Origin of the sequence: Citricoccus sp. K5 (assembly GCF_902506195.1) — a bacterium.
Taxonomy (GTDB): domain Bacteria; phylum Actinomycetota; class Actinomycetes; order Actinomycetales; family Micrococcaceae; genus Citricoccus.
Genome location: NZ_LR732817.1, coordinates 284,923 through 400,265 on the forward strand (window position 1 = coordinate 284,923; position 115,343 = coordinate 400,265).

At 68.8% G+C, this 115,343-nt stretch carries 93 protein-coding genes, 6 tRNA genes and 4 rRNA genes (1 of these 103 running past the window's edge); 58 read left to right on the forward strand and 45 right to left on the reverse strand.

What is annotated here, in order from left to right:
* Positions 1–140: 140 nt before the first annotated feature.
* Positions 141–2,690 (reverse strand): S-layer homology domain-containing protein, encoded by a 2,550-nt coding sequence (locus BOSE125_RS01265; protein WP_236557755.1) that lies wholly within the window; start codon positions 2,688–2,690, stop codon positions 141–143.
* 367 nt (positions 2,691–3,057) lie between these two features.
* Positions 3,058–3,145 (reverse strand) — tRNA-Ser (locus tag BOSE125_RS01270).
* Positions 3,146–3,328: 183 nt separating this feature from the next.
* On the opposite strand from BOSE125_RS01270, the gene BOSE125_RS01275 reads away from it, so the two are divergent.
* From BOSE125_RS01275 to BOSE125_RS01285, 3 genes are read left to right on the forward strand one after another with little or no spacing between them, the layout of a single operon-like run.
* Positions 3,329–5,113, forward strand: a complete 1,785-nt coding sequence (locus BOSE125_RS01275) for an HNH endonuclease signature motif containing protein (RefSeq protein WP_159548941.1) — start codon at positions 3,329–3,331, stop codon at positions 5,111–5,113.
* Between the two features lie 14 nt (positions 5,114–5,127).
* On the forward strand, positions 5,128–6,144 hold the full coding sequence (locus BOSE125_RS01280) for an NAD(P)H-quinone oxidoreductase (protein WP_236557756.1): 1,017 nt from the start codon (positions 5,128–5,130) through the stop codon (positions 6,142–6,144).
* Positions 6,144–6,602: a hypothetical protein gene (locus BOSE125_RS01285; RefSeq protein WP_159548944.1), complete on the forward strand. Its 459-nt coding sequence runs from the start codon at positions 6,144–6,146 to the stop codon at positions 6,600–6,602. Before BOSE125_RS01280 ends, BOSE125_RS01285 begins: the two co-directional genes overlap by 1 nt.
* Positions 6,603–6,686: 84 nt before the next feature.
* Here the strand turns inward: BOSE125_RS01285 and BOSE125_RS01290 are convergent.
* Positions 6,687–6,760 (reverse strand) — tRNA-Thr (locus BOSE125_RS01290).
* 210 nt (positions 6,761–6,970) lie between these two features.
* Here BOSE125_RS01290 and BOSE125_RS01295 point away from each other — a divergent pair.
* Complete coding sequence (locus BOSE125_RS01295; RefSeq protein WP_236557757.1) at positions 6,971–7,699, forward strand: HAD family hydrolase; 729 nt, start codon at positions 6,971–6,973, stop codon at positions 7,697–7,699.
* A 16-nt stretch (positions 7,700–7,715) separates the two neighbouring features.
* Here BOSE125_RS01295 and BOSE125_RS01300 read toward each other — a convergent pair whose 3' ends face one another.
* From BOSE125_RS01300 to tmk, 3 genes are read right to left on the reverse strand one after another with little or no spacing between them, the layout of a single operon-like run.
* Positions 7,716–9,290, reverse strand: a complete 1,575-nt coding sequence (locus tag BOSE125_RS01300; RefSeq protein WP_236557758.1) for an alpha/beta hydrolase — start codon at positions 9,288–9,290, stop codon at positions 7,716–7,718.
* Positions 9,291–9,332: 42 nt separating this feature from the next.
* Complete coding sequence (locus tag BOSE125_RS01305; RefSeq protein WP_159548950.1) at positions 9,333–10,556, reverse strand: DNA polymerase III subunit delta'; 1,224 nt, start codon at positions 10,554–10,556, stop codon at positions 9,333–9,335.
* On the reverse strand, positions 10,553–11,257 hold the full coding sequence (tmk, locus tag BOSE125_RS01310; RefSeq protein ID WP_236557759.1) for a dTMP kinase: 705 nt from the start codon (positions 11,255–11,257) through the stop codon (positions 10,553–10,555). Before tmk ends, BOSE125_RS01305 begins: the two co-directional genes overlap by 4 nt.
* Positions 11,258–11,337: 80 nt before the next feature.
* Here tmk and BOSE125_RS01315 point away from each other — a divergent pair, with 80 nt between their 5' ends.
* From BOSE125_RS01315 to BOSE125_RS01325, 3 genes are read left to right on the forward strand one after another with little or no spacing between them, the layout of a single operon-like run.
* Positions 11,338–12,495 (forward strand): PLP-dependent aspartate aminotransferase family protein, encoded by a 1,158-nt coding sequence (locus BOSE125_RS01315; RefSeq protein ID WP_159548953.1) that lies wholly within the window; start codon positions 11,338–11,340, stop codon positions 12,493–12,495.
* Between the two features lie 4 nt (positions 12,496–12,499).
* Positions 12,500–12,841, forward strand: a complete 342-nt coding sequence (locus BOSE125_RS01320) for a DUF2516 family protein (RefSeq protein ID WP_159548956.1) — start codon at positions 12,500–12,502, stop codon at positions 12,839–12,841.
* Positions 12,842–12,894: 53 nt separating this feature from the next.
* Positions 12,895–13,653, forward strand: coding sequence for a phosphoglyceromutase (locus tag BOSE125_RS01325; RefSeq protein ID WP_159548959.1), 759 nt, complete (start codon positions 12,895–12,897; stop codon positions 13,651–13,653).
* 9 nt (positions 13,654–13,662) lie between these two features.
* Here the strand turns inward: BOSE125_RS01325 and phoU are convergent, their stop codons facing one another.
* Positions 13,663–14,322, reverse strand: coding sequence for a phosphate signaling complex protein PhoU (phoU, locus tag BOSE125_RS01330; protein ID WP_159548962.1), 660 nt, complete (start codon positions 14,320–14,322; stop codon positions 13,663–13,665).
* Between the two features lie 350 nt (positions 14,323–14,672).
* Between phoU and BOSE125_RS01335 the strand changes: the two genes are divergently transcribed.
* A complete protein-coding gene (locus tag BOSE125_RS01335) occupies positions 14,673–15,809 on the forward strand; it encodes a cell wall metabolism sensor histidine kinase WalK (protein WP_236558095.1) in 1,137 nt (378 codons plus the stop codon).
* Positions 15,806–16,486 carry a response regulator transcription factor gene (locus BOSE125_RS01340; protein ID WP_159548968.1) on the forward strand — a complete coding sequence of 227 codons (681 nt, stop codon included), beginning with the start codon at positions 15,806–15,808 and terminating at the stop codon, positions 16,484–16,486. The genes BOSE125_RS01335 and BOSE125_RS01340 overlap by 4 nt, the downstream gene beginning before the upstream one ends.
* 90 nt (positions 16,487–16,576) lie before the next feature.
* Here the strand turns inward: BOSE125_RS01340 and BOSE125_RS01345 are convergent, their stop codons facing one another.
* A complete protein-coding gene (locus tag BOSE125_RS01345; protein ID WP_159548971.1) occupies positions 16,577–17,119 on the reverse strand; it encodes a hypothetical protein in 543 nt (180 codons plus the stop codon).
* Between the two features lie 251 nt (positions 17,120–17,370).
* On the opposite strand from BOSE125_RS01345, the gene BOSE125_RS01350 reads away from it, so the two are divergent.
* From BOSE125_RS01350 to glgX, 6 genes are all read left to right on the forward strand, one after another.
* Positions 17,371–17,853, forward strand: a complete 483-nt coding sequence (locus BOSE125_RS01350) for a CarD family transcriptional regulator (RefSeq protein ID WP_159548974.1) — start codon at positions 17,371–17,373, stop codon at positions 17,851–17,853.
* Positions 17,853–18,662, forward strand: coding sequence for a 2-C-methyl-D-erythritol 4-phosphate cytidylyltransferase (locus tag BOSE125_RS01355; protein ID WP_159548977.1), 810 nt, complete (start codon positions 17,853–17,855; stop codon positions 18,660–18,662). The genes BOSE125_RS01350 and BOSE125_RS01355 overlap by 1 nt, the downstream gene beginning before the upstream one ends.
* A complete protein-coding gene (gene ispF, locus BOSE125_RS01360; protein ID WP_159548980.1) occupies positions 18,662–19,165 on the forward strand; it encodes a 2-C-methyl-D-erythritol 2,4-cyclodiphosphate synthase in 504 nt (167 codons plus the stop codon). Before BOSE125_RS01355 ends, ispF begins: the two co-directional genes overlap by 1 nt.
* Before the next feature lie 11 nt (positions 19,166–19,176).
* On the forward strand, positions 19,177–20,691 hold the full coding sequence (gene cysS / locus BOSE125_RS01365) for a cysteine--tRNA ligase (RefSeq protein WP_159548983.1): 1,515 nt from the start codon (positions 19,177–19,179) through the stop codon (positions 20,689–20,691).
* Between the two features lie 72 nt (positions 20,692–20,763).
* Entirely contained in the window at positions 20,764–21,792 is a 1,029-nt protein-coding gene (rlmB, locus tag BOSE125_RS01370) for a 23S rRNA (guanosine(2251)-2'-O)-methyltransferase RlmB (protein WP_159548986.1), read from the forward strand.
* Positions 21,792–23,933 (forward strand): glycogen debranching protein GlgX, encoded by a 2,142-nt coding sequence (gene glgX / locus BOSE125_RS01375; protein ID WP_159548989.1) that lies wholly within the window; start codon positions 21,792–21,794, stop codon positions 23,931–23,933. The genes rlmB and glgX overlap by 1 nt, the downstream gene beginning before the upstream one ends.
* 1,260 nt (positions 23,934–25,193) lie before the next feature.
* On the opposite strand, the gene glgP is transcribed toward glgX, so the two are convergent.
* On the reverse strand, positions 25,194–27,848 hold the full coding sequence (gene glgP / locus BOSE125_RS01380) for an alpha-glucan family phosphorylase (RefSeq protein WP_201301109.1): 2,655 nt from the start codon (positions 27,846–27,848) through the stop codon (positions 25,194–25,196).
* 229 nt (positions 27,849–28,077) lie between these two features.
* Between glgP and BOSE125_RS01385 the strand changes: the two genes are divergently transcribed.
* The 8 genes from BOSE125_RS01385 (at position 28,078) to BOSE125_RS01420 (ending at position 43,039) form a co-directional block, all read left to right on the forward strand.
* Entirely contained in the window at positions 28,078–30,180 is a 2,103-nt protein-coding gene (locus tag BOSE125_RS01385) for an alpha-1,4-glucan--maltose-1-phosphate maltosyltransferase (protein ID WP_159554537.1), read from the forward strand.
* Positions 30,180–31,988 carry a maltose alpha-D-glucosyltransferase gene (gene treS / locus BOSE125_RS01390; protein WP_159548995.1) on the forward strand — a complete coding sequence of 603 codons (1,809 nt, stop codon included), beginning with the start codon at positions 30,180–30,182 and terminating at the stop codon, positions 31,986–31,988. Before BOSE125_RS01385 ends, treS begins: the two co-directional genes overlap by 1 nt.
* Positions 31,985–35,716 carry a 1,4-alpha-glucan branching protein GlgB gene (gene glgB / locus BOSE125_RS01395; protein ID WP_159548998.1) on the forward strand — a complete coding sequence of 1,244 codons (3,732 nt, stop codon included), beginning with the start codon at positions 31,985–31,987 and terminating at the stop codon, positions 35,714–35,716. The genes treS and glgB overlap by 4 nt, the downstream gene beginning before the upstream one ends.
* Before the next feature lie 794 nt (positions 35,717–36,510).
* Positions 36,511–38,037 (forward strand): 16S ribosomal RNA (locus BOSE125_RS01400).
* 607 nt (positions 38,038–38,644) lie between these two features.
* Positions 38,645–41,733, forward strand: a 23S ribosomal RNA gene (locus BOSE125_RS01405).
* 264 nt (positions 41,734–41,997) lie between these two features.
* Positions 41,998–42,114, forward strand: a 5S ribosomal RNA gene (gene rrf, locus BOSE125_RS01410).
* A gap of 111 nt (positions 42,115–42,225) precedes the next feature.
* Positions 42,226–42,342, forward strand: a 5S ribosomal RNA gene (rrf, locus tag BOSE125_RS01415).
* Together the 16S, 23S and 5S rRNA genes form the textbook arrangement of a ribosomal RNA operon.
* Positions 42,343–42,454: 112 nt before the next feature.
* Positions 42,455–43,039 carry a hypothetical protein gene (locus tag BOSE125_RS01420; RefSeq protein ID WP_159549001.1) on the forward strand — a complete coding sequence of 195 codons (585 nt, stop codon included), beginning with the start codon at positions 42,455–42,457 and terminating at the stop codon, positions 43,037–43,039.
* On the opposite strand, the gene BOSE125_RS01425 is transcribed toward BOSE125_RS01420, so the two are convergent.
* Positions 43,036–43,677: a hypothetical protein gene (locus tag BOSE125_RS01425; RefSeq protein WP_159549004.1), complete on the reverse strand. Its 642-nt coding sequence runs from the start codon at positions 43,675–43,677 to the stop codon at positions 43,036–43,038. The two genes, BOSE125_RS01420 and BOSE125_RS01425, sit on opposite strands and share 4 nt — an antisense overlap.
* 152 nt (positions 43,678–43,829) lie before the next feature.
* On the opposite strand from BOSE125_RS01425, the gene BOSE125_RS01430 reads away from it, so the two are divergent.
* A tRNA-Pro gene (locus BOSE125_RS01430) sits at positions 43,830–43,906 on the forward strand.
* A 97-nt stretch (positions 43,907–44,003) separates the two neighbouring features.
* On the opposite strand, the gene BOSE125_RS01435 is transcribed toward BOSE125_RS01430, so the two are convergent.
* The 7 genes from BOSE125_RS01435 to BOSE125_RS01465 all read right to left on the reverse strand — a co-directional run bounded on the left by BOSE125_RS01435 (position 44,004) and on the right by BOSE125_RS01465 (position 49,716).
* Positions 44,004–44,363, reverse strand: coding sequence for a GNAT family N-acetyltransferase (locus BOSE125_RS01435; RefSeq protein ID WP_159549007.1), 360 nt, complete (start codon positions 44,361–44,363; stop codon positions 44,004–44,006).
* Positions 44,360–45,523, reverse strand: coding sequence for a pirin family protein (locus BOSE125_RS01440; protein WP_159549010.1), 1,164 nt, complete (start codon positions 45,521–45,523; stop codon positions 44,360–44,362). Before BOSE125_RS01440 ends, BOSE125_RS01435 begins: the two co-directional genes overlap by 4 nt.
* Before the next feature lie 24 nt (positions 45,524–45,547).
* Complete coding sequence (locus BOSE125_RS01445) at positions 45,548–46,027, reverse strand: carboxymuconolactone decarboxylase family protein (protein WP_159549013.1); 480 nt, start codon at positions 46,025–46,027, stop codon at positions 45,548–45,550.
* Between the two features lie 49 nt (positions 46,028–46,076).
* A complete protein-coding gene (locus BOSE125_RS01450) occupies positions 46,077–47,612 on the reverse strand; it encodes a DUF5129 domain-containing protein (RefSeq protein WP_159549016.1) in 1,536 nt (511 codons plus the stop codon).
* Positions 47,613–47,684: 72 nt separating this feature from the next.
* On the reverse strand, positions 47,685–48,359 hold the full coding sequence (locus BOSE125_RS01455) for an NADPH-dependent F420 reductase (protein WP_201301110.1): 675 nt from the start codon (positions 48,357–48,359) through the stop codon (positions 47,685–47,687).
* Positions 48,356–48,826, reverse strand: coding sequence for a ribonuclease E activity regulator RraA (gene rraA, locus BOSE125_RS01460; protein ID WP_159549019.1), 471 nt, complete (start codon positions 48,824–48,826; stop codon positions 48,356–48,358). The genes BOSE125_RS01455 and rraA overlap by 4 nt, the downstream gene beginning before the upstream one ends.
* Positions 48,823–49,716 (reverse strand): fumarylacetoacetate hydrolase family protein, encoded by an 894-nt coding sequence (locus BOSE125_RS01465; RefSeq protein ID WP_159549022.1) that lies wholly within the window; start codon positions 49,714–49,716, stop codon positions 48,823–48,825. The genes rraA and BOSE125_RS01465 overlap by 4 nt, the downstream gene beginning before the upstream one ends.
* Before the next feature lie 387 nt (positions 49,717–50,103).
* Here BOSE125_RS01465 and BOSE125_RS01470 point away from each other — a divergent pair, with 387 nt between their 5' ends.
* The 3 genes from BOSE125_RS01470 to treZ are packed head-to-tail and all read left to right on the forward strand — an operon-like array spanning position 50,104 to position 55,015.
* Positions 50,104–50,565 (forward strand): hypothetical protein, encoded by a 462-nt coding sequence (locus tag BOSE125_RS01470; RefSeq protein ID WP_159549025.1) that lies wholly within the window; start codon positions 50,104–50,106, stop codon positions 50,563–50,565.
* 17 nt (positions 50,566–50,582) lie between these two features.
* Complete coding sequence (gene treY, locus BOSE125_RS01475; RefSeq protein WP_159549028.1) at positions 50,583–53,132, forward strand: malto-oligosyltrehalose synthase; 2,550 nt, start codon at positions 50,583–50,585, stop codon at positions 53,130–53,132.
* Positions 53,133–53,143: 11 nt separating this feature from the next.
* Positions 53,144–55,015, forward strand: coding sequence for a malto-oligosyltrehalose trehalohydrolase (gene treZ / locus BOSE125_RS01480; protein WP_236557760.1), 1,872 nt, complete (start codon positions 53,144–53,146; stop codon positions 55,013–55,015).
* Here treZ and BOSE125_RS01485 read toward each other — a convergent pair.
* Genes BOSE125_RS01485 through BOSE125_RS01500 form a run of 4 tightly spaced genes read right to left on the reverse strand, consistent with a single transcriptional unit; the run spans position 55,006 to position 59,298 of the window.
* On the reverse strand, positions 55,006–56,283 hold the full coding sequence (locus tag BOSE125_RS01485) for a DUF4032 domain-containing protein (RefSeq protein ID WP_159549034.1): 1,278 nt from the start codon (positions 56,281–56,283) through the stop codon (positions 55,006–55,008). The two genes, treZ and BOSE125_RS01485, sit on opposite strands and share 10 nt — an antisense overlap.
* Positions 56,280–56,945, reverse strand: a complete 666-nt coding sequence (locus BOSE125_RS01490) for an ABC transporter ATP-binding protein (protein ID WP_159549036.1) — start codon at positions 56,943–56,945, stop codon at positions 56,280–56,282. The genes BOSE125_RS01485 and BOSE125_RS01490 overlap by 4 nt, the downstream gene beginning before the upstream one ends.
* The gene (gene otsB / locus BOSE125_RS01495; RefSeq protein WP_159549038.1) at positions 56,933–57,718 is read right to left on the reverse strand and encodes a trehalose-phosphatase; all 786 of its coding nucleotides are present in this window, start codon (positions 57,716–57,718) and stop codon (positions 56,933–56,935) included. The genes BOSE125_RS01490 and otsB overlap by 13 nt, the downstream gene beginning before the upstream one ends.
* Positions 57,715–59,298: a trehalose-6-phosphate synthase gene (locus BOSE125_RS01500; protein ID WP_236558097.1), complete on the reverse strand. Its 1,584-nt coding sequence runs from the start codon at positions 59,296–59,298 to the stop codon at positions 57,715–57,717. Before BOSE125_RS01500 ends, otsB begins: the two co-directional genes overlap by 4 nt.
* A 247-nt stretch (positions 59,299–59,545) precedes the next feature.
* On the opposite strand from BOSE125_RS01500, the gene BOSE125_RS01505 reads away from it, so the two are divergent.
* From BOSE125_RS01505 to BOSE125_RS01515, 3 genes are all read left to right on the forward strand, one after another.
* Entirely contained in the window at positions 59,546–60,424 is an 879-nt protein-coding gene (locus tag BOSE125_RS01505; protein WP_159549042.1) for a thioredoxin domain-containing protein, read from the forward strand.
* 81 nt (positions 60,425–60,505) lie between these two features.
* Positions 60,506–60,582: transfer RNA gene (locus BOSE125_RS01510), tRNA-Thr, on the forward strand.
* A gap of 35 nt (positions 60,583–60,617) precedes the next feature.
* Positions 60,618–62,522, forward strand: a complete 1,905-nt coding sequence (locus BOSE125_RS01515; protein ID WP_159549044.1) for a SpoIID/LytB domain-containing protein — start codon at positions 60,618–60,620, stop codon at positions 62,520–62,522.
* A 114-nt stretch (positions 62,523–62,636) separates the two neighbouring features.
* Here the strand turns inward: BOSE125_RS01515 and BOSE125_RS01520 are convergent, their stop codons facing one another.
* A complete protein-coding gene (locus tag BOSE125_RS01520) occupies positions 62,637–63,380 on the reverse strand; it encodes a thioredoxin domain-containing protein (RefSeq protein ID WP_159549046.1) in 744 nt (247 codons plus the stop codon).
* Positions 63,381–63,497: 117 nt separating this feature from the next.
* Here BOSE125_RS01520 and BOSE125_RS01525 point away from each other — a divergent pair.
* Positions 63,498–63,574 (forward strand) — tRNA-Val (locus tag BOSE125_RS01525).
* 126 nt (positions 63,575–63,700) lie between these two features.
* Positions 63,701–65,665: a threonine/serine exporter ThrE family protein gene (locus BOSE125_RS01530; RefSeq protein ID WP_236557761.1), complete on the forward strand. Its 1,965-nt coding sequence runs from the start codon at positions 63,701–63,703 to the stop codon at positions 65,663–65,665.
* Between the two features lie 8 nt (positions 65,666–65,673).
* Here BOSE125_RS01530 and BOSE125_RS01535 read toward each other — a convergent pair whose 3' ends face one another.
* Positions 65,674–66,363 carry a uracil-DNA glycosylase gene (locus BOSE125_RS01535; protein WP_159549048.1) on the reverse strand — a complete coding sequence of 230 codons (690 nt, stop codon included), beginning with the start codon at positions 66,361–66,363 and terminating at the stop codon, positions 65,674–65,676.
* A 124-nt stretch (positions 66,364–66,487) separates the two neighbouring features.
* Here BOSE125_RS01535 and BOSE125_RS01540 point away from each other — a divergent pair, with 124 nt between their 5' ends.
* From BOSE125_RS01540 to groL, 3 genes are all read left to right on the forward strand, one after another.
* A complete protein-coding gene (locus BOSE125_RS01540) occupies positions 66,488–66,805 on the forward strand; it encodes a DUF3263 domain-containing protein (RefSeq protein ID WP_159549050.1) in 318 nt (105 codons plus the stop codon).
* Positions 66,806–66,901: 96 nt separating this feature from the next.
* Positions 66,902–67,585, forward strand: a complete 684-nt coding sequence (locus BOSE125_RS18095) for a LytR C-terminal domain-containing protein (RefSeq protein ID WP_159549053.1) — start codon at positions 66,902–66,904, stop codon at positions 67,583–67,585.
* Between the two features lie 247 nt (positions 67,586–67,832).
* Complete coding sequence (groL, locus tag BOSE125_RS01550; RefSeq protein WP_159549056.1) at positions 67,833–69,470, forward strand: chaperonin GroEL; 1,638 nt, start codon at positions 67,833–67,835, stop codon at positions 69,468–69,470.
* 124 nt (positions 69,471–69,594) lie between these two features.
* Here the strand turns inward: groL and BOSE125_RS01555 are convergent, their stop codons facing one another.
* The 7 genes from BOSE125_RS01555 to BOSE125_RS01585 all read right to left on the reverse strand — a co-directional run bounded on the left by BOSE125_RS01555 (position 69,595) and on the right by BOSE125_RS01585 (position 77,940).
* Entirely contained in the window at positions 69,595–70,527 is a 933-nt protein-coding gene (locus BOSE125_RS01555; protein WP_159549059.1) for a DUF4031 domain-containing protein, read from the reverse strand.
* 94 nt (positions 70,528–70,621) lie between these two features.
* Positions 70,622–70,912 carry a WXG100 family type VII secretion target gene (locus BOSE125_RS01560; RefSeq protein WP_115932983.1) on the reverse strand — a complete coding sequence of 97 codons (291 nt, stop codon included), beginning with the start codon at positions 70,910–70,912 and terminating at the stop codon, positions 70,622–70,624.
* 92 nt (positions 70,913–71,004) lie between these two features.
* Positions 71,005–72,690 (reverse strand): HAMP domain-containing sensor histidine kinase, encoded by a 1,686-nt coding sequence (locus tag BOSE125_RS01565; RefSeq protein ID WP_201301111.1) that lies wholly within the window; start codon positions 72,688–72,690, stop codon positions 71,005–71,007.
* Positions 72,691–72,751: 61 nt separating this feature from the next.
* Entirely contained in the window at positions 72,752–73,459 is a 708-nt protein-coding gene (locus BOSE125_RS01570) for a response regulator transcription factor (RefSeq protein ID WP_115932984.1), read from the reverse strand.
* Positions 73,460–73,529: 70 nt separating this feature from the next.
* Positions 73,530–75,227 (reverse strand): DNA repair helicase XPB, encoded by a 1,698-nt coding sequence (locus tag BOSE125_RS01575; RefSeq protein WP_159549062.1) that lies wholly within the window; start codon positions 75,225–75,227, stop codon positions 73,530–73,532.
* A gap of 63 nt (positions 75,228–75,290) precedes the next feature.
* Positions 75,291–77,636, reverse strand: a complete 2,346-nt coding sequence (locus BOSE125_RS01580) for a helicase-associated domain-containing protein (protein WP_159549065.1) — start codon at positions 77,634–77,636, stop codon at positions 75,291–75,293.
* A gap of 16 nt (positions 77,637–77,652) precedes the next feature.
* Positions 77,653–77,940: a hypothetical protein gene (locus tag BOSE125_RS01585; protein ID WP_159549068.1), complete on the reverse strand. Its 288-nt coding sequence runs from the start codon at positions 77,938–77,940 to the stop codon at positions 77,653–77,655.
* 327 nt (positions 77,941–78,267) lie between these two features.
* On the opposite strand from BOSE125_RS01585, the gene BOSE125_RS01590 reads away from it, so the two are divergent.
* Both BOSE125_RS01590 and BOSE125_RS01595 read left to right on the forward strand, forming a co-directional pair.
* Complete coding sequence (locus BOSE125_RS01590; protein WP_159549071.1) at positions 78,268–78,651, forward strand: cold-shock protein; 384 nt, start codon at positions 78,268–78,270, stop codon at positions 78,649–78,651.
* The gene (locus BOSE125_RS01595; protein WP_159549074.1) at positions 78,635–79,243 is read left to right on the forward strand and encodes a DUF3027 domain-containing protein; all 609 of its coding nucleotides are present in this window, start codon (positions 78,635–78,637) and stop codon (positions 79,241–79,243) included. The genes BOSE125_RS01590 and BOSE125_RS01595 overlap by 17 nt, the downstream gene beginning before the upstream one ends.
* A 96-nt stretch (positions 79,244–79,339) precedes the next feature.
* On the opposite strand, the gene serC is transcribed toward BOSE125_RS01595, so the two are convergent.
* Positions 79,340–80,467: a phosphoserine transaminase gene (gene serC / locus BOSE125_RS01600; RefSeq protein ID WP_159549077.1), complete on the reverse strand. Its 1,128-nt coding sequence runs from the start codon at positions 80,465–80,467 to the stop codon at positions 79,340–79,342.
* A gap of 233 nt (positions 80,468–80,700) precedes the next feature.
* On the opposite strand from serC, the gene BOSE125_RS01605 reads away from it, so the two are divergent.
* The 5 genes from BOSE125_RS01605 to BOSE125_RS01625 all read left to right on the forward strand — a co-directional run bounded on the left by BOSE125_RS01605 (position 80,701) and on the right by BOSE125_RS01625 (position 85,826).
* On the forward strand, positions 80,701–81,408 hold the full coding sequence (locus tag BOSE125_RS01605; RefSeq protein ID WP_159549080.1) for a metal-dependent transcriptional regulator: 708 nt from the start codon (positions 80,701–80,703) through the stop codon (positions 81,406–81,408).
* Between the two features lie 450 nt (positions 81,409–81,858).
* Complete coding sequence (locus BOSE125_RS01610) at positions 81,859–82,746, forward strand: C40 family peptidase (protein ID WP_236557762.1); 888 nt, start codon at positions 81,859–81,861, stop codon at positions 82,744–82,746.
* 293 nt (positions 82,747–83,039) lie between these two features.
* Positions 83,040–83,534, forward strand: a complete 495-nt coding sequence (locus BOSE125_RS01615; protein WP_159549083.1) for an HNH endonuclease — start codon at positions 83,040–83,042, stop codon at positions 83,532–83,534.
* Positions 83,535–83,607: 73 nt separating this feature from the next.
* On the forward strand, positions 83,608–83,946 hold the full coding sequence (locus BOSE125_RS01620) for a DUF6457 domain-containing protein (RefSeq protein ID WP_159549086.1): 339 nt from the start codon (positions 83,608–83,610) through the stop codon (positions 83,944–83,946).
* Positions 83,943–85,826, forward strand: a complete 1,884-nt coding sequence (locus tag BOSE125_RS01625) for an ABC transporter ATP-binding protein (RefSeq protein ID WP_201301112.1) — start codon at positions 83,943–83,945, stop codon at positions 85,824–85,826. Before BOSE125_RS01620 ends, BOSE125_RS01625 begins: the two co-directional genes overlap by 4 nt.
* Before the next feature lie 2 nt (positions 85,827–85,828).
* Here the strand turns inward: BOSE125_RS01625 and BOSE125_RS01630 are convergent.
* Positions 85,829–85,905: transfer RNA gene (locus BOSE125_RS01630), tRNA-Arg, on the reverse strand.
* A gap of 70 nt (positions 85,906–85,975) precedes the next feature.
* Positions 85,976–86,692 (reverse strand): hypothetical protein, encoded by a 717-nt coding sequence (locus BOSE125_RS01635; protein WP_159549089.1) that lies wholly within the window; start codon positions 86,690–86,692, stop codon positions 85,976–85,978.
* A gap of 194 nt (positions 86,693–86,886) precedes the next feature.
* On the opposite strand from BOSE125_RS01635, the gene BOSE125_RS01640 reads away from it, so the two are divergent.
* The 5 genes from BOSE125_RS01640 to sucD all read left to right on the forward strand — a co-directional run bounded on the left by BOSE125_RS01640 (position 86,887) and on the right by sucD (position 93,420).
* Positions 86,887–87,705: a hypothetical protein gene (locus BOSE125_RS01640; RefSeq protein WP_159549092.1), complete on the forward strand. Its 819-nt coding sequence runs from the start codon at positions 86,887–86,889 to the stop codon at positions 87,703–87,705.
* Between the two features lie 22 nt (positions 87,706–87,727).
* Positions 87,728–88,465: a class F sortase gene (locus BOSE125_RS17830; protein ID WP_236557763.1), complete on the forward strand. Its 738-nt coding sequence runs from the start codon at positions 87,728–87,730 to the stop codon at positions 88,463–88,465.
* Positions 88,466–88,550: 85 nt separating this feature from the next.
* Complete coding sequence (pcrA, locus tag BOSE125_RS01650; RefSeq protein WP_159549095.1) at positions 88,551–91,097, forward strand: DNA helicase PcrA; 2,547 nt, start codon at positions 88,551–88,553, stop codon at positions 91,095–91,097.
* A gap of 215 nt (positions 91,098–91,312) precedes the next feature.
* The gene (gene sucC, locus BOSE125_RS01655) at positions 91,313–92,491 is read left to right on the forward strand and encodes an ADP-forming succinate--CoA ligase subunit beta (RefSeq protein ID WP_159549098.1); all 1,179 of its coding nucleotides are present in this window, start codon (positions 91,313–91,315) and stop codon (positions 92,489–92,491) included.
* Positions 92,492–92,505: 14 nt separating this feature from the next.
* Complete coding sequence (gene sucD / locus BOSE125_RS01660; RefSeq protein ID WP_115932999.1) at positions 92,506–93,420, forward strand: succinate--CoA ligase subunit alpha; 915 nt, start codon at positions 92,506–92,508, stop codon at positions 93,418–93,420.
* Positions 93,421–93,704: 284 nt separating this feature from the next.
* On the opposite strand, the gene BOSE125_RS01665 is transcribed toward sucD, so the two are convergent.
* Positions 93,705–94,841 carry a VIT1/CCC1 transporter family protein gene (locus tag BOSE125_RS01665; protein ID WP_159549101.1) on the reverse strand — a complete coding sequence of 379 codons (1,137 nt, stop codon included), beginning with the start codon at positions 94,839–94,841 and terminating at the stop codon, positions 93,705–93,707.
* Positions 94,842–95,144: 303 nt separating this feature from the next.
* Here BOSE125_RS01665 and BOSE125_RS01670 point away from each other — a divergent pair, with 303 nt between their 5' ends.
* Positions 95,145–95,543: a YidH family protein gene (locus BOSE125_RS01670; protein ID WP_159549104.1), complete on the forward strand. Its 399-nt coding sequence runs from the start codon at positions 95,145–95,147 to the stop codon at positions 95,541–95,543.
* 3 nt (positions 95,544–95,546) lie between these two features.
* Positions 95,547–95,894 carry a DUF202 domain-containing protein gene (locus tag BOSE125_RS01675; protein ID WP_159549107.1) on the forward strand — a complete coding sequence of 116 codons (348 nt, stop codon included), beginning with the start codon at positions 95,547–95,549 and terminating at the stop codon, positions 95,892–95,894.
* A gap of 4 nt (positions 95,895–95,898) precedes the next feature.
* On the opposite strand, the gene BOSE125_RS01680 is transcribed toward BOSE125_RS01675, so the two are convergent.
* Positions 95,899–97,458 (reverse strand): sodium:solute symporter, encoded by a 1,560-nt coding sequence (locus tag BOSE125_RS01680; RefSeq protein ID WP_159549110.1) that lies wholly within the window; start codon positions 97,456–97,458, stop codon positions 95,899–95,901.
* 107 nt (positions 97,459–97,565) lie between these two features.
* On the opposite strand from BOSE125_RS01680, the gene BOSE125_RS01685 reads away from it, so the two are divergent.
* The 3 genes from BOSE125_RS01685 to BOSE125_RS01695 are packed head-to-tail and all read left to right on the forward strand — an operon-like array spanning position 97,566 to position 100,888.
* The gene (locus tag BOSE125_RS01685; protein ID WP_115933004.1) at positions 97,566–98,141 is read left to right on the forward strand and encodes a helix-turn-helix domain-containing protein; all 576 of its coding nucleotides are present in this window, start codon (positions 97,566–97,568) and stop codon (positions 98,139–98,141) included.
* A 60-nt stretch (positions 98,142–98,201) separates the two neighbouring features.
* Positions 98,202–99,182: an agmatinase gene (speB, locus tag BOSE125_RS01690; protein WP_159549113.1), complete on the forward strand. Its 981-nt coding sequence runs from the start codon at positions 98,202–98,204 to the stop codon at positions 99,180–99,182.
* Positions 99,179–100,888, forward strand: a complete 1,710-nt coding sequence (locus BOSE125_RS01695; protein ID WP_159549116.1) for a thiamine pyrophosphate-binding protein — start codon at positions 99,179–99,181, stop codon at positions 100,886–100,888. Before speB ends, BOSE125_RS01695 begins: the two co-directional genes overlap by 4 nt.
* A 76-nt stretch (positions 100,889–100,964) precedes the next feature.
* On the opposite strand, the gene BOSE125_RS01700 is transcribed toward BOSE125_RS01695, so the two are convergent.
* Complete coding sequence (locus BOSE125_RS01700) at positions 100,965–101,399, reverse strand: pyridoxamine 5'-phosphate oxidase family protein (RefSeq protein ID WP_115933007.1); 435 nt, start codon at positions 101,397–101,399, stop codon at positions 100,965–100,967.
* A gap of 200 nt (positions 101,400–101,599) precedes the next feature.
* On the opposite strand from BOSE125_RS01700, the gene BOSE125_RS01705 reads away from it, so the two are divergent.
* Positions 101,600–102,589, forward strand: coding sequence for an intradiol ring-cleavage dioxygenase (locus tag BOSE125_RS01705; RefSeq protein WP_159549119.1), 990 nt, complete (start codon positions 101,600–101,602; stop codon positions 102,587–102,589).
* A gap of 61 nt (positions 102,590–102,650) precedes the next feature.
* Here BOSE125_RS01705 and BOSE125_RS01710 read toward each other — a convergent pair whose 3' ends face one another.
* Positions 102,651–103,610 (reverse strand): inositol monophosphatase, encoded by a 960-nt coding sequence (locus BOSE125_RS01710; protein WP_115933009.1) that lies wholly within the window; start codon positions 103,608–103,610, stop codon positions 102,651–102,653.
* A 109-nt stretch (positions 103,611–103,719) separates the two neighbouring features.
* Here BOSE125_RS01710 and BOSE125_RS01715 point away from each other — a divergent pair, with 109 nt between their 5' ends.
* Both BOSE125_RS01715 and BOSE125_RS01720 read left to right on the forward strand, forming a co-directional pair.
* Entirely contained in the window at positions 103,720–104,904 is a 1,185-nt protein-coding gene (locus BOSE125_RS01715; RefSeq protein WP_159549122.1) for an App1 family protein, read from the forward strand.
* Complete coding sequence (locus tag BOSE125_RS01720) at positions 104,894–105,385, forward strand: thioesterase family protein (protein WP_159549125.1); 492 nt, start codon at positions 104,894–104,896, stop codon at positions 105,383–105,385. The genes BOSE125_RS01715 and BOSE125_RS01720 overlap by 11 nt, the downstream gene beginning before the upstream one ends.
* Here the strand turns inward: BOSE125_RS01720 and gdhA are convergent.
* The 3 genes from gdhA to BOSE125_RS01735 all read right to left on the reverse strand — a co-directional run bounded on the left by gdhA (position 105,378) and on the right by BOSE125_RS01735 (position 109,154).
* The gene (gene gdhA, locus BOSE125_RS01725; protein WP_159549128.1) at positions 105,378–106,718 is read right to left on the reverse strand and encodes an NADP-specific glutamate dehydrogenase; all 1,341 of its coding nucleotides are present in this window, start codon (positions 106,716–106,718) and stop codon (positions 105,378–105,380) included. The genes BOSE125_RS01720 and gdhA overlap by 8 nt on opposite strands.
* 174 nt (positions 106,719–106,892) lie before the next feature.
* Positions 106,893–107,930 carry an aldo/keto reductase gene (locus BOSE125_RS01730; protein WP_159549131.1) on the reverse strand — a complete coding sequence of 346 codons (1,038 nt, stop codon included), beginning with the start codon at positions 107,928–107,930 and terminating at the stop codon, positions 106,893–106,895.
* 9 nt (positions 107,931–107,939) lie between these two features.
* A complete protein-coding gene (locus BOSE125_RS01735; protein WP_159549134.1) occupies positions 107,940–109,154 on the reverse strand; it encodes a glycosyltransferase family 1 protein in 1,215 nt (404 codons plus the stop codon).
* Between the two features lie 146 nt (positions 109,155–109,300).
* Between BOSE125_RS01735 and BOSE125_RS01740 the strand changes: the two genes are divergently transcribed.
* The 3 genes from BOSE125_RS01740 (at position 109,301) to BOSE125_RS01750 (ending at position 111,840) form a co-directional block, all read left to right on the forward strand.
* A complete protein-coding gene (locus BOSE125_RS01740; protein WP_159549137.1) occupies positions 109,301–110,698 on the forward strand; it encodes a DUF6350 family protein in 1,398 nt (465 codons plus the stop codon).
* 39 nt (positions 110,699–110,737) lie between these two features.
* A complete protein-coding gene (locus tag BOSE125_RS01745) occupies positions 110,738–111,070 on the forward strand; it encodes a helix-turn-helix transcriptional regulator (RefSeq protein ID WP_159549140.1) in 333 nt (110 codons plus the stop codon).
* Positions 111,071–111,153: 83 nt separating this feature from the next.
* Positions 111,154–111,840, forward strand: a complete 687-nt coding sequence (locus BOSE125_RS01750; protein WP_201301245.1) for a cation transporter — start codon at positions 111,154–111,156, stop codon at positions 111,838–111,840.
* Between the two features lie 80 nt (positions 111,841–111,920).
* Here the strand turns inward: BOSE125_RS01750 and BOSE125_RS01755 are convergent, their stop codons facing one another.
* The 5 genes in view from BOSE125_RS01755 to BOSE125_RS01775 are tightly spaced (at most 19 nt apart) and all read right to left on the reverse strand, a layout consistent with a single transcriptional unit that may run on beyond the window.
* A complete protein-coding gene (locus BOSE125_RS01755; protein ID WP_159549146.1) occupies positions 111,921–112,355 on the reverse strand; it encodes a hypothetical protein in 435 nt (144 codons plus the stop codon).
* Between the two features lie 19 nt (positions 112,356–112,374).
* Entirely contained in the window at positions 112,375–113,334 is a 960-nt protein-coding gene (locus BOSE125_RS01760) for an ABC transporter substrate-binding protein (RefSeq protein WP_159549149.1), read from the reverse strand.
* A gap of 10 nt (positions 113,335–113,344) precedes the next feature.
* Positions 113,345–114,028, reverse strand: coding sequence for an ABC transporter permease (locus BOSE125_RS01765; RefSeq protein ID WP_159549152.1), 684 nt, complete (start codon positions 114,026–114,028; stop codon positions 113,345–113,347).
* On the reverse strand, positions 114,025–114,723 hold the full coding sequence (locus BOSE125_RS01770) for an ABC transporter permease (RefSeq protein ID WP_159549155.1): 699 nt from the start codon (positions 114,721–114,723) through the stop codon (positions 114,025–114,027). The genes BOSE125_RS01765 and BOSE125_RS01770 overlap by 4 nt, the downstream gene beginning before the upstream one ends.
* A protein-coding gene (locus tag BOSE125_RS01775; protein WP_159549158.1) for an ABC transporter ATP-binding protein crosses the window boundary here: on the reverse strand, positions 114,720–115,343 show its 3' portion. Its footprint extends 192 nt past the window's final position; the window shows 624 of its 816 coding nt (coding positions 193–816); its start codon lies off the right edge, out of view; the stop codon is at positions 114,720–114,722. Before BOSE125_RS01775 ends, BOSE125_RS01770 begins: the two co-directional genes overlap by 4 nt.

A 115,343-nucleotide genomic window follows, 5' to 3' on the forward strand; every position in this document is an offset into this window, starting at 1 on the left:
AACTGGCACTCAAGAACTGTCATCCGGGGATTGCAGTCCGGGGAACTGCCATCCGAAAGCGTCCCGGTTCACTGTCGTTGTCGGGTGGGAACGGGACGCTTTCGACCGCGAGTGGTCCGGGGTGGGCTGGTCGGGCGGTGTCAGTCTTGGGTGGCGATCATGGTCTCGTAGCGGTAGAGGAGGGTGGCGACCTCGGCCCGGGTGATGCTTCGGTCGGGCTGGTAGGTGCCGTCGTGGTAGCCCACGGACAGTCCCTCGCTGGCGAGCCAGGTGATGGCCTGGTAGGCGGCGTCACTGGTAGGGACGTCGGTGAACTCGGTGTCCTCAGGGCCTATATGTTCTGGGTCGATCGCCCGGTATAGGAAGGAGGCGAACTCACTACGGGAGATGTGACGGGTCGGCTTGAACTCTCCGTCCTGGTAGCCGTGGGTGATCTCGTGGTCCCTCGCCCAGGAGATCGGCTCGTAGTGAGTGTGTTCAGCGGCGACGTCGGGGAACGGCTTGCTCTCGGGCGTGTATTCCGGGTCCAGGTAGCGGTAGAGGAAGGCCAGGGACTCGCCGCGGGAGATCTCCCGGTCCTTGCCGAAGGACCCGTCACTGTAGCCGTGGGTCAGGCCGGTCTCCTGCATCCACCGTACGGGGGCGAAGTGCCTCGAACCGGGCTGATTGTCCGAGAAGTCCTCCGGGACATCGGTGCCGATTGTGAGGGCCGAGCGGACCTCGGTGGTGGACTCGTAGGCGTCGTCGTAGGCAACGGTCATGACCAGTTCGCCCCCGCCGGTGACCTCGGGTGCCTGCAGGGTGGACAGGTCTGCGGATTCGCCGTCTGCTGCCACCTCCACGGTGCCGACCTCCACGGCCTCGCCCTCGGCCGGCTGGAAGACCACGGAGACCGAGGTGGCATCACCTGCGCCGTCGGAGTCCATCTCGAGGTTCTCCAACGCCAGGGAGAGCTGCGCGCCGGGGGCGGCGGTGCCAGTTGCGTCCTTGACCTCCACCGCCTTCTTGGCGAAGTCCGGGCGGATATCGCCGGACGCAGCGGTCTCGGCCTGCACATACTCCTGGAAGGCCTGGTTGTCCATGATGCCCAGGTCGACCTTGTTTTCCTGACCGGTGGCGAAGCCCTCGTAGCCGTCGGGGGCGGAGTTCTCCGTGCCCACCCAGGAGTCATCGGCGAGGAAGGACAGGGTGCCGATGGTGTACATCTCGTCCAGGGCCACGGGCTCGCCGGAGATCCAGATGCCGGTCACCTTGTCGTCCTGTGGCCGCGACTCGTCATAGGTCCAGGTCAGTTCCTCGGACCAGCCCAGGTGCAGGGTCTTGTTGCCGTTCTTCCAGTTCTCCTCGAGGACCTGCTTGAGGGAGGAGCCCGGGATGTCGAAGTAGGTCAGCGTGTTGCCGAAGGGAGCGAAACTCAGGATTTCTCCGAGGGTGACTTTGCCGTGGAGCTCGTCCGGCTTATCAGCGAAGGAAGGGGTGGCAACGAACTGGTCGTACAGCAGTTCGGAGCGCAAACCACCGGAATTGGTGACGCCGAGGTCCACGTCAGGGTTGTTCAGGGAAATTCGGTCTTTGAGGGCATTGGCGGCCCAATTGCCCAGGGTGCTCTCCTGGCGGCGTGTTCCGCCGGCACCCCAGGACCCGCTTTCTTCGATGCGGGTCTGATAGTCGGTGGTGATGGAGGCGTCCATCTCGCCGATAACGGTTCCCTGCAATTCCGCGAACTCCGCGACGGCGGCCTGCTCGAGCGAGTAGACCTCGGCCGTGACCTCGGACTCGGCGGCGGCCTCGTCCGGGTCCTGCTCGGAGCGGTCGATCAGGTCACCGGTGTAACCGAGAACATCCTTGGAATCGGTGTCGATCTCGAGTTCCACGGCAGCAAGCAGGCTGCCGGATTGACCGGCCTGCATGACCGGACGCTCCTTACCGCCTGCGGTGGTGGTGTCGTAGTCGTATGTCTGGTGGGTGTGACCGTTGAAGATCACATCCACAGATTCGTCAGTGCCGTTGACTATGGAGTCGAACACGGAGGAGTTTTCCACCTCGGCGGCCAGCTCGCCGTTGCCGGGGGCACCATCGTGGTACGAGGCCACAATGACGTCGGCAGTGCCGGCGGCCTCGATCTCCTGGACCACGCCGTTGACGCCCTCGACCAGGTCGATGACCTCGTTGCCCTGCAGGCCGGAGCCGGTGGTGGTGGCGTAGAGGTTGTTCGGAACGGCGCCGATCACGGCGACTCGCACCCCGTCCACCTCGAAGATCTCGTGATCGGTGAGTACCGGCTCCTTGGTTTCCGGGTCCACGAAGTTCGCGGCCAGGAAGTCGAAGTCGGCGATGTCCATGACACGGCCGGTGAGGTCGTCCATGCCTTTGTCGAACTCGTGGTTGCCAGCGGCCGAGACATCCAAGCCGAGGGCGTTCATGATCTCGAGCGTCGGCTCATCGGCCTGCGCGTTGGAGACCGACTGGGAAGCACCGATCAGGTCGCCGGCGGTGGTGAGCAGAGTGGAGCCCTCGCCGTTGGCGCCTTCGAACGCGGCCCGATAGTCCTCAACCGTGTCCGCAAACTGGGTCCCGGTGTACTTGTCCGAAAGTGCCCCGTGGAAGTCGTTGAAGCTGAGGATGGAGATCTTCTCGGTGCCCTCGGCCGCCGGCTCGGCGGCGGCCTTCACGGCCTCATCGGTGGACACAGAAGCGCCGGCCCCTGTGGAGGCCGGCGTGGGTGGTTCGGTGGTGGCAGACGCAGGCAGTGCGACGGCGGGAGCGGCAACGAGCCCCGCGGTCAGAACACCTGCCAGCAAGGACTTCCGTGACTGCAGCGACATGTGATTCCCTCTTTGGTTCCCCTGGAAGGTGCGGACCCGCCGGTGATGGGGATGTACCGGCGCTGGTCGACTTCCACTGAAGTGGCAGCCCCGTCATCTGATCACCGCCGGGTGAAATTCCGGTAACGGTGGGGGGAACGGTACAGGGGAGGACTGGTGAAGACCAGACCCAAAAGACAGCTATGCCGTGGCAACCGGTTAGGCTGCCACGGCATAGCTGGTGGTGCAGGCGCGGATGGTAAGAGATTCGAACTCTTGGTACGGGGTTACCGCACACTGGTTTTCAAGACCAGCTCCTTCGGCCGCTCGGACAACCATCCCAGAAGGACCATTCTAAAGGCCTCGATCAGCCTACCGGTCTCACGGCAGTTCATGGCTGGGACTGTTCCGCTCCGGCAACTGTCATGCCTCAGTCCTGCACAGGTGGGCCTTCTCCAGACTTTCATCCACAACTCGGGGCGCCGCTGCTTATCGTGTCCGGCCACCTTCGTAGAGTAGTACACATGTTCGAAGCCCAGCCGAGTCAGCGAAGCGACGGTGATGTGCGCCAGCCCGACGGCGGCGCCACCGGTAGTGCCACAGCCGCCGGTGCGCGGGTTCCGGTGGTTGCGGTCCCGGTCAACGCGCTTCACCTCATCGGCCTGCGCCAGGCCCTGGCGCTGATGGTCCCCGCCGCGGCCCTCAATCCCGGTGAGTTGGACGCGCGGCGGTCCATTGCATCTCCGGACGGGGCCGAAGCAGAGGCCATTGACCGGATTCAGGCCCTGGAAGCACTGAAATCAGCTTGTGCAGCCGCCCAAGCCCGCGAGACCGCCGCCCTGCACACCCACCGGACCAACGCCGAGGCTGCCCAGGGCATTCCCGAAGCTCGTCGGGGTCGAGGGCTGCCCGGCGAAGTCGGCCTGGCCCGCCGCACCGGATCCCGGGGCTCCAAACAGCTCCGCCTTGCCCTGAACTTGACGGCGGATTTGCCCCACACCCTGGAGGCGCTGACCACTGGCCGCATCAGCGAAGAACAAGCAGCCGCGATCGACCGCCAAACCCACTGGCTCACCTCATCCCAACGCCAGGCCGCCGATTCTGTCTTGGCCGAGCGGATCGAATGCCTCGGCCACCGCGAACTCGTCCAGGAAGCTCAAGCCGCTGCCCAAGGACAAGACCCCGCCGCCGCGCTCCAACGCCAGGAACAAGCCTGCCGCGACCGGCACCTGAGCCTGAAGCCCGCCCAGACCAACCCCGGCATGGCCTACCTCACCGCCTTGCTGCCGATCGCCCAGGGCGCGGCCTGCTACCAGAACCTAACCTCGGCCGCTGCCAGCACCATCGCCGAAGGCGACGCCGCCGAGAGGACGCCACAGCAGGTCCTCACCGACCTCTTCGTCCAGCGCCTCACGGGCCAGACAACCGCCGACGCCGTCCCCGTCGAGATCCAACTGATCATGACCGACACCACCCTCCTCGACACCGCTAACGACTCATCCAGCCCTGCCGGACCAGCCGGGTCTACTGCCGGAACTGCTGGTCAGGCCGCTTCTGGATCCGGGCGGGAGGCGAACCTCCCGGCGTGGTTGCCCGGTCACGGTCCGATCCCGGCACCGGTGGCACGCCGGATGATCGCGGACACCGAGGCCGAGGTCTTCATCCGCCGGCTCTACACCGCACCTGGCACCGGTCAACTCGTCGCGATGGACTCCCACCGCCGCGCCTTCTCCGGCCTGCTGCGGCACATGGTGCTCCTGCGAGACGGGATCTGCCGAACCCCGTACTGCGATGCCCCGATCCGGCACGTCGACCACGTCACACCCCACCGCGAAGGCGGGCCCACCTCCTGGGACAACGCCTCCGGACTCTGCGTGCGCTGCAACCACACCAAAGAAAATCCCGGCTGGGCCCACCACGCCACCGCCGGCGAACTCCGTGTCACCACCCCCACCGGCCACGAGTACACCAATCACCCCCGGCCCCTCACCCCACCAGCAGAGCCAGAATGCCCGTCGACAGCACCACCGCTGAAAGAAGCGCAGTCGGAGGAACCTGGACGGCCACGAGTGATCGCCTGCTCCACGAACACCACCGTGACCGCCACCCTGCCGGACAACCTCTCCAAGGACATGCCAGACGGCTCGTCACTGCGCGCAATAGTCAGACCACGGAGGGGGAGATCGGCGCTGAGGTCACCGTTGCGCTTTGAGATGGCTCACGCGACCCTGCAACTAGGCCACACCCTGCAACCAGACCACCCGAGTAGCCTAGAAGCAACGCTGAGAAAGTCGTTGGCCAGCCACTAGAGAAGGGGAGGACCATGTCCCAGGAGCTCCATCACCACACCATGCGGGCCGTGACGTACACCGGCGCCGGCGGTCGCGAGGTCCTCTCAGTGGAGGACCTTGCCCTCCCTGTGCCCGGGACCGGTGAGGTCCTCATCAAGGTCACCGCTGCCGGCATCAACCGCGCGGACCTGCTGCAGCGGGCAGGCAACTATCCGGTCCCAGAGGGTGCCTCGGAGGTGCCCGGGCTGGAGGTCGCCGGAACGATCGAGGAGACCGGGGCCGGCGTCGGGAACTGGGATTTCGGCACGCCTGTCTGTGCCCTGCTGGCCGGTGGCGGCTATGCGGAGTACGTGTCGGTCCCCGCCGGACAGGTGGTTCCCGTACCAGACGGCGTCTCCCTCACCGATGCGGCCGGCCTCCCGGAGGTCGCGGCCACCTGTTGGTCCAACCTGGTCCAGCAAGCGGGCGTGGGCCGGGGCGACTGGGTGCTCGTGCACGGTGGCACCGGCGGGATCGGCTCGTTCGCTCTGCAACTGTTGAAGGCACTGGGCGCGCGTCCCGTGGCGACCGCCGGTAGCGCGGAAAAGGTGCAACGGAGTCTCGAGCTGGGTGCTGAGGCAGCCATCAACCACCGCGAGGAGGACTTCGTGGCCCGGATGAAGGAGATCACCGGCGGTCATGGCGCGGATGTGATCCTGGACGTGATGGGTGCGAAGTATCTGGAGAAGAATGTTGCTGCCTTGGCGCAAGGCGGGCGACTGGTGGTGATCGGCCTGCAGGGCGGTGCCTCCGGAACCCTGCCGATCGGCAAGGTCATGGGCAAGAACGCCGTGGTGACCGGGACGATGCTGCGTCCACGGCCCGCGGAGGAGAAGGCCGGGATCATGCGGGACGTGGCCGAACACGTCTGGCCGCTGGTGACCTCCGGAGCCATTCGCACCACCACGGACGCGGTGTTCGCTCTGGAAGACGTGGCGGCGGCCCAGGACCGCTTTGAAGAGGCGGACCGGACGGGCAAGATCCTGCTCGTGACCGGGGAGACGCCTTGATGGCCGGACCGTTTGCGCGGCGTCGGCAGGCCAAGAAGGATGAGACAGAGCTCGGCACCGAACTCTGGCGCCGGAGTCATGACTGGTTCATCCGCTCGCTGGACCGGTACTGGCAGGTCGTCCAGGAGGTCCGCGCCGAGGGCAGGATCCCCGAGGATGAGTTGAACGGGCTGGTCAATGCCGGCAACGTGCTGGCCGAGTTGGCGCCCCGGGTGCGCCACCTGTGCGTGGAGGCCCACCGCCAGCACCCCGGGACCGGTCTGCAGGTCCCCGCCTCAGGCAGCGACGTGCACCGCATCCTCTCCCGGGCAGCGAACGACCTGGCCACCACCGCCCAGGCCGCGGCGTTGTTCCGGCTGGGGCAGGCCTCCCTGCACTCGGTGGGACGCCGGGCCGAGAAGGTCGTGGCCGCCGTGCAGGAGGCGGAAGAGGCTGCCGAAATCCGCCCCGGAGCCTAAGACCCGCTCGAGGGCCCGTTGGGGCTGGAAACGACAACGCGCCGCTGTGGGCTTAGATCCCATCAACGGCGCGTTTCCTGTCTGAGCCCCCTGCCGGATTCGAACCGGCGACCTGCTCTTTACGAGGGAGCTGCTCTGGCCAGCTGAGCTAAGGAGGCGAACGCTGGCACCCGGGGGTGCCACGGCTATCGATGATAGCGGGCCGGTACCCCGCCCGGCAAAAGCAGAGTGAGCACACGGCGTTCACAACCCACAGATGACGTTCACTTCACGTCCAACCACAGGACAGGTCGCTGCGGTGGAGTGGTCCGAACATGATGACAGGCCCGGCACCCGCCGGGCCGTCTGTCTACGGGAGGACAGTTGTGATGATGCCTGCCACCGCCCAACCCCACCGGGACGTCCGTACGCGGCGTCCGCTGAAGCTGGCCGTGCTGGACATGGCCGGCACCACCGTGGACGAGGGAGGCCTCCAGGACGAGGCCTTCAACACCGCGATCCTGCAGGAGGGCATCGAACCCGGTGGCTCCCGATCGGACGCGATGGTGGGGTATTTCCGCGAGGCCCGCGGCACGTCGCGGCATGAGATTTTCCGCTCGATCTTCGCCGAGGACCTGGTGGCGGCCCGCCGTGCCAATGCGTGCTTCGAGGCCACCTATGACCGGTTGCTCGCCGAACGTGGCGTCCGCCCGGTGGACGGTGCCGCGGAGGCCGTGGCCGCGCTCCGCGAGGCAGGGATGAAGATCGTGCTGACCACCGGTTTCGCCCGGCACACCCAGAACATGATCCTGGAGTCACTGGACTGGATGGGCGTCTCCGATCTCAGCCTGTGCCCCTCGGACGCCGGCCGCGGCGTGCCCTACCCGGACATGATCCTCACGGCCCTGCTGGCCCTGGACCTCGAGGACGTCCGCTCCGTCATGACGGTCGGGGACACGGCCGGGGACATCCGGGCCGGCCAGCGGGCCGGTGCCGGGCTGACCGTCGGAGTGCTCACCGGCTATCACGACGAGGCCGTGCTCAGCGGTGCCGGTGCGGCCGCCGTCGTGCCCTCCATCCGGGACGTCCCGGCCCTGGTGAGCGGCGCGGGCTGCTGACCCGCGGGCAGACTTCTCAGTCGCAGGTCAGCCCGTCCTCGGGCACCTCACCGTCGATCAGGTACCCGTCCACGGCGGTCCCGATGCACTCCCCGGCCCGGCCGTAGGCGGTGTGGCCCTGGCCGTTCCAGGAGACGAGCACCCCGGACTCGAGCTGGTCGGCCAGCGCCGGGGCCCACTCGTACGGGGTGGCGGGGTCGCCCTGGGTGCCGATGACCACGATCGGCGCTGCCCCGGGGGCACTGGCGGGGGCGGGCTCGTCCACCGGCTTCTCGGGCCACTCGGCACAGTTCGCCCCGCCGTAGGCCAGGAAACGGCCGATGGTCGGGGAGGCCTCGTCCAGCTGCTCGGCCTGGCTCCGGAGCGTCTCGGTGTCGGACGGCGCGGAGGAGTCGAGGCAGTTGATGGCGGTGAAGGCGTCGTTGATGTTGGAGCCGTACTCGCCGTCCTCGTCCCGTCCGGCGTTCAGGTCCGCGAGGTAGAGCATCAGGTCCGGGTTGCCGTCCATGGCATCGGCGACGGCCTGGGTGAGCATCGGCCAGTTCTCGTCGGCGTACAGCGGGGTGATCAGCCCCGCGACGAAGGTGGCGGCCGGCACCTGCCGCCCGTCGGAGGACGTCAGCGGGGACTGCTCCACCTGTGCCAGCAGCTCGCGGAGCTGCTGCACGCCGTCCTCCGCAGTGCCGGACAGCGGGCACTCCGGGCCGGCCAGGCAGGACTCGGCCCACGCCGTGATGGCCTTCTCGAACGCCTCGGCCTGGCCCAGGCTGACCTCGAACTCGTCGAGGGAGGGATCCATGGCCCCGTCCAGCACCATCCGGCCCACGTTGGCCGGGAACTGCTCGGCGTAGGAGGCCCCCAGGGCGGTGCCGTAGGAGAAGCCGAGGTAATTCAGCTGCTGATCGCCCAGCACGGCCCGCATCAGGTCCATGTCCCGGGCCGCGGAGTCGGTGTCCACGTGGCCGAGGACCTCACCGGTGTTCTCATCGCAGGCCTGCGCATACTCTCGGGCGGAATCCCTGACCTGGTCCAGACCCTCGTCTGTGGAGGGATCGAGGTGCTCCTCGCGGGCCGCGTCCATCTCCTCGTCGGACAGGCACTCCACCGGCGCCGAGCGGGACACACCCCGAGGGTCGAATCCGACCACGGCGTAGTGGTCCTGGACGGCTCCGGAGACCACGTAGTCCAGGGAGTCCACCACCATGTCCACCCCGGACGCCCCCGGGCCACCGGGGTTCAACAGCAGGTGCGGCGCGCCATCCTCGGCGCCGCCGGTCCGGACCAGGGACAGCTCGATCCGTTCACCCTCCGGATCCGCATAGTCCAGCGGGGCCTCCACGGTGGCGCACTCGAAGTCGCCGGCATCCTGCTCGCAGGACTGCCACGCGGGCTCCTGGGCGTAGAGGTCCTCCAGCCCCTCCGGAACGGCGGCGGTGCCCGACGTCGGCTCCGCGGCTCCGGAGGTCGGCCCACCTGGCTCACCCGGTCCTCCGTCCGGCCCGCCATCCGAGGTGCAACCGGTGAGCACCAGGGCGGTTGCGAAGACGGCGGCGATGGCACCGGAGGTGGACGGGAAGGGGTGCAGGCGCACGCGGGGTCCTTTCGGGACGGTGGTCAGGCGGTGGTCGGTGGGTCAGACCTGCTCGCCCGGACGTCGGTCCAGGATGCGGTCTGGCAGGAAACTCATCGTCATGGCTTCGAGCGCCAACAGTGGGGGCACGTTGCCGGCCAGGCGCCGGCGGGCGGTGGCCACGGCGTCGATCCGGGCCACGGTCCGCTCGGCGGTGGCGCCGTGGGCGTAGGAACCGAGTTCGTCCCGGAGGTGCTCGTTGACCAGCTCGGCCCCGGTGCCCAGCTGCAGGGCCAGCACGTCCCGGAACAGGCCCGTCAGGTCGATCATCGCGCGGTCGAGGGTGTCATGCACGGAGCGCTTGTTGCGTGCCGTCTGGCTGTCCTCGAGGCGCTTGACATGGTGGCGCAGCTTGGGCGGGACCTTCTCGTCCTCACCCAGGCCCAGCGCGCGCAGCAGACCGGCCCTCTCCTCGGCGTTGCGGACCTCGGCCGAGGACTTCGCCTCCTCCTGGGTGACCTCCACCAGCTCCTTGGCCAGGGCCACCGCATCAGAGGTCGCCTGGATCCGCAGCGGCAGGTGGACCACGGCTTCACGGCGCTTCCGGGCCCCCTCGTCCCGGGCCAGCCGCCGGGCCATGCCCACGTGGGACTGGGAGGCACGGGCCGCGAACAGCGCCAGTGCCGGGTCCAGGCCGTCGCGGTCCACCAGCAGGTCCGCGACCGACTGCACCGACGGGATGCGCAACCCCACGGGACGGCAACGGGAGCGAATGGTCACGAGCACGTCCGCAGGGGAGGGCGCGCACAGCATCCAGATGGTCCGGGCCGGCGGCTCCTCGATCGCCTTGAGCAGCACGTTCGTGGCGCGCTCCGTCATGCGGTCCGCGTCCTCGATGATGAAGATCCGCCACCGCCCGGAGGAGGGGCGGTCCTGGGCGAGGGCGATCAGCTCGCGGATCTCGTCGATCTTGTAGGTGACGTTCTCGGTGGCCATGACCTTGACGTCCGCGTGCGTCCCCGCGTGCACGGTCAGGCACGCGTGGCAGTGTCCGCAGCCGCGCTGAGCCGGGTCCTCTCTCTCGCACTGCAGTGCCTGGGCGAATGCCCGCGCGGCATTGGACCGTCCGGAGCCGGGCGGCCCGGTGAACAGCCAGGCATGGGTGGGGGAGTCCATGGTCGCGGCCCGGGACAATTGCCGGACGGCGGCCTCCTGACCCGCGAGTTCGGCCCACGCGGGTGCCACGCTGGGCGGGAAATCGGGTGGGGAGTCGGTTGCGGAGCTCATCGGCCAGCCTCGCGGCCGAGCGTCCCGGCGACCCGGCCCCAGACCTCGGCGGCGATCTCGAGGGCGGGCCGGCCGGCGTCGAGCACCAGGTAGCGGTCCGGGGCCAGAGCGGCACGGTCCGTGAAGGCGGTGCGGATGCGCTGGTGGAAGGGTTCGGGCTCGGACTCCAGGCGGTCCGGTCCGGTGCCGCCGGCAGCCTTTGCACGGTCGGCGCGGCGGGTGGCGGCGGTGCCGGTGTCCACGTCCAGCAGGACGGTCAGGTCCGGGTGCAGCCCGCCGGTGGCCCACTCGTTGATCCCGGCCACGGTTTCTGTGCCGAGGCCCCGGCCGGCACCCTGGTAGGCCACGGAGGAGTCCACGTAGCGGTCGGTCACCACGGTGCGGCCGGCGGCCAGGGCCGGGCCGATCAGCTGGCGGACGTGGGCCGATCGGGCGGAGGCGAAGATCAGGGCCTCGGTCACCGGGTCGATGGGGGCGTGGGCCGGGTCCAGCACGAGGGAGCGCAGCTGTTCGCCGACGTCGGTCCCGCCCGGCTCGCGCGTCAGCAGCACCTCGTGGCCCTCGGCCGTCAGTCGTTCGGCGAGCAACCGCGCCTGGGTGGACTTGCCGGAGCCGTCCCCGCCCTCGAAGGCGATGAAGAGACCCTGCGGACCGGTCGGCAAAGGGACGGGTCCGGAGGAGGTGGAAGGCTGCTCGATCACCGGTCCAGCCTAACGGCCCCTACCGTCACAACGGGCAACGATCCACAGCCCCGGGCCCCCACCGGACGTACGATTTCAGGATGCATCCCGAAACCCTGTTGGTCAGTGCCTCCCGTCCCGCCCGGGAGGTGGATGCCCCGGTCAACGATCCGGTGCATTTCACCTCCACGTTCGTCGGCTGGGAGCCGGACGCGGCGGGGCCCCGCCGGCTCTACGGGCGCATGTCCAATCCCACCTGGGACGGCCCGGAGCAGCTGCTGGCAGCCCTGGAAGGTGTGGAGGACCCGGCCGGTCGGCCCGCCCTGCTGTTCTCCTCCGGCATGGCCGCCATCTCGGCCGCCCTGCACCTGGCCCCGAACGGTGGCCGCATCGTGGCCCCGCAGCACGCCTACCAGGGCGGGCTGTCCCTGCTGGACTCGCTGCAGCAGACCGGACGGCTGGCCGTGGAGCGGGTGGATGTCACGGACACCGAGGCGGTGACCGCGGCCGTGGCCGGCGCCAGCATCCTCTGGCTCGAATCGCCCACCAACCCCATGCTGGAGGTGGCGGATCTCGCCGCCCTCACCGAGGCCGCGCATGCGGCCGGCGCCCTCGTGGTGGTGGACAACACCTTCGCCACGCCGTTGGTGCAGCGGCCGCTCGAGCTGGGCGCCGACGTCGTGGTCCATTCGGTGACCAAGTACCTGGCCGGGCACTCGGACGTGGTGCTGGGTGCCGCCGTGACGGACGACGCCGGCCTGCACCGCCAGCTGCACGCCCACCGCACGCTGCACGGGGCGATCGCCGGTCCCATGGAGGCGTTCCTGGCGCTGCGCGGCATGCGCACCCTGGCCCTGCGCCTCGAGCGCTCGCAGGCCAATGCGGCCGAGCTGGCCCGCCGCCTTGATGCGGCCCGGCGCGAGGGCACCCTGCCGGTGGCCGCCGTGACGTACCCGGGCCTGCCGGACCACCCGCAGCACGCCCTGGCCGCCGCCCAGATGCAGGGTGGTTTCGGCTCCGTGCTGACGGTCGTGATGGAGGGTGCGGCGGCAGCCGATGCCGTGGTCCAGAACCTGCGCCACTGGGTCCCCGCCACCTCCCTGGGCGGCGTGGAGTCGCTGGTCGAGCGCCGCCGGCGTTTCGACGGTGAACCGGCCACCGTCCCGGCCGGCCTGCTGCGGCTGAGCGTGGGCATCGAACACGTGGACGACTTGTGGGAGGACCTGCAGGCCGGGATGGGGGCCACGGCGGTAGGCTGAGCGCATGTATCCGTGGATTCTGGTCACGACCGTTGAGAACTGGCTCTACATCGCCTTGTCCCTGGTGGCCGTCGTGCTGGCCGTCTGGGCCTTCGGCGACTGCCTGACCCGGGGCAAGGACCAGTTCGAACGGGCCGGGCAGAAGACCAAGACGTTCTGGCTGCTCCTCACCGGGGTGGCGGCGTTCGTGGGCCTGGTGTCCATGGCCGGGGCCATCGGCAGTCTGGGCGCCGGGTTCAGCCTGTTCCAGATCGCTGCCCTGTGCGTGGCCGCCGTGTACCTGGCCGGGCCGCGCGGTGAGCTGAAGCTCTTCGGCAGCGGCGGCTCGCGCCCCTACGGGTATTGATCGGGTCTCGTCGCACGGCGAACCGGGTGGCTGTGTCCCATTAGGATGTGGCCATGGCTGAGACACCCTACAAGCTCGTCCTGCTGCGGCACGGCCAGAGCGACTGGAATGAGAAGAACCTGTTCACCGGTTGGGTGGATGTGCCGCTGACCGCCAAGGGCCGCGAGGAGGCCGCCCGGGGCGGTGAACTTCTCGCCGCCGAGGGGCTGTTGCCGGACGTCCTGCACACCTCCGTGCTGAAGCGGGCCATCACCACCGCCAACCTGGCCCTCGAAGCGGCCGACCGGCAGTGGATCCCGGTCAAGCGCGACTGGCGCCTGAACGAGCGCCACTACGGCGCCCTGCAGGGCAAGGACAAGGCCCAGATCCGGGAAGAGTTCGGCGAGGAACAGTTCATGGTCTGGCGCCGCTCCTATGACACCCCGCCGCCCGCGCTGGACGACTCCTCCGAGTTCTCGCAGGTCGATGATCCCCGCTATGCCAGCCTCGGAGAGGGCATGCCGCGCACCGAATGCCTTCAGGACGTGGTCACGCGACTGCTGCCGTACTGGGAGACCGAGATCGTGCCGGATCTGAAGGCTGGCAAGACCGTCCTGGTGGCCGCCCACGGCAATTCCCTGCGCGCCCTGGTCAAGCACCTGGACGGCATCTCGGATGAGGACATCGCCGGGGTGAACATCCCCACCGGCATCCCGCTGTACTACGAGCTGGATGAGCGCCTCAAGCCGGTGACCGCGAACGGCCGCTACCTGGATCCGGAGGCCGCGGCCGCTGGCGCCGCCGCAGTGGCGGCGCAGGGCACTGCCAAGTAACCCCCGCGGTCAGTCGATCGCGATGATCGGCTCCCACTCGCCGGTGGCGAGGTAGGTGACCTTGCGGGCCACGGAGACGCCGTGGTCGGCGAAGCGCTCGAGGAAGCGGGAGGCCAGGGTGACGTCCGCGGTGGTGGCGGCGGAGGCATCCCACGACGGGTTGGCGACCGAGGTGAAGTTCTTGGCGTGCAGCTCGTTGATGGTGGCGTTGAGCTTCACGATCGTGGAGGCGTGCGTGAGGTCGTGGGTGGCCAGCAGCTGCTCCACCTCGGCGGCGACCTCCACGGCGTACTCGGCCATCTGACGGAAGTCCTCGCGGGCGGAGGCGGGGACCACCAGGTCCGGGAACCGGCGGCGGGCCAGCTGGGCGATGTGGCGGGCCAGATCGCCCATGCGCTCCAGCGAGGAGCTCATGCGCAGGGCGGCGACGACGGTGCGCAGGTCAGCGGCCACGGGTCCCTGCAGGGCGAGGAGCTCAATGGCCTTCTCGTCGAGGGCGGTCTGCAGGTAGTCGATGCGCGCGTCATTGGTGATGACCGTCTCGGCCAGCTCCACGTCGGCCTCTTCGAAGGAGACGCGGGCCTTGTCCATGGCCTCACGCACCAGACCGGCGATCTCGGTGAGCTGGTCGCCCAACGACTTCAGATCGGCGTGGAACAGTTCTCGCATGGATGAGTCCTCAATCCGGCTGGTCGGTGATGGGGCCGCTGTGTGCAGGCGGCCACGGGCCGTTCCTGCTCTTCAGGCACGGATCCGCGATCATCTTGGCGGACCAAGGTGAACACGATCTGAACCGCGGGAACGTTCCCATGCACATTATGCCCTGAGGAGCGCCCACCGGGCCGGAGCCCCGCTCCACGCCGGGGATGCGGAGGGGGACGTGGCGGTGGTCTCACTGTGCGGGCCCTCGACACCTGACGACGCCGCGCGTCGCGATGGGTAGTCTGGTCTGCGTGACGGATCCCGTAGTCGTAGGCGTGGTGTGCGGCCTCATCGGCTTGATCCTCGGGGTGCTCGCCATGCTGGCGTTCCGGGCCTCCGAGCGCAGCCGTGCGGTCCACCTCACCGTGGGCGAGCCGTCCATTCCGGACGGTGCCGCCGAAGTGCTCTCCGTGATCGGCCGCGCCTATGTGCTGGTGGACGCTGTCAACGGCGTGGTCCGGGCCAACCCCTCCGCCTATGCCTTCGGCCTGGTCCGCGGTCACCACCTCGTCCATGAGGACCTGCTGAACCTGACGGACCGCGTGCGCTCCGACGGGATCATCGTGGACCGCAAGTACGAGCTGCCGCGCGGCCCCCTGGGCCAGAGCACACTGGTGGTCCAGTTGAGGGTGGCCCCGCTGGCTGATGAGTACATCCTGCTGCTGGCGGACGACCGCACGGAGATCACCCGGACAGAGGCCATGCGGCATGACTTCGTGGCGAACGTCTCCCACGAGCTGAAGACCCCGGTCGGCGCGATCTCGCTGCTGGCCGAGGCGCTGGACGACGCCGCAGACGACGAGGACGCCGTCCGCCGTTTCGCGGGCCGCATGAGCATCGAGTCCGCCCGGCTGGCCGCGCTGGTGCAGGACATCATCGAGCTCTCCAGGCTCCAGGGCAAGGACACGGTCCGGGCCGGGCAGCCCGTGGACCTGAACAAGATCGTCAACGAGGCAGTGGACCGTTCCCGCATGCAGGCCGAGGCCCGGGACATCGACATCCGAGTGGCGGGTGAGGTCTCCGCGACCGTGTTCGGCGACCACGACCAGCTGATGACGGCGCTGCGCAACCTGATCGACAACGCGGTGCGCTATTCGCCGGACGGCACCACCGTGGGTGTGGGCCTGCGATCGGTGCGCGGCCTGGCTCAGGTGTCCGTCACGGACCAGGGGGTGGGCATCCCCGAGGAGGAGCAGGACCGGATCTTCGAGCGGTTCTACCGGATCGACGCCGCCCGCTCCCGCCAGACCGGCGGCACCGGTCTGGGCCTCTCGATCGTCAAACACGTCATCTCGAACCACGGCGGGGAAGTGACGGTCTGGTCCCAGCTGGGACGAGGCTCGACCTTCACGGTCCGGTTGCCGGAGATGGAGCCCGATGCCGGGCAGCACGCACAACCAGTGAACCAACGGGGCCTTGCCGCCCCGGCAGGCGGGGAAGGAGCCCAATCATGAGCCGCATTCTGATCGTGGAGGACGAGGAGTCGTTCAGCGACCCGCTGTCCTATCTGCTGGGCAAGGAGGGGTTCGAGGTCGAGGTCGTGGCCGACGGCAACGATGCCGTGGTGGAGTTCGACCGGGCGGGTGCCGACCTGGTGCTGCTCGACCTGCAGCTGCCGGGCCAGTCCGGCACCGAGGTCTGCCGGCAGCTCCGGCAGCGCTCCAGCGTGCCCGTCATCATGCTCACGGCCAAGGACTCGGAGATCGACAAGGTGGTGGGCCTGGAGCTCGGGGCGGACGACTACGTCACCAAGCCCTACTCCTCTCGGGAACTCGTGGCCCGCATCCGCGCCGTGCTGCGGCGTCAGGGGGAGCCGGAGGAGCTGATCAGCTCCACGGTCCAGGCCGGTCCGGTGCGGATGGACATCGAACGCCATGTGGTCTCGGTGGGCGGCGAGCAGGTGTCCCTGCCGCTCAAGGAGTTCGAGCTGCTGGAGATGCTGTTGCGCAACTCCGGCCGGGTGCTGACCCGGGGCCAGCTCATCGACCGCGTGTGGGGCTCGGACTATGTGGGGGACACCAAGACCCTGGACGTCCACGTCAAGCGCCTGCGCGGCAAGATCGAACCGGACCCGTCCAACCCGCGCTACCTCGTGACCGTCCGCGGCCTCGGTTACAAGTTCGAGCCGTAGGCCGTTAGCGAGTCAACGAGCGGACGCACGAAGGGCCGGCACCGAAGTGGGTGCCGGCCCTTCGCCGTGATGCTGTGGTGAGGCTGGGCCTCAGTGGTGGCCGCCCTCGTCGGCGGCCGGGGTCTCGTACAGGTGAGCGTCCACGGACGGATCGGCTCCGCCCGGGACGAAGGGCCGGTACTCCTCCAGGGTGCCGTTGAGGATGGTGATGCCCACGGTCTCGGAGACCCCGTCGACCTCGACGGTGGCGTCCACCATGGTGCCGGGGCGGCCGCCCGAGCTCGGGATGATCTGTTCGTTGGCCGGATCCTCGAGTTTCAGGGTGTCGTCGCCCGGCACCGAGAAACGCGTCTGGGTGCCGGCCACGGTGATGGTGACCTCGAGCGGCTCGCCGGAGGCCGAGCCTAGGGTGCCGATGTAGCGCGCCTCAGAGTCCGGCTCGCTGGTGATCAGGGCGATGTTGCGCAGCTCGGCGTCGCCCACGTTGGCCACAATCCCGTCGGATGGCGCGTACCGCAGTGTGGTGGCCTGCATGTTGACGGCACTGCAGCCGGTGGCGCCCAGCAGGGCGACGGCGGCCAGGCCGGCCACGGAGGCGTTGCGGGTGGTGGCCTTGGAAGCGGCGAACTTCACGGTGGGTTCTCCTCGGTGCGAACGTCAGGCGCTGTGCATCACCGGGTCTGCGGACACGGGTGAACACACGGCGCGGTGCTGACTCGAGACTACCGTATGCACCCGTTCCAAGGCCGTCTGCGACGCCGTGCGGGGGAGCAGGGTGAGGGGGAAGGCGCATTATGTCGTTTTCGGCCCTGGGTTCAAGTAACGACACAGGTGACGAAAATGTGACGTGGTAAACTCTTGCGGAGGGAAAGGGGACCATTCATATGGTTTTTGAGGTCGGAGAAACAGTCGTCTACCCCCACCACGGTGCGGCGAAGATCGAAGAGATCAAGATGCGCACGGTCAAGGGTGAAGAGAAGATGTACCTCAAGCTCAAAGTGGCCCAGGGCGACTTGACGATCGAAGTGCCGGCGGAGAACGTCGATCTGGTCGGCGTACGGGACGTCGTGGACCAGGAGGGCCTGGAACGCGTTTTCGGTGTCCTGCAGGCGGAGTTCACGGAGGAGCCCACCAACTGGTCACGTCGTTACAAGGCGAACCTGGAGAAGCTCGCCTCGGGTGACGTCATCAAGGTGGCCGAGGTGGTCCGTGACCTGTGGCGTCGGGACCAGGACCGGGGCCTGTCCGCCGGGGAGAAGCGCATGCTCGCCAAGGCCCGCCAGGTGCTCGTGTCCGAGCTGGCGCTGGCCAAGAAGACCTCGGAGGATGACGCCGCCCTGCTGCTGGACGAGACCCTCGCCGCCTGATGCGAACCACGGTCCTCATCGTGGCCGCAGGCTCGGGATCACGGCTCCAGGCCGGCGTCCCCAAGGCCATGGTCACGCTCGGTGACGGGCACACCATGCTCGAGCACTGCCTCGACTCCGTGGTGGCCGCCCGGGATGCGGGCGCCATCGAACTCAACGCCATCGCCGTCGTCGTCCCCGGAGACCCGGATCACGCGGCATCCCTGGAAGCGGTCTGCCATGACTTTGCGGCCCGGACCGCCGTCACGGTGCAGACGGTCCCGGGCGGCGCGGAACGGGCGGACTCGGTGCGAGCAGGGCTGGCCGCCGTCCGGACGTTGGCCGGGTCTGCTGGGTCAACTGGTGGTCCCTTCGGGCGGCACGCGCTCCTCGTCCACGATGCGGCCCGGCCCTTCGTGCCGCCGGCGGTCTTCGAGGCGGTGGTGACGGCCCTCGAATCCGGGACGGCCGCCGTCGTTCCCGCCGTCGAGGTGGTGGACACGATCAAGACCGTGGCCGGCGCAGCGCCGGAGGAGGTGACCGGCACCCTCCAGCGGACGCAGTTGAGGGCTGTCCAGACACCCCAGGGCTTCGACCTGACATCCCTCGAGGCCGCCCACCGCCTGGCGGAGGAGGGTGCCGGCGGCGCTGCGGCCCTGACGGACGACGCGATGGCGATGGAGGCGGCAGGCCACCGCGTCGGCGTGGTGGCCGGTGATGCGCTGGGCTTCAAGATCACCACCCAGCTGGACCTGATGCTGGCCAACGCCCTGCTGGCCTCGGGCAGGGCCACCCCACCGGCCCACTCGACGAACCTGGAGCACCACTGATGACAGCACCCGCCGCACCGAAGTTGCCGCGCACCGGCATCGGCACGGACGTCCATGCCTTTGCTGCCGACGGCGAGGACCGGGCCTGTTGGGTGGCCGGCCTGGAGTGGCCGGGCGAGACCGGACTGTCCGGCCACTCGGACGGGGACGTGGTGGCTCATGCCGCGTGCGATGCACTGTTCTCCGCCGCCGGGATCGGTGACCTGGGGCAGCACTTCGGCACCTCCCGCCCCGAATGGTCCGGGGCTGCCGGCACCACCCTGCTGGCCGAGGCTGCCCGCCTGGTCCAAGAGGCCGGCTTCGGCATCGGTAACGTCGCCGTGCAGCTGATCGGCAACCGCCCCAAGGTCGGCCGGCGGCGGGCCGAGGCCGAGCGAGTGCTGTCCGCGGCGGCCGGCGCCCCCGTCTCGGTGTCCGGGACCACCACCGATGCGTTGGGGTTCACCGGGCGTGGCGAGGGGCTGGCCGCCGTCGCCACCGCCCTCGTCTACCCGCTGGACTAGTATTCACTTCCGTGGCACAGCGCTTTTATGACACCAAGACCGCAACGGTGCGGGACTTCGTCCCCCTGACCGAGGGCGAGGTCTCGCTCTACTACTGCGGCGCCACGGTGCAGGGCATGCCGCACGTGGGGCATGTGCGCTCGGCCATCGTGTTCGACATCCTGGTCCGCTGGCTCGAGTACACCGGCCTGCAGGTGACCAGCGTCCGCAACGTCACAGACATCGATGACAAGATCCTGGAGAAGTCCGCCGCGTCCTACGGCGCGGACTTCGAGGAGGACGAGAACTACCCGGCCGATGAGCCGTGGTTCGCCCTCGCCTACCGGTTCGAGCACGAGTTCGCCCGCGCCTACGCCGCCCTCGGGGTTCGCCGGCCCACCTACGAGCCCCGTGCCACCGGTCACATCCCGGAGATGGTGGCGCTCATCCAGCGCCTCATCGACGCCGGCCACGCGTACCCCGCCACGGACGGTTCCGGGGACGTCTACTTCGAGGTGAACTCCTGGCCCTCGTACGGCGAGCTCACCCGCCAGCGGGTCGAGGACCTGCAGGACGCGCCCGACGCCGACCCGCGCGGCAAGCGCGATCCCCGCGACTTCGCGCTGTGGAAGGGCGCCAAGGAGACCGATCCGGCCACCGCCGCCTGGGAGTCGCCCTGGGGCAGTGGCCGGCCCGGCTGGCACCTCGAATGCTCCGCGATGTCCACCAAGTACCTCGGCAGCCACTTCGACATCCATGGCGGCGGACTCGACCTGCGCTTCCCGCACCACGAGAACGAACTGGCACAGTCCGCCGCGGCCGGGGACGGCTTCGCGAACTTCTGGCTGCACAACGGGATGGTGACCTACGCGGGCGAGAAGATGTCCAAGTCGGTGGGCAACACCATCTCGCCCGAACAGATGCTGGAGCAGGCCCGTCCGAAGGCCGTGCGGTACTTCCTCGGTCAGGCGCACTATCGCTCCCAGCTGGACTACCGCCCCACCTCGCTGCAGGAGGCCGAGGCCGCGATCGAACGGATCGAGGCGTTCCTGGATCGGGGGGCGGATGTGGTGGCCGACCTGCAGCTGAAGCGCGAGGAGGCCGCCGCCGTCGCCGGCACCCTCACCGGGGAGGAGGCACCCGAGGCCGTCTATGTGGCCCAGTTCAGCAGTGTCCCCATGGCCTTCCGCGCCGCGATGGAGGATGACCTCAACGTCCCGCAGGCCCTGGCGGTGCTGCACGACGCGGTCCGGGCCGGCAACAGCGCCCTGGCCGCCGGGGATGAGGACGCCGTGGAGCAGCACTACTCCGACGTGCAGTCGATGGTGGAGGTGCTCGGCCTGGACGACGTCCCCGAACCCGAGTCCGCGCAGGACCCGGCGGCCCACCATGCCCTCGACACCCTGATCCGGGCCCAGCTGGACGCACGGGCCGCCGCGCGCGCGGCGAAGGACTGGACCACGGCGGACGGGATCCGGGACACCCTGGCCGCGGCCGGCGTCGTGGTGGAGGATTCCGCCGACGGCGCCCGCTGGTCCTTGCAGTAGCCGGCCGGCGGCCACGGGCCGGGGCCGTAGACTGGGGTCAGTCTCGACCGTCGCCAGAAAGGCACCATCCACATGGCCGCAGCACCACGCTCCGGATCGTCCCGCGGGAACAGCGGCAAGAAGGGACCCCTCAAGGGCACCGGTGGGCTCGGCCGGAAGGCACTGGAGGGCAAGGGTCCCACGCCCAAGGCCGAGGACCGCGTCTACCACAAGGCCCACCGCACCAAGCAGCTATCCGAGCGCTCCAGCGCCAAGAACGCGGGCCGGTCGGGAGGCCGCAACACCCGCTCGCGGCATGCCGACGAGACCGTGGCCGGCCGCAACTCGGTGGTCGAGGCCCTGCGCGCCGTCATCCCCGCGAAGGCCCTGCATGTGGCCACGAGGATCGAGATGGACGAGCGGGTCCGTGAGGCCCTGAAGCTGGCCGCCGAACGCGGCGTGCCGGTGATGGAGAACTCCAAGCCCGAACTGGACCGCATGACGGATGACGCCGTCCACCAGGGCTTGGTGCTGCAGGTCCCGCCCTATGAGTACGCCGATGCCCTGACGCTGGCCCGCCAGACCATGGAGAAGTGGGAGAAGGGCTACCTCACGGCCCCGCCGCTGTTCATCGCGCTGGACAGCATCACCGACCCCCGCAACCTCGGGGCCATCATCCGCTCCGCCTCTGCCTTCTCGGCGCACGGCGTGGTGGTGCCCTCGCGCCGCTCCGCCGGGGTGACCGCGACCGCCTGGAAGACCTCGGCCGGTGCTGCCGTGCGGGTCCCCGTGGCCCAGGCCGGCAACCTGAACACCATCCTGCAGGACTTCAAGAAGCTCGGGATCTTCGTCCTCGGGCTCGACGGCGGCGGGGACCAGTCCCTGCCCGGGTTGCCGTTGGCCACGGATCCGGTGTGCCTGGTGGTCGGTTCGGAGGGCAAGGGACTGTCCCGGCTGGTCCGCGAGAACTGCGACCAGATCATCTCCATCCCGATCGCCTCGGACATGGAATCGCTGAACGCCTCGATGGCGGTGGGCATCTCGCTGTACGAGATCGCCGTCCAGCGCGCCGGCGGCCGGCCGGGGCAGACCGCGGAAGGCGGGCCGGGAGGCCAGTCCTGATGACAGTGGTGTCTCAGACGGTGCCCGGTCACCGTTCGCGGCCCTTCCCCCTGGGTCTCGCGGACCGGGTCCCCGGCGTCGCGGAGGTGAACGGCGCGGTGAACCTGGCGGTCTATGCCCCCGGGATCACCGCCCTGGACGTGGTGTACACGGACCCCGCGTTCCCGGTGGACGCCGTGCCGACGGCCGTGGACCTGCACCGGGTGGCACTGGAGGACGTCACGGACCACGTGCATCACGGCACTGTCCCGGGATTGGGCCATGGCAGTCTCTACGCGCTGGTGGCCCATGACCGGCGGATCGCCGGGGTGTCCCGGAGCGGCCGCCGGACCTCCGGCACACCAAAGCCCCTGCCCCAGTTGCTGGTCGATCCCTATGGCGATGCCGTGGTGGAGCGCAACGGGCTGTACTGGTCCACCCGGGTGCGCCGGGACTTCGACTGGAACGGGTCCGGCCGGCCCCACACCCCGCTGCGGGACACCATCGTCTACGAGGCCCACGTCATCGGCCAGACCAAGCTGCACCCGGGCATCCCGGCCGAGCTGCGCGGGACTTACGCCGGACTGGCACACCCCGTGATGGTCGAGTACCTGCGTCACCTGGGCATCACGGCCGTCGAGCTGCTGCCGGTGCACCACCACCGGGACGAGGACCACCTGCAGCTGGCCGGACTGGAGAACTACTGGGGGTACAACACCGTCAGTTTCTTCGCGCCCCATCCCGGTTACGCCACCGCCGCCGCACGGGCCGGCGGGCCCCAGGCCGTCCAGGACGAGTTCAAGGGCATGGTCAAACTACTGCACGAGGCCGGGATCGAGGTCCTGCTGGACGTGGTCTATAACCACACCGCGGAGGAGGGCCCGGGTGGACCGACCTTCTGCTGGCGCGGCCTGGGGGAGGAGCACTACTACCGGCATGACGCCGCCGGCAGGTACCTGGACACCACGGGCTGCGGCAACACGCTGAACTTCAACGATCCGCAGGTGGTGCGGATGACACTGGACTCGTTGCGCCGCTGGGTGACGGACTTCCAGATCGACGGCTTCCGCTTCGACCTGACCGTCACCCTGTGCCGGGACGGCGGCCACCACTTCACCCACCGCCACCCCTTCCTCGTGGCCGCCCAGGCGGATCCCATCCTGGCGGGGACCAAGCTCATCTCCGAGCCGTGGGACGTGGGCAGCGGCGGTTGGCAGACCGGTCACTTCCCCCTGGGCTGGTCGGACTGGAACGACCGCTTCCGGGACGTGGTCCGGGACTTCTGGGTGGCGGACCGCGGTGCCCTGGAGCGCGGCGACCGCGGCGGGTCCACCGCGCGGCTGGCCGACTGCCTGTCCGGGTCCGCCGGGCTGTTCGAGTCCTCCGGGCGCTCCGCCCTGGCCTCCGTCAACCTCGTGACCGCCCATGATGGCTTCACCCTGCAGGACCTCGTGTCCTACAACCAGAAGCACAATGAGGCGAACGGAGAGGACAACCGGGACGGCACCTCCCACAACCGGTCCTACAACCACGGGGCCGAGGGACCCACGGAGGAGGGAGACATCCTCGATGCCCGTGCCACCACGGCCCGCAACCTGATGGCCACCCTGCTGCTGTCCCTGGGCGTACCCATGATCACCGCCGGTGACGAGATCGGGCGCAGCCAGGGCGGCAACAACAACGCCTACTGCCAGAACAACGGCATCTCGTGGACGGACTGGAAGCTCGATGAGCGGCAGGAGCGCATGCTCGCCACCACGCGCCGCCTGATAGCGATCCGCAAGGAGTTCCTGGCCGGTCAGCCATACTCCTACCCGGCCCGGGAACTCGGCTACCTCAAGTGGTTCGACCATGAGGGGCAGCCGATGACCGAGGCGGCCTGGACGGACTCCGGGCAGCGGCTGCTCCAGTTGCTGATCGGCGTCCCCGGCGGCCGCAGCACCGGTCTGATCGTGTTCAACGGCGGGCTGGAGACGGTGCCCTTCCGGCTGCCGGTGCCGGAGGAACTGCGAGGCATCACCGGCGAGCACGGGGCGGACCTGCAGGCCTTCACCCTCCAGCTCTCAACAGCCCTCCACGGCGAGCTCCGCCGTGGCGCCCTCTTCGCCCCGGGAGACCGGGACCTGATCGAGGCCACCTCGATCACCCTCTACTCCGTCTGACCCGCCTTCCCCTTTGCAACTGGAGGTCGAATTCGCACCATTTCCAGGGCCGAACGTCCGGAAGGGGGTGCGACTTCGACCGCGGGATTTTCTGTTGGAGTGAGAGCAGCGACGCACCGGATTCCTCCACAGCGGATCGGTCACGGTCTGCCATCCCCAGCGGCGACGTCGGCACGCACCATGGGCGGCCCCGTCCCGTCAGTCTGGGGGCCATGGACACCCCTGACATCATCACCCTCGCTGAGGCCCGCACGCTGGGAACGAGCCGGAGAGCATTGCAGAACTCCCGAGCCGAGCATCACCTCCATGGTCTTTACAGTCCGTTGCGTCGGGAACGAGATGGCGAGACGCTTCATCGATCATTGCTCAGGGCGGCCTCATCGGCGGCCACGGATGTGGCCTCCCATGAATCCGCCGCCCGACTGTGGGGGTTCCCGGGCTCGGTGGTTCCGAGCGAGATACAGCTGCTGTCCATCTCCGGAGATCGACGGCGGCGGGTCCAGGGGATGGCCGGGCGACGCGGACTGGTGCTCCCGGGCGAAACGACAGTTCTCGGTGGGATCCCCGTCACCACCCCCGCTCGAACCTGGCTGGACCTGGCCCGCACCTCTGGTGTCCTGCGGCTAGTCCTCTGGGCCGACTGGCTGTTCAACCCAGTCTGGGGTGGAGACTGGGAGCGAGAGCCCCTGGCCACGCCGACTGAACTTCGAGCCCTCCTCGACCGCCACCCGGGCAAGCCCGGAATTCGCAAGGCGCGCGCAGCCGCGGACCGAGCCAGAGTCGGATCGGATTCGCCGAAGGAAACTGAGCTACGTCTGGCCCTGGTTGATGCAGGACTGCCGGAACCTGCGGTGAACCAGTGGATCATCGACCCCAGGACGGGAAGCCGAGTCCACCGAGGCGATCTGACCTACGACGAGTTCCGGATCGATCTGGAGTATGAAGGCGAACACCACTCCGGACCTGGCCAGGTACAACGGGACATCGCTCGCGCTGAACGACTCCGGGCGGCGGATTGGCTGGAACTGCGTTTTAGCTCGATGCATTCTCGGCACGGTTGGCTCCCCGCCGTTCACAAGACCCGAGAGGCCCTCTTGTCCCGTGGGTGGGTGCCCAGGGGAGACTAAGTCGCCCGTGAGGCTTCCACATCCCCTTCCGATCCAGAACTGGAGGTCGAATTCGCACGGCGTCCAGAGGGCCTGGCCCCGAATACGGTGCGAATTCGACCTCCAGTTGCTTGGGGACGGTTGATAGGAGAGGTCAGCCGGCGTTGACCACGAGCGCCATCTCGGCCGTCGAGGCCAGCAGTTCGTGCTGCGGCAGGACCCGGACCGAGTAGCCGAAGGCGCCGGAACGGTCGATCACCAGTGAGCCGGTGAACTGCCAGCGGCCGTCACCCAGGTCCTGGGCCGGGGTCAGCTCCAGAGCGCCGGTGTCGGCCAGGGTGTCCTCCTCGAGCACGCTGGACGGTTTGGTGCTGACCCGGCCGTACACGGCTTCCACCCGCACGTCCTTGGGGGACAGCTGCCCCAGGCTGATGTAGGCGGAGACCTGCATCTCGTCGCCGACCTGGGGATTCTCGGAGACGCCGAGCGAATCCACGTGTTCCACGGCCACAGAGCCGAAGCCGCCCCGGACCCTGGTCTTCCAGGCGGCCAGTTCGCGGGCCCTGGCGTAGTCGTCGGCGTCCATGACCCGCCCCGCCCGCCCGGCTGGCAGGTAGAGCTCGTTGACGTAGTCCTGCACCATCCGGTCTGCCGAGGTCGCCGGGCCGAGGGTGGCCATGGTGTGCTTGATCATGGCCAGCCACTGGTGCGGGAGGCCGTCCGTGGAAGCGTCCGACGGGCCGGCGGCCCCGGCCTGGTCCGAGGGCTCGGCTCCATAGAAGCGCGGCACCAGCTCGTTCTCCAGCAGGCCGTAGAGTGCGGCCGCCTCCACGTCGTCCCGCTCCTCGGTGGAGGCCGCGGACGAGGCGCTCGGGATGGCCCAGCCGTTCTCGCCGTCGTACATCTCGTCCCACCAGCCGTCCAGTACGGACAGGTTCAGCCCCCCGTTCATGGCGACCTTCATGCCGGAGGTGCCGCAGGCCTCCAACGGGCGCAGGGGATTGTTCAGCCACACGTCGCAACCGGGCATGAGGGTGGAGGCCATCTGGATGTCGTAGTTGGGCAGGAACACGATCCGGTGGCGCACCTCGGGGTCGTCCGTGAACCGCACCATCTGCTGGATCATCAGCTTGCCCTGTTCATCGGCGGGGTGGGACTTGCCGGCCACCACCAGCTGGATGGGGTGCTCCGGATCCGTCAGGAGCCGCTTCAGCCGCTCCGGATCGCGCAGCATCAACGTCAACCGCTTGTAGGTGGGCACCCGCCGGGCGAATCCGATGGTCATGACGTTCTCGTCCAGCACGGAATCGGTCCAGGCGAGCTCGGCCTCGGAGGCCCCGCGCTTGCGCCAGGAGGACCGCAGCCGTGACCGCACGTCCGCGATGAGGGCCCGCCGCAGGGTCCGGCGCAGCTCCCACAGTTCCGCGTCGGGGACGTCGAAGACGCGCTGCCAGTCGTGACCGGCCACGGCGGACGTCCCGAACAGCTCGATCGCCCGGGCTGACACCGTGTCGGAGACCCAGGTGGGGGCGTGCACGCCGTTCGTGATGGAGCCGATCGGCACCTCATCGGCGTCGAAGCCCGGCCACAGGCCCTTGAACATCTCCCGGGACACCTCCCCGTGCAGCCGGGCCACGCCGTTGGCGCGCTGGCCGAGGCGCAGGCCCATCACGGCCATGTTGTGCACGCCCGGGGTGCCTCCCTCGTGGTCCTCGGCACCCAAGGCCAGGACATGATCGAGGGGCACGCTCGGGGCCAGCCCGGCCCGGAAGAACTGCTCCACCAGGGCGCGGTCGAATCGGTCGATCCCGGCCGGCACCGGTGTGTGCGTGGTGAACACGGTGGAGGCCCGCACCGAGGTCAGCGCGGTCTCCCAGTCCAGCCCGGCGGACATGAGCTCCTCGATCCGCTCGATGCCCTGGAAGCCGGCATGTCCCTCGTTCGTGTGGTAGACGGACGGCACATCCGTACCGGTGAGGCGTGCGTACAGGCGCAGCGCCTTGACCCCGCCCATGCCGAGCAGCAGCTCCTGCTGCAGTCGCTGGTCCCCGCCGCCGCCGTACAGGCGGTCGGTGATGGAGCGCGCGGTGTCGTCGTTCGCCGGGACGTTGGAGTCCAGCAACAGCAAGGGGACGCGCCCGACGTCGGCCCGCCACACCTGGGCGTGCAGCGTCCGGCCCGAGGGCAGCGGCAGACGGACGATTGCGGCGGCCCCGTCCTCCTCCTTGAGGAGTGTCAGCGGCAGGTTGTCCGGGTCCAGGACCGGGTAGGTCTCCATCTGCCAGGCGTCCCGGGACAGGGACTGCTTGAAGTAGCCCGACTGGTACAGCAGACCCACGCCGATGATCGGCACCCCGAGGTCTGAGGCGGACTTCAGGTGGTCACCGGCCAGGATGCCCAGACCACCTGAGTACTGGGGGAGCACGGCGGTGATGCCGAACTCGGGGGAGAAGTAGGCGATGGGCCGCGGAGTATGGATGTCCCCGCCCGGACCGTCCGACGCGCCGACGAAGTCCTGCTGGAACCACCGGTCCTCGGTGAGGTAACGGTCCAGGTCGGCGGTGGCGTCCTGGACGCGGGCCACGATCTGCGCATCGGCGGCGAGCTCGGTCAGCCGGTGCCGGTCGAAGGACCCCAGCAGGGCCACGGGGTCCTGGTTCGACTCGGACCAGGCCTGGGGGTCCAGGTCCCGGAACAACTCCTTGGTCTGGGGGTGCCAGGACCAGCGCAGGTTGGTCGCCAGACGGCTCAGTCCCGCGATCGACTCGGGCAGGTGGGTACGGACGGTAAACCGACGGATAGCCTTCACCCGGCCCATTATCCACGGGGGGCCGCCCTGCCGCGGGACTGCCGGGTGAACCGCGGCCGACGCGCGGTTGGCCGCCGGTTGAATCCTCGGAGCCGGGCACCCTCCCAGCAGGGGATCAGGCGTCTCGTGCCCGCGACTTAGTCCCGATCAGTGGCCACGGGGGGATCGCCCCGGTAACGTCGGGACCGTGGGAACTGCCAAGAATTCCAGTAATTCTGTCCGAATGCCGATGTTCCGCACCGAGGTCAAGGTGGGCCGCATTCCGATCACCGGTGTCCAGCCGGTGGTCAATTGCGGCGCCGTCCCGGCCAAGGCGCTGATCGGCGAGGACGTCCCTGTCCGCGCCACCGTGTTCCGCGAGGGGCATGACCGGCTCGGGGCCACCGCCGTCCTCTACGGCCCGGACGGCGCCGAAGTCCAACGGACGCGCATGACGGAGGGCGCCCCCGGGCTGGACGAGTTCGTGGCCACGCTGCGGCCGGCCGTCGTCGGGCCCCACACCTTCGCCATCGAGGGCTGGTCTGATCCCTACGCGACCTGGCACCACGCCGCCACCGTCAAGATCGAGGCCGGGTTGGACGTCGAGTTGATGCTGGCCGAGGGCGGCGCCCTGTTCCGGCAGGCCGCCGCGGATCCCGACCGTTCCGAGGCGGACCGGTCGGTCCTGGCACGGGCCGTCCGGGGGCTCGAGGACACCACGCGGGACACCCAGGAGCGTCTGCTGGCGGCGGAGGACCCGGACCTGACCGACGTGCTCGCCGCCCGTCCGATCCGCGAGTTCGTCTCCCCGTCGCCCGCCTACCCGCTGGACGTGCAGCGCGCGATGGCCGGCCGCGGTGCCTGGTACGAGTTCTTCCCCCGCTCCGAGGGGGCGGTCTACCATCCGGACTCCGGGACCTGGGCCTCCGGAACATTCACGACGGCGGCCGTCCGGCTCCCAGCGGTCGCGGAGATGGGCTTCGACGTCATCTACCTCCCGCCGATCCACCCCATCGGCCGGGCCCACCGCAAGGGTCCGAACAACGCGCTGGAGGCAGGACCCCACGACCCGGGTTCACCGTGGGCCATCGGGTCGCAGGAGGGTGGACATGACGCCATCCACCCTGATCTCGGCACGGCCGAGGACTTCGCCGGGTTCGTCGAGCGGGCCGCCGGGCTCGGGCTGGAGGTCGCCCTCGACCTGGCCCTGCAGTGCTCCCCGGACCACCCCTGGGTCGCCGAGCACCCCGAATGGTTCACCACCCGCGTGGACGGCACCATTGCCTACGCGGAGAATCCACCGAAGAAGTATCAGGACATCTATCCGCTGAACTTCGACAACGACCCGCGCGGACTGCGGCGGGCCGTCCTGAGGGTCGTGGAGCTGTGGATCGCCCGTGGGGTGAAGATCTTCCGGGTGGACAACCCGCACACCAAGCCCCTGTGGTTCTGGGAGTGGCTGATCGCCAAGGTGCACCGCAGCCACCCGGACGTCGTGTTCCTGGCGGAGGCCTTCACGCGGCCGGCCATGATGCACGCCCTGGGCCGGGCCGGATTCCAGCAGTCCTACTCGTACTTCACGTGGCGGAACACGCGGGACGAGATCGCTGAGTACCTGCACGAGGTCACGGCCGAGACTGCGGCGTTCTACCGTCCGAACTTCTTCGTCAACACCCCGGACATCCTCACGGAGTTCCTGCAGTTCGGCGGACCCGCGGCCTTCAAGATCCGTGCCGTCCTGGCGGCCCTGTCCAATCCGATGTGGGGCATGTATGCCGGTTTCGAGCTGTTCGAGCACGTCGCCCGCCCGGGCGCCGAGGAGTACATCGACAATGAGAAGTACGAGTACCGGCCCCGTGACTTCGCCGGTGCCGAGGCCCGGGGTGCCTCACTCGCCCCCTACGTCACCCGGCTGAACCGGATCCGCAGGGCCCACCCGGCGTTCCAGGACCTGCAGAACCTCGTTCTGCACCCGGCGGACAATGACGGGATCCTGGCCTTCTCCAAGTCCCGCCGCCACCTGCCGGACGGCCAGTACCGGGCCCCGGCCGGCGTCGCGCTTCCGGTGTTTCCCGGCATGCCTGATGCCACCGCGCTGACGGAGTCCCTGCCCGGCCGGGCGGACACGGTCATCGTGGTGCTCAACTGCGATCCGCATGCGGCGCGTGAGGCCACCGTCTCGCTCGACGTGGCGGCCCTGGACCTGGACCCGGCGGACCTGGATTCCGAGGGCCGGTTCGAGGTCGAGGACCTGATCACCGGTGCCCGCTGGCGGTGGGGCGCGGACAACTACGTGCGGCTGGACCCGGCCGTTGAGCCGGCCCACGTGCTGAAGGTGGTGCGCGGCAGCTGATGGCCCATTCCTTCCAGATGCACACCCACGGGATCTCCCATGACCCGGACTGGTTCCGGACCGCCGTGTTCTACGAGGTCCTCGTGCGGGCCTTCCACGACGACAACGGGGACGGGTCCGGTGACTTCGAGGGCCTGATCAACAAGCTCGACTACCTGCAGTGGCTGGGCATCGACTGCCTGTGGGTACCCCCGTTCTACCGCTCACCGCTGCGGGACGGCGGCTATGACATCGCGGACTACTACGAGGTGCTGGACGAGTTCGGCACCGCCTCGGACTTCAAGAGGCTCGTGGCCGAGGCCCATGCCCGCGGCCTGAGGGTCATCATCGACCTGCCGCTGAACCACACCTCGGACCAACACGCCTGGTTCCAGGAGTCCCGGTCTGACCCGGACGGCCCGTATGGCGACTTCTACGTGTGGAGTGACACGGACGAGAAGTACCAGGACGCCCGCATCATCTTCGTGGACACGGAGGAGTCCAACTGGGCGTTCGATCCGGTCCGCCGCCAGTTCTTCTGGCACCGCTTCTTCTCCCACCAGCCGGACCTGAACTTCGAGAACCCCGCCGTGATCGAGGCGCTCTTCGACGTGGTCCGCTATTGGATGGACATGGGCGTGGACGGCTTCCGTGCTGACGCCATCCCCTATCTCTTCGAGGAGGAGGGCACCGACTGCGAGAACGACCCGCGCACCCACGGCTTCCTGCAGCAATTGCGGGCCATGGTCGATGCGGAGTACCCGGGACGGGTGATCATCGCCGAGGCCAACCAGCCGCCGGCGGACGTGGTGGACTACTTCGGTTCGGAGGAGGAACCGGAATGCCACATGTGCTTCCACTTCCCGATCATGCCGAAGATCTTCTATGCCCTGCGCGACCACAAGGCCACAGCGATCCTCGAGGCGTTGGCCGAGACCCCGCAGATCCCCGCCGGCACCCAGTGGGGCACGTTCCTGCGCAACCATGACGAGCTCACCCTCGAGATGGTCACCCCGGAAGAACGCCAGGCGATGCTCGGGTGGTACGCCCCGGACTCGCGCATGCGTGCCAACGTGGGCATCCGGCGCCGGCTCGCCTCCCTGCTGGACAACAGTCGGTCCGAGCTCGAACTGATCCACGCGCTGCTGCTGGCCATGCCGGGTTCGCCGTTCCTGTACTACGGGGACGAGCTCGGCATGGGGGACAACATCTGGCTGCCTGACCGGGATGCCTCCCGCACCCCCATGCAGTGGAATCCGGACCGCAACGCCGGCTTCTCCGAGGCCGATCCCGGCAAGCTGTACCTGCCGGTCATCCAGTCGCTCGTCTACCACTACAACCACGTCAACGTGGAGGCTCAGCTGGCCTCCAACGGCTCCCTGCTGCACTGGGTCCGCGAGACCCTCGCCGTGCGCAAGCGGCACCCCGTGTTCGGGCTGGGCGACTTCACGGTGGTGGAGGCCGAGGCCGAACAGGTCCTCGCCTTCGTCCGGGACCTGCCCGCCTCGGAGAAGGAGGACCTGTACCCCGAGACGGTGCTCTGCGTCTTCAACCTCGCTCCGGAACCGGTGGCCACCTGGCTGAATGTGCCGGGCTATGAGGGCCGGGGCCTGCGTGATGTCTTCGGCGGCCGCCCGTTCCTCGACATCGGCGAGGACGGCCGGCTGCCCGTCACCCTGCCCGGTCACGGCTTCTACTGGTTGCGGCTGCGCACCGGCCCGGAGCCCATGCCGGGGGCGGATGCGGCGGCCCTGGCCGGCCGGCCGAACCCCTACACCACGGCGATGCCGGTCATCACACCGGACCTCGCGGCGGGGCGCAACCGATGAGCGAGTCTCCTCAGGACCTCCACGGCCTCCACGACCTCCTGGTCCGGTGGCTCCCGGACCAACGGTGGTTCCCGCTCCGGGGAGACGTCGCGTTGCGCCTGGCCGGCGAACACCGGTTGTCCTCGGCGGCGGGTGTCACCGGTGACGTCCAGCTCCTGTCACTGATCTTCACGGCCGCTCCCGCGGGAAGCGGGGGGAACGAGGACGCCGTCGCTGTGTCCGTCCCCCTGACTCTGCGCCGGGAGGAAGTCCCGGGCGCCTCAGCCGCGCTGATCGGCCGCGGTGACACGCCGTCCGGCGTCCGATGGGTCTACGACGGCACCCAGGACCCGGACTTCGTGGCGGCATGGCTGGAGCTGATGCGCCGTGAGGCGCGTACCGAGAACAGCGGGGCCGGCGGAGCCGCAGGCCATGCCTACGCCGGATTCCGCGACTGGGCCGCCTTCGACCCCGAGACCCTGCACCTGCGCGTGCTCCGGGGCGAGCAGTCCAACACGTCCGTGGTGGTGGGAGCGGATCGAGGTCGGCTGATCCTCAAATTCTTCCGAGTGCTGGCCCCGGGTACCCATCCCGACGTCGAGATCGGCCTGGCGCTCTCCGCTGGCGGTTCCAGCGAGGTCCCCGTGACGTACGGCTCGGCCACGGCGGCGTGGACCCGCCCCGGGGCTGCGGCGGGCGCGGAGTCGGGTGAACTCTGCGTGCTGCGTGAGTTCATCGAGGACTCCCGAGACGCCTGGCGCGAGGCCACGGATGCGGCCGCCGCCGGTCGCGGCTTCACCACCGAGGCCGCCGGGATCGGCGAGGCCACGGGCCGACTGCACCTGGCCCTCGCCGAGGCCTTCGGCACCCGCCCCGCCTCTGACGGCGGCGAGGGGGCACCGGCCGTGCTCACGGCGCTCGCGGACCGCCTTGAGTGGGGATGGCGAGAGGCCGCCTCCGCTGTGGGTGAGGAGTACGGGAGCGGACTGCGCGCAGTGATCGATTCCCTGCGGTCCCCGGAGGTCAGAACCGGGATACCGCCGCTGCAGCGGATCCATGCCGACTACCACCTCGGACAGGTCCTGGCCTCACCGGCTATCGCCACCGCCGCTGGACAGGACGGCTGGCGCTGGACGGTCCTCGACTTCGAAGGCGAACCGCTCCGGGAGGCGACGGAGCGATCCGGTTGGGATCTGCCGCAGCGCGATGTCGTCGGGATGCTGCGATCCTTCGACTACGCCGGTGCCCTCTCCGATGCCCCGGCCTGGACGGAACCGGTCCAGCAGGCGTTCCTCGAGGGCTACGGATCGGCCGTCGGGGCGACGGTGGACACGGGGTCCACCGTCTTCACCGCCCTGATGCTGGACAAGGCGCTGTATGAGACCGCCTACGAGCTACGCCACCGCCCGGACTGGGTGGAGGTCCCCGCCGCGGCGGTCCGCGGACTCCTGCGCCGCGCCGCCGTGGCGGCTACCGTGGGCCCAGAACGCCAGAGCACCATCCAGGAGGATGCCGTGGAACCGGATCATGCCCCGCAGGACCCCACATTGCCGCTGGACGTGCACGCGGAGGTGCTGGCCGCCGTCGCGCAGGGCCGCTATCACCAGCCGCACGAGGTGCTCGGCGCCCACCTGGGGGACACCGGCACCGTGACGTTCCGGGTGCTACGGCCCCTGGCCGAGGACCTGGCCGTCCTGCTCGACGACGGCACGCGCGTTCCGCTGCGCCATGAACACGAGGGCGTGTGGGTCGGGACGACCCCTGCCACCGACCCGGGCCACGTCCCGGGCTACCGCCTCCTCGTGACCTACCCCGGCGTGGCCGAGGCCGAGCAGGACGATCCCTACCGGTATCTGCCCACCGTGGGGGAACTGGACCAGCACCTGTTCCGGGAGGGCCGGCACGAGACGCTGTGGACGATCCTCGGCGCTCGCGTGCGCCACTACTCCTCGCCCCAAGGCGACATCACGGGCACCTCCTTCGCCGTCTGGGCCCCCAACGCCGCGGCCGTGCGGGTCAAGGGTGACTTCAACGGCTGGGACGGCTGCCAGCACGCCCTGCGCTCGCTGGGAGACTCGGGCCTCTGGGAGATCTTCGTCCCGGGGATCGGGGCCGGCACCGTCTACAAGTACGCCATCCTCGGCCGCGACGGCCACTGGCGGGACAAGGCCGACCCCATGGCCCGCTGGACCGAGGTGCCGCCGGCCTCCGGCTCCCGGGTGGAGGACTCCCGGTATGCCTTCGGGGACGCGGCGTGGATGGAGAAGCGGGCGGCGACCAACCCGCACGACGCTGCCATGAGTGTCTATGAGGTGCACGCCGGGTCCTGGCGGCCAGGCCTGAGCTACCGCGAGTTGGCAAACCAGCTGGTCGAGTATGTCTCCTGGCAGGGTTTCACCCACGTGGAGTTCATGCCGGTGGCGGAGCATCCCTTCGGAGGTTCCTGGGGCTACCAGGTCACCGGGTACTACGCCCCCACCTCCCGGTTCGGCTCCCCGGACGACTTCAAGTACCTGGTGGACCGGCTGCACCAGGCCGGCATCGGCGTGCTCCTGGACTGGGTGCCCGCACACTTCCCCAAGGACGACTGGGCCCTGGCGAAGTTCGACGGGCAGCCCCTCTACGAGTACGCCGACCCGCGCAAGGGGGAGCACCCGGACTGGGGCACCCTGGTGTTCGACTACGGCCGCACCGAGGTGCGGAACTTCCTGGTGGCCAACGCCCTGTACTGGTTGGAGGAGTTCCACATCGACGGGCTGCGCGTGGACGCCGTCGCCTCGATGCTGTACCTGGACTACTCCCGCGAGGACGGGGAGTGGGTGCCGAACGTGCACGGTGGCAACCACAACCTGGAGGCCATCAGCTTCCTGCAGGAGACCACGGCCACGGCCTACCGGCGCAACCCAGGGATCGTGATGATCGCCGAGGAGTCCACGGCGTTCTCCGGCGTGACCGCGCAGACCAGCCATGAGGGGCTCGGCTTCGGCCTGAAGTGGAACATGGGCTGGATGCACGATTCCCTCGCCTACCTGTCCGAGGACCCGGTCAACCGCAAGTGGCATCACCACGAGATGACGTTCTCGACGGTCTATGCCTGGAGCGAGAACTACGTGCTACCGCTCTCGCATGACGAGGTGGTCCACGGCAAGGGCTCATTGCTGCGCAAGATGCCGGGAGACCGGTGGCAGCAATTGGCCTCCCTGCGGGCGTACTACGCCTACATGTGGGCGCACCCGGGCAAGCAGCTGCTGTTCATGGGGTCCGAGTTCGGCCAGGAGTCCGAGTGGAGGGAGTCCCACGGACTGGACTGGTGGTTGACGGACACCCCCAGCCACAAGGGGCTCATGAAGACCGTTCGGGACCTGAACCTGCTGTACCGCGACGCCCCCGAGCTGTGGAGCCAGGACAACGATCCGGCCGGATTCCAGTGGATCGACCAGAACGACGGGGACCGAAACCTCTTCTCGTTCATCCGCTGGTCCACTCCGGAGACCGGTGCAGGCGAGGCACGTCCCCTGGTCTGCGTGACGAACCTGTCCGGCAACCCCCATCACGAGGTCCGCCTGGGACTGCCCTTCGCGGGACAGTGGCGGGAGGTCCTGAACACCGATGCGGAGAGCTACGGCGGATCCGGCCTCGGCAACGGCGGACGGATCGAGGCATCCGATGAGGCGTGGCAGGGGCAGCCGGCGTCCGCGATGATCACCGCCCCGCCGCTCGCCACGGTGTACCTTCGCCCGATCCACTGACGCCTCTGATTCCGCCCCCCCCGGGGGTGGTGGACGGCTGATTATGCAAAGCGCCAGAACCTGTGTATTGTCTTCTCTTGTGCCAAGGCGCGGAAGACAAGTTCTTCCAGACCGAAACGGCGAAGATCCACGGGAAGCCCGGGGTTGGAAGCCACACCATGGCACCGGGAAAGCCGCAAGGCAGAACCGCTGGTGACGATCCAGGCAGCTCAGAAGGACTTCGGTCCGGAGGAAAAGCCCGGCGCGGTGGATTTGACACCGAGTCGAGAGAGGATCTAAGCTAGAAAAGTTGCTCCGGAACAACGGACAGTCGCTTGAGCGGCGGTCCCGAGAACTGGAAACAACACAGAGGGACTTCGGTTCCACTCCAGAAAATCGCCGGAAACGCCGATTTGACGGGGAGGAAACAAGGAACTAAGCTTGAAAAGCCGCAGATGGGAAAAGCAAAGATTTCGCCGGTTTTACCGGATTCCTTGTGAGTAGCCATGATGTGCCTGTTGTTTGAGAACTCAATAGTGTGCCAAGTTTGTTGATGCCAATTTTTTGAATTGGTTGATTGGTTGCTGGGACACACCCCGTGTGTTTGCAGTGACTTTTTGCCATGGATTTTTGGGTGGCATCCTGTTGTTTGAGAACTCAATAGTGTGCCAAGTTTGTTGATGCCAATTTTTTGAATTGGTTGATTGGTTGCTGGGACACACCCCGTGTGTTTGCAGTGACTTTTTGCCATGGATTTTTGGGTGGCATGTGGGTCTGGTTTTCCGCCGGGTCTGTGTGTTGTCCGCTTTTTGTTTTTTACGGAGAGTTTGATCCTGGCTCAGGATGAACGCTGGCGGCGTGCTTAACACATGCAAGTCGAACGCTGAAGCTCCAGCTTGCTGGGGTGGATGAGTGGCGAACGGGTGAGTAACACGTGAGTAACCTTCCCTTGACTCTGGGATAAGCCCGGGAAACTGGGTCTAATACCGGATATGACCTCCTGTCGCATGGTGGGGGGTGGAAAGATTTATCGGTCTTGGATGGACTCGCGGCCTATCAGCTTGTTGGTGAGGTAATGGCTCACCAAGGCGACGACGGGTAGCCGGCCTGAGAGGGTGACCGGCCACACTGGGACTGAGACACGGCCCAGACTCCTACGGGAGGCAGCAGTGGGGAATATTGCACAATGGGCGCAAGCCTGATGCAGCGACGCCGCGTGAGGGATGACGGCCTTCGGGTTGTAAACCTCTTTCAGTAGGGAAGAAGCCTTCGGGTGACGGTACCTGCAGAAGAAGCGCCGGCTAACTACGTGCCAGCAGCCGCGGTAATACGTAGGGCGCGAGCGTTATCCGGAATTATTGGGCGTAAAGAGCTCGTAGGCGGTTTGTCGCGTCTGCCGTGAAAGTCCGGGGCTTAACCCCGGATCTGCGGTGGGTACGGGCAGACTAGAGTGCAGTAGGGGAGACCGGAATTCCTGGTGTAGCGGTGAAATGCGCAGATATCAGGAGGAACACCGATGGCGAAGGCAGGTCTCTGGGCTGTTACTGACGCTGAGGAGCGAAAGCATGGGGAGCGAACAGGATTAGATACCCTGGTAGTCCATGCCGTAAACGTTGGGCACTAGGTGTGGGGGACATTCCACGTTTTCCGCGCCGCAGCTAACGCATTAAGTGCCCCGCCTGGGGAGTACGGCCGCAAGGCTAAAACTCAAAGGAATTGACGGGGGCCCGCACAAGCGGCGGAGCATGCGGATTAATTCGATGCAACGCGAAGAACCTTACCAAGGCTTGACATGTTCTCGATCGCCACAGAGATGTGGTTTCCCCTTTGGGGCGGGTTCACAGGTGGTGCATGGTTGTCGTCAGCTCGTGTCGTGAGATGTTGGGTTAAGTCCCGCAACGAGCGCAACCCTCGTTCCATGTTGCCAGCGGGTTATGCCGGGGACTCATGGGAGACTGCCGGGGTCAACTCGGAGGAAGGTGGGGACGACGTCAAATCATCATGCCCCTTATGTCTTGGGCTTCACGCATGCTACAATGGCCGGTACAATGGGTTGCGATACTGTGAGGTGGAGCTAATCCCAAAAAGCCGGTCTCAGTTCGGATTGGGGTCTGCAACTCGACCCCATGAAGTCGGAGTCGCTAGTAATCGCAGATCAGCAACGCTGCGGTGAATACGTTCCCGGGCCTTGTACACACCGCCCGTCAAGTCACGAAAGTCGGTAACACCCGAAGCCGGTGGCCCAACCCTTGTGGGGGGAGCCGTCGAAGGTGGGACTGGCGATTGGGACTAAGTCGTAACAAGGTAGCCGTACCGGAAGGTGCGGCTGGATCACCTCCTTTCTAAGGAGCCCCTTAACTGGCAGGCCTGCAGATCTTTGTGTTTGTGGGTGTGTGGTTCAGGTGTAGTGCTCGTAGCGGCCCCGTTCGTGGGTCGGCGAGTTGCTCATGGGTGGAACATCAACGAATAGTGCCCTGGCCGTACCGGCTGGTGGTCGTAGTACTGCGTCTGGAATGGGCGTCTTGGGTGTTGCCCGGGATGTCGCGCCGTCGTGTGGAAGGACTGCTGGGTGGATGGGTTGGGGTGTTGGCACACTGTTGGGTCCTGGGACAACAGGACCGGCTGCTCGTGCAGCACATGATCGCTGGGCCTCTTTTGGGGTTGGGTGGTGGTGTGGTGTGGGGGTGGTTGTTCCGGGCCTGTGGTCTGGTTCCGGCCATGCTGAAGCATTGACGTTGAGTCGTTGGTGTGGGAGGTGTGGTGCGGGTTGTTGTTTGGGAACTGCATAGTGGACGCGAGCATCTTATTTTTATTGCTGCCGCATATCGCCCCCTGGTGGTGTGTGGTGGCGCCGAGAATGTAGTCATCTTTTGATACACCCGTTGTTGACCCCTGCTTTTGGTGGGTGGTTGGTGGTGGGTGTTGCTCATTGAGGGCTTGGCCTTGTGTGGCTAAGTTTTTCAGGGCGCATGGTGGATGCCTTGGCAACAGGAGCCGATGAAGGACGTGGGAATCTGCGATAAGCCTGGAGGAGTCGATAACCGGACGTTGATTCCAGGATTTCCGAATGGGGGAACCCCGCACACCTGTGAGTGTGTGACCGCCGGTTGAACACATAGGCCGGTTGGAGGGAACGCAGGGAAGTGAAACATCTCAGTACCTGCAGGAAGAGAAAACAAAAGTGATTCCGTGAGTAGTGGCGAGCGAAAGCGGATGGGGCTAAACCGTTCACGTGTGATACCCGGCAGGGGTTGCGTGTTCGGGGTTGTGGGCCCTTTCGTCCCAGGTCTGCCGGCTTGGGGTGGTGAGGAGCGGGCGTATAGACGAACAGCTTTGGATGGCTGACCGTAGAGGGTGAGAGTCCCGTAGTGCGAATGCGTACCGCCGCTTAGAGAGTGTGCCCGAGTAGCACGGGGCCCGAGAAATCCCGTGTGAATCTGCCAGGACCACCTGGTAAGCCTGAATACTACCTGTTGACCGATAGCGGATCAGTACCGTGAGGGAATGGTGAAAAGCACCCCGGGAGGGGAGTGAAATAGTACCTGAAACCATGTGCCTACAATCCGTCGGAGCCTTGAGGGGTGACGGCGTGCCTTTTGAAGAATGAGCCTGCGAGTTAGTGCTGTGTCGCGAGGTTAACCCGTGTGGGGAAGCCGTAGCGAAAGCGAGTCTGAATAGGGCGATCTTAGTGGCACGGTCTAGACCCGAAGCGGAGTGATCTACCCATGGCCAGGTTGAAGCGCGTGTAAGAGCGCGTGGAGGACCGAACCCACTTCAGTTGAAAATGGAGGGGATGAGCTGTGGGTAGGGGTGAAAGGCCAATCAAACTCCGTGATAGCTGGTTCTCCCCGAAATGCATTTAGGTGCAGCGTCACGTGTTTCTTCCCGGAGGTAGAGCTACTGGATGGCAGATGGGCCCTACAAGGTTACTGACGTCAGCCAAACTCCGAATGCCGGGAAGTGAGAGCGTGGCAGTGAGACTGTGGGGGATAAGCTTCATGGTCGAGAGGGAAACAGCCCAGACCACCGGTTAAGGCCCCTAAGCGTGTGCTAAGTGGGAAAGGATGTGGAGTTGCTGTGACAACCAGGAGGTTGGCTTAGAAGCAGCCACCCTTGAAAGAGTGCGTAATAGCTCACTGGTCAAGTGATTCCGCGCCGACAATGTAGCGGGGCTCAAGCACACCGCCGAAACCGTGGCATTCAGCGTAAGTTGGATGGGTAGGGGAGCGTCGTGTACGAGGTGAAGCCGGGGCGTAAGCGTCGGTGGATTGTGCACGAGTGAGAATGCAGGCATGAGTAGCGAAAGACGGGTGAGAAACCCGTCCGCCGGATGACCAAGGGTTCCAGGGTCAAGCTAATCTGCCCTGGGTAAGTCGGGACCTAAGGCGAGGCCGACAGGCGTAGTCGATGGACAACGGGTTGATATTCCCGTACCGGCGAAGAACCGCCCATGCTGAGTCGGTGATACTAACCGCCCGAACCTGCCTGGATCCCCTTCGGGGGACGTGGTGGGCGAGCGCGGGACCTGAACCGATAAGGCAAGCGTATTAACAGGTGTGACGCAGGAAGGTAGCCGGGCCAGGCAATGGAATTGACCTGGTCCAAGGGTGTAGGGTGTCTGGTTGGCAAATCCGCCAGGCGTGTGCCTGAGACCCGATAGGCCCCCACTAGGTGGGGGATCCGGTGATCCTATGCTGCCAAGAAAAGCATCGACGCGAGGTTCTAGCCGCCCGTACCCCAAACCGACACAGGTGGTCAGGTAGAGAATACTAAGGCGATCGAGAGAATCATGGTTAAGGAACTCGGCAAAATGCCCCCGTAACTTCGGGAGAAGGGGGGCCCTGAGCTTGAAACCCATTGACTGGGTGGAGGGTGTATGGGCCGCAGAGACCAGGGGGAAGCGACTGTTTATCAAAAACACAGGTCCGTGCGAAGTCGCAAGACGATGTATACGGACTGACTCCTGCCCGGTGCTGGAAGGTTAAGAGGACCGGTTAGTTCTTCGGAGCGAAGCTGAGAATTTAAGCCCCAGTAAACGGCGGTGGTAACTATAACCATCCTAAGGTAGCGAAATTCCTTGTCGGGTAAGTTCCGACCTGCACGAATGGAGTAACGACTTCCCCGCTGTCTCAACCGTGAACTCGGCGAAATTGCACTACGAGTAAAGATGCTCGTTACGCGCAGAAGGACGGAAAGACCCCGAGACCTTTACTATAGTTTGGTATTGGTGTTCGGTGTGGCTTGTGTAGGATAGGTGGGAGACGTTGAAGCATGGACGCTAGTTCGTGTGGAGTCATCGTTGAAATACCACTCTGGTCACTCTGGACATCTAACTTCGGCCCGTGATCCGGGTCAGGGACAGTGCCTGATGGGTAGTTTAACTGGGGCGGTTGCCTCCCAAAATGTAACGGAGGCGCCCAAAGGTCCCCTCAGCCTGGTTGGCAATCAGGTGTCGAGTGCAAGTGCACAAGGGGGCTTGACTGTGAGAGCGACAGCTCGAGCAGGGACGAAAGTCGGGACTAGTGATCCGGCGGCCCGTTGTGGAACGGCCGTCGCTCAACGGATAAAAGGTACCTCGGGGATAACAGGCTGATCTTGCCCAAGAGTCCATATCGACGGCATGGTTTGGCACCTCGATGTCGGCTCGTCGCATCCTGGGGCTGGAGTAGGTCCCAAGGGTTGGGCTGTTCGCCCATTAAAGCGGTACGCGAGCTGGGTTCAGAACGTCGTGAGACAGTTCGGTCCCTATCCTCTGCGCGCGCAGGAAATTTGAGAAGGTCTGTCCTTAGTACGAGAGGACCGGGACGGACGAACCTCTGGTATGTCAGTTGTACCGCCAGGTGCACCGCTGATTAGCTACGTTCGGGAAGGATAACCGCTGAAAGCATCTAAGCGGGAAGCCAGCTTCGAGATGAGATTTCCACGACCTTCGGGTCGGGAGGCCCCCAGCAGATCACTGGGTTGATAGGCCGGACGTGGAAGCAAGGACTAACGACTTGTGAAGCCGACCGGTACTAATAGGCCGATAACTTATACACACAAGCATCTCTCATACACGCTTCAAAGGGTATGAGAGGGCCAGATGCGTAGCGTCCACTATGCGGTTGCGGAACAACAACCAACCGAACCACCCCCCCCTTGTACCAGGGCACCCGAACACTCGGGGACACTGGGACCGGGTGGTGGGGGAAAACAACTGAACAGTGCAACAGTAGTGTTGTCACCACCAAGACGACCCACGACGAACACCCACCCCACGGCGCACGCCAGGGTCAGGAGTGTTGACAGTAGGGTAAAAGAGTTACGGCGGTCATAGCGTGGGGGAAACGCCCGGTCCCATTCCGAACCCGGAAGCTAAGACCCACTGCGCCGATGGTACTGCATCCGGGAGGATGTGGGAGAGTAGGACGCCGCCGGACAACCATTGAATAGAAGCCCTGGACCTCACGGTCCAGGGCTTCTGTGTTTAACGGGCCATGCTGAGACATGCCATGACCAATGGACCAGAGCCGGCATGGTTTGATGAGGNTTACGGCGGTCATAGCGTGGGGGAAACGCCCGGTCCCATTCCGAACCCGGAAGCTAAGACCCACTGCGCCGATGGTACTGCATCCGGGAGGATGTGGGAGAGTAGGACGCCGCCGGACAACCATTGAATAGAAGCCCTGGACCTCACGGTCCAGGGCTTCTGTGTTTAACGGGCCATGCTGAGACATGCCATGACCAATGGACCAGAGCCGGCATGGTTTGATGAGGGGCATGTCTGAGAGCCTGTTCCTTGACCCGTTCGACGTTCCCTCCATTGGCGAGCATGGTCCTCCGAGCACGGACGCGGGAGCCTCAACGGGGGACGTGGTGCCCGGAACGGTGGTGAACAGTGCGCCGGCGTCGGCCGAGGCGTCGCATGCAGTGAGCGCCTCCATCCCGCTGGACCTGGACCAGGCGGTCGGCGCGTTCCTGGACGACACGCATCTCTGGTGGCCTCGGGAACTCCGGGCCACCGGGGAGGCGGGGCACGTGTACTTCGGTGACGGCGCGCTGTTGGAGGAGGACACGGACGGCTCGGATGGGGACCAGGATCCTCCCTACGAGTGGGCGGCCCTGGCGGATGCGTCGGAAGGCACTCTGGAACTCGACTGGTGGGGCGGCCACCGCGACGCGGCGGATTCGCCCGTCCGGCTCTACGTGACCTGGTCCGTCGGTCCACGTGGGGGAGCGGAGCTGAGCGTCCGAGGGAACGAGCCGACGTCGTGGTTGGAAGAGTGGACCGCGGTCCTGGGCGCGTTCACCCGCTTCACCGGGGGCAGCCTCGCCGAACCGGGGAAAGGCGCCAAGAGGCCCTAGAGGCCGTTCTCCCGGAACATCTTGAGGTCCCCGTCCTCGAACTTCTGCTCGAGCACGCGGCCGTTGTTGCGCATCGACTCGAGGTCGTGCTTCAAGACGGTGTCCCGGCTGCGGGAGACCTCGGTGGCCAACAGGTGCAATTGATGGGTCCATTCCGGGGCAGCGGCCGGCTTGGCCGAGTCCGGCAGTCGGAGGAATACGTCGAGCGTGCTCGGCAGGTACTGGTACACGAGGGACTCGATGGACAGGCGTTGCTCCGGTGCTTGCTGAACGAGTTCCCAGCGGTCGATCATCTCGCCCAGGTGCACGGTGATCATGGACAGGTCGTGCTGGGATTCAGGGGGAAGCTGAGCGCGATGGCTCCGGACCCGTTGGCGGAGCTCGGCGAGCCGTCCGTCCATCTCCTCCTCGGTGGCGCCGCGCACGGGGATGCCGGAGGAATAGGTCGGGCGGTGAGCCGGCGTCAGAATCAGACCTGCCCCGTACCCCAGGGCCGCCGCGAGGAGGGCCGCGAGGATCGAATCGGACAGGAGGCCCACCCCGATGAACACGATGACGAAGGCCGCGAGACCGGCCAGGTTCGGGCGAGACGCCAAGAAGTCCCTGAAAGTGCCGAACCCCTCCGCCTCGGTGGCCACGTGTCTCCGTCCCTCCTGAGCTGTTCTGCTGACGTGACCAGTCTAGTGTCCGCGCCGGTCGTCTCCACGGATCGTTTTGGTGAATCCGGCAACGGACGGCTAGGATAGACCACTGTGGTTCCCCGCCGGACTCGGCATGGAACCACTCTCCACGGGGTGTGGCGCAGCTTGGTAGCGCGCGTCGTTCGGGACGACGAGGCCGCAGGTTCAAATCCTGTCACCCCGACCACGAGAAGCCGGCCGGGAGCATCATCAGATGCTCCCGGCCGGCTTTCTTCTTGGTGTCCTTGGCCCGGTTCTCCGTTCCGGCTTGTGTCTACCGGCGTCTACCGGCGCTCGAGCGCCCGCAGGTGCTCCGGGGTGGTGGCGTCCACATGCCGCTGATAGTCAGGGTGCTTCTCGATCCACCCCTTCACATACGGGCAGACCGCGACGATCCGGTATCCCTCGGCGATGGACGCGTCCAACGCTCCGCGGACCAGGGTCGAGGCGAGTCCGTGACCGCCGTACTCCTCGGCCACCTCGGTGTGCGGGAAGATCCGCTGCCGGGTCCCATCGGCCGCTGCATGCTCGGTGAAGTAGGTCTTGCCGGCCGGCTCGCCGGAGGCGTCCACGTGGATCTCGTACCGCGGCTTGCTGCCCTGGATGACCTGCGGGTGGTCCAGGGTCGGTGTCTGCTCACTCATGGGATCTCAGGTCTCCTTGACGGTGGGTTGGTGCGGGGTCGCATGCGGGTGGAGGGCAGCGCCGGGGCGGGCAACGGGGCGGGGGTGTCCGCCGGGAAGTCGCCGAACTGCGGGAAAGTCCGGCCATCGCGGTAGCTGGTGCCGATCGTGGCGTCCAGCAGGGAGCCGGACACCGGGGCGCCCAGGGGAGTGCCGGCGTCCGCCAGTGGGGAATCCTCCCACGGCGCCTCGAAGCCCATCTCGGCCTGGTAGGCGGCGCGCCAGGCCACGATCTCCTCGTGGGTGCGGCCCACGAAGTTCCACCACATGATGATCTGCTCGCCCAGGGGCTCGCCGCCGATCAGCAGTGCGGTGACGGGGTCCGGCCCGGAGATGATCCTCAGGCGGGTCCGGCCGGGACCGACGAAGCCGAGGTGGTCCTCAGGGATCTCGACCCCGTCCAGGGAGAGGGCCCCGGTGACCTGGAGCAGGCCGTGCTCGTGGCCGGCGGGGACGTCCACCTCCAGCGTGGTGCCGGGGTCCATGCGCAACTCCACGCCCGTGAGCGGGAGGTGGGTCTTCACCGGGGAGGTGGAGCCCAGCAGGGAGCCGAGGAAGACGCGGGCGGTGTAGCCGGGCCCGGTGACCGGCTCCGGACGGTGGGCCTCGAGCGAGGGAGCGGTGGCACGGGCATGGTCCGGGAAGGCGTACCAGAGCTGGGCGCCGTGGAGGACGGTGGTGTCCGCCGTGGAGTACTCCGAATGGGTGATCCCGGAACCGGCGTTCATCAGGTTGACCTCACCGGGGCGGACGGTGGCCCAGTTGCCGGCGGAGTCGACGTGGTCCACCCGTCCGGTGAACAACCAGGAGACGGTTGCCAGCCCCGTGTGCGGGTGACGGGGGACCGCCATGCCTCCGGTGGCGGAGACATCGTCCGGCCCGTAGAAGTCCAAGAAGCACCAGGCGCCAATCAGGGATCGGGCCCGCTGCGGCAGGGTGCGTTTGACGGTCATGGCGCGGGGACCGCCGAGGGGGACCGCGCGTGGCTCGAGCAATTCAACGGTGCCCGTGCCACCGGCGTGTGGGTCCACGCCGTCTGAGAGGCCCTCGGTGAAGCGCGGTCCGGCGGCGGGCCTGTTCCGGCAGACGGTCTCCTGCGGGTCAGTCTCGGTGTTGCTCATGGGGCTTGCCTCGATTCCAGCTGTTCAACGGCGCCTGACCGGGTGGTGGGACAGGATGGAGATGCGGTTGGTGACGTTCATGGTGATGGCCAGCCACTGGACGGCGGAGTACTGTTCGTCCGTCAGCACGTGGTGGCTCATCAGCTGGCTGACGTGCTGGTCCTCCTGGCCGGGTAGCAGGGTGACCGTCTCGGCCAGGTCCAGGGCGGCCCGCTCCGTCTCGCTGTAGAGGGCCTCCGCCTCCCGCCAGGCGGCCAACAGGCCGAGGCGCTGGGAGTCGAGGCCGGCGTCGATCCCGTAGCGGGTGTGGACCTCAAGGCAGTAGGCGCAGCCGTTGATCTGGGAGACGCGGAGGTTCACCAGCTCCACGAGCTGATCATCCAGGCCGGCCTTCCGGGCGGCGGTCTTCGCGGCGACGGACAATCCGCCCACGGCCTTCCACGCGGCGGGGTCGGACTTGTCCAGATAGAAGGCCAGCGGATCCTGGCGTGCCTCAGAGCTCATATCCGTACCAACCCCGGGCCCGTCAGCAACATTCCTCGCCGCCTTCCCCTCAGAAGCTGGAGGAGGAGCCGGCGCCGGAGAAGCTGCCGCCGGAGCTGCCGTATCCGGTCGAGGAGGACGAGGAGGAGGCCTCTGCCTGCTCTCGCGCCGTCACCACGTGGGACTGGCCCGAGGAGTATCCGAGGTGGAAGGCGGTCGCGGTCCAGAACCAGCCGGGCTGGTGCACCGTGTCCAGGATGGAGCCGGGACGGCGGGAGCCGCGGTGGCGTTCCCGTTCCAGTTCTCCCTGCAGAGTCTGGCGTTCGGCATCGGACGTGGCGAAGGCATCGATCTGGGCCTTCGCGTAGTCGTCCAGCAGTCCGGTCAGGCGGACCCGGAGGGCATCCAGGCCGTCGAGGGCCTCGTCCGGGGAGAGCTGGCCGGTCTCCAGGCCGGCGCCCAGCCGCTCCAGTTCCCGTTCCGCCTCGTGCCGGAAGGATCGCAACGGGGTGAGCTGATCGGCCTTGAGCTTGGGCTGTCCCGTCACCAGCTCGTCGATCTGTCCCAGGTCCTCGCGCATCGGCGCGGTCTGGATGTCCCAGGCCTCGGGCCAGCCCGGGTACTTGTTCAGCAGCGTGTTCGTGCTGCCCACGGTGTCGTCGAGCTGGTCGAGCTCCTCCGCCTGCTTCATGTACGCCGTGATGGCCTGGCGGTGCTCCTTGCGGTGCAGCTTCTTCGCCGGGATGCCGGACAGCCGGTCGTTCTGGCGGGCGGCCTCCACATAGCGTTCGTGGAAGGTGCGGTAACGCTCGAGCACCATGGCCCCGTACTTCGAATCCTCCGGCACGGTATGGGCGTTCAGCTCGGTGGCCTCGAGGTCCGTGCTGACGTTGGCGAAGGCCTGGTTCCCCCGGTCCAGTTCCGCCTGGGCCTTCTGCCGCTGCTTCTTCCGGCCGGCCGCGACGGCCCCACCGAAGATGCCGCCGACGACCACCACGATCGCCCCGCCGATCCACACCCCGGGATGCTGGTACCACGGCCGGTTCATCACGGCCGCGGCGGACTCGGTGGCGTCCAGGGCGGCCTGCGTCCAGTTGGCCTCCTGCAGCGACTCGACGGCGTCCTCCCGGATGTCCTCCTGGGTCTCGAGACCGACCTTGCGGTCCTCGCCGAAGTACACCCCCTGCAGCCGGCCCTCCGGATCGATCGCGTAGATGAACAGGCCGTCCGTCCACTTCTGCCCGTCGTCGCTGATCCACTCCGGATGGTTCTCGCGGGCATCGGCCAGGAGGCGCTCGTTGAGGTTGGACTCGGCCTCGCCGCGCTGGGTCCAGACCACCACGGTGGTCGGCTCGCGGAAGTCGATGTCCGTCAGGCCCTCGCGCAGGGTCGGCTCGTGGATGACCCCGGCACCGTCCTCGAGGATGACCTCCTCGGCCTGGTCGGCCTGGGCCGGGGAGGCGCCCAGGACGAGGGCCGCCGGCACCGCCGCCAGCAATCCGAGCGCCAGGCTGAAGGCCGCCACCCAGCCGGCAGCCGTTCTCGCCGCCCTGGTGGCGAGAACGGGATGCAGGCCGGTTCGGACATGGGCGGTGTCGGTGGGCATCGGGCGTCCTCTGCTCTCAGTGGCCGATATCGGGTGGGATCGGTCGGATCGGGGCGAGCCGGAGCCGTCCCCTCAGTCCTGCACCACAGTACCGCCGGTGAGGCGAGCCAGCTCGGGCGCGGACATCGGCCGGTTGAAGACGGGCCCATCCGGCTCCAGGGCCCGGCCGGCGGCCAGGCCGGGCAGCAGCACCGGGGTGAACCCCAGATCACAGGCCAGTTGCCCGACGGCGGCCGCGGCCTCCTCGCTGTCCGAGGCCACTCCCAGCCCTCGCCGCACGGGGCCCGGGGAACGGCCCGCGGTGTCCAGGTCCCAGTGGCTGACGTGGTTCAGGGCCTTCACCACCGTGGCTCCGGAGAACCGGGCGGCCACAACTGAAGAACTGGACCGGCCGGCGTCGAGCCCGGACTGGAGCCAGCCCGGGAGCGGCTCCTCGGCCCAGCGGTTGGTGGCGTCCACGAGGAGGCAGCCGTCCAGCCAGTCCGGGTCCACGGAGTCGAGGTCCTCCTGGGGGACCATCAGCACCACGATCGGCTGTTCCCCACCGTCCTGCGCAATCTCCTCCGCCGCCACCGCGGTGGCCCGGGGAGCGTACTGGGCCAGGTGCAGGCGCATCGCGGTGGGCGGCCGGCTGGACGCGATCCGCACCGGGAGGCCGGCCGAGGCGGCGGCCCGGGCGAGCGAGGTTCCCGCCCGGCCGGCGCCGAGGATGTTGAGGGGGCCGGATGTGCCCGGAAGCCCACTCACGGCGTGACCAGGATGCCGTCCTCATCCGCCCAGAGGGTGGCACCCGGGGTGAAGGTCACACCGCCGAACTGGACGGGGACGTCCATCTCGCCGGCCCCGTCCTTGGCGGACTTGCGGGGGTTGGACCCCAGGGCCTTCACGCCCAGGTCCAGGGTGCGGACCACGGCCCGGTCTCGGATGGCCCCGTGGATGACCACTCCGGCCCAGCCGTTCCGCACGGCGGCCGCGGCGATGAGGTCGCCCATCAGGGCGGACTCCAGGGAGCCGCCGCCATCCACCACGAGGACTGCGCCGTGCCCGGGGGTGTTCAGGATCTGCTTGACCAGCGCGTTGTCCCGGTGGCAGCGGATGGTCCGCACGGGGCCGGTGAACACCGCCCGGGCGCCGAGGTCCTGGAACTGGACCGAACAGGACTGCAGCGTCTCGTCCGCGTCATAGAGGTCGCACGTGGTGAATCCGGCGGTCATCGGATCTCGTTCCGCTGCAGGCCCAGGCCCTCGATCTCCGTCTCCAGGACGTCCCCGGCCTTCAGCCAGGGGCGCCGGCCGGCGTCGTTCTTCCGGGCCAGGGCGACCCCGGCGGGGGTGCCGGTGAGGATGAGGTCCCCGGGCAGCAGGGTGACCATGTCGGAGATGTAGGAGACGAGCTTCTCGGCGCCGAACACGAGGTCCCCGGTGGAGTCCTGCTGCATGACCTCGCCGTTGACGCGGGTGGTGATCGTGGCGCCGGGTGTGTATTCGTCCGGCGTGACCAGCCATGGACCGATCGGCGTGGTCTCCTCCCAGACCTTTCCCTGTGTCCATTCGGTGGTGCGGCCCTGGTAGCCACGGACGGAGACGTCATTGGAGATGGCGTAGCCGGCAATGTGGGCGGCGGCCTGATCCTCGGGGATACGACGGCCGGGCTCACCGATGACGATGCACAGCTCGCCTTCCCAGTCCAGCCGGTGGTCCTCGGCCGGGACGTCGATGGCATCCGTGGCGCCGGTGAGCGTCTGGGCGAACTTGGTGAAGATCGCCGGGTGCTCCGGCAGCTCCAGCCCGGTCTCCAGGATGTGGTTGCGATAGTTCAGCCCGATGCAGAACACCTTGGTGGGGAACGGGATGAGCGTGGCCGGCTCCAGTGCCGAGGCATCCAGCACCCGGGAGGGGTCCTCCGCGGCCGCGGCCAGGGCGGCCTCCACCAGCTCGGTGCGGTTCGGTTCCGGCAGGGACAGGAAGTCCCCGACGTCGATCACGCCTTCCAGCTCGACGGCCGCCGTGGCGCGGGGACCGTCGGTCTCCGTGACGAGTGCGGCGAACGTGGCGCCCGGGGTGTCTGGGTCCGAGTCGGGCAGTCGATAGGTAGAGAGCTTCATGGGGATATCCCACCACACCGCCCGCCCGGTCCGCTCGGCCGATGGGCCGTTGTCAACACCGTCACCCCGTGGAGACCTGGTTCGGTTATCGTGCTCGCGCACTGGCCCTGGCCGCCGTGCAGGACAAGAGCGCGGGGCCGGACGCCGCCCGCGGCCGTGCCGATGCGGTCTACACCCATGTCACCTGGATGGCCTGCGGGAATCTGTCCGAGGGCTACGCGGACGGCGTCTTCCATCCCGGCCGAGCGGTGCAGCGTGGGGAGACCGCCAAGTCGGATGTCTCCCGCCTGGATAAGCGCTACCTCCCGGCGCGGACGCGAACCTGGCCCAGACCCGCGAGTTCCGCACCGGCGCCCGCACGGCGCCCGTCCGGGGGACAATGGAGGCATGTACGCACCGCTCGACCTCCAGACCCCGCTCGTCGCCCAGTGGATCGGCATCCTGTTGGCGGTCGCGGGCCTGGCCGTCGTCGCCCATGGCCTGTGGCGGCGCAAACGCTACCGCGCCCACCTTGACGATGAGGACGCCCGCTACGCAGGGCCGGACCGGCTCAGGGATGCCGTCCGCGAGACCGTCGCCGGCGCCGGGGTGCTGGTGATCGGCGTGGCCGCCATCGTCTACTCGGTCTTCGGCAACCAGGCCTGGCAGGACGCCGTCCAGGACAACGTGGCCGCCAAGTACGGGGTCGAATCCGTGCAGGGCAAGGAATGGCGGGGCAACGCGCTCAACGCGGACGTCACCATGCCAGACGGCACGGTCCACCGGGATGTGCTCATCACCTTCGAGGACTCGGGCGAGCCGCAGATCACCCGGGACCTGACCCAGCCGCCCGAGCAGCCTGAACAGTAGGTCCGGGGTTTGCTACCGTGCACCACGTGACCAGCCCGCAGAACGCCCCCGCATCCACCTACCGCCTGCAGCTCACCGCGGACTTCACGCTCGACAGCGCCCGCGAGATCCTGCCCTACCTGCGGGACCTGGGAGTCGACTGGCTCTACCTCTCCCCGATGCTCGGTGCAGAGGAGGGCTCCACCCACGGCTACGACGTGGTGGACACCACCCAGGTGGACGACGCCCGCGGTGGGGAGACCGGGTTGCGTGAGCTGGCTGAGGCCGTGCACGCGGCCGGCGGCGGAATTCTCGCCGACATCGTGCCGAACCACGTGGGCGTGGCCACCCCCAAGGACAACGCCTGGTGGTGGGACCTGCTCAAGCACGGCCGAGCCTCCAAGTACGCGATGGCCTTCGACATCGACTGGGCCGCCGGGGACTCCCGCATCTGGCTGCCCGTCCTGGGGGACGGCACCGACGAGGACCCGGAGGCCGAGCTCGCGAGGCTGCGCGTGGTGGACGGGGAGCTGCACTACTACGAGAACGTCTTCCCCCTGGCGCCGGGCACCGAGGAGGCGGCGCACGCCGCCGTCGGGAACACGGTTGGGGACACAGCCGGGTGCGAGGCCGGGGAGGAAGCTGTAGCCCGCGCCGCACACGATCTGCAGAACTACCGGCTGATGCCGTGGCGCGAGGCGGACGAGAACCTCAACTACCGCCGCTTCTTCGCGGTCAACTCCCTGGCCGGGGTCCGGGTGGAGATCCCGCGGGTCTTCGCCGAGACCCACCGCGAGATCCTGTCCTGGGTCCGCGACGGACTCGTGGACGGGCTCCGCGTGGACCACCCAGACGGGCTGGCGGATCCGGGCGGATACTTCGAGAACCTGCGGCAGGCCACCGGGGGGATCTACCTGCTCGGGGAGAAGATCTTGGAGTCCGGCGAACGACTGCCCGCCGCCTGGCCCATGGACGGCACCACCGGCTACGACGCCCTTGGCGAGGTGGACCGCATCCTGACGGACCCGGCCGGTGCCCCTGAGCTCGATGAGGTGGCCGGACGGCTCGGTGGGTGGGGCCGCACCGAGGATCCCGCCGGAGAGACGGCGGCCGCCGCCGAGGTGGTGTGGGCGGAGATGATCCACGGGACCAAGCGTGCCGTGGCGGATGGCATGCTCCGCTCCGAGGTCGAACGCCTGGCGCGCCTCGTCCCCGGACTGGTCCCGGACGACGAGGGGACCGGCGAGGACCTCGTCCAGGACGCCCTGGCGGAACTGCTCGCCTGCTTTCCCGTCTACCGTTCCTACCTGCCGACCGGACGCCATCACCTGGACGACGCCGCCGCTGAGGCCGTGCGCCGCCGTCCCGAGCTGGCGGAGGCGGTCGAGGCACTCCTGCCGCTGCTGGCCGATCCGGACCACCCCGTGGGTGAACGCTTCCAGCAGACCTCTGGGATGGTCATGGCCAAGGGTGTAGAGGACACCGCCTTCTACCGGTACACGCGGTTGGCGTCGCTGAACGAGGTCGGCGGGGACCCGTCGTCGTTCGCGCTGGAGTTGAAGCGGTTCCACGAGCTGCAGGGGGATCGGCAGGCGCGCATGCCCCGCACCATGACCACGCTCTCCACGCATGACACCAAACGCAGTGAGGACGTCCGTGCCCGGATCGACGTGCTGTCCGAGATCCCGGGGGAATGGGTCCGCACCCTGGACCGTCTCAGGGAGCTGGCCCCGCTGGGGGACGGCCCGTTCGAGAAGCTGTTGTGGGAGACCATCGTGGGCGCCTGGCCGGTGGACGGCTCCCCACTTCAGACCCAGCGGCTGGCCGACTACGCGCTCAAGGCCGCCCGCGAGGCCGCGACCCGCACCACCTGGACCGAACAGGACGAGGAGTTCGAGGCCGCGCTCGCGGACCTCGCCGAGCGGGCCACCGGGACGGGCGAGCTGCGGGACGAGATCCAGCGCATCGCTGACCGGATCGCCGTTCCCGGCATGACCAATCAGGTGGCCATGAAGCTCATCCAGCTCACCATGCCCGGCATCCCGGACGTCTACCAGGGCACTGAGGTTCCGTTCCCCACCCTCGTGGACCCGGACAACCGCCGGCCCGTGGACTTCCGGGAGCGGACGGCCCTGTTGGCGCGGCTCGACGACGGGTGGGAGCCCGAGTTCCCGGCTCCGGCAGAGTCGGAGGACGGTTCGACCCGGCCCGACGGCGCCGCGCTCGCCGAGTACGCCGCCGGACTGAAGATGCTCATCACCTCCCGCGCCCTGCGCGCCCGCCGGGAGCACCCCGAGTGGTTCACCCGCTACGAGGAGCTCGACGTCCTCGGCGAGGCATCGGACCACGTGGTCGCCTTCACCCGGGGCGGGTGTATCACCGTGGCCACCCGGTGGCCGCTGGGGCTGGAGGATGAAGGCGGATGGGGAGACGCGGCTGTGGTGCTGCCCCGCCAGACCATGGTGGACCTGCTGACCGGGCGCCGCTTCGGCGGGGCCTTCACGGACGGCGCCACGCGTCTGGCCGAGGTCTTCGAACGCCACCCGGTGGCGCTGCTGGTGCCGGAGGACGGGAACACGCTGCGATGAGCGCGGCGAGGATGACCCTGCCGCCCCTGTCCGTGTGGGCACCGCACGCGCGGACGGTGGAGCTGGTGTTCACCGAGCACGAGCCCGGGGCCGTTCATGACGGGGAGAACCGATGGGCGATCGTCGCGTCGGGGGCAATGGAACCCGCCGAGGACGGTTGGTGGGTCCCGGAGGTGCCGGTGGACGCGCCCTTCGGGGCCGACCACGGATACGGCTACCGGGTGGACGGCGAAGGGCCGTTCCCGGACCCGCGCTCGCGGTGCCAGCCGGACACCGTGCACGGGCCCTCACGGCTGTTCGACGCCTCGGCACAGGGCTGGAAGGACGGTGATTGGGCCGGCCGCCCGCTGCGGGGTGCGGTGATCTACGAACTCCACCTCGGCACCTTCACGGACGAGGGAACCCTGGATGCCGCCGCCCAGAAGCTGGACCACCTGGTCTCGCTCGGGGTGACCCACGTGGAACTGCTGCCCGTGAACTCCTTCGGCGGGGGGCACAACTGGGGCTACGACGGCGTCGGCTGGTACGCCGTGGACGCCTCCTACGGTGGGCCGTCGGCCTATCAACGCTTTGTGGACGCCTGCCACGGGGCCGGGCTGGCCGTGATCCAGGACGTGGTCTACAACCACCTCGGACCCTCCGGGAACTACCTCCCGCAGTTCGGCCCGTACCTGACCGAGCACTCCACCGGCTGGGGCAGCGGGCTCAACCTGGACGGCCCGGACTCGGACGAGGTACGCCGGTACATCCTGGACAACGCCCGGATGTGGTTCGAGGACTACCACGTGGACGGGCTCCGGTTGGATGCCGTCCACGCGCTGCGGGACACCCGTGCCGTGCACCTGCTCGAGGAGCTGGCCGCGGAGACGGACGCCCTGTCAGAGCGGCTGGGCCGTCCGCTGGTGCTCGTGGCCGAATCGGACCTGAACGATCCGCGGCTCATCGCGGACCGGCCCGGACCCGGGGCCGATGGTGCGGGCGGCTACGGACTGACGGGGCAGTGGTCGGACGACTTCCACCACGCCGTCCACGTGGCCCTGACCGGGGAGACGGACGGTTACTACGCCGACTTCGCGCCCCTGTCCGCGCTGGCCAAGGTGCTCAACGGCGGGTTCTTCCACGATGGCAGCTGGTCCTCCTTCCGCCAACGCCACCACGGCCGGCCGCTGGGGGAGCACCTCCCGGCCGAGGCCCTGGTGGTCTGTATCCAGAACCACGACCAGGTCGGCAACCGGGCCGCCGGCGATCGCATGGCCGCGAGCCTCGATGAGGGTCAGCTGGTGATCGGCGCCGCCCTGCTGTTGACCGGTCCCTTCACCCCGATGCTCTTCATGGGAGAGGAGTGGGCGGCCTCCACCCCGTGGCAGTTCTTCACAGCGCACCGTGAACCGGAGCTGGCGCAGGCGGTGACGGAGGGCCGGCGCCGGGAGTTCGCCCGCATGGCCTGGAGTCACGACGCGGTGCCGGACCCGCAGTCCCCGGAGACCTTCGCCGCCTCGACGCTGCGGTGGGACGAGGCCGGGACCGGCCGGCACGCCCGGCTGCTGGAGCTCTACCGAACCTTGGCCCGGATCCGCACGGAGCGTCCCGAGCTGACCGATCCCGACCGCTCCACCACCCGCGCGGTGGTGGATGACGAGCGCCACTGGGTGCGAATGGACCGGGGCGTGGCCGCGGAAAGTGGCGCTGGCGCCGACGTCGGACCGGGTTCTGTGGTCCTGCTGGCGGCACTGGGTGCGGAGCCGATGCCGATCCCGGATGAGTTGCGCGGATACCGTCTGCTCGCCGGCCACGGAGCCGACGGCCCGCGCACGGAGGTTCCCGGTGACGCCCGCGTACAACCCCACGGATTCCTGCTCCTCGGGCGCGGCGGTCAGTCGTAGTTCTCTGAGGGGAGTTCGACGGCCTTGAGCATGGTGGTCGTCGGATGCAGCACCACGGCGTCCTCGTCCCGGCGGTGGGGCAGGACGGTCTGGAGGTAGGACTCCAGGGCCTCGTCCAGTGGCACTGACCGGGACTGGTTCTCGGAGAGATACCAGCGGTGTTCGAGCAACTGGTGCATCACCTCGGCGGGTTCGAGCTTGCCGGACAGGTTCGCCGGGATGGACTGGGCCACGGGCTCGAAGACCTCGGTCAGCCAACGGTTCGCCGCCTCGTGCTCGTCCATCTCGGGGTGGTTGACGGCCCGGTACTCGTCGATGTCCCGCAGCAGCCGCCGGGCCTGGTTCTCCTGCACATCCAGGCCGGTCAGTCCCAACAGGCGGCGCTGGTGGTGACCCGGGTCCACGACCTTGGGCTGCAGCACCAGTTCGGAGCCGCCCCGGGTGGTGCGGATGGCGTACTCCTCCACATCGAAGCCGAGGGAGTTCAAGCGGCGGATCCGCTCCTCGACCCGCCAGCGCTCGCCGGGCCGGAAGGACATGTCCGCGGTGAGCTCCTCCCACAGCCGGCGGTAGGCATCGATGATCAGCTGCGAGGTGGCCACGGGGTCCACGTCCCCCTCCACCAGGCCGCCGGACATCAGGTCCATCAGCTCACCGGCCACGTTGACCCGGGCCAGCTCCAGGTCATGCTCCCGCTGGCCGCGGGACAGGGAGGGATGCAGTTCACCGGTCTCGGCATCCACCAGGTAGGCGGCGAAGGCGCCTGCGTCACGGCGGAACAGGGTGTTGGACAGGGAGACGTCCCCCCAGTAGAAGCCGGCCAGGTGCAGCTCCACGAGCAGCAGGGCGAGGGCGTCGATCAGCCGGGTCAGGGTGTCCCGGTGCAGCCGCCGGGAGAACACGGCGCGGTAGGGCAGCGAGAACCGCAGGTGCCGGGTCACGAGCACCGGCGGCAGGGGCTCGCCGTCCGGGTCGGTGCGGCCGGCGACCACGGCCACCGGCTCCACACAGGGGACATCCAACCGTTCGAGCCGGCGCAGCAACTGGTATTCGCGGCGGGCCGAGAACTCCGTGGTCTCCTTCACCGCGACCACGGCACCCTCGAGGTGGGCGAACCGCACCACGTGCCGGGACAGCCCACGGGGGAGGGCGGCGAGGGCGGACTCGGGCCACTCGGCCAAGGGCACGTCCCAGGGCAGGGCGATCAGCGCCGCAGTGTCCACGGCAGTGCCCGAGGTGGTGATGTCCAGACCGGAACGCGGTGTCATGACACGGCAGTGTCCTCCCTCAGCTGGCCCGAGTCCAGCCGCAGCAGGCGGTCCGCCACGGGGGCCACCGGCCCGGGCTCGGCGGTGGCGTACAGAGTGGTGACATCCAGGGTGCGGGCCAGGCTGCGGATCAGCTCCGCCGTGTGGTCCTTCAGGGCCGGGGGCAGAGCGGTGAGAGGATCGTCCATGAGCAGCACGGCAGGCCGGCGGACCACGGCCCGCGCGAGTGCCACCTGCTGGCGTTGCGGGCCGGTCAGCCGCTCGGGTGTCCAGCCGAGCTGCTCCTCCAGGTCCAGGAGGCGAGCAGCCTCCCGGACCCGGTCCTGCCGTTCTGCCGGGGGGACGCCGGCCACCCGCAGGGCGAAGCTCATGTTCTCCTGCACGTCCATGTGCGGGTAGAGGGCATAGTTCTGGAAGACGATCACCGCGTCACGGTCGTGCGCCGGCACCTCGGTCACGTCCACGCCACCGATCAGCACGCGCCCGGTACCCGGCGGCTCCTGCCCGGCCACGACCCGCAGCAGTGTGGACTTGCCGCTGCGCAGGTCACCGGCGACCACCGTGAACCGGCCGTCCTGGGCCCAGAGGTCCAGCCCGTCCAGGGCGGGGGTCCGCGCTGAAGGGTACTGGACGGTGATGCCGCGCAGCTCTACGGACGCCATGAACGCACCGCTTCCAGCACGGAGGCCACGTCCGCCGGCCCGCCGATCCTGAACTGCGCTCCGGTCTCTCCGGGGCCGACCTTGATGGACACGTCCCGGGCCGGGTCCAGCCGGGCGAATCCCGTCTCGTCCGTCACGTCGTCCCCGGCGAACAACACCGCTTCCGCCCCGGTGACAGACCTCAGCAGGTCCAGCCCCTGGCCCTTGTCCGCCCGCACCACGGCGACCTCCAGCACGTCCTTGCCGTGCCCGACGAAGAAGGGTGCCAGGCCGGCCAGCCCGGCCAGCTCGCCCAACGCCTCTTCGGCCTCGGCCACGGCCCGGCGCCTCGCCTCGTCTGAACGGGCCAGTCGCACCTGCAGCACCCGGCCCGCCGGCTTGGTCTCCACCCACGAGTCCGGATACCGGGCTGCCACGGGCTCCAACACCTGCCCGACGGCGGCCAGGGCCCGAGCCTGTTCCTCGTCCAGTTCCAGCGGGGGCGCCTCCGGGCCGAGGCGGCGCTCGGCGCCGTGCGAACCGATGAGGAGCGTCGACTCCGGGGGCGAGGCGACAGCCAGCAGTGATTCCAGGGCTCGGCCGGAGACCAGCGCCGTGTGAACGCCCGGGAGTCCCGCCAGGGTGGCCAGCGCGCTGGCGTTCGCCGGCAGGGGGCGGGCGTTCTCGGCCAGGTCCACGAGCTCGGCCATGACCCCGTCGAAGTCCAGCGCCACGAGGATCGATTCCCGCGCGGCGAACTCCTGCAGGGCGGTGGCCAGCCCCGGACCGGTCATCGTTCGTCCTCCGGTGTGGAACCGTCAGCCGTCCCGCTCCCGTCGAAGGGTTCGTCGACCTCGTGGTCCCGGCGCTCGCGGTCGTCGTCGGTGTCCATGAAGGCCGACTGCTGTCCGCCGTCCTCCGGTCCGGAGCGTTCCGCCGGGACCGCACCGCCGAGGCGGTCGAGGAAGTCCCGGGACCACTTGTTCACGTCATGGGTGATGAGCTGCCGGTGCATCGACTTCATGCGCTTGGTGGCCTCACCGGCGGACATCTCGGTGGCCTCCATGATGGCCTCCTTCAGCCCGTCGATGTCATGGGGGTTGACCAGCAGGGCCTTGCGCAACTGGTCCGCGGCCCCGGCGAACTCAGAGAGCACCAGCACCCCGCCCCAGCCGCCGCGGGCCGCCACATACTCCTTGGCCACGAGGTTCATCCCGTCCCGCAGCGCCGTCACCAGCATGACGTCGGCGGCCAGGTAGAGCGCCACCATCTCCTCGACCGGATAGGAGTGGTGCAGGTACCGGATGGCGGTGTGGCCCATGGTGTCGAAGGTGCCGTTGACGCGGCCGACGGACAGCTCGATCTCGTCCCGCAGCTCCTTGTAGGAGTCCACGCCCTCCCGGGACGGGCTGGCCACCTGCACCAGGCAGGCGTCCTCCACGCTCAGCCGGCCGTCCTCGAGCAGCTCGGAGAAGGCCTTGATGCGGTGCCGGATGCCCTTGGTGTAGTCGAGACGGTCAACGCCCAGGAGGATGGTGCTCGGGTTGCCGAGCTCCTCGCGGATCTGCCGGGCGCGGGCCTGGATGTCCGGGTCCTGGGCCAGGTCCGTGATGGTGTCCACGTCGATCGAGATGGGGAAGGCGGCCGCGCCCACGGTGCGGGCGCCGCCGTCGTGCTCCTTCACCTGGACCGTATTGGAACGGAACGAGGAGCCCAGGATGCGCCGCACGGCGCCCTGGAAGTTCGAGACGTCCGAGCGGCGCTGGAAGCCGATCAGGTCCGCGCCGAGCAGGCCCTCGAGCACCGGGCGGCGCCACGGCAGCTGCGCGTAGATCTCGACCGGTGGGAACGGGATGTGGTGGAAGTAGCCGATCCGCAGGTCCGGGCGGAGCCGGCGCAGGATCCGGGGCACCAGCTGCAGCTGGTAATCCTGCACCCAGACCGTGGCCCCCTTGGCGGCGGTGGCGGCCGCGGCATGGGCGAAGCGCGCATTGACCCGCTGATAGGTGTCCCACCACTGCCGGTGGAATTCCGGGCGGGCGATGACGTCGTGATAGAGCGGCCAGAGGGTGGAATTGGAGAACCCCTCGTAGTACTCGACCAGCTCCCGCTCGGTCAGGGCCACGGGGACCAGGTGCATGCCCTCATAGGTGAAGGGCTCCAGCGGCTCGTCCAGCTCCTCCTCCGGGGAACCGCCCCATCCGACCCATGCGCCCTCCTGCCGGGTCATGATGGGCGCCAGCGCGGTGACCAGGCCTCCGGGCGATCGGCGCCACGAGCTGGTGCCGTCCTCCTCGAGCACGCGGTCCACTGCCAGGCGGTTGGCCACGACCACCAGGTCGGAGTGGCCGGGCGCCGGTGGATCCCCGGCCAGCTTCTCGACGAACGGTACGGTGCCGGTGGGGATGTCGACGGTGGTGTTGTTCACTGCGGACCTCCTTGTCCTCGTCCGTTCCCGAGCCTATCGCCAGGGACCGCCCTGACGGGTTGCCACAGTGTGAACAGGTTTCTCAGGTTGGCCCGGTAGTCTGGCCCACGGCCCGCCGATGGATGGTATGGGGGATACCGGCCGGCTACACGACACCGCAGCGACCCCGAGAGTCAGGACGACAGGCAGGACCATGGCGACTAGCAAGAATCAGACGAAGGCCGAACGGCAGCAGACCGCCCGTGAGAAGGCCCGGCAGATGCAGGAGGAGCAGCGCCGCCAGGAGAAGCGGCGTTCCCTCATGGTGCGCTGGGGCGTCGTCATCGGCGTCGTGGTGGTCATCGCCGTGGTGATCGGCGTCATCTTCATGAACTCGTCCCGCTCCATTCCCGACGCCGGCCCCGCGCCGAGCGCGGGCAACGACCAGGGCGGTATCACCCTCACCTCCACCTCCGAACTCGCCCCGGGCGACGAAGGCCTCGAGGAGGTCGACGCCACGACCGTCGAGATCCCGGAGGCCACCGGCGAGCAGCCCGAGACCGTCCCCGGTGCGGAGGCCCGCCCGGCCGGTGAACCGGCCCAGATCATCGTCTACGCCGACGCCAACTGCGTGCACTGTGCCAGCTTCGAGACGGAGAACGCCGAGCAGCTGAACCAGTGGCTGGACGCCGGCGAGGTCACCGTGGAGTACCGCATGCTGGACTTCCTGGACAACCCCGCCACCGGCAATTACTCCTCCCGCGCCGCCAACGCGGCGACCTGCGTGGCGGAGAACTCCCCGGAGAACTACAACTCCTTCCTCAGCGAGGTCTTCGGGTCCTACACCGGCCATGGCGGTCAGGGCCTGAGCGACGACGAGCTCAAGGACATGGCCTCCGGCCTGGGAGCCGACATCGACTCCTGCGTGGACGGCAACACCTACCGTCCCTACGTGAAGTACTCCGGCGCCCAGGCCCGTGCCGCGGGCGTGGCGGGTACCCCGTCCGTGTGGGTCCAGGGCGAGAACTGGGCCACCGCCGAGCAGGGCCAGTCCTTCACCGACTGGGCCCAGGGCATCATGGACGCGTCCTGATCGCCTGATCCGCTACTCTGGAAGGGCCGGTTTCCGTCCACGTCAGCAGACTTGCTGACAGGTACGGTGCCGGCCCTTCTCGCCTCCTTAGCTCAGCTGGCCAGAGCACCTGTCTTGTAAACAGGGGGTCACCGGTTCGAATCCGGTAGGGGGCTCCATGGAGGGGCGAGAGCCCGCTTGTCCTGGAGGAACTATGCCCCTTGTCATCGCAACCCCGCCGACGCATCGAGCGGAACCGGTCCGCGCTTCCCCGTACGCGTCGCCCGGAATCCTGCGCAGGACTCTTGCCGTGGTCATGGCCCTGGCCCTGACTGCCGTTCTGACCCTGTCGGCCGCTCCCGTCCTGGCCGCCAGCACTGCCACTGCCACGAACACCGCCTCCTTCTCGGACGTCCCCGAGGACTCCACGTTCTACCAGCCCGTCATGTGGATGGTGCGATCCGGGATCACCACAGGGCGGTCCGGGACGTCGACCTTCGGCGTGGCCGACCACCTCAACCGCGCCGAGGCCTCAGCCCTTCTATACCGACTGATGAAACCGAGGTTTTCTCCCCCGTCCTCCAGCGGCTTCCCGGACGTTGAGGACACCCGCAACTGGGACTACGCCCCGATCACCTGGATGGTCTCCCGGAAGATGGTCACCGGCTACGCCGACGGGGAGTTCAAGCCGCTACGGCACATCACCCGCGGGGAGCTGGCCAAACTGCTCTACATGGTTGCAGACCCTGTCTACTCGGCCCCGTCCGGAAAGCCCTTCACGGATGTGAGGCGCGGCGACGCGTACCACCCGTACATCTCCTGGTTGAAGCACATCGGCGCCTCTCACGGTTACAGCAGCGACGGCACGTTCCGCCCGGCCCAGCCCATCACCCGGGGCGAGGCGTCCCAACTCATCCGGGCGGTGGCCGACGTCCTCGGCTTCGATACCTCCGTGGTGCCGGCCGACTTCACTGTCAAGGGGGCCGGCTGGGGACATGGTGTGGGCATGAGTCAGTACGGAGCGGCGGCCATGGCCCGCGGCGGCAGCTCGGTGGAGCAGATCCTGCACCACTACTACAGTCCGGCCCAGCGGATCTGGTCCTCATCCCGGGCGGCCCAGAACATCCGCGTTCACCTGCTCTCCACCGAGTCCACCTCCATCGACGGATCCGGCTCCGTGCGTGTTCGCACGAGCGGGGACGCGGCCGTGCCGCAGACCGCCGGCGCCGTGCAGCTGACAGAACAGGCCGGCACCGTGGCGGTGACCATGCCGGACGGCACACGGACGCGGGGGTCCTCGGTGGTCCTCGAGTGGACCGGAACGCGATTCTGGTCCGGCCAGCCGTCCACGGTCACCGTTCCGCGAGCCAACGGCTCCAGCAACGACCTCGTGCTGCGTCATGGCAAGCTCGTGGTCACCGTGGTCAACGGCAAGCTCAACGTCGTCACTGAGCTGCGCATGAACGACGAATACCTCTACGGCCTGGCAGAGATGCCGTCCTCCTGGCCCGCCGCGGCACTGCAGGCGCAGGCGGTGGCCGGTCGAGCCTATGCGTTGCGCAACATGGGGTCACTGAAGGCCGAGTGCGCGTGCCACGTCTGGGATGAGACCCAGTCCCAGAAGTTCACGGGATGGGCCAAGGAGGACGAGCACACGGGTAGCACCCACTGGGGTGCCCGCTGGACGGCGGCAGTGGACGCCACGCTCAGACGCGATGCCTCCCGCCGGCCGGTCACGGCCCTGAGCCTGTGGCACAACGGCTCCGTGGCCGATGCCACCTACTATTCCTCCAGTGGCGGGCACACCCGCAACTCCGGTGATGTGTGGTCCGGCACCACCGTGCCGTACTTGACGGCCCGTCCCGATCCCTACAGTGTTTCCGCGGCGGCCAATAACCCGAACGCCTCGTGGACTCAGTCCGTCAGCCAGGCTGCCTTGGCGCGGGCCTTCGGTCTGAAGGAGATCGTGGCTGTGCGTGTCACGAGGGGCAGCGACCTGAGCGCCCAGACCGTCACCGCGTCCAACAAGGACGGCGCCACCAGGGAGTTGACCGGCACCGAGTTCCGGTCCGCGGTCGGCACCAAGTCGGCGTGGGTCTTCTCAGTGACGCCGCGCTAGAAGACAGATGAAACGGTGAAGTATCGAGGGTTTCGCCGGTCCTCGCGAGGATCTATTTCACCTTCCTATACCGGCCGTTCCCAGCTTCCCTGCCATACGTGCGGTATGCGGCGGTCATCGCCCGGAGCGGTCTGTCAGCCAGGCCTTGAGGTCGCCGTGCTGCTCGGGGTTGTACAACATCGAGTCGGCCGTCGAGTAGACCGAGGGGACGCCGCGGAGCCCGAAGTCGGAGAAGTCTGACATGGCGGCGGTGATCTGTGGGGCCCCACCGTCCTCGGTGACGCACTGCTCGACCGACGCGGCACCTCCGCCGATCTCATCGGCCTGGGTCACCAGGGTGGCATCGTCCGGCTGGGCCGTGGCCTGCTCGAAGAGCCAGGACTGGAAGGCGTGCAGCTTGTTGCCGGCTGCCTCGTTCCCACTCCCGGTGCCCGCTTCCAGCGAATCCTCCAGGCAGTAGTACGCGTTGGCGGCCCGCGTGGACCAGGACTCCGGGTCGCCCCGGCCCAGGAAGTCCACGATGCGGTAGTCGGCCTCCAGTTCGCCACCGGACACCAGGCCGTGGATCAGGCCCCCGTTCTGCTCGTGGAAGGCCGCGCAATGCGGGCAGGCGAAGTCCTCGAAGATCTGCACCCCGGACGCCTCGGTCCCGGCCGTCTGCTGCGGTGCAGAGGACGAGGAAGCGGCAGGATCGGAGGAGCCGCCGTGCTCGGCATTGCGGATGGCATCGGCGCAACCCGTCAGAGCCACCACGGTGGCCGCCGCCAGGGCAAGGGTGACACCGAGCCGCGCCGGCCGGGGGGAGGATGTGGGGCAGGACGAAGTGGTGTCAGTGCTCTCGGCCGGTTTGGTGCGCATGACTGCCATCCTAGGGGCACGTCCGGGGCGACTGCGGCGCCGTTTTCTGGTTCATCGCCTGTTCTGGTAGGCTTTCATAGCTGTTGGCCCCTCGTCAGAGTGCTGGCCTGGCATGATGGATCTTTAGCTCAGTTGGTTAGAGCGTTCGCTTCACACGCGAGAGGTCGCTGGTTCGAGTCCAGTAAGATCCACCACATCCTGAAGGGCCCGGAGCGGGCCCTTCAGTCGTTAACAGGACGGCATCTCACAGGACAGTACAGTGTTGTCCGGCGCCCACCGGATCAGGATGTGGTGGCGGCTCGGCAGGGAAGGGAGCGGCAGTGGAGAAGATCCCCGAAACCCGGTCTGGTCATCGGCACGCGCAGGAACCGCCCGCCGATCTCGCCCAGATCCCCATCATCAAGCCCTCCCGGCGCTCGCCGGAGGACTACCTCGACGCCACCACCGGCACGGGCCCCGAGGCCGATCCGGAGACCGTGCCTGCCCCGACGTTGGCCATCGACTTCGCGCTCGGCCCGGCAGCCGAGGCCGCCGGGCTCCCCGCGACGGGTGAGCATCCCACGGCGCCGACCCCCACCCAGTCAGTCGAGACCGCTGACCCGGTGCGCACGGATTCCGGCACCACCGTGGTGGGTGGACCGACCGCCCCGGGTGGGGAAGCCGGCGTCGGGCCGACCGATGCACGGCCGGCCGACGGGCCGCCGGGCGATGCGACCCTGACCGACACCCCGCTGACGGAACCGCCGGCCTCTGACCCGGTGCCACAATCCGTGCTGGCGCCCTCCGAGCCGACCACGGGGGAGACCCCGGCGACGGCCCCGATCGGCACCACCGGCACGGTTGGCGTCCCGGAGCGGGAGAAGAAGCCGTCGAAGGGCCGCCTGCGGTTCTCGGGCGGCTCCGCCTTCAAGCGGATGATGTACTCGGAGCCGCTGCCGACCCAGACGTTGTCCATCGTGGACCGGATCGCCACCAGCCCGTATGCCAACCCGTACCTGCGCACCACCCGCAACGCGGACGCTGATGCCCGGACCACCCTGGACTTCGCGCTGAAACTCGGCGAGACCATGTTCCGCTTCGGGGCCGGCGCCCTCGAGGTGGAGACCTCGATCATCGTGGTGACCCAGGCCTTCGGTGTCCACGAGACCGAGGTGGACATCACCAACCAGTCCATCGCCCTGAATTACGCGCCCAGCGGGAAGACCCCGTACTCCCTGCACCGCGTGGTGCGGTCCTGGTCGCAGAATTATGCCGGGCTGGCCCTGCTGCACCGTCTGGTCGCCGCGGTGGCCGCCGGCGAGATGGACCGGGACGAGGCGCAGCAGACCCTGGCTGACATCCGGCACAAGCCCAAGCCCTTCCCAGGTTGGTTGACCACCGTGGCCGCGGGTCTGTTCTCCGCCACCTTCGTGGTGTTCATCGGCGGCGGTGTGATCGGCGCCGGGGTGGCCTTCCTGTCCATGATGCTGATGATGACCGTGGTGGACCTGCTGGGCAAGGCGCGGATCCCGGAGTTCTTCTCCATCATGGCCGGCGGCTTCATCGCCACCATGATCGCGCTGGTGCTGTACACGTTGGACGTGGACCTCGCGCCGTCCCTCGTGGTGGCCGGCGGGATCATGCTGCTGTTGCCCTCGGGGCGCTTCGTCTCGGCCGTGCAGGATGCCATCAACGGCTTCCCGGTCACGGCGGCCGGCCGTTTCGTCTCGGCCTTCCTGGTCTTCGCCGCCCTGATCGCCGGGATCGTGGCCGCCGCCGTGTTCTCCTCCATGCTCGGGGTCCGCGAGCTCGACCTGGCCCAAGAGCCCTTCGCGGACTATCCCGTGTGGCTGCTGGGCATCCTGGTGTTCGCAGCCGCCACCTGGAACTCCATCTTCGAGCAGTCCGAATGGCGACTGCTGCTGCCCACCGCCGTGGTGTCCCTGGCCGGCTTTGCCGTGTATGTGGGTGCCGAGTTCATCGGTGTCGGGTCCCGGTTGACCCCCGCCATCGCCGCCGTGGCGATCGGCGCCCTGGGCCGCTACGTGGCCCTGCGCATGGGTGCACCTCAGCTCGTCGTCGCCGTCCCCGGCATCCTCTTCCTGCTGCCGGGTCTGACCATCTTCCGTTCCATGTACAAGATCGCCATGGACACGGGGGAGATGATGGAGGGCGTCATCGGGCTCTTCAACGCCGCCGTCGTCATCATGGCCATCGCGGCGGGCGTGGTCCTCGGCGACACCATCGCGCGTCCGTTCACCACGGCCTTCCAGGCCAACGAACGGCGCCGCATCGGCCGTCGCTGACGCGTCTCTCAGCCGATGCGCCAGTCGATCGGGGTGGCTCCAGCCTGCTGAAGCAACTCGTTCGTCCGGCTGAAGGGCTTCGAACCGAAGAACCCGCGGCGTGCGGACAGCGGCGAGGGATGCGCGGACTCGACGATCCCCACTGGACTGTCCGGTGGCGCACACTCCTGCAATATGGGGGCCATCTTCCGCGCATCGGCGCCCCAGAGGATCGCCACGAGCGGTGTGCCGCGGGAGGCCAAGGCCTGGACGGCGGTCTGCGTGATGCCCTCCCAGCCGAGCCTGCGGTGGCTGGCCGGCTCCCCGGCGGCCACTGTCAGCACGCGGTTGAGCAGCAGGACACCTTGGTCCGCCCACACGCTCAGGTCCCCGTGGGCGGCGGGCGGCACGCCCACATCGCTGGAGAGCTCCCGGTAGATGTTCGTCAGTGAGCGCGGCAACGGGGACACGTGCCGGTCCACCGCGAAGCTCATCCCGATCGGGTGTCCCGGCGTCGGGTATGGGTCCTGCCCCAAAATGAGCACCTTCACCTGCTCGAAGGGCTGCCGGAAGGCGCGCAGCACGTTCTCCGGCGCGGGCAGGATCTGCTCTCCGGCCGCGCGTCGGGCCTGGATGTTCTGCCCGACGGCGGCCAGGGCCTCGCGCTGCGAGGCCAGGGCGTGTTCCCAGCCGGGATCCAAGGGGGCGATGAGGTCCACGTCGGCAGACTACCGGTCCGGCCGGCGTCCTGCGTCCAGGCACCGACCCTCAGCGGCCCGGGCGAATGACACCGGTGTAGTTTCGGCCGGTAGACTGTGGAGTACCCCGTTGGAAGGACTCCTCATGACTGCAGCGAACGCCGCCGAGCCGGACGGTGCACCGACTCCGTCGGAGAGTGCCGTGGATCCCGCCGTGGACGCCTTGTCCGAGCGCGACCGGGACATCCTGGACTTCGAGGACCAGTGGTGGAAATACGGCGGGGCCAAGGACCAGGCCATTCGCGACCGGTTCTCCCTCTCGGCCACCACGTACTACCAGGTGCTCAACGGTCTGCTGGACTGTCAGGAGGCGCTGGCGCACAAGCCCATGCTTGTCAAGAGATTGCGTAGACTACGGACCACGCGCCACCGTGCACGCAGTGCCCGGCGGCAGGAGGCCTGAGTACCGCACCGGCGGTCGGGCCGTGTCCATCTCCATGACGTCCCCCGCTCATCCGGGAGCCACGCCGTGGAGCCGAGAATCTGGTGATGGTGGCCAATGACGCAGTACCCGCATGATCAATTCGACGATGTCCCCGCCTACCGGGACCGCAAGGGAACCCACCGGGCCGACCCCTCCCTGACGACCGGTTCCTCGGGCCTGGTGGGAATCTCCGCCGCGGCCGCCCTGGCCCTGGCCGTGGGAGCCTTCTCCTTCCTGGTCCTGCCCTCGCTGTTGCCCTCCGACCCGGCCAACGCGGGGGCCTCCGCCAGCGCCTCAGCTACGGTGGAGGCCCCCGCGGAGTCCACCGGGCCCGAGGCCAGCCCCTCCGGCGAGATGACCTCCTCACCGGAGGATCTCGAATCCTCGGAGCCCTCCGAACCGGCCGAGACGGCAGCATCCGAGGAGACGTCCTCCGCCGAGTCTGATCCGGCTGCGTCCGATCCTGCCGAGTCCGAAGCGGCCGCCGACACCGGGGACACCTCCGCACCCGTCGAGGTCTACAACGCCTCCTCGATCGGTGGCCTGGCCGGCCGGGTCTCCGGCGCCCTGTCCTCCGGCGGCTTCACCGTGGCCGGCTCCGGGAACTGGCAGGGCTTCTCCGTGTCCGGCTCGGCCGTGTACTACTCGCAGAACGAGACCACCGCCCAGGCCGTGGCCGCCGAGCTGGGCCTTCCGCTGGTCTACGAGGCGCGCGTGCCCGGCGTCGCCGTGGTGCTCAGCTCCGACTACGCCGGCTGATTCGCCCACACGCTGAAAAGCCGTCCCACAGACCGGCTGCTGTTTGCACTCGGAGGGTGCGAGTGCTAAATATGGACTTAGCACTCTGAGGTTGTGACTGCCAAAACCCGCAGGCATGCGGGTGGTCGTGGCCTCGGAGCAGACCTGAACGTGGTGAGGCCCGGCTCCGGGCCGTCCGTCGCGGGCACTGCACAGGTCAGTTGAACACTGCCAAGCAACGCCAAGGTCCAGAAAGGACAGTGCACACATGGCCAAGACCATTGCATTCGACGAAGAGGCGCGCCGCGGCCTGGAACGGGGTCTGAACACCCTGGCCGACGCGGTCAAGGTCACCCTCGGCCCCCGCGGCCGCAACGTGGTGCTGGAGAAGAAGTGGGGCGCCCCCACGATCACCAATGACGGTGTCTCCATCGCCAAGGAGATCGAGCTCGACGATCCGTACGAGAAGATCGGTGCCGAGCTCGTCAAGGAAGTTGCCAAGAAGACTGACGACGTCGCCGGTGATGGCACCACCACCGCCACCGTGCTGGCCCAGGCCCTCGTCAAGGAAGGCCTGCGCAACGTCGCGGCCGGAGCTGACCCGCTCTCCCTGAAGCGCGGCATCGAGAAGGCCGTGGCCGCCGTCATCGAGGAGCTCGTGGCCTCCGCGAAGCCGATCGAGACCAAGGAGCAGATCGCCGCCACCGCGTCCATCTCCGCCGCTGACACCCAGATCGGCTCGCTCATCGCCGAGGCGCTGGACAAGGTCGGCAAGGAAGGCGTCGTCACCGTCGAGGAGTCCCAGACCTTCGGCCTGGAGCTCGAGCTGACCGAGGGCATGCGCTTCGACAAGGGCTACCTCTCCGGCTACTTCGTCACTGACGCCGAGCGCCAAGAGACGGTGCTGGAGGATCCCTACATCCTCATCGTCAACTCCAAGATCTCCACCGTGAAGGACATGGTCGCCCTTCTCGAGAAGATCATGCAGTCCGGCAAGTCCCTGCTGATCATCGCCGAGGACGTCGAGGGCGAAGCCCTGGCTACCCTCGTGGTCAACAAGCTCAAGGGCACCTTCAAGTCCGTGGCCGTCAAGGCTCCGGGCTTCGGTGACCGCCGCAAGGCCATGCTGGCTGACATCGCCATCCTCACCGGTGGCCAGGTCATCTCCGAAGAGGTCGGCCTGACCCTGGAGAACGCCGGCATCGAGACCCTGGGCACCGCCCGCAAGGTCGTCATCACCAAGGACGAGACCACCATCGTCGAGGGTGCCGGCGATGCCGAGCAGATCGCCGGCCGAGTGGCCCAGATCCGCGCCGAGATGGAGAACACCGACTCGGACTACGATCGCGAGAAGCTGCAGGAGCGCCTGGCCAAGCTGGCCGGCGGCGTGGCCGTCATCAAGGCCGGTGCCGCCACCGAGGTTGAGCTCAAGGAGCGCAAGCACCGCATCGAGGACGCCGTGCGCAACGCCAAGGCAGCGGTGGAGGAGGGCATCGTCGCCGGCGGCGGCGTGGCCCTGACCCAGGCCGGTGCCAAGGCCTTCGGCAAGCTCTCCCTGGAGGGTGACGAGGCCACCGGTGCCAACATCGTCAAGGTCGCGATCGAGGCCCCGATGAAGCAGATCGCCTTCAACGCCGGCCTGGAGCCGGGCGTCGTGGCTGCCAAGGTCCGCTCCCTGCCGGACGGTCATGGCCTCAACGCCGCCACCGGCGAGTACGAGGACCTGCTGGCCGCCGGCGTCAACGATCCGGTCAAGGTGACCCGCTCTGCCCTGCAGAACGCCGCCTCGATCGCCGGTCTGTTCCTCACCACCGAGGCCGTCGTGGCCGACAAGCCCGAGCCGGCTGCGGCCATGCCGGGCGGCGACGACATGGGCGGTATGGGTGGCATGGGCGGCATGATGTGATCCAGTGACCCCTGAGGTTCACTGAGCGCCCAGCTCTCACGGGACCCCCGCCTTCTCGCTTTCAGTCGAGTTGGTGGGGGTCCCGGCGTTTAACACCCACGCCAACTCGACTGACAACGAGGGGTCAGCGGGTCCAGTGCCGCGCGGTGGGATGCAGCTCAGCGGACAGGTTCCGCCGGGCATGGCGCTCCCAGAGCCTCGCGCCGGTGGTGGTCCGGTACAGGGGGTCCAAGGCCAGCAGGGACTGGACGACGCCGGCCCGCCCGGTGGCGAAGTCAGCGTCGGGTACGTGCGCGAAGTCCTGGCGCACGGCCGAGAGGTAGCGGGCATAGTCCCCCCGGGAGCGGCCCAGCACCTCCAGGTCGGCGTCACTGAACACCGCCCCCGTCCGGTCGCCCGGGTCCGGATCATGGGTGGCGGTCATCCGCACGAGCCGTGCCGTCTCCTCGATCTCCGGATCCGGCAGCCCCACCTCGGACAGGGCCTGTTCGGCCAGCACGGCGGAGTCCTCCTCGTCCTGCCCCTCCGGCAGGGCCGGGTCGCCACGGTAGACGGCATCGTGAAACCAGGCGGCCAACTTCACGCTGCGCGTCCACCGGCCGCAGTCCTCGCCGTGTCTGACCAGCACATCGATGGCTCTGAGCACGGCGAGCAGGTGCGAGCGGTCGTGGTAATGCCGGTGCGGCTCGGACCACCGGGCCAACAGATCCGCCACCACCGGTTCCCGCTCCAGGGGAGAGGTCCCGGGAAACAGCCGATTGAACCGCTGGGTCAGGACCTTGTCCAGCTTGCCTGCCCGTTGGGCTGCCGGGATGCGCAGTCCGGAGGCCACGAGCCGGCGGACCAGATCCGCACCGCTGACCTCCTCGGCGCCCCGTGCCACCAGCTCCGCATAGCGCTCCACGGGGACGTCATAGTGGTCACCGTCGAAGGCGCGCCGGGAGATGCCGGCCGCCGACGCGAAGGCGTGCAGTTCCTCGAGGGAGCGGTCCGAGACCAAGTGGGAGAACACGGTGCCGTGGGCCGGCCACCGCGCCGGATCGATCAGCACCGTCATGCAGCCCATCCTAGTTTTCCGTCGACTTGGTGTGGGCATCTCGACACCCGCACCAACTCGGCTGAACGCGTGGGGCGTGGGAAGGGAAGGAGGGTCAGCCGCGGAACATCGAGGCGTTGGCCGTCTCGGCGTCCAGGTACTGCTGGGCCGCATGGGTCATGGCGCCACGGATGGACACGAGGGACTCCTCCACCCGGGCCTGGGTGGCCCGCCATTCCGTGAGGATGGCCTGGAAGTTGTTGGCTGCCTGTCCGCGCCAGGTGTCCTGGAGCTGACGGAGGTTGGCCTCCATGGCGTTCACCTCGGTCTGGAGGCGGCCGATGGAGGACTCCACGGCCTGACTCTTGGCCATGAGGTCTTCGGTGTCGATCTGGACGAGTGCCATGTTCTCTCCTGCGGGGCTGGGGGCCAGCACGGAACGGTGTTGTCCCGGCTGATCCCACGCTAGGCAAGCGCACTCCTCGATGGGGCCGGCGGCTACCCGGATGTGGAGGGCGGGCCGGAACCTGGCGGCTGTGGAGGACGCGGCGGAATGGCCAGGGGACCGGTCGAGGTGTCCTCTGGGACGCCCGGGGTTTCGGACTCCGTCTCGCCATCGGGGGCCTCTCCATCCTGAGGCAGATCATCCTCGTCCGCCGCGGGGTCAACCCAGGGCATCCGCACCGACATGGTGGCCCCACCGCCGGGGGTCTGCTCCAACCGGACGGTGCCGTCGTGCTGAGCCACGATGGCCGCCACGATGGCCAGCCCCAGACCGGTGCCGCCCGTCTCGCGCTGCCGGGAGGAGTCGGCCCGGTAGAAGCGTTCGAAGACGCGGGAGGCATCCTGCTCGTCGATGCCTGGTCCGTGGTCCCGGATCTCGATCACGGAATCGCGGGATCCGTGCACCTGCCGGCCGTCGGCGTGGACGGATCCGGGGAGCACGTCCACGGTGCCCACGGCGATCTCCAGCGGAGTCCCCGCCGGGGAGTACCGCAGCGCGTTGGTGACCAGGTTGGTGACCACCTGGCGGATCTTGCCCTCGTCGCCGAGCGTGGGTGCGGAACCGGCGCGGCCGCCGTCGAGCCCCTCAAGGCTGATCTCGCGGTCCGGGGCGTTCACACGGGCGTCCAGGACGGCGTCGTGGGCCAGGAGCATGAGGTCCACCGGCCGGTGCTCGAGCGGGCGCTGCTCGTCCAGGCGGGCGAGGGTGAGGAGGTCCTCCACCAGCTGGCCCATGCGCTTGGCCTCGCCCTCGATCCGCCCCATGGCCGCACCGACGTCGTCCGGGTCGCTGATCCCGCCGTGGCGGTACAGCTCGGAGAATCCACGGATCGTCACCAGCGGGGTGCGCAACTCATGCGAGGCATCCTGGATGAAACGGCGCATGCGCTCCTCGGACTGCTCCTTGGACCGGAAGGCCGTCTCGATGTGGGCGAGCATGGCGTTGAGGGAGCGGGACAGGCGGCCGACCTCGGTGTCCGGGGCACCCATCTCCACACGGCGGGACAGGTCCCCGGCAGCGATCTGGGCGGCGGTCCGCTCCACCCGCAGCAGGGGCTTGAAGGCGCGCGTGGTCACGGCGTAGGCGATGACGGAGGCGCCGGCGGTGGCCAGCAGGCCGATGGTGACCACGAGGGAGGTCACCCGGTCCACGGAGTCGTGGACGGGCTCCAGCGGCAGGGCGATGGCCAGCGAGCCCTCACCGGAGGCCAGCCGGTACATCGTCACCCGCCAGCCGCGGGAGGTCTCCGTGGTCCCGGGGACGTCGAAGGCCTCGTTGTTGCGTTCCAGAACCTCGTCGGCGGTCAGCGAGGGGACCACCGGGCGGTCCTCGTTGGCCCCGGTGAAGGAGGAGTTGGTGGTGGTGTTGCCCGCGTTGTCCTGCAGCTCACCGTAGAAGCGCAGGATGGACTGCGGCGAGGAGAAGTACCCCGTGTCCGTCCCCAGGCTCGTCAGGTAGACCGAGACGTTGTTGCGGTTGGCATGGAGGTCGTCGTCGATCTGGCGGACGAGCTCCTGCCGGAACAGGGAGGCGGTCAGGGCGGCGGTGACGATCACGGCCAGGAGCATCAGGCCGGTGGTCATGACCACCAGTTGCGTCCGCAGGGAGGAGGTCTTCCAGAGCCGGGCGAGCTCGTGGAACGGCCGGAAGCGCCCGGCGCGGTTCACGGTTGCAGGCATGCGTTCAAGGATACGGATCCCCGGGGCCGGTCACCCCGGCCGCCAGAGGGGACCGGCCGGATCAGCGCTTGTCCGCGGAGCGCAGCAGGTAGCCGACGCCGCGCTTGGTCTGGATCATGTCCGGCAGGTCGGCGCGGTCGATCTTGCGGCGCAGGTAGGAGATGTAGGACTCCACGATGGAGGCGTCGCCGTTGAAGTCGTACTCCCAGACGTGGTCCAGGATCTGCGACTTGGACAGCACCCGGTTGGGGTTCATCATCAGGTAGCGCAGGAGCTTGAACTCGGTGGGGGAGAGCTCCACGACCTCGCCGGCGCGGCGAACCTCATGGGCGTCGTCATCGAGTTCCAGGTCGTCCACGCGGAGGATGGCCTCGTCTCCCTCGGCCGGGGCGGTGCGGCGCAGCACGGCGCGGATGCGGGCCACCACCTCGTCCAGGGAGAACGGCTTGGTGACGTAGTCGTCCCCGCCGACGGTCAGGCCGGTGACCTTGTCCTCCGTGTCATCACGGGCAGTGAGGAACAGCACGGGGAAGTGGCGGCCGGCGGCGCGGAGCTTGCGGGTCACGGTGAAACCGTCCATGTCCGGCAGCATGACGTCCAGCACGGCCAGGTCCGGTTGCTCCTTCTCGGCAGCGGCCAGGGCGTCACGTCCGTTGGCGGCCGCGACCACCTCGAATCCGGCGAACCGCAGGGAGGTGGAGAGGAGCTCGCGGATGTTCGGCTCGTCATCCACGACCAGGAGCTTGGCTTCGGGTTCCTTTGACTTCATGTCTCCATCGTCCACCCGTTCGCTGGACGTTTGCTGAATGCCTGCTGGATGCATCGGGCTGGCGTCCGGCTCAGCCCGGCGTCAGGTCCCCGGCATCCAGGATCGTGTACGAGTAGCCCTGCTCGGCCAGGAACCTCTGGCGCTTCTGGGCATACTCCTGATCCAGGGTGTCCCGGGACACCACGGTGTAGAAGTGCGCGGACTTGCCATCCTCCTTGGGCCGCAGCAGCCGACCCAGCCGCTGGGCCTCCTCCTGCCGGGACCCGTAGGACCCGGAGACCTGGATCGCCACGGACGCCTCCGGCAGGTCGATCGAGAAGTTCGCGACCTTGGACACCACCAGCACGCCGATCCGGCCCTCGCGGAACTCGCCGAAGAGCCGCTGGCGTTCGGCCACGGAGGTGGCCCCCGTCAATACCGGCGCCTCCAGCAGTTCGCCCAACTCGGCCAGCTGGTCCAGGTACTGCCCGATCACCAGCACCTGCTCGCCGGGGTGCCGGGCCACCAGAGACCTCACCACCGGCAGCTTGATGTCCGAGGAGGAGCACAGCCGGTACTTGTCCGCATCCTCGGCCATCGCGTAGGCGATCCGCTCGTCCCGCGGCAGTTCCACGCGGACCTCGATGCACTCGGCGGGCGCGATGTAGCCCTGGGCCTCGATGTCCTTCCACGGGGCGTCGTACCGCTTCGGCCCGATCAGGGAGAACACCTCGGACTCCCGACCGTCCTCCCGCACCAGGGTGGCGGTCAGCCCGAGCCGGCGCCTGGCCTGCAGGTCCGCCGTCATCCGGAAGATCGGAGCGGGCAGCAGGTGCACCTCGTCATAGATGATCAGCCCCCAGTCGTGCCCGTTCACCAGTTCCAGGTGCGGGTAGAGGCCGCCGCGCTTCAGGGTCAGCACCTGGTAGGTCGCAATGGTCACGGGGCGCACCTCCTTGACGGAGCCCGAGTACTCGCCGATCTCGGCCTCTGTCAACGTGGTGCGCTTGAGCAGCTCGGCCTTCCACTGCCGCGCCGAGACGGTGTTGGTCACCAGGATCAGCGTGGTCGCGTTCGCCGTGGCCATGGCACCCGCGCCAACCAGGGTCTTGCCGGCGCCGCACGGCAGGACCACGACGCCGGACCCGCCGGCCCAGAAGTTCTCCACCGCCAGGCGCTGGTAGGGACGCAATCGCCACGGTTCCGCGGGCTGGGCGCCGGCCGGGCCGGCGTCGGGCACCTCCCCGGTGTCCGGCACCTCGGTGAGGCCGATGGGATAGGGGGTGCCGTCCACATAGCCGGCGAGGTCCTCGGCGGGCCAGCCGAGCTTGAGCAGCTGCTGCTTGAGCTGGCCGCGGCTGGCGGCGTGCACCACCACGGTCTCCCCGTTGATGCGCGGTCCGAACATCTCCGCGGTCTTCTTCGCGTGCAGCACCTCCTCGAGCACGGGGTAGTCGTCCGTCCGCATCACGAGGCCGTGGACCGGGTCGTTCTCCAGGCGCAGCCGGCCGTAGCGGGACATGGTGTCGTCGATGTCCAGCAGCAGGGCATGGGGGACCGGATACCGGGAGTAGGTCAGCAGCACGTCCAGCACGCGTTCGGCATCCACCCCGGCGGCCCGGGCGTTCCACAGGCCCAGGTTCGTGATCCGGTAGGTGTGTACGTGCTCCGGTGCGCGCTCCAGCTCGGCGAAGGACGCGAGGGCGTGCCTGGCCTCGGTGGCCTGGGTGTGGTCCACCTCCAAAAGCACGGTCTTGTCCGACTGGACGATCAGGGGGCCATCGGCCACGGGTGCTCCTTCGGTACGGCGGGGATACTGGCGGTCAGGTGCGGCATCGACTGCGCCAGTGAATCACACCGTGGTGGCCGAGACGATCCGGTGCAGCGGCACCACCGTCTCGGCCTCACGGTCCGGAACGAGGCAGCGGACGCGTCCGCCGGCGACGGCCAGGGGCACCACGCGGCGGGACTGGCGCTGGCCCCGTTGGTCCACGGTGACGAGGTCGACCTCTGTCCGCTGGCGCGCGGCCTGGTGCAGCACGGCCACTGCCTCTTCGGTCCCCGCGCCGCTCGGGGCCGGCTGAGGGGCTGACCGCAGCCGGGCGATCTGTGCGGCCAGCTCCTCCTCGGATGGCGACCAGCGCACGGCACGCACCGGTTCCGGGAAGGTGCCGCCCCCGGCGTGCGCGCGCGGTGCGGATCCGGATGGGCGGTCGTCGTGGGGCGCTCCGACCGGGGCGGACCCGGCCCGGTGCCCGGCCTCCGTCAACATCCGGTGCAGGGCCGCCGGACCGACGCCGGCCACCACCACGGTGGGTGCCAGCCGTTCCAGCCGGGCCGCGGCCAACGCCGGATCGGCGACGATGACATCCAGCAGGTCCTCGTCCTCGGAACGCAACCAGGCACCCATGGCCCCGACGGTGAGCGTGCCGTGGCGCCGGGCCACGTCCCGGATCAGGTATCGCAGCGACTGGGGGATCTCGTCCTCGGAATGGTCCTCGAGGTAGGCCTCGAGCTCATCGGCGGTCGATCCCGACTCCAGTGCCCGGTGCAGTGAGGCATCCGAGAACCGGTAGACCCGCGCGGTGCCATCACCCTCGACCTCGGCCATCGCCGCCAGCCGCCCGGCCACCTCCGGGTCCAGGTAGCCCGGGGCCACGGCAGTCAGGTCGCCCTGCAGGCGCACCCGGGTGAGCGGGGCCGGCAGGGCGGTACCGACGGCGGCGGCGGCCTCGTCGAGCCGTCCTGCCGCCACGAGTGCCCCGGCAGCGGTGAGAGCCCCGGCGCCGACCAGACCCAGCCGTTCGGCCTCCGCCAGCAGGGGGAGGGTGAAGGCGGCGCTGCGGGCGTGCTGCCGGGGTCCGCGCCACCGCTGGCGGTCCGGCACGGCTTCGTCCAACCGGGTGCTGGGCCGCTCATCGGAGACCTCCAGGGCTGCCTCGAGGACGGCCGCGCGGAGGCGGGGCGCGTCCGGGCGGTTGCGGTCCGGGGCCAGGGCACGCCCGGAGGCGGCGCCGCCCACCGTGGCCGAGGTGACCGGTACCGGACCGAGCATCGGTGCGCGGCCGCTGGTCAGCCAACCGGCGACGAGGGCCTCCCACTGCACCTGGCGTTCGCTGCGCCGCCAGTCCGGGACCGTGGCGGCGGGGACCCAGATGGAGGTGTCCGGGTCCAGGATCACGAGACCGGCGGACGCCAGTAGCTCCAGCAGCCAGGAGACGTCCTCGGGGGTGCCTCCCACGGCGTCGGCCAGCCGCTTCAGGTCCCGCACCCCCACCCCGCCGGAGCGCAGGGTCGGCAGCCCGCCGGTCATCGCCTCCAGGAGGTCGGCGGCGCCGCGCAACAGGTCGCCGACGGCTGCCAGGGCGGCGTTGCGGGACAGAGCCGGGTTGATGGCACGGCCGGGCGGAGCCGGCGGCTCAGGGTCAACGGTGCGTCCGGCGGTCCCGTGACGCCAGGCCAGCCCGGCTTCCAGCGGGTGTTCGGCCAGGGATTCCGCGGAGCCGGGCCGGTCAGCGCCCAGCGGCACCAACAGGCCGGTGCGCAGGAGCGCCTCATGGACGGGGCCCGGCGGCTCCGGGACGCGCGCGACGGGCGAGGACTGGAGTGCATCCAGTGCCGCGGTGGCACGGCTCAGGAGATCGCCCTGGACCGCCTCACGGCCAAGCAGGGCCAGCACTCCCTCACGGTCCGCAGGCAGGACCATCTCGGAGCCGAGGGCCGCGGCAGTCCGCCCGAAGGACAACGGGTGGGGGCCCAGCGCGGCGGCGACCGGCACCGGGACACGCCAGCCGGCGGAATGCTCCACCACCAGGGCGGCCTCGGCGAGATCGTGCACCAGCGCGCTGACCGCCGCGAGGCGAGCTTCATCGGGGGCTGTGCCGGAGAGTGACGGAGCCGTGCCGTCCGTGAGGAACGAGGCGAGCCGGGAGAGCGCGACGGTGGGGCCGGCGTCGGGCCCGGTGGATGGCGGCTTGCCCAGGACTGTCAGGACGGCCATGCCTTCGAGAACGTCCAGATGGGCGCGGTCCAGGCCGTCCAACGCTCGCAGGACGGACATCTGCGTACTGGCGCGGGCCGCGAGGGCGGCGAAGTCGGGGACGGGCGGGTGGCACAGGTCCGGACGCAGCGAGAACAGCCGCTCCAGGCGATGGTCCGGCCACCCGGAGAGGTGGTCCGTCAGCGTGGCGGCCCTCATGCGCACCGGGGCCGGGTCAGGCGCGGCGTCTCAGGACGGCCTTGGCCACCACATAGGTGAGCATCAGGACGAATCCGAGGGGGAGGCCGTAGAGGCCGAACCAGTAGAAGAGGGGCCAGGCCGTGACACTGAGGAAGTAGGAGACCAGCAGCAGCACCGTGGCCGCGAAGGAGACCGCGGTCAGGGTGGCGCCCACGATCAGCAGGGCCCTCAGCCAGGGTGAGGTCTCTGAGGTGGACGGGGCCGCGGTGGTGGGGGAGCCGTGGATACGGGCGTCGGGGGAGACGATGGGGCGAGCGGACATGGCCGCCAGTCTACGCCGGGTGCGTGTTGGGGTCCTCGGAGGGGAAGCCACGGGGGGATCTCCGCGGGTGAGAGGGTATCCTGAGAGGGTTACAGACTTTCCCTTCCGACCGGCACGGGCCGCGGCACAGTGGAGCAGGGCCGCCCGGACCACGACGTCCGAGGACAGGACCAGCCCGCGAGCCGGCAGCGCAGCCAGGGCCCGGGGGCCCGCCGGACCACGAGGGTCCGCGGCCACCGAAGTGGCCCGGGGCGATGATCCGACCGGGCTGCGGCGGCACGCCGACAGGGCCGGAAGGGGCACCCAGGAGAGATAAGGACATCAAGAATGCCGACCGGCAAAGTAAAGTTCTACGATTCGACCAAGGGCTTCGGCTTCATCCACACGGATGAGGGACACGAGGTCCACCTGCCCGCCTCCGCACTGCCCGAGGGCGTGACCGAGGTCCGGGCCGGAACCCGTCTGGAGTTCGGTGTGGCCGAGGGCCGCCGCGGCCCCCAGGCCCTGAGCGCCCGCATTCTCACCGATGGTCCCTCCGTGGTCCGGGCGACCCGCCGCAAGCCGCAGGACATGGCCGTGGTGGTCGAGGACCTCATCAAGTGGATGGATATGGCGTCCAACAGCCTGCGCCAGGGTAAGTACCCGCAGAAGGCCCAGGCGGAGAAGATCGCCATGGCCCTGCGCAAGGTGGCCGATGAACTTGAAGCCTGAGACCTCCGCCCCTGAGGACGCCGGGGCAGACCCAACGGATGAGTCGTCCGCAGCCGGTGCTGACGGCGCAACTGCCCCCGAGACCGTGCAGTCCGCGGGCCGCTCCGTGCGGATCCCGCCGAAGCCGACGAGGGCACCGCGCAAGCGCACCCCCAAGCTGGACGAGCTGCTGGCCGCGGCCGTGGCCGAGGCCCGGGCGGCGCTGGAGGGCCTGGCCGAGGACGGGGACATCGGTGAGCACGTGGGCACCGTGGCGGACGACGACCGCCTGGTCACCCACCGCTTTGCCGCGACCCTGTCCGGCTACGGCGGCTGGGAGTGGTTCGCCACCCTGTCCCGGGCACCCCGCAGCAAGGTCGTCACCGTGTGCGAGACCGGGCTGCTGCCCGGGGCTACGGCGATCCTGGCCCCCGACTGGCTGCCGTGGTCCGAGCGCGTGAGCCAGGAGGAGAAGATCCGCCTGGACGCGATCGCCGCCGGGGAGGACCCCGAGAAGGCCGTGGCCCGCGCCCAGGGCGAGCTGCAGGACGAGCAGGATCAGCAGGATCAGCAGGAGGAGTCCCGGGACGAGGACTCCGCACCGCAGGGCTGAGGGCCACAGAACCGGCCCGAAGGACAACGACGGCGGCGCACCCGGGTGGGTGCGCCGCCGTCGTTCTCTGTCAGGTGTGCCTCAGGCCCAGGGCGCTCAGGAGAGGCGCTCGACGACGTGGTCGATGCAGGCCAGCAGGGCCGTGACGTCATCCGGGTCGATGGCGGCGAAGGTCGCGATGCGCAGCTGGTTGCGGCCGAGCTTGCGGTACGGCTCCACGTCCACCACGCCGTGGGCCCGCAGGATGGTGGCCACGGTGGCGGCGTCGACGCTGTCGTCGAAGTCGACCGTGGTGATCACGGCGGACCGGTCCTCCGGGCGGGTGACGAACGGAGTGGCGAAGCTCGAGCCCTCGGCCCAGGTGTAGACCCGGTTGGAGGAGTCCGCGGTGCGGGCCGTGGCGAAGTCCAGGCCGCCGTTGGAGTTCATCCACTGGATCTGGTTGTCCAGCATCACCAGGGTGGCCAGGGCCGGGGTGTTGTAGGTCTGGTTCTTGACCGAGTTGTCCACGGCGGTCTTCAGGTCCAGGAAGTCCGGGATCCAGCGACCGGAGGCCTTGATCTCCTCCACCCGGGCCAGCGCCGCGGGGGAGAAGAGCGCCAGCCAGAGGCCGCCGTCCGAGGCGAAGTTCTTCTGCGGGGCGAAGTAGTAGGCGTCGGCCTGGGAGACGTCCACCGGCAGGCCTCCGGCGGCGGACGTCGCGTCCACGAGCACCAGGGCGTCATCCGCGGCGCCGGACACGCGCTGCACGGGAGCAGCAACGCCGGTCGAGGTCTCGTTCTGCGGCCAGGCGTAGACGTCCACGCCCTCCTCGGCCTGTGGCTCGGGGCGGGTGCCCGGCTCGGAGGTGAGGATGGACGAGGCCTCCAGGAACGGGGCTCGGTCCGTGGCCTTGGCGAACTTGGAGCCGAACTCACCGAAGGAGAGATGCTGGGCCCTGCTCCGCACCAGGCCGAAGCTGGCGGCGTCCCAGAAGGCGGTGGAACCGCCCACGCCGAGGATGACCTCGTAGCCCTCCGGGGCGGAGAACAGCTGCGTCAGGCCCTGACGGACGCTGCCGACCAGGTTCTTGACCGGTGCCTGGCGGTGGGAGGTGCCGAGCAGCTTCGAACCGGCGGCCACCAGGGCCTGCACCTGGTCCGCGCGCACCTTGGACGGACCGGCACCGAACCGTCCGTCCTGCGGCAGCAGGTTCTGGGGAATGGTCACCTCGGGTGTGCTCATGGGATCTCCTGACGTGTCGGTAGGTCTCGGCCGGGCCGCGAAAGGCCATTCTCCCGCACGGTGGGGCACGAGAGCGCCACGTGTCGGGTAGGCCCTGCTCGGCCCGTGGCGGAACTCGCCCCCCGATCCGGGCCGCACGACTAGGATGGATGGTGGACTGCCCGCGCCCACCACGGGCGGTGGGCAGTGACGGACACGACGCAACGTTGGGGACCTGGAGAGGAACATCAGCCGTGACGGACCTGATCGATACCACCGAGATGTATCTGCGCACCATCCTCGAGCTTGAGGAGGAGAGCATCGTCCCGCTGCGCGCCCGCATCGCGGAGCGCCTGGATCATTCCGGTCCCACCGTGTCCCAGACCGTCGCCCGCATGGAACGTGACGGCCTGGTGCACGTCCGCAATGACCGACACCTGGAACTGACCGAGGACGGCCGCGAGAAGGCCGTGGGCGTGATGCGCAAGCACCGCCTCGCCGAACGCCTGCTGGCCGACGTCATCGGCCTGGACTGGGCCTATGTGCATGAGGAGGCCTGCCGCTGGGAGCACGTCATGAGCGAACAGGTCGAACTGCGCCTGCTCGAGCTGCTCCACAACCCGGCGGAGTCGCCCTACGGGAACCCGATCCCGGGCCTGGGCCACCTCCAGGTCCCGGCGCCGGGTCACGAATCCCCGTTCGACCGGGGCGAGCGGCTCTCGGCCGTGTCCAGTCAGCCCGGCCGCTACACCGTGGTGCGCCTGACCGAGGCCATCCAGACGGACCCTGAGTTGCTGGGAGAGCTGGCGCTGGCCGGTGTCCGCCCCAACCAGGACATCGAGATCGTGGCAAGTGACGGATATGTCACAGTCCGGCCCGCGGAGGCCGTCGAGGGCGGGGTGGCGCTCGAGGTGAACGGGGAGACCGCCTCTCACATCATCGTGGAGCGTCGCCAGCTCTGAACCACGGTGGCTGACGGGTCAATTGCGGGTGACCAGCGGCGTTGTGGCATGATGTGAGGCGGTGCAGGCCGCGCCAGGCCTCGGCCGGCGGCGAGCAATGAAGGTTCAGGTTGGTGGACCGGCGTGGCAACCACGCCGACGGGCCACCGGAACCCGTTGAAGAAGACAAAGGCGTTACAGCTTCTGCACCGATTCGTGATCTGGCATTGACCAGAGAATCCGCGGAATCACGCGGTTTTCAGCACGATCTACCGGGTTCTCCCCATTCCCCGTGACCTCAGCGTGACATCTATAAACTTTTGATATACCTTGGATCCAGCGCTTCGGACAGTCCTGATCGAAGCGACAGACCGTTGGTTTGCCATTCCCCCCGCGATCACGGTGCACACAGCAGTCGTCAATCATGGCGGGGGCGGGCTCTGTCCGTAGGCACGTGAGAGAGGTATTTACGTGTCGAAGCGCAGCTCCGCAGCACGCCACCGCGCCGTTCCGGCGAATTCCAACCCGCTGGAGGCCATCTCCAAGGCCGTCTCGTCGAACGCCGGGACCGTCGGCCGCCAGGCCGCCGTCGTGGCCGCAGCCTCCGGGCTCGTGCTGTCGATCGGCATGCCGGCCCAGGGCGCAGCCCCGGCCGTGCGTGAGACCACCAGCATCCCGGCACCGGGCCTGGACATCGAGCGCGCCGCGGTGACCACCGTCAACGTCGCCGCTGCCAAGGACGCCAAGGTCGAGATCGACCGCGCCTCGGTCACGTCCAAGCCGGCACCCGAGCCCGAGCCCGAGCCGGCACCCGAGCCTGAGCCGGCACCGGAGCCTGAGTACACCGCCGCCTCCGAGCAGAACGAGTCCACGGAGCAGAGCGAGCAGACCGAACGGTCCACCTCCTCGGCCTCTTCTTCCTCCTCCTCTTCTTCCCAGGAGTCCGCCCAGGAATCCTCTCAGGAGCCCGCCGCGACCCAGGAAGCAGCTGCAGAGCCGGCCGCGCAGAGCTCCAGCGTCGGCGGCGTCGTGGGTGCTGCCTACGCCGGCGTGGGCGTGCCGTACGTCTACGGCGGCAAGACCACCTCCGGCTGGGACTGCTCGGGCTTCGTGTCCTGGGCCTACCGCCAGGCCGGGATCAACATCCCCTCCTCGACGTCCGCCATCCGTGGCTCCGGGCTCTTCGTCCAGACGTCCAACCCGAAGCCGGGCGACCTGGTGTTCCAGAACGGTGGCGGCCACGTGGGCATCTACGTCGGCAACGGCCAGATGATCGGCGCCCAGAACCCCTCCGTGGGCACCTTCCAGCACTCCGTGACCCGGAACCCGCTGATGGGGTACTACACCTACGTCGGCTGACCACCGACTGCATGACCCGGCCCTGAGCGCCGGTGAATGACGACTGCTACGAGGGCCCCTCCGCATGGAGGGGCCCTCGGTCGTTTCCACCGTGAAGGGGATGTGAATGCCCCGTGAACACTCTCGGCGACACGCCCGGCAGCGGGGGTACGTGAGCCGCAGGGTGCCTCGGTGGCGCGTATCCTGAGTCTGATCGTCAACCCGATTCATCCCCGCAGACGCCGGATGGCCGGGTCGGTACCCGGCGGACGATCCGGCGCCCGCGGCACAGACGAAGCCGCGAGGTACGTCCCATGCGCACTCTGGTCCTGAATGCCGGCTACGAGCCGCTGTCCGTCGTCAGCTACCGGCGCGCCATCCTGCTGGTGGGCACCGGCAAGGCGAGCGTGCTCGCCGATGGCGGGGATCCCGTCGTCGGGCCCTCCACCACCGTGCGCCGGCCCGCCGTCATCCTGCTCACCCGGTACGTCCGCATCCCGCACTCCGATTCGACGCCCGTGTCCCGCCGCGGTGTCCTGCGCCGCGACGGTCATCTCTGCGCCTACTGCGGGCGGACCGCCACCACGGTGGACCACGTCCATCCGCGGTCCCGCGGCGGTGAGGACTCCTGGGAGAACCTGGTGGCCTGCTGCCTGGCCTGCAACAACGCGAAGGGGGACCGCACCCTGGCCCAGATCGGCTGGGGTCTGCGCGTCACCCCGGCGCGCCCGCGCGGCGCCCAATGGCGGATCCGCGAGTTGGAGAAGCCCGCCGAGCAGTGGACGGACTTCCTCGCGGCGGTGGCCTGATTCGGCTGCGGCTGGAGCTTTGGTAAGGCTGTCCACACCGGATCCGCAGAGCGCCCGGACCTAGACTGGTGCGGTGTCCGAGACCCAGCCCGCCGGCCCCACCGCCCCTGACGATGCAGCCGTTCCGGACGTCGCGCCACAGCCAGCCACCCTGTCCTCGACCACTGGGTGGCCAGCCGATCTGATGACCGCACTCGAGCTGGACGGCGTCCACCCGGACTTCGCCCGGCTGGCGCGGCTCGCCCGGAACGCCGCGGACGCGTCGGGGAACGACGGCGACGCGGCGGCCACCGCTTTCATCGCCGGCTACGCCGCGGGGCTGGCCGAGGGATCGGGGCAGGCCGGCTTCGACCGGGCCCACCGCGCGTCGCTCCGGGGAATCGAACGGCTGCTGGACCGGCCCACCCCGTGAGCATGGAACGCGCGGCCATGCAGGCCATGCGCCGGGCCAGCCACGGTGACCCCTCCGGCGGACGGCGGCTCCAACCGGGCACCATCCGGCGCTCCCTGGACTTCGTCCGCCGGTACAAGGGCAAGCTGGTCTTCTACCTGATGCTCTCCGTGGTCGGGGCGGTGTTGGGCGTGGCCTCGCCCATCCTGGCCGGTGACGTGGTGGACGCGATCGTGGGCGGCGGGAACGCCGACCGCATCGTCCAGCTGGCCCTGCTGATCGCCACCGTGGCTGTCCTGGACGCCGTCCTGGCCGTGGTGACCCGCTGGCTCTCCTCAGACCTGGGTGAGCGGATCATCTACGACCTGCGCACGGCGGTGTTCGACCACGTGCAGAAGATGCCGATCGCGTTCTTCATGCGGACCCGGACCGGGGCGCTGGTCTCGCGGCTCAACAACGACGTGATCGGTGCCCAGACGGCGATCTCGAGGACCCTGTCCGGCGTGGTGATGAACTTCGTCTCCGTGGTGCTCACCCTGATCGTCATGCTGACCACCTCGTGGCAGATCACCCTCGTCTCGCTGGTGCTGCTGCCGCTGTTCTTCATCCCCGCGCGCGTGATGGGCGGCAAGATCGCCGAGCTCAGCCGCAGCCAGGCGCACCGCAACGCCGCGATGGGTGACCAGATGACCGAGCGCTTCTCCGCCCCCGGCGCCACGCTGGTCAAGCTCTTCGGCCAGCCGCAGCGCGAATCGGCGGAGTTCGCGTCACGGGCGGACCGGGTGCGGGCCACCGGCGTGGGGATCTCCGTGCGCCAGTCCGTGTTCATGACCGCCCTGACGCTGGTCTCGGCGCTGGCCCTGGCAGCCGTGTACGGCGTCGGCGGCCTGCAGGCCTTGGCGGGCCAGCTCAACGCCGGCGATGTGGTCACCCTCGCCCTGCTGCTGACCCGCCTGTACGGCCCGCTGACCGGCCTGGCCAGTGCGCGGGTCGAGATCATGGGCGCCCTGGTCTCCTTCGACCGGATCTTCGAGGTCCTCGACCTGGAACCGCTCATCCGCGAGAAGCCCGAGGCGCGGGCCATCCCGGCCGGACCCATCACGCTCGAGGTGCAGGACGTCCGCTTCGCCTACCCGAGTGCGGACCAGGTCTCCCTGGCCTCCCTCGAGGACGTCGCGGTCCTGGACCGCCGGGGCGGCTCCGAGGTCCTGCACGGCATCTCCTTCACCGTGCAGCCCGGCCAGACCTACGCCCTGGTCGGCACCTCCGGTGCGGGAAAGTCCACCATCGCGTCCCTGCTCGCCCGGCTGTACGACGTCGGCTCCGGCACCATCCGCTACAACGGCACCGACCTGAGGGAGACCACGTTCGCGTCCCTGAAGGAGACGGTCGGGATGGTCACCCAGGACGGGCACCTCTTCCACGACACGATCCGCGGGAACCTGACCCTGGCCCGGCCCGAGGTCGGCGATGCCGAGATCTGGGACGCGATCGACCGGGCCCGGCTACGCGGGGTCGTGGAGGGCCTGCCGGACGGCCTGGACACCGTGGTGGGGGAGCGCGGCTACCGGCTCTCCGGCGGCGAGCGCCAGCGCATGACCATCGCCCGCCTGCTGCTGGCCGCACCGCGCGTCGTGCTGCTGGACGAGGCCACCGCGGCCCTGGACTCCACCTCGGAGAAGGCCGTGCAGGCCGCCCTCGCGGAGGCCCTGCAGGGGCGAACCGCCGTGGTGATCGCCCACCGGCTCTCCACCATCCGCTCCGCTGACCGCATCCTCGTGGTCGAGGACGGGCGCGTGGTGGAGGAGGGGCCGCACGAGGCCCTGCTGGCCGCCGGCGGACGCTATGCGGAGCTGTACCGGACGCAGTTCGACGATCCCTCCACGGACACACCGCGGTGATGTGGTGCCCCCGACTGGATTCGAACCAGCGACCTGCCCTTTAGGAGAGGGCCGCTCTATCCTGCTGAGCTACGGGGGCCAGGGACCGTGGACGCCAGGCCTTCAGCCCGGAGCGCCGGTCCACCAGAACATCCTACGCAACGATCACGCTAGCGAGGGTTCGGCGACCCTGCCGCGATCTGCGCCTTGCGCTCGGCAACCGAACGGCGGACCTTGCCGAGGACCATCAGCACCACCCAGAGGGCGATTGCCACCAGCAGCACCCACCGGGCCGAGGTGAAGGCCGAGGCCAGCCCGGCCCCCTCTCCACCGGCGTCCAGCGCCGACTCGATGAGCATGTTCTCCGCGATGTCCACCACGGCGAAGACGGCGCCGGCGGCGTACGAGAGCCAGCGGCCCCAGCCCCGCGGCAGGCACCAGGCCGCCACGGCGGACACACAGAGGAAGACGAACAGCGGGAAGATCACCCCGGCGGTCTTGTGCACCCAATTCAGCTGGCCGTGAGCCGCCTCGTTCATCGCCCCGTCGAGCTCCGCGAGGGCCGCCGTGTCATAGGTGAAGCGGTGGTCCGGCATCGGCAGCCCGCCGGACAGCGCGGACATCTGCGGCAACACCATGATGTGCAGGTAGAAGAACATGAACAGCGTGGCGCCGATCAGCGCGATGACGAGCATGCCCGGGCTGCCCTGCTGCCGGCCCGAGGCCTGCAGATCCTGTTTCACCTGGCTCACGGACACCTTGGGGTGCTTGACGGGCCCGACGTCGGCCGGACCCTTGGCCTGCCCCTTCGCCTGGCGCTGGGTGCCGGTCTGGGCCCGGGCCGGATGGCCGGCGGAGCCCTTCCTCTGGTTCTTCTTCTGCGACACGGTGAACCTCCAGCCTCGATTATCCCAGTTGTCCGGGACGTCCGTGGCCAGTCTCGACCGCCGTCCGGCGGCACGGTCTCCAGCCCCGCCCGGAGGCCCTTTCCCTGCTCCAGGAAAGTTTTTTCACCTCTGACCCATCCGAACCACGTGTGACTCCGAACACCCTGTACCGGAACAACGATGAGGAGATTGTCATGCGTAAGAAAATGCTCTTGGCCCCCGTGATCGCCCTGGGTGCCCTGACCCTGACGGCGTCCCCTGCCCTGGCCCACAGCGGCCATGGCGGCGAGGGGAGCACCACCGGCACCACGACCAGCACCCACGAGGGGGCCTGGTCCGGCCAGGCCACCCTGGATCCGCTGAACAACAGCGGCACCAGCGGGCAGGCCATGATCGAGCTGGACGGCAATGAAGCCACGGTCACGGTCAACGTCTCCGGGGCCGCGGAGACGTTCATGGACGGCCCGTTCCCGCACGCCCAGCACATTCACATCGCCAGCCAGGGCGTCTGCCCCACGCCGGAGGCCGACACCGATGGGGACGGCGCGATCAGCGTCCCGGAGGGCCATCCCTTCTACGGGGAGATCGGCACCTCCCTGACCACCGAGGGTGACACCAGCGCCGATTCGGCCCTCGCGATCGAGCGGTTCCCGGGCGGTTCCGCCTACAACTACGAGCGGACCTTCGAGCTCAATGACGCCACCGCCGCTTCCCTGGCGGACGGCACCGCCGTGGTGGTGGTGCACGGCGTGGACCCGACCAAGCTGAGCGCGGAGGCGCAGGAGAAGCCGAGTGAACTCGACCCGGCCCTTCCCCTGGCAGCCACCCTGCCGGCTGCCTGCGGCACGGTGAACGTCTCGCAGATGGGCCAGATGCCGGAGGGCGGTGCCGATACCGGATCGCCGGTCCAGCAGTCCGACACCTCCGGGATCTTCCTCGGCGTCGGTGCCCTCGCCGTGGCCGCTCTGGGTGGCGGCGCGTGGGCGGTCAGCCGCCGTTCGAGCCGCGCCTGACCGACCGGAGGCAGCCCACACCATGAAGTTCCCTACTACCGGTCGCCGCGCAGCCCTGGTGGGCTGCGCGGCGACCGCCCTCATGCTCATCGCCTCCTGCTCGGCACCGCAGGGCCCGTCCGGTGCGGAACACGCCGGGCCGGGCGAATCCTCAGCGAGCGCTGTGGCCGGACCTTCCGCGACGGCGTCCCCGACGCAGACGCAGACGCCAACACAGTCGCCGTCGCCGACGACGTCGCCCTCGGCTGCCGCCAGCGGATCCGCGGCCAGCGCTGACTCGCCGGAGCCCGAGCCGGAGGCCCTGCCGGCCTCGGAGCCGACCGCGATCTCCGTGCCGGGAATCAACGTCGAGTCCGAGGTGATGCAGCTCGGTCTGCAGGACAACGGGGTGATCGAGGTCCCGCCCTACAACCTGGGCTCCCCGGCCGGCTGGTTCGTCCACTCACCGACCCCCGGGGAGGTCGGGCCCTCCGTCATCCTGGGGCACCGCAACGGCATCGAAGGCGGTCCGGGGATCTTCGCCGACCTTCCGCAGACCGAGGTGGGGGACTCCATCGAGGTCACCCGGCAGGACGGCTCGGTCGCCACCTTCACCGTCTACCGCACTGAACTGTTCCGCAAGGACGAGGGCTTCCCCACCCTGGAGGTCTACGGCAACACCGAGGGGCCGGAGATCCGGCTGATCACCTGCGACGGGCTGAATCAGGAGACGGGGATGCTGGAGGACAACTTCATCGTCTACGCGACCCTGGACTCCTGAGGTCCGAGGGAAGGTCACCGGCGACGGCCGGAGATGTGGACGGACCCATCGGGCGTCCGGCCCGCTCGGTAGACTGGACGCCACCATGCCCCAGAACTTCCAGACCTCACTGCCCGGCCTGTTCACCTCCCGCACCACCGAGCCAGTCGGCGCGGATCCGGAGGCCTACACCCCTGCCGCCCCGGTGCACCGCGCCCCCACGGCCGACGAGCTGCTGGAGGGTCTGAACGAGCAGCAGAAGCAGGCGGTGGTCCATACCGGCGGCCCGTTGCTGATCGTCGCGGGCGCCGGCTCGGGCAAGACGCGCGTACTGACCCACCGCATCGCCTACGCCCTGGCCACCGGCCAGGCCCGGCCGCACGAGATCCTGGCGATCACCTTCACCAACAAGGCCGCCGCGGAGATGCGCGAACGCATCTCCGCCCTGATCGGGCCGGCGGCCCAGAAGATGTGGATCTCCACGTTCCACTCCTCGAGCGTGCGCATCCTGCGCCGAGAGGCCGCCTCGGTGGGCCTGAAGTCCAACTTCTCAATCTACGATTCCGCTGACTCCCTCCGCCTGGTCACCTCGATCGTCAAAGCCCATGACCTGGATCCCAAGAAGTTCACGCCCAAGTCGCTGCTCAACAAGATCAGCGCCCTGAAGAACGAGCTCGTGGATGCCGAGGACCACTCCTCGACCGTCTCCGAGTCGGATCCGTTCGCCCAGGCGGTGTCCACCGTGTACCTGGAGTACACCCAACGACTGCGCCAGGCCAACGCCATGGACTTCGACGACCTCATCGGCATGACGGTCAACATCTTCGAGGCGTTCCCCGCCGTGCTGGACAACTACCGCCGCCGCTTCCGGCACGTGCTGGTGGACGAGTACCAGGACACCAACCATGCCCAGTACCGCCTCGTCCGCCTCCTGACCGGACCGGCCCACGAGCCGGACGGAGTCGAGACGACCGGCGGCGAGCTGACCGTGGTCGGCGACTCGGACCAGTCCATCTACGCGTTCCGCGGCGCGGACATCCGCAACATCGTGGAGTTCGAGCAGGACTACACCCAGGCCACCACCATCAAGCTCGAGCAGAACTACCGCTCCTCACAGACCATCCTGGATGCCGCCAACGCGGTGATCTCCAAGAACCCGAAGCGCCGGCCCAAGAACCTGTGGACCGCGGAGGGTGCGGGGGAGAAGATCATCGGTTACGCGGCCGAGAACGAGTCCGCCGAGGCCGAATGGATCGCCACCACCATCGACCGGCTGCAGGACGAGGACGGGATCCGACCGGCCGACGTCGCCGTGTTCTACCGGACCAACGCGCAGTCCCGATCGCTGGAGGAACGCCTCGTCACCAAGGGCATCCCTTACCGGGTCATCGGAGGCACGCGGTTCTATGACCGCAAGGAGATCAAGGACGCGCTCGCCTACCTGCGCGTGCTGGAGAATCCCGACGACGACGTGAACCTGCGCCGCATCCTCAACGAACCCAAGCGCGGGATCGGGGATCGCGCCGAGGGCGCGGTGGCGGCACTGCAGACGCGCAACCGGTCGACCTTCTTCGAGGCCCTCCAGCAGGCGGACCAGGCGCCCGCGATGGCCAGCCGATCGGTGAAGGCGATCAACGGCTTCGTCCAGATGATGGAGGACCTGGCCCAGGTGGCCGCGACCTCGAGTGCCGCCACCGTGCTGGAAGCGGTGCTGGAGCAGACCGGCATGCTCACCGCCCTGCGCTCTTCCGAGGACCTGCAGGACGAGTCCCGGGCGGACAACCTCGGCGAACTGGTGGCCGTGGTCCGGGAGTTCGAGAAGAACAACCCCGGCGGGACGCTGGGAGACTTCCTCGAGCAGGTGGCACTGGTGGCCGATGCCGACCAGCTGCCGGACGCCTCGGACGCGGAGGGGGCGGAGCTGGCCGAACAGCTCGGCCAGGTCACGCTCATGACCCTGCACACGGCCAAGGGCCTGGAGTTCCCGGTGGTATTCCTGACCGGCATGGAGCACGGGGTGTTCCCGCACTCGCGGTCCATGACGGACGAGAAGGAGCTGGCCGAGGAGCGTCGGCTGGCCTACGTGGGCCTGACCCGGGCGCGTAAACGCCTGTTCGTCTCGCGTGCGGAGGCCCGGTCCCTGTGGGGGCAGCACCAGTTCAACCCGCCCAGCCAGTTCTTGGGAGAGATTCCCGAGAGCCTGCTGGACTGGGAGCGGGAGGGCTCCGCACGCCCCGCCGGATTCGCCGGGGGAGCGTCCGGCGGATGGGGTGGCGGCTCCATCGGCGGCCACGGCGGGCAATACGGTCAGTACGGTCAGTCCGGCTCTCAGTCGCGCTATCCGCAGCGGTTCTCCGGCTCCCACTGGGGGGCCGGTGGGCCGACGTCCAACCGGCCCGCCCGCGCGTCGGGCAGCTATGCGGAGGACGCGGAGCTGAAGGTTCCCCAGCGTGGGGCCGCCCGCACCCGGGTGCAGCCGCAGAAGGAGATGCTCTCGCTGAGTCCCGGGGATCACGTGGAGCACGGGACCTTCGGCCGGGGCACCGTCCTGAGCCTTGAGGGCCAGGGTGACAAGATCGTGGCCAAGGTGAGCTTCAACGGCACCGAGAAACGGCTGTTGCTGCGCTACGCCCCGCTGAGCAAGGTTCAGTGACCTCCTGGTGGAATAACCGACCGGGCTCGCCGTGGACTAAGGTATGGGATGGAACGCCCGGGGAATCCCTGGGCTTCCGGCCGGCTTCCGCCGTGCCGGACATGCTTCGGTCGATGTCAGGGGTGGAAACGCCCTTCGTCACTGCACTGTGGTGTGCCTGATGCCGCTCGCGGAAACCGACCGTCCCCGTTTTCGACGTAGAAGGACTGCAACCCGTGGACCTGTATGAATACCAGGCGCGCGATCTGTTCGAGGCACACGGCGTTCCCGTGCTGGCTGGCATCGTGGCGCAGACTCCGGAAGAGGCCAAGGCGGCCGCTGAGAAGATTGGCGGCGTGACCGTCGTCAAGGCCCAGGTGAAGGTCGGTGGCCGTGGTAAGGCCGGCGGCGTGAAGGTCGCCAAGACCGCCGATGAGGCCTTTCAGTACGCCAAGGACATCCTGGGCATGGACATCAAGGGCCACACGGTCCACCAGGTCATGATCGCCCAGGGCGCCGACATCGCCGAGGAGTACTACTTCTCCGTGCTGCTGGACCGCTCCAACCGCACCTACCTGGCCATGTGCTCGGTCGAGGGTGGCATGGAGATCGAGCAGCTCGCCGTTGAGCGCCCCGAGGCCCTGGCCAAGGTTCCCGTCTCCGCGCTGACCGGCATCGATGCCGAGACCGCGGCCAAGATCGTGGCCGAGGCCAACTTCCCCGAGGAGCTGCGCGGCAAGGTCGCGGACGTCCTGGTCAAGCTGTGGGATGTCTTCGAGAAGGAGGACGCCACCCTCGTGGAGGTCAACCCGCTGGTCAAGACCGGCGCCGGTGACATCGTCGCCCTCGATGGCAAGGTCACCCTGGACGAGAACGCCGAGTTCCGCCAGGAGGGTCACGCAGCGCTGGTGGACAAGCGCACCGAGGACCCGTTGGAGGCCAAGGCCAAGGCCAACGACCTCAACTACGTCAAGCTCGATGGCCAGGTCGGCATCATCGGCAACGGCGCCGGCCTCGTGATGTCCACGCTGGATGTGGTCGCCTACGCCGGTGAGAACCACGGCAACGTCAAGCCCGCCAACTTCCTGGACATCGGCGGTGGCGCCTCGGCTGAGGTCATGGCCAACGGCCTGGACGTCATCCTGAACGATGAGCAGGTCAAGTCCGTGTTCGTGAACGTCTTCGGTGGCATCACCTCCTGTGACGCGGTCGCTCACGGCATCGTCAAGGCCCTCGAGATCCTGGGCGACGCCGCCACCAAGCCGCTCGTGGTGCGCCTGGACGGCAACAACGTCGAGGAGGGCCGCCGGATCCTCTCCGACGCCAACCACCCGCTGGTGACCCTCGCCACCACCATGGACGAAGGCGCCGACAAGGCCGCTGAACTCGCCAACACCGCGCCGGCTGACAAGTAAGGACCCCTCAACTCATGTCGATCTACCTGAACAAGGATTCCAAGGTCATCGTCCAGGGCATCACCGGCGGCGAAGGCACCAAGCACACCGCCCTGATGCTCAAGGCGGGCACCAACATCGTCGGCGGCGTGAACGCCCGCAAGGCCGGCACCACCGTGACGCACAGCCGTGCGGACGGCTCCGAGGTCGAACTGCCCGTCTTCGGTTCCGTGGCCGAGGCCATGGAGAAGACCGGCGCCGATGTGTCCGTGGCCTTCGTGCCGCCGAAGTTCGCCAAGGATGCTGCCATCGAGGCCGTCGAGGCCAAGATGCCGCTGCTCGTGGTCATCACCGAGGGCATCCCGGTGCAGGACACCGCCGAGTTCTACGCTCTGGCCGAGTCCCGCACCGACGCCGACGGCAAGCCGACCACCACGATCATCGGCCCGAACTGCCCCGGCGTCATCACCCCCGGGGAGGCGCTGGCCGGCATCACCCCGGCCAACATCACCTCCAAGGGCCCGATCGGGCTGGTCTCCAAGTCCGGCACGCTGACCTACCAGATGATGTACGAGCTGCGTGACCTGGGCTTCTCCACCGCCATCGGCATCGGCGGCGACCCGGTCATCGGAACCACCCACATCGATGCCCTCGCGGCGTTCGAGGCGGACCCGGAGACCAAGGCCATCGTGATGATCGGCGAGATCGGCGGCGACGCCGAGGAGCGCGCGGCCGACTTCATCAAGGCCAACGTCACCAAGCCGGTCGTCGGCTATGTGGCCGGCTTCACCGCCCCGGAGGGCAAGACCATGGGCCACGCCGGCGCCATCGTCTCCGGCTCCTCCGGCACCGCACAGGCCAAGAAGGAAGCCCTCGAGGCCGCCGGCGTCAAGGTGGGCAAGACCCCCTCCGAGACCGCCGACCTGATGAGGCAGCTCCTGAACGGCTGAACCGACACCCCATCAACGACGCCGGCCCCCTCCTTCCATTGGAAGGAGGGGGCCGGCGTCGGTCTACTGAATGGGCCTGACTCTCAGAGAGCCGAGACGATCCAGATGATCAGGGCGATCGCGACCAGGATGCCCACGATGGTCCAGACAAGGTTGCTTCCACGCATGTTGCTACCTCCATTTCTTGTAGATCCTTCTCATTCATCCTTGCACGGGAAGCGCCCACGTCAAACATCGGAGCGCCAGGGCGTTCAGTGCGGCGGCGAGTGCGGCAGACCGCAGCGTTACGCGAGGTTGGCACCGAACAGCAGGCCCAGCAGGTAGGTGACGGCGGCGGCGCCGAAGCCGATGAGCAGCTGGCGCAGGCCGCGCTTGAAGGGCGAGGCCCCGGAGAGCAGTCCGACCACGCCGCCGGTGCACAGCAGGGCCAGGCCCACGAGCACCGCGGACAGGGCCACGGCGGGGAGCCCTCCCATGCCGAACAGGTAGGGGATGACCGGGATGATGGCTCCGGAGGCGAAGAAGCAGAAGCTGGAGAAGGCGGCACTCCACGGGCTGCCGATGGCCTCGTGGTCGTCCGAGTAGTCCACCGGGCCCTGGGAGCCGTCCGGGTGGGCGGAGAAGGACGGATCGCAGTCGCAGCTGAAGTACCCGAGCCGTTCCTGGGCGCGGTGGACGGCGTCCTCCTCCTTCATGCCACGGGCCCGGTAGACGAGCACCAGCTCATTCTGGTCCAGGTCCAGGTGCTCGGCCGCCTCGAGCGTCACCTGGGTGGGGGAGGACGCCTCGAGCAGTTCACGCTGGGACCGCACGGACACGAACTCGCCGGCGGCCATGGACAGCGCCCCGGCCAGCAGGCCGGCAATACCGGTGAACAGCACCACCGAGTTCGCCACTCCGGTGGCCCCGATGCCCATCACGAGGGCAAGGTTGGACACCAGGCCGTCATTGGCGCCGAAGACAGCAGCTCGGAAGTTGCCGGCGAGCTGCTCGCGTCCCCGGGATGCCAGCCCGCGGACGACCTCCTCGTGGATGGCCTCGTCCGCCACCATGGCGGGAGTGGCGTGCTGGTCCTTGGCATAGGGCGAATCGGATTCGGCACGCTGGGCCAGGGCGAGGATGAAGACCGAACCGAAGACCTTGGCCAGCCAGCGCAACAGGATCCGGTGCGGGGACGGGCGGGGCGGGTTCTCCGCGCGATTGCCGAGCAACAGCCGCCAGTGGTCCTCGTGGCGTTTCTCCGCCGTGGCCAGGCCCAGGAGGATCTCCCGCTCCGGGCTCTCCTTGCGCCGAGCGATGACCCGGTAGATCTCCGCCTCGGCGATCTCATCCGCCAGATAGCGGCGCCACCGCCGGATCTGGTCCCGGGTCGGCTCGGTTACCGGGGGCGTGGGAGTGGTGAAGTCGTGCGGGTGGTCCATCGAGTTCCTCGAAGCAGGGCCCCGACCGGCGTAACCCTGACGGGCATAGTTCGGCCAGAGCTGTGTCTGGCCGAAGGTCTCGCTCGCCCAGACGCCGTTGGCATCTGGGTGGGGCGCCGGGCCTCCCATCGGGGAAAGCCAGTATGTCGACGCGCCGCTGCATTCGCCCTGGGGGCGGGTGGGAACTACTCCCCTTCGACGGCCCCAGTCTACTGGCCAGGGGCGCGTGCGACAAAGACGGGGGCGGAGACCAGTCACCTGCCGCGGTCCGAAGTCAGGCTCGGTCACGTTTACGCTGGGTGAATGACGACACCAGATCCGGAGGGCCCTCGGGCCCGCAGCCGGTTCGCCGCCACCGTCCTCGACGGCGGCCGGGAACCCGACCCGCGGTTCACCCTGGCGAACGAGCGCACCTTCCTGGCCTGGATCCGCACGTCCCTGGCGTTGCTGGCCGGCGGTATCGCGGTGGAGGCGTTCACCGGGTCCGTCTTCGACCCTCTGACGCGCACGGTGCTCGGCACGGTGCTGCTGGGCCTGGCCGCCCTCTTGGCCCTGACGGCCGGATTCCGCTGGGTACGCGTGGAGCGCGCCATGCGGCATGGCCGGCCGCTGCCCCTGCCGCTCATCGTGCCGGTGCTGGCCACCGGGGGCGCGGCGGCCGCCGTCGTGCTGCTGGTGTTCCTGCTGATCCGGCCGGCCTGAGCCATGCGCCGGCCTCCCGCCCGGCCGCCTGCCGAGGCCCTGCACCGGGACCCCGGGCTGCAGCCCGAACGGACCGTGATGAGTTGGGACCGGACTCTGCTCGCCCTGTTCGTGGCGGCGGTGATGTTCCTGCGCTGGTACGCCACGGTCGGCCTCGCGGCACTGGCACCGGCCGGACTGTGCGGGCTGGCGGCGATGGCCATCCACCTCACCCAACGCCGGCGGTACGGGCTCCAGTCCCGCGGCGTGGCCCGGGAGTGGGTGGAGGCCGACGTCTTCTCCGTGCTGTGGATGATGGTCCTCGTGGTGGCCCTCGCCGTGCTCGGGGCCCTGGCCATCTGGGTGATCTGATCCCTCAGCGGTGGTCGACCACGTGGCGGCTCCGCACGAACTCCTCGGGAGCCCCCTCCACGGTGCGGCGGCGCCAGGCCGCCAGCACGGAGGGGTGCGTGGGCGTGGTCAGCAGGCTGACCACGGTGTACACCAGCACCGAGGCGGCCAGGCCCACGTAGATCGGCTCATTGGCGTAGACGCCCGCGAACCTTTCCTCTGCCTGGACCTCCAGGGTGATCATGGTGGCCAGGGTTCCCAGCGTGCCGGCCGCCATGGACCACGCTGCCCCCGCCCCGGTGCCGCGGGACCACACCAGACCTCCGAGGATGGCCACCAGCAGGCCACCGACGAGGATGTCGTAGGCGATGGTCAGCGCGGCCACCACATCCGGGACCGCGATGGCCAGGGCCAGCACGAACAGGCCCAGTCCCAGTACCCACCAACGGTTGGTGTCCACGTCCTCCTCGAAGTCCTTCGCCTCGGCCGCATCGGCCTCGGCCTGCGCGTGTGCCGCAGCGGCGTCCAGACGGCGGGTCCGCCGGCGTTCGAGCAGGCCGCGGACCAGGGGCACGACGTCGGCCCGGGCCACGGTGGCGGCGGCGATGAGTGCGCCGGAGGCGGTGGACATCATGGCCGCCACGGCGGCGGCCAGGGCCATCCCGCCCAGGCCGACGGGCAGCAGTTGTGAGGCCACGGTGGCGAAGACGTCGTCGCGGACCTCGATCTGCGGGAGTGCGACCGCGGCGGCCATGCCGATGACCGCACCGGCCACGCCGTAGAGGATGCAGTAGACGCCGGCTGCGCTTCCGCCCCAGCGGGCGACCTGCGGCGAGCGGGCCGTGAACACCCGCTGCCAGATGTCCTGGCCGATCAGCAGCCCCAGGGTGTAGACGACGAAGTAGGTGAGGATCGACTGCAGGCCCATGCCGCCAAGGTCGAAGAACTCGGCATCCAGTCGCTGCCCGAGTCCACTCCAGCCACCGGCCTGCGCCAGGGACAGGGGGAGCATCAGGGCGAACAGGCCCACGGTCATGATGAGGAACTGGGCCATGTCTGCCAGCGTGATGGACCACATGCCGCCGACCACGGCGTAGACGAGGACGATGCCGCCACCCACCACGATGGACAGCCAGCGGTCCCACCCGAAGAGCACCACGAAGATGGACGCATAGGCACCGGTGGAGGTCGCCGCCAGCATCAGGGTGTAGGCCAGCATGACGATCGAGGACACCTGCGTGGCCTCGGAACCGTACCGCAGGGTGAGCATCTGGGAGACGGTGAAGATCTTCAGGCGCTGCAGGGTCGGGGCGAACAGCAGACTGAGCAACAGGACGCCGACGCCGATGGCCGTCACCAGCCACAGCCCGGAGATTCCGTACTCGTAGCCGAGGCCGACGCCGCCGACCGTGGAGGCGCCCCCGAGGACGAGCGCGCTCATGGTCCCGGTATACAGGAAGGGGCCCAGGCGCCGCCCGGCGACCAGGTAGTCAGAGGTGCCGCTGGTCCGGCGCCGGCCCCACCAGCCGAACAGCAGCATGCTGGCGAGGTAGACGGCGATGATCACGATGTTCAACGTCTGCATGACGGGCCCCGCACGTGTTGTTGGTCACATTCGTTGCGGTATACGGTAAACCCATGTTTACCGCCAGACAACCTCGGTGTCGTCGGCCGGCCCCGGGAGGTTGACGCTTGAAATCACTGCCCATCCGACCCGCCGCGGCTGATCCGGCGATCGGCCGGCGCCTGCGGGCGCTGCGCCAGCAGCGGCGGCTGACCATGGACCAGGTCGCCGAGTTCGCCGGCCTCACCAAAGGATTCCTGTCACGGGTGGAACGGGACCTGACCAGCCCGTCTGTCTCGAGCCTGGTGGACATCTGCCAGGTCCTGGGGGTGGCGCCCGGGGAAGTCCTCGATGCCCCCGAGACCGGAGTCGTCCGCCTGGCCGCCGCGCCGCACGTGAACCTGGGCGGAGACGGGATCACCGAACAGCTGCTCACCCCACCCGGACGGCGCTCGCTGCAGATCATCCGTGCGGTGATCGCCCCCGGCGGGCGCGGCGAAACGGACCTGTACACCATGGACTGCGCCGTGGAGGCGCTGCACGTGGTCACCGGGTCCTTCGTGCTGGTCACCTCGGACGGCGAGCTGCCACTGGACGCCGGAGACACCGCCACGTTCCCGGGCGCCGAGCCGCACAGCTGGATCAATCCGGGTCGCCAGGACGCCGTGGTCCTCTGGACGCTGGTCGGGCGGGAGGCGCGCTGACCCGTTGATCACCCGGGCACCGTGCCATGAAGCACAGTCATCGATACGAAAGGACCTGACATGCTCAACATTCCGCGAGTGACGGAGAACGGCCGTCTTGGACCGGTGAACTCAGCCGTGGTGCCCCGCTACGGCGGCGCCCCGACCTTCGCCCTGCTGCCGCGACTCGATGAGGTCGAGGGAACCGGCCGGAAGGCCGACGTCAAGGTCGTCGGGGTGCCCTTCGACTCCGGAGTCTCCTACCGGCCCGGCGCCCGGTTCGGGCCGGGGCACGTTCGGCAGTCCTCCCGCCTGCTCCGCCCCTACAATCCCGCCACCGACACCTCGCCCTTCGCGCAGGTACAGGTGGCCGACGCGGGGGACCTGGCGGTCAACCCCTTCAATATCCACGAGGCGATCGAGGCGATCGAGGCCGACGCGCTGGAGTTGACCGAGGACGGGGCCTCGCTGATGACGCTCGGCGGAGACCACACGATCGCGCTGCCGCTCCTGCGGGCGGCCGCCGAACGCGCGGGATCCCCGGTGGCCCTGCTGCACTTCGACGCGCACCTGGACACCTGGGACACGTACTTCGGGGCCGAGTACACCCATGGAACACCCTTCAGGCGTGCTGTGGAGGAGGGGATCCTCGATACCGACGCCATCAGCCACGTGGGCACCCGCGGCCCCCTGTACGGGAGGAAGGACCTGGAGGATGACCGGCGCTTCGGCTTCGGCATCATGACCAGCTCGGACGTCTACCGCCTCGGCGTGGACGAGATCGTCGCGCGGCTGCGTGACCGCGTGGAGGGCCGGCCCCTGTACATCTCCGTGGACATCGATGTCCTGGACCCGGCCCACGCGCCGGGCACCGGCACCCCGGAGGCCGGTGGGATGACCAGCCGGGAGTTGCTGGAGATCCTGCGCGGCCTGCGCAGCCTCGACCTGGTGGGCGCCGACGTCGTAGAGGTGTCCCCGGCCTATGACCACGCCGAGCTGACCGGGATCGCCGCCGCCCACGTGGCCTATGACCTGATCGGCCTGCTGGGGGAACGGGCATGACCACTCGCAACCGCACCCGCCGCAACGGCGGCGACCTCGTGATCGAGACCCTGCAGGCACTCGGCGCCCGCACCGTCTTCGGGATCCCCGGCCAGCACGCGCTCGGACTCTTCGACGCGCTCTCCCGCTCGGAGCTGCACTACGTCTCATCCCGGGTGGAGAACAATGCCGCCTTCGCCGCGGACGGCTACGCCCGGGCCACCGGCGAGGTTGGGGTGCTGTTCCTCTCCACCGGGCCCGGTGCCCTCACGTCCCTGTCCGGGCTGCAGGAGGTGTACGCGACCGCGGTGCCGGTCGTCGTCGTCGCCTCACAGATCCCGCTCTCCGGGCTGGGTGCCCGCCGCAAGGGCATGCTGCACCAGCTCGATGACCAGAAGGCCTCGGCCCAGAACGTGACCAAGACGCAGTTCAGCGTGCACCACCCCTCCGGGATCCCGTCCGCCATCCAGGACGCCTGGGCCGCGGCCATCACGGTTCCGCAGGGTCCCGTGTGGGTGGAGGTCCCACAGGATGTGCTGCTCGGTGAGGTCATGGTCCCGCCCGTGGAGGATGCCCTGGCCGTGCCCTACGACCATCCACCCCGGCAGGAGCTGATCGACGAGGCCGTGCGGTGGCTGGCCACCTCCCACCGGACCGCGATCGTCGCCGGGGGAGGAGTGCGCCGTTCCACCGGTGACGCCCGCCGCCAGCTGCTGCGCGTGGCCGAGCTGCTGGACGCCCCCGTGGTCTGCACCCCCGGCGGCAACTCGGCCTTTCCGCACGACCACCGGCTGTCCCTCGGCTCCTGGGTGGAGGACCGCCACGTCACAGACCTGCTCGAGGATGCCGAGGTGCTGCTCGTCGTCGGTTCCTCGCTGGGGGAGGTCACCTCCAACTACTTCACCCTCGAACCTCGCGGCCGGCTCATCCAGGTCGACGCCGAACCCCGGGTTCTCGAATCCAACTTCCCCACACTTGGCGTGAGGGCCGACGCCGGCCAGGCCCTGGCCGCGATCGTCGCGGCGCTCTCAGGCACGCAACCCGGGGCCGAGGACTCGGTGCGCGCCGACTGGCACGGCCGCAGCGCCGCCGAGGCGGTGGCCGAGACCCACCGCAGGGTCGAGGCCCGGCTGGACGGGCAGGAGCTGTCCCGCGAGCGGAGGTTCCTGGCGGACATCCGGGCCGCCGTCCCCGCGGAGATGCAGACGTACTGGGACATGACGATCGCGGCGTACTGGGGGTGGAACTGCTGGGACGCCCAATCGGGCGAGTTTCACTCCGCCCAGGGTGCCGGCGGCCTCGGTTATGCCTTCCCAGCCGCGATCGGCGGAGCAGTGGGGCTGGCCGACCCGGCCGACCTGGCCGACGCGGCGGAGGCCGGCGGGCCCGGGGTGCTGGCCGTCGCCGGGGACGGCTCGGCCATGTACTCGATCGCCGAGCTGGCCTCGGCGCAACAGCACGGGGCGAACGTGACCTGGCTGATCGTGGACGACGGCGGCTACGGGATCCTGCGCGATTACATGGAAGAGACCTTCGGCCAGGCCACGGCCACGGAACTGTACCGGCCGGACTTCGTGGCCCTGGCCCGGTCCTTCGGCGTCCCAGCCGAGGAAGTGCCCGTGGAGGAGGTCGGCCCGGCACTCACCCGGGCGTTCAAGCGGCCGGGCCCGGCCGTCGTCGTGGTCAGGACCCTGTTGAGGATGTGGGCGCCGAGTCACCTGGGATAGTTCTCCGGCGGACGCAACTGATCCCCGGCGAAGCGTCAGCTGCCGGGGATCAGATGGTGCGGTGTGCGTCCTGCTGCTAGTCGAAGCGCTCGGGATGCTCACCGAAGATGAAGTGCCGACCGGTGACCCGGTTGACCGTGACCTCTACAAAGAAATCCTTATACGTGGGGACCCAGGGGTCAATAGCCAGTGATTCGGCGAACTCGATCTCGTCCTCCAGTTCCAGCACGCGGGCGGTGCCGCGGGCCAGGACAGACCACGCCTGGTCCGAGAGGATGCCGTCTGCCTCGAAGATGACCTTGGGGTTGATGGTCAGCTCGGCCAGCTTGTTGCCGGGCGCCGTGCGGAAGTAGACCTTGCGGTCAGCGGCCTTGAAGTTCACCGGCACGAGGTCCAGCTCGTCATTCACCCGCAAACCCAACCGCCCGTGGCGGGTGTTCTCCAGCAGCTGCCAGCACTGGTCCTCGTCCAGGACGAGGATCGCCTCGTCATCCGGGTGTTCGAACATCATGGCCCGTCCTCCTTCATCCCCTGCGGGGTGCCATGCCCGGGCCGGGACCGTGGGTCGGAACGTGGAGATCCCGGTCAGCGGGCACTTTCATTGTCCCGTGCCGAGAGGGTTCCTGCTAGGGGTGGCTCAGCGCCGTCACAGCACCGTCATAGGGAGCCGGGTGACAGTGGAACGGAACCGCACGCGAAAGGAACCTCGGGATGAGACGACGCGAGAACAGCAAGCTATTCGAAGGCCGGATGCTGGACCGGCCGGAGGAGGACGTGGAGGACCAAGGCCTCGCGTTCGATCTGGGCACCCTGGTCTCCCGGCGGAAGGCGCTGGGGGCGTTCGGCCTGGGCGCCGGCGCCGTGCTGCTGGCTGCCTGTGCCCCGGTCTCCGAGCAGAACGGTTCGACCGCCGCCTCGGCCTCCGGATCGCCGGCGGCCAGCTCCTCGGCATCGTCAGCGCAGGCCGAACTGGTCGAGACACCGGGGGAGACCGCCGGACCCTATTCGGGCGATGGCTCCAATGGTCCGGACGTCCTGGAGGAATCGGGAGTGGAACGCAGTGACATCACCTCCTCGATAGACGGCGGTGCCACAGCCGAGGGTGTGCCACTGACCCTCACCATGAACATCATCGACATGGCCGGTGGCAATGTCCCCATGACCGGCGCCGCCGTCTACGTATGGCACTGTGATGCCGCCGGACAGTACTCCATGTACTCGGACGCCGTGGTGGAGGAGACCTACCTGCGTGGGGTCCAGGTGGCCGGTGAGGACGGCACTGTCACCTTCACCACGATCTTTCCCGGTTGCTACACCGGCCGCTGGCCGCACATCCACTTCGAGGTCTTCCCGGACCTGGACTCCATCACGGACGCCACCAATGCGGTGCTGACCTCCCAGATCGCCATGGCGGAGGCGAGCAGTTCAAGCGTCTTCGCCCTGGAGGCCTATGCGGGCTCGGCCGAGAACCTGGCGCAGGTCACCTTGGCCTCGGACAACGTCTTCAGCGACGATTCGGCGGCCCAACAGCTCGGAACCACCACCGGGTCGGTGCAGCAGGGCTACACAGTCACGATCGACGTGCCGATCGACACCACCACGGAACCCTCCACTGACGGGATGCCACCCGCCGGCGGTGCAGGGAACCCCGGCGGCGCGCCTCCCAGCGGTTGTCCCGGGGGCCAGCCGCCGAGCCGGTAGCCGACGAGCGTCAGGAAGCGTCAGGACGGGAACGTGTGGAGGGGAGCGGGCAGGAGCGGCATCATCGCCGGTAGCCGGCGGTGCGCCGGACGGCCACGGTCTCCTCCAGCACCCGGACCGCCGTCGGCGCCACCCGCCCCGGGGCCACGGCCACGTAGCAGGGGGCCAGGTGGGCGGGGCGGCGTTCGGGGCCGTCCGTGTCATAGAACAGGGCCAGGTAGTGGCCTCCGGCCCGGCGCACCAGCAACTGGCCGACGCCCACGTCCCACGGGTTGGTGTCCACCCCGAGGGTCACGTCCGCCCACCCGATCGCCGTGAAGGCCAGCTCCAAAGCACCGGAGACGGTCCGGCGGACGGTGGCATAGGAGTCGACCAGTCGGCCGAAGCGCTCCAGTGCCACGGGGCCGTCCAGTTCCAGGGCCTCCGCGGAGGGATAGGAGGTCACGAGGTTCATGGCGGGCTCGGCGGGAGGATCAGCGAGATGCACGGCGTCCACAAGGTGGGCCGCATCCACGGACGCGGTCTCGGCCCCGAAGCGCACACCGTTGAGGTACGCCCCGACCTCGTCGGCGGAGAACTCGAGCCCGTTCACCGGGTCCAGCACCACGCCGGCCACCACCTCGCCGTCCACCGCCGCGGCGATGGAGATGGAGAACATCGCGAAGCCGTGGGCGAAGTTGGCGGTGCCGTCGATCGGGTCGATGATCCACTCGAGACGGTGTGCGTCGGCGGGGAGACCGGCGGCCTGGCCTGAGCCAGCAGGCCTGGGATCGTAGCCCCGGGCGCCCCCCTCCTCGCCGATGAAGCGGCTGCCCGGCACGGCCTCACCGAGCAGCCGGACCAGTTCGTCCTCAGTGGCGCGGTCATGCACCGTGACCAGGTCATGCGAGGAGCGCTTGATGGTCAGATTGAGGTCCGCGGGGGTGGAGCGGAAGGCGCGGACCAGGCGGGGGGCGCAGGCGGCCGCCGCGGTGATGGCGATGCGGCGCAGTTCGCTGGGTGCTGGAAGGGCGCTCGACATGGGGCCAGCCTATCCTCCGGGTCTGTCCGCGGGACATGCCGTGCGCCGGGAGCGGACACTGCGGGGCCCGGTGTGAGCTCCGCCCGTGACGTGGTGAATACTGGGGTGTATGGCCGACCGGATTCCCGCACCGCACGCTGCTGCCGTGGACGCACCGCCGTCCCCCCTGGTGGAAGAACGGGAACCCCTCATCACCGAGCACGTGGCCACCATGCTCCAGGACCGATGGCATGCCTTCCGCCGCAAGTCAGCCATCCGGCGGGGCCTGATGCCCACCGTCATGTCCTTCACCGGCTACGGGACCACCGGCTGGATCCGGGTCCTCTCACGCGTGGTGATGGCCCCGGACGAGGCGTTCGAGAATGGGCGCCGCCTGGCCAAGATGGTCGAGGACGGCATGCGCGGCTGGCACAACTTCACCTCTCCTCCCGTGCCCTATGCACTCGTGCAGATCACCGCCGGCGGCCAGAGTTTCACCGTCCGCGCGGACCGCGGCGGCCTAGTGGACGCCGTCGTCGAGGCTGAGCTGGAGCCCGGCTGGCAGACCGTCACGCTGCAGTCCAACGGCAGTGAACCCGCCACGAGCGACGTGTACATCGTGGACGACCACGTGGTCACCGGCGTGGTCTCGGACGTGGATGACACCGTGGTGGTCACGTACCTGCCGCGGCCCTTCCTGGCCGCCTGGAACTCCTTCGTCCTGGATGAGCATGCCCGCACGCCCACCCCGGGAATGGCCGTGATGCTGCACCGGTTGCTGGAGACGCAGCCCGCGTCCCCGGTGATCTACCTGTCCACTGGCGCGTGGAACGTGGCGCAGACCCTGTCCCGGTTCCTCTCCCGCAACCTCTACCCCTTCGGCCCGCTGCTGCTGACCAGCTGGGGGCCCACGGAGGACCGCTGGTTCCGTTCCGGGATGGAGCACAAGGTCTCCCAGCTGGACCGGTTGGCGCGGGACTACCCCGGCGTGCGGTGGCTGCTGATCGGCGACGACGGCCAGCATGACCCGGAGATCTATGCCGACTTCGCCCGCCGGCACCCGGACAGGGTACGGGCCATCGTGATCCGGCAGCTCACGCCCTCGCAGGCGGTCCTGGCCGGCGGCCGTGCCGACGATCCCCGTGACACCACGCCGGGCGTGCCCTGGTGCTACGGGCCGGACGGGGCCACGCTGTCCCGCCAGCTCGAGGACCTCGGCATCCTGGACGCCGGGCGGACGGAGGCCCGGCCGCAGACCTGGCCGATGACCGCCCAATTGTCCGTCGTGGCTCCGGAAGCCGGCCATGGACGCTGAGCCCCTGACCGGCGCGGTCGAACCACGGCCCGACGGCGGCGGCCCCGGTGTCCGGGTGGACATCGCCCTGCGCTGGGGAGACATGGATGCCTACGGCCACGTGAACAATGTGCGGATCGCCTCCATCCTCGAGGAGGCCCGCATCCACGCCTTCGGCGTGCCGGCAGGCACGGGTGCCACCGGACTCGGAGCGCCGGTGTCCCTGCTGGACGGGGTGCCGGACACCGTCCAAGCGCTGATCTCCGAGCACCGGATCCGCTACCGGCGGCCCCTCGAGTACCGCACCGTCCCGGCGCGGGTGTGGGTGTGGGTGGCTGCCGCGAAGGGTGCCTCGATCGAGGTGGCCTACTCCATCCGGGACGGCGTGGACGGCACCGAGTGCGTCACCGCGGGGACCACCATGGTGTTCGTGGACTCCGCCTCGGGCCGTCCCGTGCGGCTGACCCAGGAGCAGCGGGAGGCGCTGACGGGCCTCAGATGACGCCCTGGGCCAGCATGGCGTCCGCGACCTTGACGAAGCCGGCGATGTTGGCGCCCACCACGTAGTTGCCCGGGGCCCCGTAGCGATCGGCGGTCTCGAGGCAGCGGTCGTGCAGGTCCGTCATGATCTGCTCGAGCTTGTCATGCGTGTACTCGAAGCTCCAGGTGTCCCGGCTGGCGTTCTGCTGCATCTCCAGGGCGGAGGTGGCCACGCCGCCGGCGTTGGCGGCCTTGCCCGGGCCGAACAGCACGCCGGCCTCGATGAACAGCTCGGTGGCCCTCTGGGTGGATGGCATGTTGGCACCCTCCGCCACCGCGACCAGGCCGTTCTTGATGAGGACCTGCGCCGCCTTGTCATCCAACTCGTTCTGAGTGGCCGAGGGCAGTGCCACGGTGCCGGGGACGTCCCATACGCTGCCGTCGGCCACGAAGCGGGTGTTGCCGCCACGCTGCTCGACGTACTCGGCGATCCGGCCGCGCTGGACCTCCTTGATCTCGCGGAGCAGGTCCAGATCGATGCCGGCCTCATCCACCACGTAGCCGGAGGAATCCGAGGCGGTGATGGCCGTGGCCCCGAGCTGCTGGGACTTGGCGATGGCGTTGAGGGCCACGTTGCCGGAACCGGAGACGATCACGGTCTGGCCGTCCATGGACTGGCCCTGCGTGCGCAGCATCTGGTCCGCGAACATCACGGCGCCGTAGCCGGTGGCCTCCGGGCGGACGAGCGAACCGCCCCAGGACATGCCCTTGCCGGTGAGCACACCTGACTCGAAGCGGTTGGTGATGCGCTTGTACTGGCCGAACAGGTAGCCGATCTCCCGGGAGCCCACGCCGATGTCACCGGCGGGCACATCGGTGTACTCGCCGATGTGGCGGTAGAGCTCGGTCATGAAGGACTGGCAGAAGCGCATGATCTCGGCATCGGACCGGCCGGCCGGGTTGAAGTCCGAACCGCCCTTGCCACCGCCGATGGGCATGCCGGTCAGGGCATTCTTGAAGATCTGCTCGAAGCCCAGGAATTTGATGATGCCCAGGTAGACGGAGGGGTGGAATCGCAGTCCGCCCTTGTACGGGCCGAGGGCGGAGTTGAACTCCACGCGGAAGCCGCGGTTGATCTGCACGGAGCCGTTGTCGTCCACCCAGGGGACGCGGAAGATGATCTGGCGCTCGGGCTCGCACATGCGGCGCAGGATGCCCGATTCGACGTACTCGGGATGGCGGTTGACCACGGGACCGAGGGCTTCGAACACCTCGGTCACAGCTTGGTGGAATTCGCTTTCGCCGGGGTTGCGGCGGAACACTTCGTTCCGCAGGTTTTCCAGACCCTGTTCCATGTCCGTCCTCGCTTTCCTCGGTGGCGTCCCTGTGATGGGAGGGCATCCCCTGGCAGGGAGCGGCCGGGACCACTGTACCGGCAGGTACGCGGCCTGCGGAAAGCGTGACGGAGCCCGACGCCGGCCGGTCGGCCTCACGCGACAGCCGGCGGTTGCCCCGGGGCCGGGGTCCGGTCAGGCGTTCGGCGGGGTGGCGGGTTCGTCCTCCGTATCGATGCTCGCCTGCTGCTGCACGGCATAGCGGTGTCCGTGCACGGTGTCGTGGTTGATGATCTCGTCGATCCGGACCACGTCCTCGGCCGTCAGGACCACCTGCTCGGCGGAGCGGTCCTCCGCCAGGTGCGCCGCCGACGTCGTCCCCGGGATGGCCAGGACGCTCGGTCCCTGGGCCAGCACCCAGGCGATGGACAGGGCCGCGATGGTGGTGCCCAGGCGCTCGGCCTCGGCGCGGAAGGGATCCAGCAGGGCGAGGTTCGCCGGGAAGTGCTCTGCCGAGAACCGCGGCATCCGGTGCCGCATGTCCCCCTGAGGGAGGGCCACGGGGTCCTGCACCGCACCGGTGAGGAACCCGCGACCCACGGGGGAGAAGGCCACGAGGGCGGCGCCGGTGCGGCGGCAGGCGTCCAGCAACCCCCACTCCGGGTTGCGGGTCCACAGGGAGTACTCGTTCTGCACGGCGGCCACGGGGTGCACGGCGTGGGCGCGTTCCAGCGTGGCGGCGGAGACCTCGGAGAGGCCGTAGGCGCCGATCTTCCCGGCCTGGACCATCTCGGCCAGGGCACCGGCGCTCTCCTCCACCGGTACGTCTGGATCGAGCCGGTGCAGGTAGTAGAGGTCGATGAACTCGGTGCCCAGGCGGCGCAGGGAGTCCTCGACCTGGCGGCGGAGGGTCTCCGGGCGGCCATCGATCCCACCGTCCCGCCCGCCGGTCAGCCCACCCTTGGAGGCCAGGAAGACGTCCTGGCGCTGCGCTCCCAGGGCGCGTCCCACCACCTCCTCGTTGTGGCCGGCGCCGTAGAGCGTGGCCGTGTCGAAGTGATCCACCCCGGCGTCCAGGGCGGTGCGGACCATCGTGACGGCATCCTCGTCCGCGAGGAACCCGGAGTACCCGTGGTTGAGGTTCATACAGCCCAGCCCGACGGGCTGGACGGTGCGCCCGGCCAGGGTGCGCTGGGAGGACAGGTCGGTGGTGAGGGCGGGGGCAAGGCTCATGAGGCCACCCTAAAGTGTCCGGCCGGCTCCGCGCGGCAGCAACCACCCGTCCCACCCGGAGCTCTGCTCCAGGTAGGTGCGCACGTAGACGTCGTTCTGGCGGCGCCGGACGCGGATGGCGCGCTCGTAGTAGCCGACGAGCTGCTCGCAGAGTACCGGCCACGTCCGTCCCTGCACCGACCGGAAGGCGGCCTCGGCGAAGGCGCCGCGCTTGACGTCGTCGTAGGCCAGATCCCGGACCCGCTCGCGGAGGTCGTCCAGATCCCCGGGCCGGTACAGCCAGCCGGTGCGGGACGCGTCCACGAGGTCGAGCGGGCCGCCGCGGCCCACCGCGACCACGGGCACGCCGGAGGCCATGGCCTCCTGGATAGTCTGGCAGAAGGTCTCGGACTCCCCGGGGTGCACGAACAGGTCGAAGGAAGCCACATGGCGGGCCAGGTCCTCGCCGCCCTGGAAGCCGGCGAAGTGTGCGCCAGGCAGCTTCTTCCGGAGCGAGTCCTTGAGGGGGCCGGAGCCTACGATCACCAGTCGGGTGCCCGGCAGGCCGTTGAGGACGGCGAGGTCCTCGACCTGCTTCTCGGCGGCCAGGCGGCCGACGAAGCCGATGAGTCGTTCGCCGTTCGGGGCGAGTTCGGCGCGCAGCGCCTCGTCCCTCTTGGCGGGGTGGAACCGATGGGTGTCCACGCCACGGCGCCACAGGTGCACCCGTTGGATGCCGCGGCCGTGCAGCTGGTCGAGGCAGAAACTGGAAGGGGCCACGGTGAGGGTGGCGAGATCGTGGATGCGCTCCACCTGCTGCCAGAGGACCTCCTCGAGCCAGGGAAAGCCGTACCGGGCCGCATAGTTGGGCACCTCGGTCTGGTAGACGCACACGCTGGGCAGGCTCAGCGCATGGGCTGCCTGGACTGCGCGCCAGCCGAGCACGAAGGGGGAGGCGATGTGGACGACGTCGGGGGCGAAGTCCGCGAGGATGCGGCGGACCCGGTTGACTGTGCCGGCGGCCACCCGGACGTTGGTGTACCCCTGCAGCGGGATGGAGGGCAGCCGGTGCACCGGGTACCCCTCCACCTCGGCCGGGGCCTCATCCTCCATCCATGAACTGGAGGGGGCTATCACCAGGACATCATCACCCCGTTCCCGCAGGTGGCGGAGCACCTGGAGGATGGAGTGGGTGACACCGTTCATGTGCGGCAGGAAGGATTCTGCGACCACAGCGATTCTCACGGTCTCATGATGACCGTCTGCCGCAGACGGCGGGACCGTGGTGCGGTGGATCCGAGGTGGCGGTCCGGTGAACTCTCGGTAAGCCGCGCCGAGCCGGGGGTGATTCCGGTGCCGGTCGTCAGGCGGGTGGCACCATGGACGATGACATGAACGCTCGAACCAGTCGCGCCCTGAAACCCCTGCCGTTGCCCCTGTGGATCCAGGGGGCGATCGAGGCACTCATCGCTGCCGTGATCTCAGCGATGCTCGTGCTGATCCCGCTCGTGGTCATCTGGTCCGGTGGCGGATTCGCCGCCACCGGCATCGACTTCATCGCCGGGCTGGGCGGACAGGCCTGGCTGGCCATCCACGGGGTGCCGTTGCACCTGAGCCTGGAATCGGGAACGGCGTCGGACTCCCTCCTGACCGGCACCTTCTGGTTCCTGCCGTGGGGACTGGTGCTGTTGCCGTTCTTCCTGGGGTGGCGGGCCGGGCGACGGCTGGCCCGGGCCTCCTATCGGGACCAGATCTGGCAGGCGCTCGCCGGCGGTGCAGTGGCCTATGCTGCCGTCGGCCTGGGCACCTCGCTGCTGGTGCCCAACGCCGCCGTCGCCATCAACCCCGCCTGGGGGACGCTGATCCCCACGGCCGTCATGGTGCTCGCCCTGCTGGCGGGCGCCCGTCGAGAGGCCGGCTCCTGGGCGCGGCTGATCGGCGTGGACCTGGCCGACCGGATCGAGCGGCTGTCCCAGCACTCGCGGTGGGCCGGCTCCTATGTGTGGTCCGTGGTCCGGGCCGGGGCCGTGGGCCTGATCGCCTCCTTCGGACTCGCCGCGGCCCTGATGGCTGTCCAGATCGGACTGCACTGGGCGGATATCGCCCAGGTCTACCAGGAACTGAACGCCGGGATCTGGGGCGGTGCCGTCGTCACCGTGGCCCAGCTCGGCATCATGCCGAATCTGGCGATGTGGACGCTGGCGTGGACCACCGGGGCCGGATTCAGCCTCGGGACCGGTTCCGTGGTGGCGCCCCTGCAGACCCTGGTCGGGCCGCAGCCGGCCGTCCCCGTGCTCACCGCGCTGCCCGTGGGGCTGGAGCCCGTGTGGTCCTGGCTGTTCCTGCTCCTGCCCGTGGCCGGCGGTTTCCTGGCCGGCTGGTGGCTGCTGAGGGAGGGGGAGAACCACTTCGACGAGTGGCTCTCCCTGAAGATCTCCCGGCGCTGGGCCTCACTGACCCTGTCCACCCTCGCCCTCGGCGTGTTCGTGGCGCTGGCGACGGCGGCGCTCGCCATCCTGCCCTTCTGGCTGTCCACCGGTTCGCTGGGCGTGGGCCGGTTGACCGGCCTCGGCCCCACCGCCTGGCTCGCCTCGGTGATGCTCGGTGGCCTCGTGGGGTTGGGCGCCATGTTCGGCTACCTCGTCTCCCCGGCCTGGGAGAAGTACCAGTACGTGGTGCCGGAGGGCTGGGCCGATGAGGACGACGAAGGCGACGGGGACGGCGGGGACAACGAAGACGACGAGGACGGCGAGGAGTCGAACGTCGGCGGGGACTCAGGGCGACGATAGTCCGGGTGTCGATACATCGAAATGTGTATCGTTGGGGTCATGACAGTGGTGAGCAGTACACATGCCACGGCGTTGGCCCAACTGGGGCACGCCCTCTCGGACGGGACCCGCACCCGCGTCCTTCTGGCCCTGCGCGAGAAGCCAGCGCGCCCGTCGGATCTGGCTGAGCAACTCGGGGTGTCCAGGCAGTCCATGTCCAATCAACTGGCCTGCCTGCGTGGCTGCGGGCTGGTCGAGACCACTCCGCAGGGCCGGAGCACCTGGTACCGGCTTGCCGATCCCCGCATCGGTTCGGCTTTGGGAGACCTGCTCGATTTGGTGGTGCAGGTCGACCCGAACTGCTGCTCGCCGGAGGGGTGCGCGTGCCGATGACCTCGGAGAAGGGGAAATCCGGGCCACGGCCGGCGCCCTGGCGCGGGTCACTGTCCACGCACCGGCCCGAATCCCCGTCGATTATGCGGCGGACGGTGCTACAGCGCCGCATCCGCTGGATCGTGGCGATGACCATCACCTACAACGTGATCGAGGCCGTCATCGCGTTGTCTGCGGGCACCGTGGCCTCCTCCTCGGCCCTCATCGGATTCGGACTCGACTCGATCGTCGAGGTCCTCTCCGCTGCTGCGGTCGCCTGGCAGTTCGCCGGCCCTGACCCGCATCTCCGCGAGAAGACGGCCCTGCGGCTGATCGCCGTGTCCTTCTTCGGGCTCGCCGCCTTCGTGTCCTTCGACGCCGTCCGCTCGCTTCTGGGCGTCGTCGAGCCGGGCCATTCGCCGGTGGGCATCGTCCTGGCGGCCGTCAGCCTGGCCGTCATGCCGGCGCTGTCCTGGTTCGAGCGCCGTACAGGGCGGGAGCTTGGCTCCGCCTCGGCCGTGGCGGATTCGAAGCAGACGCTGATCTGTTCCTATCTCTCGGCAGTCCTCCTGGCCGGCTTGCTGCTGAACAGCCTGTTCGGGTGGTCCTGGGCAGATCCGCTGGCGGCTCTCGTCATTGCCGGGTTTGCGCTCAAGGAGGGTGTGGAGGCGTGGCGCGGGGACGCCTGCTGCACGCCGGCCTCTGCCCTGGCCGGAGTCGCCACTGTCGGAGATGACGCCGCCGGCGGCAACGGAGCCTGTTCCTGCTGTTCCCCGGAGCGCCGGTCCTAGGTGCTGGACGAACCCTCGGTCACCAGGGCCGGGACGTCCGCAGGTGCGGCGCCTGTGTCTCAGCCGTCGCCCAGGTGTTTCTACTGGGTGCGGAGAGAGATCCCCGCACCCGGCAGGGCGGTCCCGCCCAGCTGTTCCGTGTAGGTGCTGCTGCAGTTCTCCAGGGCGCGGTCCGTCAGCGCGGAGGAGGTGCACTCTTCGAACTGCTGGGTGGCATCCCAGAAGATGATCTGCGCCGAGGCCACGAATCCGAACGTGGCGCAGCCGGCCATCGCGGCCGCCGTGGCGAAGCGCAGCACCCAAGGTGACTTCACGTGTGCGGTGCGCACGAGCGCCACCACGCCCCAGACGAGCCCCGCCAGGGCGAAGGCCAGGGAGACGGCCTTCCACGGCAACGTCAACACGGAGGACAGGTACGTGAGCAGCAGCATCCCGGCCACCCAGAGCAGCGCATCCCGGAGGGAGCGGTACTTCTTCAGTTCTGGGTCATTGCTGGCGGGGTCGGTCTGGCTCACCGTCCCACCCTACTGGGGTTCAGGCCAGCCCCTGCTCCGCCAGCCAGGCGGTGGCCAGATCGGCGCTCGAGGCCTGGTCCTCCACGGACTGGCGGTTGAGGTCGATGAGCTCCTCGGCGGAGAGCTGGGCGTTGACCTCCTCGATCACGGCGGCCGCTTCCTCGTCCACGGCCTCGGACACGATCGGCGTGACGTTCTGCGGCAGGACCAGGTTCTCAGGATCCTCCAGCGTCACCAGGTCCTGGGTCTGGATCGACGGGTCAGCCGAGTAGATGTCGGCCAGCTGGACGTCTCCGTCCACCAGGGCCTTGACCGTCAACGGGCCGCCCGAGTCCTCCACCGGCACCAGGCTGACGTCCACCCCGTAGACCTCCTTGAGCCCTTCCGGGCCATAGGGGCGGGTCTCGAACTCGGAGTTCGCCGCCACCATCAGCGGCTCGTCGACGTTCTGCAGATCAGCGAGGGTGGTGAGGGAATGCTCCTCGGCGAACTCGCGGGTGACGTTGTACGAGTCCTGGTCCGTGGCCTCGGCCGGCTCGAGGGCGCGCAGGTTCTCCGGCAGGACCTCGGCCAGAGCGGCGTGGATGTCCTCGGGTGTGCTGGCTGTCGACTCCGCGTCATAGTACTGGAGCAGGTTGCCGGAGTACTCGGGCAGGACGTCGATCGCCCCGGACTCGAGTTCGGGCAGGTACACCTCGCGCTGGCCGATCTGGTACTCGCGTTCCACGGTGAATCCCTCCGCCTCGAGGGCCTGGGCATAGAGCTCGGAGATGATCTCGTTCGAGTAGTACTGCTGGGAGCCGATGACGATCGCGCCACCCGCACCGCCGCCGTCGCCGCTTTCCCCACCGGCAGAGCCGGAGGCACCGCCGCCGAGCGGGTCCGAACTGCCGCAGCCCGTCAGGGCCACGGCGGAGACGGCGGCCAGGACGAGCAGGGACCGGTGGACGAAGGGCGAGCGGCGGGGCTGCGAAGTCATGGACATGAACCTACTGGGCCTGGCCCTGCCGCGCCACCCGGACTCCGCGGGGGACGGCGGCCCGGCCGGCGGCGGCGAACAGCAGATCCAGCACGATCGCGAGCAGCACGACGATGAGGGAGCCGCCGAGCATCATCGCGTAGTCCTGCGTCTTGAGCCCGAGGAAGAGGTAGCGGCCCAATCCACCCGCGCCCACGTAGGCGGCCAAGGTGGCGGTGGCGATGACCTGCAGGGCAGCCGAGCGCAATCCGCCGATCAGCAGGGGCAGCCCCAGGGGCACCTCGACCCGCCACAGCACCTGGGCCTCGGTGAGACCCTGGGCGCGGGCTGCGTCGATGACCTGCCGGTCCACGGCTTCGAAGCCGGCATAGGCCGCAGCGAGAATCGAGGGTACGGCGAGCACCACGAAAGCCGTCATGGGAGCGGCGAGCCCGATGCCCAGCATCAGGCCCATCAGCGTCACGACGCCGAGGGTCGGCAGGGCGCGGGCGGCACCCGAGACGGCCACGGCGATCCCGCGGCCGCGGCCCGTGTGTCCCACCCACCAGCCCACGGGAACGGCGATCACGGAGGCGATGACGAGGGCCAGCGCCGTGTAGCCGAGGTGTTCGAGCGAGCGGGCACCGATGCCGGAGGGACCCTGCCAGTTCGAGGGGTCCAGGCACCAGAGGAGGGCATCCCAGAGCTGGTTCATGCGGGGGTCGCCACCCGGTCGGCTCGATCGTCCCGGTGTGTCCGGCGGGTGACCCGGGGCGACGGGGTGCGGGCCCAGGGCATGAGCAGCCGGCCCGCCAGGACGAGGAGGCGGTCCAGGACGAGCGCCAAGGCCACGGTGAGGACGATACCGGTGAGGATCTGCGCGAGGATACCGCGTTGGAAGCCGTCCGTGAAGAGCATGCCGAGCGAGGGGATGCCGAGCACGGCCCCCACCGTGCACAGGGACACGGTGGAGACGGCCACCACGCGCAGCCCCGAGAGGATCACTGGTCCGGCCAGCGGCAGGTCGACCGCCAGGAACCGCCGCAGAGGCCGGTAGCCCAGGGCTGTGGCGGCGCTGCGGGCCTCCGGTGGTATCCCGTCCAGGCCGTCGGCCACGCTGCGCACCATCAGGGCCACCCCGTAGAGAGTCAAGGCCACCACCACGTTGACCTCGTCCCGCACGCCCGTGCCGATCAGCACCGGCAGCACGATGAACAGTGGCAGGGAGGGCAGGGCGTACATCAGTCCGGCGCCGGTGAGCACGGGGACGTTGAGGGGCCGGTAGCGGTGGGCGAGCCATCCCAAGGGCAGGGAGATGAGCAGGGCCAGTACGATCGCCGGCAGCGAGGTGGCCACGTGGGCCCACAGCCGATCGAGGATCAGCGGCAGATTGTCCAGGATCCAGTTCACTCGGCGAGCACCCCGGCGGGCCGGCCGTGCGGGTCCACCAGCAGCACCGAGCCGTCCGCGGCGGTTTCACGGTGCAGGGTGCGCTGGCCGCGGTCCAGGCCCAGGAAGTCCCGGACGAAATCGCTGGCGGGGGCGGACACGAAGTCCTTGGGCGTACCCTGTTGGGCGATCCGGGCACCGGCCTGCAACAGCACGATGTGGTCGCCGAGGGTCAGGGCCTCATCCATGTCATGGGTGACGAAGAGGATCGTGGTGCCGAGCTGGTGGTGCAGGTCCACCAGTTGGCGCTGCAGGTCGGCGCGCACCAGCGGGTCCACCGCCCCGAAGGGTTCGTCCATGAGCAGGATCTCCGGGTCGGCGGCCAGCCCTCGGGCCACGCCCACGCGTTGTTGCTGCCCACCGGAGAGCTGGGCGGGGTAGCGATTCGCGAGTTCCGGGGCCAGCCCGACGAGGTCCATCATGTCAGCCGCCTTCTTCCGGGCGGCGGAACGGTCCATGCCGGTCAGGCGGGGCACGGTGGCGATGTTCTGGCCCACCGTGCGGTGGGGGAGCAACCCGGAGTTCTGCATGACGTAGCCGATCCGCCGGCGCAGGGTTACCGGGTCCTGGCCGGCCACGTC

Excerpts from the sequence above, each read along its gene's own strand:
- BOSE125_RS01275 (WP_159548941.1), top strand. The coding sequence starts at position 3,329 with ATGTTCGAAGCCCAGCCGAGTCAGCGAAGCGACGGTGATGTGCGCCAG.
- BOSE125_RS01280 (WP_236557756.1), top strand. The coding sequence starts at position 5,128 with ATGTCCCAGGAGCTCCATCACCACACCATGCGGGCCGTGACGTACACC.
- BOSE125_RS01285 (WP_159548944.1), top strand. The coding sequence starts at position 6,144 with ATGGCCGGACCGTTTGCGCGGCGTCGGCAGGCCAAGAAGGATGAGACA.
- BOSE125_RS01295 (WP_236557757.1), top strand. The coding sequence starts at position 6,971 with ATGATGCCTGCCACCGCCCAACCCCACCGGGACGTCCGTACGCGGCGT.
- BOSE125_RS01305 (WP_159548950.1), bottom strand. The coding sequence starts at position 10,556 with ATGAGCTCCGCAACCGACTCCCCACCCGATTTCCCGCCCAGCGTGGCA.
- BOSE125_RS01315 (WP_159548953.1), top strand. The coding sequence starts at position 11,338 with ATGCATCCCGAAACCCTGTTGGTCAGTGCCTCCCGTCCCGCCCGGGAG.
- BOSE125_RS01320 (WP_159548956.1), top strand. The coding sequence starts at position 12,500 with ATGTATCCGTGGATTCTGGTCACGACCGTTGAGAACTGGCTCTACATC.
- BOSE125_RS01325 (WP_159548959.1), top strand. The coding sequence starts at position 12,895 with ATGGCTGAGACACCCTACAAGCTCGTCCTGCTGCGGCACGGCCAGAGC.
- phoU (WP_159548962.1), bottom strand. The coding sequence starts at position 14,322 with ATGCGAGAACTGTTCCACGCCGATCTGAAGTCGTTGGGCGACCAGCTC.
- BOSE125_RS01335 (WP_236558095.1), top strand. The coding sequence starts at position 14,673 with ATGCTGGCGTTCCGGGCCTCCGAGCGCAGCCGTGCGGTCCACCTCACC.
- BOSE125_RS01340 (WP_159548968.1), top strand. The coding sequence starts at position 15,806 with ATGAGCCGCATTCTGATCGTGGAGGACGAGGAGTCGTTCAGCGACCCG.
- BOSE125_RS01350 (WP_159548974.1), top strand. The coding sequence starts at position 17,371 with ATGGTTTTTGAGGTCGGAGAAACAGTCGTCTACCCCCACCACGGTGCG.
- BOSE125_RS01355 (WP_159548977.1), top strand. The coding sequence starts at position 17,853 with ATGCGAACCACGGTCCTCATCGTGGCCGCAGGCTCGGGATCACGGCTC.
- ispF (WP_159548980.1), top strand. The coding sequence starts at position 18,662 with ATGACAGCACCCGCCGCACCGAAGTTGCCGCGCACCGGCATCGGCACG.
- rlmB (WP_159548986.1), top strand. The coding sequence starts at position 20,764 with ATGGCCGCAGCACCACGCTCCGGATCGTCCCGCGGGAACAGCGGCAAG.
- glgX (WP_159548989.1), top strand. The coding sequence starts at position 21,792 with ATGACAGTGGTGTCTCAGACGGTGCCCGGTCACCGTTCGCGGCCCTTC.
- BOSE125_RS01385 (WP_159554537.1), top strand. The coding sequence starts at position 28,078 with ATGTTCCGCACCGAGGTCAAGGTGGGCCGCATTCCGATCACCGGTGTC.
- treS (WP_159548995.1), top strand. The coding sequence starts at position 30,180 with ATGGCCCATTCCTTCCAGATGCACACCCACGGGATCTCCCATGACCCG.
- glgB (WP_159548998.1), top strand. The coding sequence starts at position 31,985 with ATGAGCGAGTCTCCTCAGGACCTCCACGGCCTCCACGACCTCCTGGTC.
- BOSE125_RS01420 (WP_159549001.1), top strand. The coding sequence starts at position 42,455 with ATGTCTGAGAGCCTGTTCCTTGACCCGTTCGACGTTCCCTCCATTGGC.
- BOSE125_RS01435 (WP_159549007.1), bottom strand. The coding sequence starts at position 44,363 with ATGAGTGAGCAGACACCGACCCTGGACCACCCGCAGGTCATCCAGGGC.
- BOSE125_RS01440 (WP_159549010.1), bottom strand. The coding sequence starts at position 45,523 with ATGAGCAACACCGAGACTGACCCGCAGGAGACCGTCTGCCGGAACAGG.
- BOSE125_RS01445 (WP_159549013.1), bottom strand. The coding sequence starts at position 46,027 with ATGAGCTCTGAGGCACGCCAGGATCCGCTGGCCTTCTATCTGGACAAG.
- BOSE125_RS01450 (WP_159549016.1), bottom strand. The coding sequence starts at position 47,612 with ATGCCCACCGACACCGCCCATGTCCGAACCGGCCTGCATCCCGTTCTC.
- rraA (WP_159549019.1), bottom strand. The coding sequence starts at position 48,826 with ATGACCGCCGGATTCACCACGTGCGACCTCTATGACGCGGACGAGACG.
- BOSE125_RS01465 (WP_159549022.1), bottom strand. The coding sequence starts at position 49,716 with ATGAAGCTCTCTACCTATCGACTGCCCGACTCGGACCCAGACACCCCG.
- BOSE125_RS01470 (WP_159549025.1), top strand. The coding sequence starts at position 50,104 with ATGTACGCACCGCTCGACCTCCAGACCCCGCTCGTCGCCCAGTGGATC.
- treZ (WP_236557760.1), top strand. The coding sequence starts at position 53,144 with ATGACCCTGCCGCCCCTGTCCGTGTGGGCACCGCACGCGCGGACGGTG.
- BOSE125_RS01485 (WP_159549034.1), bottom strand. The coding sequence starts at position 56,283 with ATGACACCGCGTTCCGGTCTGGACATCACCACCTCGGGCACTGCCGTG.
- BOSE125_RS01490 (WP_159549036.1), bottom strand. The coding sequence starts at position 56,945 with ATGGCGTCCGTAGAGCTGCGCGGCATCACCGTCCAGTACCCTTCAGCG.
- otsB (WP_159549038.1), bottom strand. The coding sequence starts at position 57,718 with ATGACCGGTCCGGGGCTGGCCACCGCCCTGCAGGAGTTCGCCGCGCGG.
- BOSE125_RS01505 (WP_159549042.1), top strand. The coding sequence starts at position 59,546 with ATGGCGACTAGCAAGAATCAGACGAAGGCCGAACGGCAGCAGACCGCC.
- BOSE125_RS01515 (WP_159549044.1), top strand. The coding sequence starts at position 60,618 with ATGCCCCTTGTCATCGCAACCCCGCCGACGCATCGAGCGGAACCGGTC.
- BOSE125_RS01520 (WP_159549046.1), bottom strand. The coding sequence starts at position 63,380 with ATGCGCACCAAACCGGCCGAGAGCACTGACACCACTTCGTCCTGCCCC.
- BOSE125_RS01540 (WP_159549050.1), top strand. The coding sequence starts at position 66,488 with ATGACTGCAGCGAACGCCGCCGAGCCGGACGGTGCACCGACTCCGTCG.
- BOSE125_RS18095 (WP_159549053.1), top strand. The coding sequence starts at position 66,902 with ATGACGCAGTACCCGCATGATCAATTCGACGATGTCCCCGCCTACCGG.
- groL (WP_159549056.1), top strand. The coding sequence starts at position 67,833 with ATGGCCAAGACCATTGCATTCGACGAAGAGGCGCGCCGCGGCCTGGAA.
- BOSE125_RS01555 (WP_159549059.1), bottom strand. The coding sequence starts at position 70,527 with ATGACGGTGCTGATCGATCCGGCGCGGTGGCCGGCCCACGGCACCGTG.
- BOSE125_RS01560 (WP_115932983.1), bottom strand. The coding sequence starts at position 70,912 with ATGGCACTCGTCCAGATCGACACCGAAGACCTCATGGCCAAGAGTCAG.
- BOSE125_RS01565 (WP_201301111.1), bottom strand. The coding sequence starts at position 72,690 with ATGCCTGCAACCGTGAACCGCGCCGGGCGCTTCCGGCCGTTCCACGAG.
- BOSE125_RS01570 (WP_115932984.1), bottom strand. The coding sequence starts at position 73,459 with ATGAAGTCAAAGGAACCCGAAGCCAAGCTCCTGGTCGTGGATGACGAG.
- BOSE125_RS01580 (WP_159549065.1), bottom strand. The coding sequence starts at position 77,636 with ATGAGGGCCGCCACGCTGACGGACCACCTCTCCGGGTGGCCGGACCAT.
- BOSE125_RS01585 (WP_159549068.1), bottom strand. The coding sequence starts at position 77,940 with ATGTCCGCTCGCCCCATCGTCTCCCCCGACGCCCGTATCCACGGCTCC.
- BOSE125_RS01590 (WP_159549071.1), top strand. The coding sequence starts at position 78,268 with ATGCCGACCGGCAAAGTAAAGTTCTACGATTCGACCAAGGGCTTCGGC.
- BOSE125_RS01595 (WP_159549074.1), top strand. The coding sequence starts at position 78,635 with ATGAACTTGAAGCCTGAGACCTCCGCCCCTGAGGACGCCGGGGCAGAC.
- serC (WP_159549077.1), bottom strand. The coding sequence starts at position 80,467 with ATGAGCACACCCGAGGTGACCATTCCCCAGAACCTGCTGCCGCAGGAC.
- BOSE125_RS01615 (WP_159549083.1), top strand. The coding sequence starts at position 83,040 with ATGCGCACTCTGGTCCTGAATGCCGGCTACGAGCCGCTGTCCGTCGTC.
- BOSE125_RS01640 (WP_159549092.1), top strand. The coding sequence starts at position 86,887 with ATGCGTAAGAAAATGCTCTTGGCCCCCGTGATCGCCCTGGGTGCCCTG.
- BOSE125_RS17830 (WP_236557763.1), top strand. The coding sequence starts at position 87,728 with ATGAAGTTCCCTACTACCGGTCGCCGCGCAGCCCTGGTGGGCTGCGCG.
- pcrA (WP_159549095.1), top strand. The coding sequence starts at position 88,551 with ATGCCCCAGAACTTCCAGACCTCACTGCCCGGCCTGTTCACCTCCCGC.
- sucD (WP_115932999.1), top strand. The coding sequence starts at position 92,506 with ATGTCGATCTACCTGAACAAGGATTCCAAGGTCATCGTCCAGGGCATC.
- BOSE125_RS01665 (WP_159549101.1), bottom strand. The coding sequence starts at position 94,841 with ATGGACCACCCGCACGACTTCACCACTCCCACGCCCCCGGTAACCGAG.
- BOSE125_RS01670 (WP_159549104.1), top strand. The coding sequence starts at position 95,145 with ATGACGACACCAGATCCGGAGGGCCCTCGGGCCCGCAGCCGGTTCGCC.
- BOSE125_RS01675 (WP_159549107.1), top strand. The coding sequence starts at position 95,547 with ATGCGCCGGCCTCCCGCCCGGCCGCCTGCCGAGGCCCTGCACCGGGAC.
- BOSE125_RS01680 (WP_159549110.1), bottom strand. The coding sequence starts at position 97,458 with ATGCAGACGTTGAACATCGTGATCATCGCCGTCTACCTCGCCAGCATG.
- speB (WP_159549113.1), top strand. The coding sequence starts at position 98,202 with ATGCTCAACATTCCGCGAGTGACGGAGAACGGCCGTCTTGGACCGGTG.
- BOSE125_RS01695 (WP_159549116.1), top strand. The coding sequence starts at position 99,179 with ATGACCACTCGCAACCGCACCCGCCGCAACGGCGGCGACCTCGTGATC.
- BOSE125_RS01700 (WP_115933007.1), bottom strand. The coding sequence starts at position 101,399 with ATGATGTTCGAACACCCGGATGACGAGGCGATCCTCGTCCTGGACGAG.
- BOSE125_RS01705 (WP_159549119.1), top strand. The coding sequence starts at position 101,600 with ATGAGACGACGCGAGAACAGCAAGCTATTCGAAGGCCGGATGCTGGAC.
- BOSE125_RS01710 (WP_115933009.1), bottom strand. The coding sequence starts at position 103,610 with ATGTCGAGCGCCCTTCCAGCACCCAGCGAACTGCGCCGCATCGCCATC.
- BOSE125_RS01715 (WP_159549122.1), top strand. The coding sequence starts at position 103,720 with ATGGCCGACCGGATTCCCGCACCGCACGCTGCTGCCGTGGACGCACCG.
- BOSE125_RS01720 (WP_159549125.1), top strand. The coding sequence starts at position 104,894 with ATGGACGCTGAGCCCCTGACCGGCGCGGTCGAACCACGGCCCGACGGC.
- gdhA (WP_159549128.1), bottom strand. The coding sequence starts at position 106,718 with ATGGAACAGGGTCTGGAAAACCTGCGGAACGAAGTGTTCCGCCGCAAC.
- BOSE125_RS01730 (WP_159549131.1), bottom strand. The coding sequence starts at position 107,930 with ATGAGCCTTGCCCCCGCCCTCACCACCGACCTGTCCTCCCAGCGCACC.
- BOSE125_RS01740 (WP_159549137.1), top strand. The coding sequence starts at position 109,301 with ATGAACGCTCGAACCAGTCGCGCCCTGAAACCCCTGCCGTTGCCCCTG.
- BOSE125_RS01745 (WP_159549140.1), top strand. The coding sequence starts at position 110,738 with ATGACAGTGGTGAGCAGTACACATGCCACGGCGTTGGCCCAACTGGGG.
- BOSE125_RS01750 (WP_201301245.1), top strand. The coding sequence starts at position 111,154 with ATGCGGCGGACGGTGCTACAGCGCCGCATCCGCTGGATCGTGGCGATG.
- BOSE125_RS01760 (WP_159549149.1), bottom strand. The coding sequence starts at position 113,334 with ATGACTTCGCAGCCCCGCCGCTCGCCCTTCGTCCACCGGTCCCTGCTC.
- BOSE125_RS01765 (WP_159549152.1), bottom strand. The coding sequence starts at position 114,028 with ATGAACCAGCTCTGGGATGCCCTCCTCTGGTGCCTGGACCCCTCGAAC.